Origin of the sequence: Ramlibacter alkalitolerans (assembly GCF_016722765.1) — a bacterium.
Taxonomy (GTDB): domain Bacteria; phylum Pseudomonadota; class Gammaproteobacteria; order Burkholderiales; family Burkholderiaceae_C; genus Ramlibacter; species Ramlibacter alkalitolerans.
The window spans coordinates 113430-225479 of sequence record NZ_JAEQND010000001.1 but is presented as its reverse complement, the minus strand read 5'-3'; the positions used below and the strand labels follow the sequence as shown (position 1 = coordinate 225479).

The following is a 112050-nucleotide window of genomic DNA, read 5'->3' as shown; positions in this document are numbered from 1 at the left end:
CCGCCAGGTGACCTTGAGCGTGCCGACCATGGACTGCGACACCTGCCCGATCACCATCCGCGTCGCGCTGATGAAGGTGCCGGGCGTGAGCAAGGCGGTGGTGAGCTATGCGCGCCGCAATGCCAAGGTGACCTTCGACGATGCGAAGACGACAGTGGCGGCGCTGACGAAGGCGACGGAGGAAGCGGGTTATCCGTCGTTCGCGGCGGACGACAGGTAGGGCGGCAGACCTGCGGGCCGCGGCGGCGGCGGGGTTCGTAGGCTGGTGGTGAGCGCCGGCAGGCCGAACCCCAGCGCTTTGGGCCCGGCGCTTCGCGCATCGCTGGGGTTTCGCTAGCGCTCCACCGCCAGCCTACGGCGATCGCGCCACGCCTACAGCTCCGCCACCCAGCGCGCGGCCTGCGCGCTCGCCCAGTCGAATTCACCCGTCACGACGAACTTCGCCTGCCCGCGGCGGTCGATGGCGATGGTGCTCGGGAAGATGCGCACGCCGAAGGATTTCGCCGCCGCGCCCTCCCGATCCAGCAGCACCGGCAGCGCCAGCCCGGTCTGTTCCAGGAAACGCCGCACCCTGGCTTCCGGCTCCTTGTAGTTCACCGCCAGCAGCTGCAGCCCGGCCTCCCGGTGCTCGCGGGCCAGCTGCTGCAGCGCCGGCATTTCGGCCCGGCACGGCTCGCACCACGTGGCCCAGAAATTCAGCAGCACCGGCGCGCCGCGCGCGCCGGCAAGGCGCCACGGCTGGCCATCGAGGCCGACGAGTTCCACGGCCGGTGTGGCCCGCTGGCGCGGCCAGTCCTTGCGCGCTGCAGCGTCGTTGGCGGCCAGCACCGGCCGCGCCCAGGGCAGGCAGGCCGCAGCCAGCAGGCAGCGACGGCGGCCGGGGGAGAAGGGGGCGGACTGCGAAGGCATGATCGGTCGCCCTCGATCCTATCCACTCCCTGCGCCCGCTGCCGCCGCGGGGTGTTGCGCGCCGCCGTCAGCGCACTGCCACCGGCTCGCCGAAGCCCTGCCAGGTCTTGCCGTCGAACTTCACCAGCTGCATGGTCTGGAACAGCGCGTAGTCGCCCGCGCTGGTATCGGCCAGCACGCCCGGCAGCGCCATCGGGATCTGGAAGCCCTTGATGCTGGCGGCCTGCTTCATCACGTTCTCGCGCGTGAGGTTGTTGCCGCACTGCTTGAGCAACTGCACGGTCAGCTGCGAGACGGCCATCGCATAGGTGGCGCTGCCGTCCGCGGGATCCTCGTTCGGCAGGTACTTCTTCATGAAGGCGAAGTAGTCCTTCATCGCCGCGTCGCTGGCCCACCTCGGTTCGGTCGGATCCTTGATGTACTGCATCGAGATGAGGCCCACGGACTTGTCCAGGCCGGCCGGCTTGAGCACCGAGCCGACGCTGGAAGACACCTGGTTGAGGTAATGCACCGGCTTCCAGCCGATGTCCGCCACCTTGCGGATCGCCTGGGCCGCGAACTTGGGCGTGGTGATGTTGAAGAAGGTGTCGGCGCCCGAGGACTGCAAGGTGACGATCTGCGAATCCACGGTGGGATCGGTCACCTCGTAGCTCACGGACTTCACGACCAGGCCCTTGCCCTTCTCGCCCAGGCCTTCCATGAAGCCCTTGAGGTAGTCCTTGCCGTAGTCGTCGTTTTGGTACAGGACGGCGACCTTCGCGGTCGGCCGGTTGCGCAGGATGTCCTGCCCGTACAGCCGCCCCTCGCTCTCGTAGTTCGGGTTGAAGCCCATCGTCCACGGGAAGTTCTTGGGGTCGTTCCACTTCGAGGCGCCGGTGGCCAGGAACAGGTGCGGCACCTTCTTCTGGTTCATGTACTTGTGGATCGCCGAATTCGAGGGCGTGCCCAGCGTGCTCATGGTGAACAGCACCTCGTCCTGCTCCACCAGCCGGCGGATCATCTCCACCGCCTTGGGCGGGCTGTAGCCGTCGTCCAGGCTGATGTAGTTGATCTTGCGCCCGCCGATGCCGCCCTGCTCGTTGAGCATCTTGAAGTACGCCGCCTCCACGCGCCCGATGATCCCGTAGGCCGAGGCCGGGCCGCTGTAGGGGATGGTGTTCCCGATCTTGATCTCGGTGTCGCTGGCGCCGGGGCCGTACTGCTTGCCCTGGCCGATGGCGGGAAGCGCCGCGAGCGCGAGGCCCCCGGCCAGAACGTTGCGTCTTTGGATGCCCATGACAGGTCCTTTCAGGGAGAACGCGGCTCTGAGGCCGCCGTGGAGCCCCGGCCCGCGCGGCGCTTGAGGCGCTGGGAGGCCAGGCGCAATGCGCCCGCGATGCCGGTGGGCATCACGTACATGAAGGCGATCATCAGCGCGCCGTAGATCGCCCACGGCGCGGCCTTGGAGATCTGGTCCGCCACGTTCGGGATGAACTGGATGAAGAGTGCGCCCCAGATCGCGCCGGTGATCGAGGCCAGCCCGCCCACCACCATGCCGACCAGGAAGGAGATCGACAGGAAGATCGTGAAGCTGTCCGGCGCGACGAAGGCCACCGCGATGGCGCCGAGCGCGCCGGCCACGCCGGTGAACATGGCGCTGACGCCGAAGGCCAGCGACTTGTAAAGCGCGTTGTCGATGCCCATGGTGGAAGCGGCGATCGGGTGGTCGCGGATCGCGATCAGCGCGCGGCCGACGCGCCCGCGCAGCAGGTTCCACCCGAGCACGAACATGAGCACCATCACCGCCAGCGTGAACAGGTACAGCCAGCGATCGGGATTGAGCTTCAGGCCGAACAGGGAGGCGATCGGCGGATCGGGCTTGATCAGCGTGATGCCCTGCACGCCGCCGGTCCATGCCTCCAGGTACTTGTATTTCAGCAGCTGCGGCAGCGCCACGCCCAGCGCGAAGGTGGCCAGCGCCAGGTACACGCCTTCCAGTCGCAGCGCGGGCAGGCCGAACAGGAAGCCCGCGAGCAGGCACACCGCCCCGGCGAGCGGGATGCACAGCCAGTAGGGGACGCTGTAGTGGTCCATCAGGACCGCCGTGACATAGGCGCCGATGGCATAGAAGGCGCCGTGCCCGAGCGAGATCTGGCCGTTGTAGCCGGTGAGGATGTTCAGGCCGAGCAGCGCGATCGCGTAGATCAGCACCATGGTGAGCTGGAACACGCGGTAGTTGCTCACCAGGAAGGGCAGGGCCGCGGCGGCGACGATCAGCACCACGGCCATGATCGTCCAGCGCGCGGACCAGCCGCGCACGCCGCCGGAGGCCTGGGCCGGAGCGAGCGGCGCGAGTTCGGGAGCCGTGACTGCGTCCATGGCTCAGACCCGCTGCACGATCACGCGGCCGAACAGGCCCGCGGGCTTGACCACCAGCACGCCCACGATCAGCACCAGCGCCACCGTGAGCTTCAGTTCGGTTCCGATCAGGTAGGCACCCACCAGGTTCTCCAGCACGCCGACGATGAAGCCGCCGACGACGGCCCCGCCCGGGCTGTCGATGCCCCCCATCAGCGCCGCCGCGAAGGCATAGAGGATCACGCCGGTCATCATGTTCGGGTCGAGGAACACGATGGGCGCGACCATCATGCCGGCCGTCGCGCCGATGGCGGCGGCCAGCCCCCAGCCGAGCGCCAGCATCCAGCCGACCCGGATGCCCACCAGCCGGCTCGAGTCCGGGTTCTGCGCCGCGGCGCGCATCGCCAGGCCCAGCGGCGTGAAGCGGAAGAACAGGTACACCAGCAGCAGCACGACCAGCGTGACGCCGATCGCGCCCAGTTCGTGCGAGGACACCATGGTCAGACCGAAGGGCGCCTTGCTCGGGAACGGACTGGGGAAGGACTTGATCGTGTAGGTGAAGATCCAGCCGGCCAGGCTGTTGAGGATCAGCAGCAGGCCGATGAACACCACCACCACCGTCAGCACCGGCGCGCGTTCCACCGGCCGGATCAGGATGCGCTCGATCGCCACCCCGAGCACGAACGCGAGCCCCACGGTGGCGAAGAACGCGAGCCAGTAGGGCCAGCCCGCCTGCAGCATCGTCCAGCACAGGTAGGTGGTGAACATCGCCATCTCGCCCTGCGCGAAGTTCACCAGGCGGGTCGCGTTGTGGATCATCACGAGGGCGAGCGCCAGGCTGGCATAGATGCCGCCGGTGGCGAGCCCCGTGAAGACCTGGTGGAGGAAGGCTTCCATCCCGTCCTTTCAGTAGCCGAGGTAGGCGCGGCGCACCGCGTCGTCGTCCATCAGTTCGGCGCTGCTGCCGGAGCGCACCAGGCGCCCGGTCTCCAGCAGGTGCGCGCGGTCGGCCAGGCGCAGGGCCATCGCGGCGTTCTGCTCCACCAGCAGGATGGTCACCTTCTGCGTCGCATTGATCTCCTTCATCACGCCGAAGATTTCCTTGACCACCAGCGGCGCCAGCCCGAACGAAGGCTCGTCCAGCAGCAGCAGGCGCGGGCGCAGCATAAGCGCGCGGGCCACCGCCAGCATCTGCTGCTGCCCGCCGGACAGCGTGCCGGCCTGCTGGTGGCGGCGCTCCGCGAGGATGGGGAACAGGCGGTACATGCGCTCGAAGTCCTGTGCCATGCCGCTGCGGTCGCGCCGCGCGTAGGCGCCCAGCCGCAGGTTCTCCTCGGTCGTGAGGTCGCTGAAGGTGCCGCGGCCGTCGGGCACGTGGGCGACGCCCAGGCGCACGATGTCCTCGGTCGGGCGGCCGTCGATGCGTTGGCCCGCGAAGCGCACCTCGCCGCCGGTGCGCACCATGCCGCACAGCGCCCGCAGGGTGGTCGTCTTGCCGGCGCCGTTGGCCCCCAGCAGCGCGGTGATGCTGCCTTCCTCGATGTCGAACTCCAGGCCGTGCAGCACCTGGGTGGGGCCGTAGCCCGCGTGCAGGTCGCGCACCTGCAGCAGCGGCGCCGCCATCAGGCCTCCGTCCCCAGGTAGGCCTGGATCAGTTCGGGATTGCGCTGCACCTGCGCCGGCGTGCCTTCGGCGATCTTGCGACCGAAGCTGAGGGCCACCACGTGGTCGGACACGCTCATCACCAGGCCCATGTGGTGCTCCACCAGCAGCACCGTGAGCTGGAACTGGTCGCGGATCGCGCGGATCAGGCTGCCGAGCGCGCCCACTTCCTCGTGGTTCAGTCCCGCCGCGGGCTCGTCGAGCAGCAGCAGCGCCGGCTGGCTCGCCAGCGCGCGCCCGAGTTCCACCCGCTTGCGGGTGCCGAAAGGCAGTTCGGCGACGCGCTGCTGCGCGACCGCCTCCAGCCCCAGGAACCGGACCAGCTCGGCCGCCCTTCGGCTGCAGGCCTGTTCCTCCGTGGCCACGCCGGGCAGGCGCAGCGCATGGGCCAGGAAGCCCTTGTGCGTGCGGGCGTGCAGACCCACCTTGATGTTGTCCAGCACCGTCATGCTGGCGAACAGGGCCAGGTTCTGGAAGGTGCGGCCGATGCCCAGCGCCGCGACACGGTGGCGCGACATCTTCTCCAGCGCCTGGCCGTCGAAGGTGATGGAACCTTCGCGGTATTCGTACAGGCGCGACAGGCAGTTGAAGAGCGTGGTCTTGCCGGCGCCGTTGGGCCCGATCAGGCCGGTGATCTGGCCGCGCGCGACGTCGAACGAGACCTGGTCGAGCGCGGTGATGCCGCGAAAGCGCACGCACAGGTCGCGCACCGCGAGCAGCGGGCCGGCCGCGGTGGCCGCGGCGGGAACCGGGTGCGTATCGTGGCGAAGCTGCACGGGCTGGACCTCGGCCGGGGCGGAAGAGGTCTGCATGCTTTCATGCCTTGCCGCTGCCATCGAATGGTGTTTTCCCGCAGGGTGTCGCGGGCGGGTCGCTTGTGTGCACTGCAAGAACAACCGAACGCAAAGGGCGCAAAGGTTCCGCAAAGGACGCAAAGAACAGCCGATGAAGAACTCTTGTCCTTTTCTTCTTTTGCGCCTTTTGCGGAGCCTTTGCGTCCTTTGCGTTCGGTTGTCCGCGTTTCAGTGATCCCGGATCACGCCGCGCGCGCGCAGCTGCTGCAGGACGCGGCCGATCAGGTCGCTGCAGCGCTGGCCTGCGAAGTCGTGCAGGTAGGCGGCTTCGGTTTCGGGGTCGAAGCCGAGCCGTGAACGCAGTTGCGCGCGCGCCCGCAGGAAGCGCGTCTTGACCACGTCGGGGCTCACGTCGAGTCCCTGTGCCGTGTCTTCGACGCTCAGCCCGTGCACGGCGCGCAGGATGAACACGCTGCGGTACATCGGGGGCAGGGTGGCGATCGCCTGCTCCAGTTGCTGGCGCACCTGCAGCCGCGCGACATGGTCTTCGGGCGACTCCGGGGCGTCGCCGCCGAGAGGGTCCTTGTGCATGTCGCTCTCCCAACCCTCGACGTCCTCGTTCCACAGCACCAGGCGACCGAGCCGCCGCTGCTGCACCAGCGCCTGGTTGATCACGATGCGCGTGAGCCAGGTGCCCAGCGATGCTTCGCCGCGGAAACCGTCCAGGGCCGTGAAGGCCTTGAGCCAGGCCTCCTGCACCGCATCCTGCGCCTCGGCATCGTCGTGGACGATGCCGCGCGCGGCGCGGTACAGCAGGCGGTTGTAGCGACGCATCAACTGCTCGAAGGCGCGCGCCTGGCCCTGCCTCAGGCCGGCCAGGAGCGCGCTGTCTTCATGGTGCGGTTCGCAGAGGCTGGTCGCCGGCTGCATGGTTCCTCAGATCGACTTGAGGTAATTCACCAGGTCCGCCATCTCCGCGGCGCTCAGGCCGAGCGACCGCCGGTCGTTGTAGCGGGCGACCACGACGTCGAGCGTCGGGGCGGAGCCGTCGTGGAAGTACGGCGGGTGCTGCCAGATGCCGCGCAGCGGCGTGGTGCGGTACTGCTTGGTGGCGGAGCGGTCGGCGTGGGTGGGCGTTGAGGTATCCAGGGACATCGAGTCGGATTGCGGGTGCAGCCGCTCGTTGGCGTCGGTGAACCTCGGGCCGCTGTGGCAGGTGGAGCACTGCGCCTTGCCGTTGAACAGCGCCTGCCCGCGCGCGGCGGCCGCGACGTCGAAGGAGCCGGCTGGTGGCGCCGGCGGTTCCAGCGAGAGCTGGTAGGCCTGCAGCGCCGGCAGCTTGGAGCTCACCAGGTCGTCGGTGCCGTTCTTCACGTTGAGGTTCAGGCGCGGTTCGGTGAAGGTGCCGTGGCCGCCGAACTGCGTGACGGCGACATAGCGGTTCCAGTAGGCGATGTCGTTGCCGTCACCGGTGAAGGTGGTCTTGTTCACGCCCAGCAGGCCGTACGCGGGCGGGATCACAGCCGGCTTGTTGACGCCGTCGCCATGGAAGGGCGTGCCGCCGTCCACGATGTTGAAGCGGTCGTCGTACAAGCCCGGGCCCCACGAGTTGTAGACCGCCTTCACGGCAGCGGGCAGCGCCGGTGACAGGGCGACGATGGCGCCGACGTTCAGGTCGCGATTGGGCCAGCCGTCCAGGCGCTTGCCGATGTTGCCCGCGGGAATGGCCGGTGTGCTGAAACTGTTGTCCACCGTGGAGTGGCAGATGGCGCAGGTCACGCCCAGCCGCGCCAGGTGCTTCACGCCGTTCGCGTCGGTGGTCACCTGGCCCTTCAGCCCGAGCACGGCATCGAGCTCGATGAGGGCGAGCGTCGTCTGGGGATCCGTCAGCGAGATGCTGCCGTTCTGGACGCCTTGCACCACGGCCGGCGGCAGGGCCTCGGCATCGACCTTGAGGCCGACGCCGAGCGCCACGGTGGGCGTGACCGCGGTCTCCACCACCGTGTTCAACTGCAGCACGTCGGTGAAGAAGGTCTCGTCGCCGAAGGTCTCGAAGCGGAAGATCGGTTGTCCCTGCCCGACCAGCGTCGGGTTCGGCGGCGTGGGCGGGAAGACGGTCGAGAGATCGACCTCGTCATCGCCGCCGCCGCAGCTGGCGAGCGACAGGCCCGCCACCGCGACGAGCGCGAGCAGCGGGACACGGGGAAGTCTGGAGATCAGGCGTGCGTGCATCAGGAAGCTCCCTCAACCGCCACAGCGGCGGTGACAGAGCCTTAGATGCCGCCGGGCCAGCGGGCGTGACAACGGTCGCGCACGAATGTGATTAGTGCTTACCCGCAGGGGTGCTGCCGGCCTGCGCGAGCAGGGCGCGTGCCAGCGCGGCCTTCGGACCTTCGCTCCACACCATTCCCATGCGGCGCACCGGTGCGGGTGGCGGGAGCGGGATGCGCAGCACGTCCAGGCCTTCCGGCCACGGCGGCGTCCAGTCGGGCACCAGCGCCACGCCGAGGCCCTGATGGACGAAGGTCGCGATCGCATTGAGATGGTCGATCTCGATGCGCTCCTGCGGCTGGATGTGGTGCTCGCGCAGGTAGGCGTCGGCCATGCGGCCGCCCCACATGCTGCGGTCGTAGCGGATGAAGGGCTCGCTCGCCAGCAGGTCCAGCGGGTCGCGCCCGGCCAGGGATGCCGGTGCCAGCACGCACAGGGGCTCTTCCACCAGCACCTGCCAGCCGCAGGACTTGGGCAGCGTGAACTGCGGCTCGACGATCACGGCCGCGTCCAGCACCCCCGCGGTGACGCGCTGGTACAGCGTGCCGGAGTTGCCCGGCTCCATGTACACGGCGAGCTTGGGGTGCTTGTCGTAGAGGCCGCGCAGCAGCGGCGGCAGCAGGCCCGTGAGCGCGGAGGAGGACACGCCCAGGCGCCACTCGCCGAAGGGCGCATCGTCGTTGGCCAGCGCGTGCAGGTTGCGCACGTCGCGCAGCACGCCGCGCGCGTGGTTCAGGATCCGCAGCCCCGACTCGGTGGGCTTGACGGTGCGGCCGGCGCGCCGCACGAGGGGGGTCCCCATGACGTCCTCGAGCGACTTGACCCGTGCCGCGACGGCCGCGGGCGTCAGGTCGAGGCGGCGCGCGGCTTCGGCCATCGAGCCGCTGTCGACCACCATGACGAAGCTTTGCAGGAACTGCGTGTCCATCCGGAACAAAACTTCATTATCGATTGAATGTGGAAACGGCCGATTCCTCGCCTTGCGCCGACGGGCGATGATCCGTGCTGGCCGGCCCCCATGTCGCGGGATCTGCGCCCACAACCAGGCAGCACCATGATCGAACTCTCCGCCAAGAAGGTCGCCGGCCCCATCATCCGGCTGCACCCGAACGACAACGTCGTCGTGGCGCGCGTGGACGTGGGCATCGGCACGCCGGTGCCCAGCGAAGGCTTCACCAGCCGCAGCCAGGTGCCGGCGGGCCACAAGCTCGCTGCCCGTGCGATCCAGGCGGGAGAGGCGATCCTGAAGTACAACGTGTGCATCGGCTTCGCGGCGCAGGACATCGCCGCCGGCAGCTACGTGCACTCGCACAACGTCACGTTCCGGGAGTTCGACCGCGACTACGCCTACGGCAAGGAGTACGTGGCGACGCCGGTGCTGCCCGAGCCGGAACAGGCCAGCTTCATGGGCTACGTGCGCGCGAACGGCGAAGTCGGCACGCGCAACTACATCGGCATCCTGTCGACGGTCAACTGCTCGGCCACCGTCGTGCACAAGGTGGCCGAGTGGTTCACGCAAGAGCGCCTGGCGGAATTCCCGAACATCGATGGGGTGGTCGGCCTCTCGCACGGCCTGGGCTGCGGCATGGAGATGAGCGGCGAGCCGATGGACCTGCTGCGGCGGACCATCGGCGGCTACGCGAAGCATCCCAACTTCGCGGCCGTGCTGATCATCGGCCTGGGCTGCGAGCGCAACCAACTCTCCGGCCTGATGGCGCAGGAGCGGCTGGAGGCGAATCCGCGCCTGCAGACCTTCGTGATGCAGGAGTCGGGCGGCACCCGCAAGACGGTGGAGGCGGCCGTGGAGGCCGTGCAGAAGATGCTGCCGCGCGCCAACGACGTGGTGCGCGTGCCGGTCTCGGCGAAGCACCTGAAGATCGGCCTGCAGTGCGGCGGCTCGGACGGCTTCTCGTCGATCACCGCCAATCCCGCGCTTGGTGCCGCGATGGACATCCTGGTGCGCCATGGCGGCACCGCCATCATGTCGGAGACGCCGGAGATCTACGGCGTGGAGCACACGCTGACGCGGCGCGCGGTGAGCGAAGCGGTCGGCCGCAAGCTGATCGAGCGCATCCGCTGGTGGAAGGAGGAGTACTCCCCCGGCCGCGACGTGCAGATCAACGGCGCGGTGAGCCCCGGCAACAACGTCGGCGGGCTGGCCAACATCTTCGAGAAGTCGCTGGGCTCCTCGATGAAGGGCGGCACCACCGGGCTGATGGAGGTGTACCGCTACGCCGAGCCGGTGCAGCAGCCGGGCTTCGTGTTCATGGACACGCCCGGCTTCGACCCGTGTTCGGCGACCGGGCAGATCGCCGGCGGCGCGAACATGATCCTGTTCACCACCGGCCGCGGCTCGATGTTCGGTGCCAAGCCGGTGCCCTCGATCAAGCTGGCGACCAACACGCCGATGTATTCGCGCCTGACCGAGGACATGGACTACAACTGCGGCGAGATCCTCGACGGGACGAAGACCATGCCGGAGACGGCCGAAGAGATCTTCCGGTTGATGCTGCGGATCGCGTCCGGGGAGCGCAGCAAGAGCGAGTTGCTCGACCTGGGGAACCACGAGTTCGTGCCGTGGAACATCGGGGTGGTGAGCTGAGGGTGCGGAGCGCTGGGGTTTCGCTTCGCTCCACCTCCAGCCTACGAGGTCGCATCACGGCCGGCGGTGTTCTGTAGGCTGGCGGTGAGCCGCGCCAGCGCGAACCCCAGCGTTGCCACGGGACCGCATCACGCGCCCCCACCTGGCGGTTTTCTGTAGGCTGGCGGTGAGCCGCGCCAGCGCGCGAACCCCAGCGCTGCGACGCCTCAGATCGGCGTCTCCCGCAACAGCCGCATCGCCTCCTGGTGCAGCCGATCGGCCACCAGCCGGTACTCCAGCAGCCGCTGCACCTCCGCGAATTCCTCCTCGCGGCTGAGCTTCATGCACTCGATCGCATCGGCCGCTTCGCAGGCCGTGCGCCACTCGTCGTGCAGGCGCTCGAACTCCCGCAGCAGCGCGCGCTGCACGGGAGGCATGGTCAAGGGCCGCGTGTTCATGGAAGGGAGTAGAAGGGAAGACCCCCTCGCGCGGCTTGATGCAAGTCATTCCCATCGGGCCGCGACCCCCGCGCAAGGGACCGGCAATTGATCCAGAGCAATCTGGCATCAGGCCCGCGCGCGGGAACGCTCCTGCCTACGCCAGCGCGCCCGCGTTGGGCAGGGTGAAGCCGACCTTGTCCAGCGCCGCCTGCAGGGTCTGCTGCTGCCCGGCGTCGAGGTCCACCAGCGGCGGGCGCACGTGCAGCCAGTCCTGGCGGCCGGTCTTCCAGGCGATCGCCGCCTTCATCGCGGGAATCATCGGGAACTGCGCGAAGGCCGCGCGCGTGCCGTCCAGCGCCTTCTGCTGGTCGTCGGCGTCGGCGTTGCGCCAGGTCTTGTACAGCTGCACGATCTTCGTCGGGTTGACGTTGGCCGTTGCCGTGATGCAGCCGGGGCCGCCCGCGCGCAGGTCGGCCAGCAGGAAGGTCTCGCTGCCGGCGAACACGTCGAAGCCCTGCGGGCCGAATTCCTCGATGAAGGACTTCGTGTTGTTCCAGTCGCCCGAGCTGTCCTTCATGCCGGCGATGGCCTTCGGATAGGCCTTCAGCAGGCGCTCCACCAGGGCGCGCGTGATCGCCACGTTCGACACCGGCGGGATGTGGTACAGGTACACGCGCAGGCGCTCGTCGGCCACCGCGTCGATCACGCTGGCGAAGGCGCGGTACAGGCCCTCGTCGCTGACGCCCTTGTAGTAGAAGGGCGGCAGCATCAGCACGCCGCCCACGCCCGCGGCCACCGCCATCTTCGTCAGCTCGATGGAATCGGGCACGGCGCAGCAGCCGGTGCCGGGCATCAGCCGCGCCGGCGGGATGCCCGCTTCCAGCAGGGCCTCGAGCAGGCGGCGCTTCTCGGCCACCGACATCGAGTTCGCCTCCGAGTTGGTGCCGAAGACCGCAAGGCCCACTTCCTGGTCCAGCAGCCAGCGGCAGTGGCGGATGAAGCGGTCCGCATCCGGCGTGGCGTCGGCGTTGAAGGGGGTGAGGACGGGCGAGAAGACGCCCTGCAGGCGGTGGGGAGCGGCGGTCATGGTGGGCGATTGTCGTGAGCCGGAGCGCAAGATTATTTGTGTTCTGAAGATAAGCCAGCTGGGTTTCGCCGGGCCCGCGTGCTGCCACACTGCCAGCTCGGCTGAATCCGGACCAATCCACAGGAGACAAAGAAAGATGGCTTCCCTGCTGCGCCGCGCCTTGTGCGCCGGCCTCGTCACTGCCGCCGTGCTGCCCGCCGCCGCCCTCGCGGCCTGGCCCGACCACCCCGTGAAGCTGGTGGTCCCGTACCCGCCCGGCGGCGCCACCGACGTCATCGGCCGCATCGTCGCGCAACGCCTCTCGACCGCGCTGGGCCAGCAGGTGGTGGTGGACAACCGCGGCGGCGCCGGCGGCAACATCGGCGCCGACGTGGCCGCGAAGTCGAAGCCGGACGGCTACACGCTGCTGATGGCGGCCATGACTTCGCACTCCACCATGGCCAAGCTGGAGAAGGGCCGGATCTCCTACGACCTGCAGAAGGACCTCGTGCCCGTGCAGGTGGTGGGCTATGTGCCGCTGGTCTTCATCGTGCATCCCTCGGTGCCGGCGCAGAACTTCCAGCAGCTGGTGAGCTTCGCCAAGGCCAACCCGAAGAAACTGACCTATGCGTCCTCGGGCGCCGGCGCGCCCCAGCGCATGGCGGTGGAGATGTTCCGCGTGCAGAGCGGCGCCGATGCGATCCACGTGCCCTACAAGGGCAGCGGCCCGGCCATGACCGACCTGATCGGCGGCCAGGTACTGATGGCGGCCGAGACCGTGCCGGCCGCGCTGCAGCAGATCAAGTCCGGCAAGGTGCGCGCGCTGGCGGTGACCACGCCGCAGCGCATCTCCATGCTGCCCGACGTGCCGACCGTGGCCGAGTCGGGCGGCGCCGCGTGGAAGGATTTCGAGGTGGTGTCGACCTTCGGCGTGATGGCGCCGGCGGGGACGCCGGCCGACGTGCTGGCTAAACTGAACACCGAGATCGGCAAGATCATGCAGGACCCGGCCGCGAAGGAGCAGTTCCTGCAGCAGGGCGTGTACGTGCTGCCGCCGCAGACGCCGGCGCAGGCCGCCGAGCGGCTGAATGCCGAAGTGGGCAAGTGGGCCAGGGTGATCGACGAGACCGGCGTGAAGGCCGACTGATCGTCGGCCCGGCGAGCCGACCGACATGACGCAATGACGAGATGACGCAATGACGAAGAAAGAGGACGAGCCCACCGGCATGCGCAAGGGCCTGGTGAACTACGGTGACGCGGGCTTCTCGCTGTTCCTGCGCAAGGCCTTCATCAAGGGCTCGGGCCTGACCGACAACGCGCTGGAGCGCCCCGTGATCGGCATCACCGACACGGGCAGCGGCTACAACCCGTGCCACGGCAACATGCCGCAGCTGGTGGAGGCGGTGCAGCGCGGGATCATGCTGGCCGGCGGCCTGCCGGTGAAGTTCCCGACCATCTCGATCGGGGAGAGCTTCGCGGCGCCTACCAGCATGTACCTGCGCAACCTCATGTCCATGGACACCGAGGAAATGCTCAGGGCGCAGCCGATGGACGCCGTGGTGCTGATCGGCGGTTGCGACAAGACCGTGCCGGCGCAGCTGATGGGCGCGGCTTCGGCCGGCCTGCCCGCGATCCAGCTGATCACCGGCTCCATGCTGACCGGCTCGCATCGCGGCGAGACGGTCGGCGCCTGCACCGACTGCCGCCGCTACTGGGCCAGGTTCCGCGCCGAGGAGATCGATGCGCAGGAGATCTCCGACGTCAACAACCAGCTGGTGCCCAGCGTGGGCACCTGCTCGGTGATGGGCACGGCCAGCACCATGGCCTGCATCGCCGAGGCCCTGGGCATGACGGTGCCGGGCGGCGCCTCGCCGCCGGCCGTGACCTCGGCACGCATGCGCGTGGCGGAGCAGACCGGCGCCGTGGCGGTGCAGATCGCGAAGAGCCGCCTCACGATCGACAAGGTGCTGACCGAAAAGGCGTTCGAGAACGCGATGCGCGTGCTGCTCGCCATCGGCGGCTCGACCAACGCGATCGTGCACCTGACGGCCATCGCGGGCCGCCTCGGCTTCGAGGTCGACCTGCAGGCGCTGGACCGCATGGGCCGCGAGACGCCGGTGCTGGTGGACCTGAAGCCCTCGGGTGCGCACTACATGGAGCACTTCGATGCGGCCGGCGGCATGCCCGCGCTGCTGCGCGAATTGAAGCCGCTGCTGCACCTCGATGCGCTGACCGTCACCGGCCGCACGCTGGGCGAGGAGCTGGAACGCGCCGCGCCGCCGTTCCCGCAGGACGTGATCCGTCCGCGCGACCAGCCGATCTATCCGCAGGGCGGCATCGCCGTGCTGCGCGGCAACCTGGCGCCGGGTGGCGCGATCATCAAGCAGTCGGCGGCCGACCCGAAGCTGATGGAGCACGAAGGTCGCGCCGTCGTGTTCGAGGGCCTGGAGGATCTCGCCAGCCGCATCGACAGCGAGGACCTCGACGTCGCGGCCGACGACATCCTGGTGCTGAAGAACATCGGGCCCAAGGGCGCGCCGGGCATGCCCGAGGCCGGCTACATCCCGCTGCCGCGCAAGCTGGCGCGGCAGGGCGTGAAGGACATGGTGCGCATCTCGGACGGACGCATGAGCGGCACCGCCTTCGGGACCATCGTGCTGCACGTGACGCCGGAGTCCGCCATCGGCGGGCCCCTGGGGCAGGTGCGCAATGGCGACCGCATCCGCCTGTCGGTGGAGAAGCGCGAGATCAGCCTGCTGGTCTCCGACGAGGAACTGGCGCGGCGCGCGAAGGCCGACCCGGTGACGGAGCCGAGCGCCGACCGAGGCTACCGCAAGCTGTTCCTGACCACCGTCACGCAGGCCGACAAGGGCGTGGACTTCGACTTCCTCGCCGCCCCCGAAACGCGCGGCCGCGTCCCCAAGTCCTGACTGGTCTTCCTCCCTCCCCCTCCGGGGGAGGGCCGGGGTGGGGGCGCTCCGCTGCCGGCGCTACCGCCGCCCCAACCACATCCGCCCGAACACCTGGTCCCGGTCCACGAGCAGGTGCTTCAACCCGCCCACGACGTGCAGCGCCACGCACGCCACCAGCACCCACACCAGCGTCTCGTGCAGCTCGAAGAACTGCTTGGCGGTCGGACGGTCCGCCGTCACCCAGCGCGGCACGTGGGTGCCGAAGAAGGTGAGTCCCGTGCGGCTGTAGATCGCGCCGAGCAGGCCGGCCAGCGGCACGGCGATCATCAGCAGGTACAGCACGGCCTGCGTGACGCGCGACAGCACCACCTGCCAGCGCGGCACGCCGGTGGGCAGCGGCTCGGGCCGGTGCCCCAGCCGCCACAGCACGCGCAATGCGACCAGCGCCAGCAGGATCAGCCCGATCGACTTGTGCAGGTCGAACAGGCCCGGGCCCTCGGGCTCGTGCTCCACGGTCATCATCCACCAGCCGAGCGAGGCCATGAACACGATCAGCGCGGCCACCAGCCAGTGCAGCACGATCGCGGGAGTGGCGTAGCGCCAGGCTAGGGGGGCAGAGGCACGTTGCAAGGTCGAAGCTCCTTCAGCGGCGGCCCTGCGCCGCATGCTTGCGCAGGTCCATGCAGGGTGCGCGCCAGGCGGCAAACGCCGCGCACGCGGCGAACAGCGCGAGCACCCCGAAAACGATGTGGAAGGCGTGCGTGACGCGCGCGGGGTCGAGGTTGCCGACCTGCAGCGCGGGCCCTTCGCCCGGGACCGAGGACCCGAGCAGCACGAAGGCCATGCCGCCGAAGGCCGCGGTGCCCAGTGTCGCCCCGCTGGAGCGCGTGAGCGACAGCAGCGCGGCGGCGGCGCCGAGGCGCTCGCGCCCGGCAAGGATCTGGGTGGCGAGCTGCGCGCTGGGCATCACGGTGCCGAAGCCGATGCCGCAGACCGCTGCGGCGCCCGTGATCAGCCCCGGAAAGGGCGGCAGGAAGGCGAGCGCGAGGATGGCCAGCGCCGCCGCCCCCAGGCCCCACGGCGGCAGCTTGCCGCTGGTGCCGGTGTGCGCGCTGAAGCGGCTGTTCAGCGTCGAGCCGACCACGATGCCGGCCGTGAGCGGCAGCAACTGCAGGCCGGCGTCGAGGGCGTTGGCATGCCGCGCCACCTGCAGGTAGATCGGCAGCAGGAACAGCAGGCCGAACATGGTGCCGGCGAAACCGACCACCGACACGCAGACCCAGGGCACGCCGGGCAGCTTGAGGATGTCCAGCGGCAGGAAGGCGTTGGGGTGCCTGCGCTGCTGGCGCGCGAGCAGCAGCCCCGCCACGACGGCCGTCAGCGCGAACAGCCCGCTGGACGGCGACAGCAGCCGGAAGCTGTGCCCCACCTGCCCGAACCACACCAGTGCGCTGGCGGCGCACAGCGCGAACAGCATGAAGCCCAGGGGATCGTAGGGCGCGTGCCGGTTCGGCGAGGCGCGCGGCTTCGGCAGCAGCGACATGCGCCAGACCGCCAGCGCATCGAGCGGCAGGTTGGCCAGGAACAGCCAGCGCCAGTCGCCGTTGTGCACGACGAAGCCGCCGATCAGCGGCCCGCCGACGCTGGAGGTGGTGAAGACGATCGCGAAGTAGCCCTGGTAGCGCGGCCGGTCCCAGGGCGGCACCAGCTCGCCGATCAGGGCCTGCGACAGCACCATGAGCCCGCCGCCGCCCATGCCCTGCAGCACGCGCGAGGCGATCAGCAGGCGCATGGTCGGGGCCAGCGCACAGGCCAGCGAGCCGAGGGCGAAGATCGCCAGCGCCACCAGCATCACGTTGCGGCGGCCGAAGCGGTCGCCCATGCGGCCGTACAGCGGCGCCATCACGGTCGCCGCGAGCAGGTAGCCGGCGGCGATCCACGAGGTTTCGGCCAGGCCGCCCAGCTCGGTGGCGATGCGCGGCGTGGCGGTCACCAGCAGCGTCTGGTCCACGGCGCCCATGAACATCGGCAGCATCACGGCGCTGAACAGGGCCGCGAAGGAGGCGCGCGTCGTGTCCTCCGCAGCGGGCGCACGCGCATCGGAATGCGCGTCCTCGGTGCCGGTGGTGGAAGAAGGCAGGCTGCCTTCGGAAACAAGGTGCGCCTCGCCCGTGGCCGCGCTGCTCGCGTTCCGGGCCGGCGACACGTCCTCTTCGTCGCTCACCGCGCGATCCTAAGCGAGTCGCCGCAAGCTTGCAGCGACGGGTGGGATCGGACCTACAGCCCCCTGGCCCGTCGTCCTGCGCTATCGTCGCCGCATGCAATCGCGCCCTGTTCCCTCGACCGGCGAGGCCCTGCCGGTGATCGGCTGCGGTACCTACATGGGTTTCGACCGCGCGCCCGGCAGCGCGGACTTCGCGCCCTTGCCGCGTGTGCTGTCGGCACTGTTCGACGGCGGCGGCACGGTGGTGGACAGCTCGCCGATGTACGGCAAGGCCGAGGCCGCGGTCGGCCAGGCCCTCGCCGAGGCGGGCGTGCAGGGCCGGGCCTTCCTGGCGACCAAGGTCTGGACCACGGGGCGCGCCGCCGGCATCCGCCAGATGGAGAACTCGCTGCGCCTGCTCGGTACCGAGCGCATCGACCTGATGCAGGTGCACAACCTGGTCGACTGCGCGAACCACCTGGCCACGCTGCGGCAGTGGAAGGAGGCGGGGCGCGTGCGCTACGTGGGCATCACGCACTACACGTCTTCCGCGTACGCCGAGGTGGAGCAGGTCCTGCGCAGCGAGCGGCTGGACTTCCTGCAGATCAACTACTCGGCGCAGGAACGCGAAGCCGCTCGGCGCCTGCTGCCGCTGGCCGCCGAGCGCGGCGTGGCGGTGCTGGTGAACCGGCCGCTCGGAGGCGGCGGCCTGCTGCGGCGGCTGCGCGGGCAGGCCCTGCCGCCCTGGGCCGGCGAGATCGGCTGCAGCACCTGGTCGCAGCTCCTGCTGAAGTTCGCGCTGAGCCCTCCGGCCGTGACCTGCGCGATCCCGGGCAGCGGCTCGCCGGAGCACATGGCCCAGAACGCGGCCGCCGGCGACGGCCCCATCCCCGGCCCGGAGTATTGGCAGGACAAGGCTGACGCCCTGCTGGCATAGCGCCCTGCGTACGGGCTGAACCTGAGGTTCCCCCTGATTGCCGGGGCGGCGCCGCGCCCGCAGCATCGCCCTCCATGCTGAACATCGCCGTCGTCGGCCTGGGCTGGTGGGGCCGCATCGTGGTGGACCTGCTCGCCGGCAGCGAGAAGCTGCGGGTCGTCCGGGTCGCCGACGTGGCGCCGCAGGGTGAAGCCTCCGCCGCCCAGCGCGCACTTCCGTTTTCCTCCAGCTTCGAGGCCGTGCTGCGCGATCCGCAGGTGCAAGGGGTGGTGCTGTGCACGCCCCACAGCCAGCACACGGAACAGATCGTCGCCGCGGCGGGCGCGGGCAAGCACGTGTTCTGCGAAAAGCCGCTGTCGATGACGCGCGCCGACGTGCTGCGCGCGATCGCCGCGGTCGAACAGGCGGGCGTGGCGCTCGCCGTCGGCCACGAGAAGCGCTTCGAGCCGCCGGTCCAGGAAGTCATGCGCCTGCTGCAGTCCGGTGCGCTCGGCACCCCGCTGCAGGTGGAAGCGAACTTCAGCCAGGACAAGTTCCTCTCGCTTTCCGCCGACAACTGGCGCCTGTCCGCCCGCGAGGCGCCCGCCGGCCCGATGACGGCCACCGGCATCCACCTGCTGGACCTGGCCGTCGGCGTGTTCGGTGAGGCCGAGACGGTGCACGCCAGCGTGCGCCAGCTCGGCAGCCAGCTCACCAACGGCGACACGCTGGCGGCGCTGGTCACCTTCCGCCGGGGCGGCCATGCGCTGCTCACCGCGATCCTCGCCACGCCCTTCGCTGGCCGTTTCGCCGTCTACGGTTCGCAAGGCTGGGCCGAGGTGCGCGACAGGACGCATCCCGAGGCGCCCGAAGGCTGGACGCTCACCACCTGCCTGCGCGGCGAGCGGGCGGTCGCCGTCGACATCGCACCGGCGCCGGCAGTGCTGCGCAACCTGGAGGCCTTCGCCGATGCGGCACTGGGCGTCGCGCCTTATCCGGTGCCGCGCGAGCAGATGGTGGCCAACGTCAGCGCCCTGGAGGCGATCTTCCGCTCCGCCGCCAGCGGCGCCATCGAACGGGTCGAAAACTGAAGAACCACAGGAGACCGCGACATGAAACTCGGCACCTTCATGATGCCCCTGCACCCGCCCGGGCGCAGCGCCACCGAGACGCTGGCGGAAGACCGTGAAGCGATCCTGCTGGCCGACCGCCTGGGCTACTGCGAAGCCTTCGTCGGCGAGCACGTGACGGACCTGGCCGAGAACGTCACCTCCTGCCTGATGTTCCTGGCCTCGCTGGCGCACGACACGAAGGACATCGTGCTGGGCAGCGGCACGATCAACATGCCCAACACGCATCCGGCGGCCGTCGCGGCGCAGGTGGCGATGCTGGACCACATCCTCAAGGGCCGCTTCATCATGGGCATCAGCCCCGGCGGCCTGATGTCGGACGCCGAGGTCTTCGGCAACTACCAGAAGAACCGCAACGCGATGTTCGTCGAGAGCATCGACATGGTGCTGAAGATCTGGGAGAGCGAGCCGCCCTACGACCTGCAGGGCGAGTTCTTCAAGGTCTCGACGAAGCAGACCTCGATCCTGGAGATCGGCCAGGGCGCGATCCTGCGGCCGTACCAGAAGCCGCACCCGCCCATCGTGGGCACGGCGGTGGCGCCGTTCTCCGCCGGCGTGACGGAGATGGCCAAGCGCGGCTGGACGCCGATCTCCGCCAACTTCCTGCTGCCCGAATGGGTGAAGACGCACTGGCCCAAGTACGTGGAGGGCCGCGAGGCCGTGGGTGCCAAGGCGTCGGCCGCCGACTGGCGCGTGGCCAAGTCGATCTTCGTCGCCGATGACGACCGGGTGGCGCAGCGCTATGGCAAGGGGCCGGAAGGTCCCTATCACTTCTACTTCAAGCAGCTGGTTCGCAAGCTGGTGGGCTTCGCCGGCCGCTCCAACCTGTTCAAGCTCGACCCGAACCAGCCGGACAGCGAGATCACGCCGGAGTCCGTGACCCACCGGCTCGTGATCGCCGGCAGCGTCGACAGCGTCGTCGACCAGATCCTGTCCTTGCGCGAACAGGTCGGCGACTTCGGCACCTTGCTCTATGCCTCGCACGACTGGGTGGACCCGGCGCTCGGCAAGCGCTCCATGGAGCTGATGGCGCAGGAAGTGATGCCGCGCGTGAACGCCGCCATCGCCAGATCGCGATGAACACCGGACGCGTGGGCGACATCGACGTCGCATATGAACTGGAAGGGCCGGCCGGCGCGCCGGTGGTGATGCTGGCGCACGGCATCCTGAGCACGCACGCCATGTGGCGCGGCGTCGCCGAGGCCCTGTTGCCGCGCTGGCGCGTGCTGGGCTACGACCTGCGCGGCCACGGCGCCACGCGCGCGAGCGAGCCGCCCTACACGATGCAGCGCCTGGCCGACGATGCGATCGCGCTGCTCGATGCGCTGGACCTGCCGCGCGTGCACTTCATCGGCGCCTCGCTGGGCGGCATGATCGGGCAAAGGCTCGCGGCGCAGCGCGGCGATCGCTTGCTGTCCGTCACGCTCGCCAACACCACGGCGGTGCAGGGCGCGGCCCAGGCCTGGCAGGACCGCATCGCCACGGCGCAGAAAAAGGGCGTCGACCCCCTGGTGGAACCTACGCTGCAACGCTGGTTCACCGCCAGCTATCTCGCCGCCGATCGCGAGCCGGTGCAGCGGTTGCGTGCACTCGCCACCGACACCGGCGTACGCGGCTTCTGCGGCTGTGCCGCGGCGGTGCGCGACCTCGCGCAGGCGGACCTGCTGCCCGAGATCCGCGTGCCGACGCTGGTGATCGTCGGCGAGCAGGACCAGGCCACGCCGCCGGCCGCCGGCGAATTCATCCAGCAGCACGTGCGCGGCGCCCAGCTCGTGCGGCTGCCGGCCGCACACCAGTCCGCCGTCGAATGCCCGGAGGCGTTCGCCGCGGCCTGGGAGCGCTTCGTCCACGCCTTGGCCTGAAAGAGGAGAGAGATCCATGCTGCATGCGCCCTTCGCGGACGCGCAGGCGCTCGCGCCTCCCGAGGTGCTGCGCGAATCGCGCGCCGATGGCAGCTTCGTGCTGCGCCACCCGCGGCCCCTGCAGCCGTACGCGCGCTGCGTGGGCGACTGGCTGGAGCACTGGGCCGCCACCACCCCGGATGCGCTGTTCCTCGCCGAGCGCGATGCAGCGGGCGACTGGCGCAGGCTCACCTACCACGAGGTGCGCGAGCAGGTCGGCCGCATCGCGCAGGGGCTGCTCGACGCGCGGCTGCCGCCGCACCGGCCGGTCGTGATCCTGTCGGACAACAGCATGGACGCCGCGCTGCTCGGGCTGGCTGCCATGCACGTCGGCCGGCCCTTCTGCATGGTCTCCAGCGCGTACTGCCGGCTGACGAAGGACTACGCCAAGATCGCGAGCATCCTCGACCTGCTGCAGCCCGCCCTGGTGTACGCGGCGGATGCGCGCGTCTACGGGCCCGCCGTGCAGCACTGGGGCGGCCCGTGCGCGATCGTGTTCGGCGCGCACGCGCAGGAGGTGCCGGGCGCGCGGCCGTTCGCCGGGCTGGCGGAGGCGGACGAATCGGAGGCGGTGGGTGCGGCCTTCGCGGCGCTGCGGCCCGAGCACCACGCCAAGTACCTGCTCACCAGCGGCTCCACCGGCCAGCCCAAGGTGGTGATCAACAACCATCGCATGCTGTGCGCCAACCAGCAGATGATGGCGCAGGCGTGGCCCTTCCTCACGCGGCACCGCCTCGTGCTGCTGGACTGGCTGCCCTGGAGCCACACCTTCGGCGGCAACCACAACTTCCACATGGTGCTGGCGCACGGCGGTGCGCTGTACATCGACGAGGGCCGGCCGGCGCCGGGCCTGATCGAGAAGACCTTGCGCAACCTGCGCGAGGTGAAGCCGAACTTCCACTTCAACGTGCCGCGCGGCTTCGACATGCTGCTGCCCTTCCTGGAGGCCGACGAGGCCTGCGCGCGCGAGGTGCTGGCCGGCATGGAAGGCATCTTCTATGCGGGCGCGGCGCTGCCGCAGAGCCTGTGGTCGCGGCTCGAGGCCGTCGCCGCGAAGGTGCGCGAGCGGCCGCTGTGGTTCACGTCGTCCTGGGGTTCCACCGAGACGGCGCCGGCGATCACGACGGTGCACTGGCGCATGGACCGGGCCGGCTGCCTCGGCCTGCCGCTGCCCGGCGCCGAACTCAAGTTCGTGCCCAACGGCGAGAAGCTGGAGATGCGGGCCCGCGGCCCCAACATCTTCCCCGGCTATCTGGATCGGCAGGACCTCACCGATGCCGCCTTCGACGACGAGGGCTACTACTGCATCGGCGACGCCGGCCGGCTGGTCGATGCGGCCGACATCGCGCAAGGCGTCGCCTTCGACGGCCGCGTGGCGGAGGACTTCAAGCTGACCACCGGCACTTGGGTGAGCGTGGGCACGCTGCGGCCGCGCATCGTGAGCGCGCTGGCACCGCACGTGGCCGACGTCGTCATCACCGGGCACGAGCAGGCCGAGATCGGCCTGCTCGTGTTCGCTACACCGCAGGCCAGGGCCTTGCCGGAGGGCGCGCTGGCGGCGCACCTGCGCGGCGTGCTGCAGCAGTTGCAGGCCGAAGGCGGCGGCTCGTCGCAGTGCCCCACGCGCGCGATCGTGCAGGCCGAGCCGCCCAGCGCGGACGCGGGCGAGATCACGGACAAGGGCTACATCAACCAGCGTGCGGTGCTGGCGCGGCGGGCGGCCGACGTGGCGGCGCTGTATGCGGGGAACGACCCGCGCGTGATCCGGCCGGCGGCGTGATCAGACCCGGAGCAGGCCGCGAAAGCCCCTCGCCGCGTAGTACGACTGCGCGCCGTTGTGGTACACGAACACCCGGCCGTAGCGGCGGTCGCAGAACAGGGAGCCCCCGAGCGCGCGCACGTCGGCCGGTGTGCTGATCCAGCTCGAGGTCTTGAGGTCGAACTCGCCGAGCGCCTGCAGGGCCCGGTACTCCTCCTCCGTGAGCAGCGCGATGCCCATGTCGGCGGCCATCTCCGCAGCGCTGCCGGCCGGCTTGTTCTCCTTGCGCGCGTCCAGCGCTTCGCGGTCGTAGCAGAGGCTGCGGCGGCCCGCGGGGCTCTCCGCCGCGCAGTCGCAGAAGGTGAACTGCCCCGCCTTGGCGTCCGACGCGATCACGTCCGGCTCGCCGCCGGTCTCTTCCATCCGCAGCAGCGACTTGAGGGCAGCAGCGTTGCCTTCGAGCTTCGCCTGCACGGCGGCCCACGCGACGCCGCGGTGCCTGTGCATGTTCTTCTCGAAGCGAAGCTTCAACGCCTGGAGCAGTGTCTCGTGGGGCTTGGCCTTCATGGGTGCGGGGAGTTGCCTGCGGTGGCGGAATCTTAAGCCGCCGCCGTGACGGGGATCCCGCGGATCTGCCCCGCCTGGCGCGACGGCGCCGGGCGCGCGTAGGTGGAAGGATCGAACCGGTGCAGCAGTTCCGCCTCGCGGGCCCGCGCCAGCGCCACGTTGGCCAGCTTCACGTGGCCGAAGCCGCGCATCGCCAGCGGCAGCGCCGCGATCTCCGTCGCCGTCTTCAGCCGCTCGGGCGTCAGCGCCGGCAGCAGGGCCTCGATGCGCGCGCGGTACGCGTCCACCAGCTCGCGCTCCAGCCGTCGCTCCGCGGTGCGCCCGAACAGGTCGAACGGCGTGCCGCGCAGCCGCCGGCCCTGCGCCAGCAGCTTCATGAACGGCATCATCCAGCCGCCCAGGCGCACCTTGCGCGGCGGCTGGCCTTCCTTCGCGCGCGCCAGCGTCGGCGGCGCCATGAAGAACTCCAGCGCGATGTCGCCCTCGAACTGCTGCTGCAGGGCCCGCCGGAACTCGCCGTCGGTATAGAGCCGCGCGACCTCGTATTCGTCCTTGTACGCCATCAGCTTGAGCAGCGATGCGGCGACCGCGCGCGTGAAGGGCAGCGAGGCATCGGCGCCCAGCGCCTGCTCGCGCACCCGCACCCTGGCCACGAAGTCGGCATAGCGCCGGGCGTAGCGCGCATCCTGGTAGCCGGCGAGGTGCTCCATGCCGCGGGCGACGATGGCCTCCAGCGTCTCGGCCTGCGCCGGTGCCTGCATGGCCTCGCCGCGCAGCAGTGGCTCGATGGCCTGTGGCGCGCCGGCGGCGAGGCGACCGAGCGAGAACGCCAGCTTGTTGTGGTCCACGGCGACGCCATTGAGCTCGATCGCACGCTGCAGCGCGTCCAGGCTCACCGGCACCAGCCCGCGCTGCCAGGCCGAGCCGAGGGCGATGATGTTGGAGAAGATCGCATCGCCGAGGAAGGCTTCCGCCAGCGCCTGGGCATCGAGCGTCTCGACGCGGTCGGCGCCGGCCGCGAAGCGCAGCTTGTCCAGCAACTGGGGCACCTTCAGGCTGGCGTCGGGATTGCGCAGGCTTTCGGCCACCGGCACTTCGTGCGTGTTGGCCAGCACGCGCGTGCGGCCTTGGCGCACGGTGGCCAGGGCCTCCGGCGAGGCGCCGACCACCAGGTCGCAGGCCAGCAGCGCGTCGGCCTGCTGGGTGTCGATGCGGACCTGGTTCAGGCGCGAAGGCAGGTCGGCGAAACGCACGAAGCTCAGCACCGAGCCGCCCTTCTGCGCGAAGCCCATGAAGTCCAGCACGCTGGCGCTCTTGCCTTCCAGGTGTGCGGCCATCGCGACCAGCGCGCCGATGGTGACCACGCCGGTGCCACCCACGCCGGTCACCAGCAGGTCGTAGGGCGCGCTCCAGGTGTGCGGCGCCGGCAACGGGAGCGCCTCGACCTGCTCCATGAAGTGCGTGGCACCGTCGCCCAGCACGCCGGCCCGCTTGCGCGGCTGGCCGCCCAGCACGCCGACGAAGCTGGGGCAGAAGCCCTTGGCGCAGGAATAGTCCTTGTTGCAGCTGCTCTGGTCGATCCTGCGCTTGCGGCCCAATGGCGTTTCCAGCGGCTGCACGGCCACGCAGTTGCTCTGCACCGAGCAGTCGCCGCAGCCTTCGCAGACGCGGTCGTTGATGAACAGCCGGCGGGCCGGATCGACCAGCTCGCCCTTCTTGCGCCGGCGGCGCTTTTCCGCCGCGCAGGTCTGCTCGTAGATCAGGACCGTCACGCCGGGAATCTCGCGCAGTTCGCGCTGCACCGCGTCGAGCGCATCCCGGTCGTGGAATTCGGTGCCGGGCGGAAAGCGCAGCTCCAGGCCCTCGTACTTGGCGATGTCGTCGGACACCACCACCACCTTCTTCACGCCCTCGGCCTCGACCTGGCGCGCGATGCCGTCGACGCTGATGATGCCGTCCACCGGCTGTCCGCCCGTCATGGCGACGGCGTCGTTGAACAGGATCTTGTAGGTGAGCGTCGCGCGCGCCGCCACCGCCTGCCGGATCGCGAGGTAGCCGGAGTGGTAGTAGGTGCCGTCGCCCAGGTTCTGGAACACGTGCGGCACCTTGGTGAACATGGCGTGCGAGACCCAGTCCACGCCCTCGCCGCCCATCTGGATCAGGCCTTCGGTGTCGCGGTCCATCCAGCTGGCCATGAAGTGGCAGCCGATGCCGGCCTGCGCATGCGAGCCCTCGGGCACGCGGGTGGAGGTGTTGTGCGGGCAGCCGGCGCAGAAGTAGGGCAGGCGCTTGACGCTGTCGCTCTCGTTGGACAGCAGCTCGGGCAGGGTGAAGTCCCGCACGAGGTGGCGCCGGTCCAGGTCCGGGAAATGGCGCACCAGCCACTGCGCCACGGTTTCGATCAGGCGCGAGGGCCGCAGCTCGCCCAGCGCGGAGACGAGCGGCCGGCCCTCGGCGTCCTGCTTGCCGACGATCGCCGGCCGTTCGCGCTCGTTGTAGAACATCGAGCGCAGCTGCTCCTCGACCACCGGGCCCTTTTCCTCGATCACCAGCACCTCGCCCAGGCCGCGCACGAATTCGCGCATGCGGGTCGGCTCGATGGGATAGGTGAGCCCCAGCTTGTAGATGCGCACGCCGTGGGCGGCCAGCGCCTCGGGTGGGATGTCGAGCCGGCGCAGCACTTCCATCAGGTCGTAGTGCGCCTTGCCGGCGGTCACGATGCCCACCGTGGCGCGCGCGCTGGCGACGATGTGCCGGTCGATGCTGTTGATGCGCGCGAAGGCGCGCACCGCATCGAGCTTGGCGTGCAGCCTTTGTTCGATGGTGAGCGAAGGCAGGTCGGGCCAGCGGTAGTGCAGTCCCCCGGGCGGCGGCGCGTAGCCGGTGAGCTGCCGCACTGTGTCGCCGTCCTGCCAGGTGGCGACGCGCGCGTTCACCAGGTCCAGGTCCACCGTCGCTGCGCTCTCCACCACCTCCGACAAGGCGGTGAAGCCGACCCAGTTGCCCGAGAAGCGCGACAGCGCCCAGCCGTAGAGGCCGAACTCCAGGTACTCGGCAACGTTCGCCGGCGACACGATGGGCGCATGCCAGGACTGGAAGGCCTGGTCGCTCTGGTGCGGCATGGACGAGGAGACGCAGCCGTGGTCGTCGCCCGCCACCATCAGCACGCCGCCGTGCGGCGACGACCCGTAGGCGTTGCCGTGCTTGAGCGCGTCGCCGGCGCGGTCCACGCCCGGCCCCTTGCCGTACCAGAGCGCGAACACGCCTTCGCAGGTGCGCTCGGGATCGGCCTCCACGCGCTGCGTGCCCAGCACCGCGGTGGCGCCCAGTTCCTCGTTGATCGCGGGCAGGAAGCGCACGCCCGCCTCCTCGAACTTCTGGCCGGCCTTCCAGACCGCGAGGTCCACCATGCCCAGCGGCGAGCCGCGGTAGCCGCTCATGAAGCCGCGCGTGTCGAGGCCGGCGGCCGTGTCGCGCTGGCGCTGCATCAGCATCAGGCGCACCAGCGCCTGGGTGCCGGTGAGGAAGATGGAACCGCCCGGGGCCCACAGGCTGTCGCTCAGGCGGTATTCGGGGCGCGCGATCGGCGAGGTGTCGGCAAGGGTGCTCTCTGGCATTTCGCTGTGTCTCCTTCAGCAGGCACAGCTTAGTTGCGGGCACGGAGAATTTGATTCTTCTTTCCCCGCCAGAAGCGGCGGATGGAGAATGATGTTCTCGAATCCGCCGGTGATCAGGAATGTCTCAACTCGACCGTCACGACGTGCTCCTGCTCAGCGAACTCCAGCGCGACTCCCGCCAGACCGTGCAGCAGCTCGCCGCGGCCGCCGGCCTGTCGGCCACGCCGGCGTGGAAGCGCGTCAAGGAGATGGAGAGCGCCGGCATCATCCGCGGCTACACCGCGCTGGTGGACCGCGAGAAGGTGGGCCTGACGCTGGCCGTGCTCGCGGAAGTGAACCTGACCCGCCACAACGAGGACGACGTGCGCCGCTTCGAGCAGGCGGTGGCCGCCAGTCCGCAGATCGTGAGCTGCTACGCCACCACCGGCCAGGCCGACTACGTGCTGAAGGTGCTGGTGCCGGACATCAAGAGCTACGAGGCCTTCCTGCACGAGACGGCGTTCAAGCTGCCGGGCGTGACGCACGTGCGTTCGAGCGTGGTGCTCAAGGAGGTGAAGGCGGAGACGCGGCTGCCGCTGGAGGGTGGGCCGGCCACGCCGCGGCCACGGCGACCGCGCAGCGCTTGAGGCATCCACGCGCACCGGGCTTGACCCACCGCAAGGACGCCGTATCCCTTATCATCTACCGAGCGGTCGGCAATAAACGCCGGCCGGCAAGGAGACGCGATGTACACGCAGGCCATGGACACCCAGGGCAAGGAGGGCGATGCCCGCAAGCCGGTGCGCAGCGCCGGGGAGATGCAGCTCGAGGAGCGCTTCGAGGGTCGCATCGCCGCCGGCGAATTCATCGAGCCCAAGGACTGGATGCCGGACCACTACCGCAAGACGCTGGTGCGGCAGATCTCGCAGCACGCGCATTCCGAGATCGTCGGCATGCTCCCCGAGGGCAACTGGATCTCGCGCGCGCCCACGCTCAAGCGCAAGGCGATCCTGCTGGCCAAGGTGCAGGACGAGGGCGGGCACGGCCTGTACCTCTATTCCGCAGCCGAGACGCTGGGCACCTCGCGCGACCAGATGATCGAGGCGCTGCACAGCGGCAAGGCCAAGTACAGCTCGATCTTCAACTACCCCACGCTGACCTGGGCCGACGTCGGCGTGATCGGCTGGCTGGTCGACGGCGCGGCGATCATGAACCAGGTGCCGATCTGCCGCTGCTCCTACGGGCCGTATGCGCGCGCCATGATCCGCATCTGCAAGGAGGAGAGCTTCCACCAGCGCCAGGGCTACGAGAGCCTGTTGACGATGATGGAGCAGGGCACGGACGCGCAGCGCGCCATGGTGCAGGACGCGGTGAACCGCTGGTGGTGGCCCTCGGTGATGATGTTCGGTCCGCCGGACGACCAGTCGCCCAACACCGCGCAGTCGATGCGCTGGGGGATCAAGCGCGTCTCGAACGACGAACTGCGGCAGCGCTTCGTCGACGCCACGGTGGAACAGGCCAAGGTGCTGGGAGTGACCCTGCCGGATCCCGATCTGAAGTGGAACGAGGAGCGCCAGCACCACGACTTCGGCGCGATAGCCTGGGACGAATTCTGGCGCGTGATCGCCGGCAACGGCCCCTGCAACCGCGAGCGCCTGGCCGCGCGCGTGAACGCGTGGGAAGAGGGCGCATGGGTGCGCGAGGCCGCGCTGGAGTTCGCGCGCAAGGAGGCGGCGCGCGAGGTGAAGGCTGCGTGAAAAGCCGGACAGCCGAACGCAGAAGCCGCAGAGGTTACGCAAAAACCGCAGAAGAATTCATTCTCAAGGATGTCCTTTTGCGGCTTCTGCGTAACCTTTGCGGCTTCTGCGTTCGGCTGTTCCGGTTCGCTTTTTTGAACAGGATCTGAAATGAACGACGCGAAGCAGGAGTGGCCCCTTTGGGAAGTGTTCATCCGCAGCAAGTCGGGGCTGGACCACAAGCACTGCGGCAGCCTGCATGCGGCCGACGGGAAGATGGCGATCCAGATGGCGCGGGACGTCTATACGCGGCGGCAGGAAGGCACCAGCGTGTGGGTGGTGCGCAGCGACCAGATCATCGCCAGCGATCCGGGCGAGAAGTCGACGTACTTCGACCCGATGGAAGACAAGGTGTACCGCCACCCGACCTTCTACAAGCTGCCCGAATCCGTGGACCACATGTGAGGCCGTGACGATGCAGCCTTCCATCCGCATCGCCGACGCGCCCGCCGTGCAGTACCTGCTGCGCATCGGCGACACCGCGCTGATCCTCGCGCAGCGCCTGGGCGAATGGACCGGGCACGCGCCCGTGCTGGAAGAGGACATCGCCCTGGCCAACATGGCGCTGGACCTGATCGGCCAGTGCCGCGCGGTCCTCACGCACGCCGGCGCGCTCGAAGGGGCCGGCCACGACGAGGACCAACTCGCCTTCCTGCGCGAGGAGCGCGACTACCGCAACGTCACGCTGGTCGAACTGCCGCGCGGCGACTTCGCCTTCACCGTGGTGCGCAACACGATGATGGCCACCTTCTTCAAGCTGCTGTGGGAACGCCTCGGGGAGTCGAGCGACAAGGAACTGGCCGCCATCGCCGGCAAGGCGGTGAAGGAGGCGCGCTACCACCAGCAGCACGCGGCCGACTGGCTGGTGCGGCTGGCCGGCGGCACGCAGGAATCGCGTCGCCGCAGCGAGCAGGCACTGGCCGAACTGTGGCCCTACCACGCCGAACTGTTCGCCTCCGACGCGGTCGACGAACACGCGGCGAGCACGCGCCTGGGGCCGCGCTGGAGCGAACTGCAGGAGCCCTGGAGCGCGGAGATGGCGCAGATCCTGCAGGAGGCCGGGCTGGCCATGCCGGCGACCGTGCCCTTCCTGAGCACCGGCAAGCGGGGCGTGCACAGCGAGCACATGGGATTCATCCTCGCCGAGATGCAGCACCTGCAGCGCGCCTATCCGGGAGGCGTGTGGTGACACGCACCGAGCGCGCGTGGCAGGCCCTGGACGGCGTGCTCGATCCGGAGGTGCCGGCGCTGTCGGTCCGCGACCTGGGCATCGTGCGCGACGTGATCGATCACGGCGCCGAACTGGAAGTCGTGCTCACGCCGACCTATTCGGGCTGCCCCGCCACCGAAGCGATCGAGCAGGGTGTGCTCGCCGCCATCGAGGCCGAAGGCCTGGGCCCCGCGCGTGCCACCTTGCGCCGCGCGCCGGCGTGGACCACGGACTGGATCAGCGACGACGGCAAGCGCAAGCTGCGCGAGTACGGCATCGCGCCCCCGCACACCGTCACCCCCGCGCAGGCGGGGGCCCAGAGCGTCCTGGTCTTCCGGCGCAAGCCGGAAGCCCTCGCGTGCCCCCACTGCGGCAGCACCCACACCGAACGCCTCTCCCCCTTCGGCTCCACCGCCTGCAAGGCCCTCTGGCGCTGCCTCGATTGCCGCGAGCCCTTCGAACACTTCAAGCCGATCTAGATGTCCGCCCTGTTCCACTCCCTGCGCGTGCGCGCGATCCAGCCGGACACCGAGGAGGCCGTGATCGTCTCCTTCGAGGTGCCGGAGAAGCTGCGCCCGGTCTTCGGCTTCACCCAGGGCCAGTACCTCACCCTGCGCAAGGAGATCGACGGCCAGGACCTGCGCCGCTCGTATTCGATCTGCGCCGGCGTCGACGACGGCGACCTGCGCGTGGGCGTGCGCAAGGTGGCCGGCGGCCTGTTCTCCAACTGGATCAACGAGCACCTCCAGCCGGGCGACACCCTGCAGGTGATGACGCCGCAGGGCCGCTTCTTCGTGCCGATCGAGCCGCAGGCGCAGCGCCACCATCTCGGCATCGCCGGCGGCAGCGGCATCACGCCCATCCTCTCGATCATGAAGACCGTGCTGGCGCGCGAGCCGGCCAGCCGCTTCACGCTGGTCTACGGCAACCGCAAGCTGCGCTCGACGATGTTCAAGGAGGAACTCGACGACCTGAAGGACCGCTACCTCACGCGGCTGGTGGTCCACCACGTCTTCTCCGACGAGAACAGCGAGTCGCCGCTGAACATGGGCGTCATGAACCGCGACAAGATCGCCGAGTTCCTGCAGGTGCTGGTGCCGGCACAGTCCATCGCGCATGCCTACATCTGCGGCCCGTTCCAGATGAACGACGAGGCGGAGGCCGCGCTGCTGGCCGCCGGCGTACCCGAGGAGCGCATCCACATCGAGCGCTTCGGCATCACGCACAAGGGTGGCGGCCACGTCGGCGCGGTGCTGCACCAGGCGCACGCCAGCGACGCCGCCAAGGCGCACATCACGATCGTGCGCGACGGCCTGCAGCGCGACTTCCTGTTCTCGCGCGAGCAGCCCAGCATCCTCGACGCGGCTTCGGCGGCGGGACTGGAAGTGCCTTACTCCTGCACCTCCGGCGTCTGCGGCACCTGCCGGGCCAAGCTGGTGGAAGGCCAGGTGCGCATGGAGCGCAACTTCGCCCTCGACAAGAAGGAGGTCGCCGCCGGCTACGTCCTCACCTGCCAGGCGCATCCCATGACGGAGCGCGTCGTGCTGTCCTTCGACGAGCGCTGAGGATTTCCAGCCATGGGCCGCGGACGCCACGCCGGCTACGACGGGCAGCGCGAGATGATCGTCGCGCGCGCGGCCGCCCTGTTCGCGCGCGGCGGCTATCCGGGCACGTCGATGAACCAGGTTGCCGAGGCCTGCGGCCTGTCGAAGGCCACGCTGTACCACTACTACCGCGACAAGTACGCGCTGCTGGTGAGCATCGCCGAGGAGCACGTCACCCGCCTGCAGGGGATCGTGGCCGAAGCCCTGGCCGACGAGGCGACGCCCGCGGGGCAGATGCGCATGCTGATCCGCCGGCTGGTGGAGGAATATGCGAACGCGCAGAACGAGCACCGCGTGCTGACCGAGGACGTGAAGTTCCTGGCCGCCGCGGACCGCGAGCGCATCCTCGGCAAGGAGCGCGAAGTGGTCGCCGCGTTCGCGCGCGTCGTCGCGGCGCTGCGCCCCGATTTGCGCGATGCGGCGATGAGCAAGCCGCTCACCATGCTGTTGTTCGGGATGGTGAACTGGATGTTCACCTGGATGAAGCCGGACGGCCCGCTCGCCTACGACGACCTGGCGCCGGTGGTCACCGACCTGTTCCTCGGCGGCCTGCAGGCGGTGCAGGTGCCCTTGCGCACGGCGACGGTCGATTAGCACTGGCCGCGATCCTGCTGCTGTAGCGGGGATCAGCGCAGCAGCGCTGCCCACTCCGGCCCGGGCGCCGCCCTGATGCGCGCCCGTCCCGGCAGTTCCATCGCTTCGCAATGCAGCCACAGACGCGTGGCGCCCAGCCACTGCGCGACGGCGCGGTTGTGCGCGCCCTTGCCGTGCGTGGTGTCGCCGATGAGGGGATGCGCGATGTGCTTGAAGTGGCGGCGGATCTGGTGCCGCCGCCCCGTCACCGGTTCCACGGCAACCAATGCATAGCGGCTGCACGCATGGCGCGCATCGACCTGGAAGGGCCACTCGAAACAGGCCAGGCGCTCGAAGCGCGTGGCGGCGGCCAGCCGCTCCTGTCCCTGCGAAGGCAGTTCGGGATCGCGTGCCAGCGGCTGGTCGATCGCGCCGCGCTCGGGCGGCCAGCCGCGCACCAGCGCGAGGTAGCGCTTGCCCACGCGTCCCTCCTCGAACGCAGGGCCCCATGCGCGCGCGGCCTGCTGGCTGCGCGCGAACAGCAGCACGCCGCTGGTGCCCTTGTCCAGGCGGTGCAGCGGCCACAGCCACTCGCCGCGGGCGTCGCGCAGCAGCTTCAACGCGCTGCGCTGCTCCCGCGCATCGAGCGCGCTGGGGTGCACGAGCAGGCCGGCCGGCTTGTCGACCGCAAGCAGATCGGCGTCCTCGTGAAGCACGGAAAGGGGTGGCGTGTCCATCGGGGCAGTTGCAACGAATCGTAGGTGGATTCCCACAGGAACGGTGGATGAAGCTGTGGAAAACAGGGTGGGCAAGGCTCGGGGGCCGCGCCGGTGCTCGCCTGCGACACGGTGACCATTCCGCAGGCAGGCTGATGCGTGTGTGACTTCGGTCGGGCTGCGGCCGACAATCGGTGCCGATCTTGACAGGAGCCTGACCATGCCGCTTGGCAGCCCCATCCCTGTGCTACGCATGTTCGATGAAGACCGCGCGCGCGAGTTCTACGTCGGCTTCCTGGGCTTCCGCGTCGACTGGGAGCACCGCTTCGAGCCGGACACGCCGCTGTACATGCAGCTGTCGCGCGATGCCTGCGTGCTGCACCTGTCGGGGCACCACGGCGATGCCACGCCGGGGTCGGCCCTGCGCATCCGCGTCGAGGAACTCGACGCGCTGCAGCAGGACCTGCTGGCGAAGAAATATCGGCATGCGCGCCCCGGCATCCAGGAGCAGCCCTGGGGGCGCGACATGACCATCGCGGACCCGTTCGGCAATCGCCTCACGTTCACGACGGCGGGCGGCGCCAAGGACGCCGCGCAGCCGGACTAGGCCGTCGCCGCGTACTCCAGCGCGAGCTCGCCGTCGGTTTCCGCATCGAGCAGGTCGTCCAGCAGCGGCAGCACCGCCATCGTCTCCTTCTGGATGTGCGAGACCTGGCGCTCGATCAGTTCCAGGGTGCCCAGGCGCAGGCGGTCCCAGGCTTCCTCGTCGACCACGCCCTGGGCGACCTCGCGCGCGAGCGGCAGCAGTTCCTCGGCCACCTCGCGGATCGCGGCATGCTCCTCGCCCATCAGCGCGGCGATCGAACCGTCACCTGCTTCGGCGAGGCGCGGAAACAGCTGCTGCTCCTCGAACTCGAAGTGGCGGGAGATGTCGACTTCCATGCTGCGCGCGAATTCGCCCAGCAGCTTGCGCAGTTCCGGCGTGGCCTCCGGCGCGCCGGCGATGGCGCGTTCCATGCGTTCGAGCAGGGCGAGGTTCCTGCGGTGCTCCTCGTCGAGCATGCGCCCGGTTTGCGTGGTCATCTGCGGTCTCCTTGGCTGCGGTGGCGACAAACTTAATGCGGGTGGCGGGCCGCGCCTTGCGCCAGCTCAAACACCGGCCGCGCGCAGCTTGCGCAGCAGGTGGAGGTGGAAGGCGCCGAAGGCCAGCGCCCCGGCGAATCCGATGGCGGCGGCCGGGCGCGCCAGCCATTCGGCGTCGAGCGCGATCGCGAGCGCCAGGCCGGCGAACGCCGTGACGTGGCAGCAGAAATGCGCCTTCAGCGCCTTGTCGTGCGTGAGCGCCGAAGCGGTGGGACCGCGGCGCTTGCCTGCGGCGGCATGCAGCGCGGCCAGGAAGGGCAGGATGCGCTGCAGCATGCCGAACACGAAGGTGAGCAACCATGCGAGCAGTGCCAGGCCGAAGGCAGCTTCGGCGCGCGGCAGGTCCATCCCCGCCCACAGCAGGCCACCCAGCACCAGTGTCACCAGCAGCGCGCCCCAGGCGAGCTTGACCAGCAGGAAGGAGCGACCGAGTTCCTTGCGCATGCCGGTGGCCAGCGCGCGCCGCATCAGGTGCAGGTGCAGCAGCACGCCGGTACTTCCCAGCGTCCACGCCAGTGCCCGCGCCACGGCGGGCATCACGCCGAAGACGGCGAGCGCCGCCAGCAGCAGCGCCGCGACGATGCAGGCGCAGGAGGCGAGCTGCGTGCCTTCGTGCGGCGGTTGCGACAGCGCGAACATCGGCACCAGCAGGTAGGACAGGCCGAGCGCCAGCAGGCCCATGAAGCCGAAGGGCGCGAACAGCAGGTGCAGCGGCAAGGTGAGCTGCCGGCCGGGCACCGCCCACCCGAGCCAGCCGGCGGCCAGCAGCAAGGCGCTCGCGAGCAGCACGCACAGCGACAGCAGCGCGGACCAGGCGTGCGTGCACACGCCGGGCATGCCGCGCGCGCGGCGCAGGTTCGTGGCCACCAGCGTCGCCCAGGTCGCGAGCGCCACCGCCACCGCGGTGCCGCCGATGGCCAGCAGCGGCGGCATGGCGAGGCCCATGCCGAGCGCCAGCACGGCGACGCCGGGCGTGTACAGGCCCCAGATCCAGGCCAGCGCCCGGGCGCCGACCGGTGCCTGCCGCGTCGCCACGGGCAGCAATTGCGCCGCCGCCCCGAGCGCGGTCATGCCCAGCACGCCCAGCGTGAAGAGATGCAGTGCCGCCAGCGGCCAGCCCAGTCCGCCCCGGAAGGCGAGCCCGTTGCCCGGCGCGATCGCCAGCACCAGCCAGCCCAGGGCGTGGTACACCACCGCGGCACCGAAGAAGCGCAAGGGAACGGAGGCGGGCAGCAGTCGCCCGCTGGCGCCGCCGAGGAAGGCGCCGGCCACCGTCACGGGATCGCCCTCAGGCGCAGGCGCACCTCGCCCGCCGGTGCCGGCATGCGCTCGGCCTCCCAGCCGATCTCCGCCAGTTCGGGGTAGAGCCCCATCGGGTCGCGGTCATGGTGCACGATCAACTCCGCCTGCGCGCCCAGGCCCTGCACGCGGCGCAGGATCGCCACGAGCGGCTTCGGCGGCGGCAGGCCACGCACGTCGATGTGCGCGGCGCCATCCTGCGTCCACTCGCGGGCTTCGCTCATGCTGCGAGGCGCGGCGCATCCGCGTGCAGGATGACGGTGGTGCCGCGCCGCAGCGCGCGCAGCGTGCCCAGCATCGTGCGGGCGGGCGTGAGGGCCAGCACGCCGTCGCGGGCGCTGAGCGCGAGCGCGAAGCGATGCGGCAGCACCAGCGCGTCGCCGCCGCTCCAGGTGCGCGGCTCGGTCCAGCATGCGGGCGCCCAGGGCTCGCAGGGCGTTTCGGGCGCCGGCGGCAGGCTCGCGAGCTCCGCCGGCCAGGCGAGCCAGCGCGTGCCGCCGTGGCCGTTCACCTGGCCGATGTGCGAGCGCGAGGCGTCCAGGGCGAACTCGACGCCGTGGACGCTGCCCGCGTCCTCCGGCAGCGCGGGGGGCAGCGGCACGGGCACCACGCCGGCCCACATCGCGCCGAGGAAGGCGACCACATGGTCCACGCCATGGTCGCCGCGCAGCATCACGAGCTCGCCGGCTTCGGCGCCACGCTGGCGCCAGGCCGTGGCCGCGCGCGCGACCGTGCGGCGCAATTCCGCGTACGACACGCTGCGCCGGCCGCACACCAGGGCCGGCCGCTGCGGAGCGCCGCGCGCGAGCAGCAGCGCCGCGGCGTTGATGCGCTCGTCATCCATCCTGCAGCGCCAGGGAACGCAACAGGCGCCCGGCCAGCACGCCGGCGGCCTCGCGCCGGTATTGCGGCGGTGTCACGGTGCTGCGCATCGGCTGGACCTGCTTTTGCACCAGCTGGCGCAGCGTCTTCGCGCTGGCCTCGTCCACCGTGCAGCCTTCGAGCGCCGCCGTGCCTTCGATCAGCAGAGGCAGCGAGTTGGTGCCCGAGAGCGCCGCGCGCAGGCTGGCGATGCGGCCCTCGTGCAGGCGCAAGGCCACCGCGGCGGAGGCGAGCGGGAAGTCGACGCCACCGCGCACGCGCGTCTTGGCAAAGGCGATGCGCTCGCCAACGACGGCCGGCGGGATGCGCACCCGCACCAGCAACTCGCCGGGCTGCAGCGCCAGGTGCGCGGCGCCGTCGTCGCGATAGAGCTGAGCCAGCGGCAGCGTCCGGGTGCCGCTGGCGCTTGCGAGCTGCACCTCGGCGCCGGCGACCAGCAGCACCGGCGCGATGTCGCTGCAGAACGCGGCGTGGCAGCGCTCGCCCTGCGGTGCGACGTGGCAGCGGGTGCCGTTGCGCTTGAGGCAGTAGCCGTTGGTGGCGCGCCACCACTCGCTCTGGTTGTAGAACACGCAGCGCGTGTCCTGGCACAGGTTGCCGCCCAGCGTGGCGCTGGTGCGATGGGTGTTGGCGGCCACGGCGCGGGCGGCTTCGGCCAGCGCGGGCAGGGTGCGGGCGACCAGCGGGTCGCTCGCGAGCGTGGCCAGCGTCACGCCGGCGCCGATCGCGAGGCTCCCATCGGCAGCCTGCTCCAGCAGGCGCAGTTCGCCCAGCTGCGAGAGGTCGACCAGCGCCTGCGGCTGCTCCAGCCCGCGCCGCAGGTTGGGGAGCAGGTCGGTGCCGCCGGCGAGCAGGCGGGTGCCGGCGGCGCCGCCCAGGGCCACGGCTTCGGCCAGGCTGTCGGGCCGGTGCAAGGTGAATTCGGGCAGGGCACGCATCACGCGACCTCCTTCTGGCGCCGCAGGGCCGCCAGCTTGCGCTCACGCTGGCGCGCGCGCAAGGCGTCGAGCACGCGATCCGGGGTCAGGGGCATGGCGGCCAGCCGCAGGCCCAGCGCATCGGCGATCGCGTTGGCGATGGCCGGCGGACAGCCATGCAGCGCGCCCTCGCTGCCTTCCTTGGCACCGAAGGGCCCGAGCGGGTCGTTGCTCTCGATCAGGGTCACCTCGATGGGCGGGATTTCGGCGATGGTGGGCAGCCGGTAGTCGACCAGGTTGGAACGCAGCGGCAGGCCCTCGTGGTACTCGGTCTCCTCCTGCAGTCCTTCGCCCATGCCCATGATCACGGCGCCCTGGATCTGGCCTTCCAGCGCCAGCGGGTTGAGCGCCTTGCCGCAGTCCTGCGCGACCCAGATCTTCTCGACCTGCACGGCCCCGGTGTCTTCGTCGACGCGCACCTGCACCACCTGCGCCGCGTAGCTGAAGCCCGCGGTGGAGCCGACCGCGGCGCCGCGAAACTTGCCGCCCTGCGTCTCCGGTGGCGTGGACCAGGCACCCTTGACGGTGATGGTGCCGCTCTCGGCCAGGGCCGCCTGCACGCAGTCGGCGAAGGCGAGGCCCTGGTCCGAGCCGGTGACGACGCAGCGCTCGCCGAGCCATTCGAGCTGCGCGGGCTCCACCTTGAGGCGCTTGGCCGCGGCTTCGACCAGCAGGCGCTTGAGCGCCTCGGCGGCGCGCAGCGTGGCGTTGCCGACCATGAAGGACACGCGCGAGGAATACGAGCCGTTGTCCTTGGGTGTGAGCATGCTGTCGGCGCTGATCACGCGGATGCGGTTCAGCGGCAGCAGCAGCACTTCGGCGGCGACCTGCGCCATCAGCGTGCTGGAGCCCTGCCCGATATCGGAGGCGCCCGTCAGCAGCGTGATGCTGCCGTCGAAGTCGAGCTTGAGGTTCACCACCGCATGCGGCTCGCCGGTCCAGTGCACCGGCTTGGCCGAGCCGCTGACGTAGTGCGAGCAGGCCAGGCCCAGGCCGACGCCCTTGGGCAGCTTGCCGCGCCGCTCGTGCCAGCCGGAAGCGCGCTCCACCGCATCCAGGCACTCGGGCAGGCCGTACGAATTGACCTGCAGGTCGTTGAGCGTGCGGTACGGCGCCTCGATCAGGTTGGCGCGGCGCAGGGCGAAGGGGTCGATCCCGAGTTGCGCCGCTGCTTCGTCGAGCAGCGCCTCGATGGCGAAGCGCACGCTGACGGCGCCGTGGCCACGCATCGCGCCGCAGGGCGGCAGGTTGGTGTAGACGCGGTGGCCGCGATAGCGCACGGCACCGACCTTGTACAGCGCGTGCAGCAGCGCGCCGGCGTAGAGGATGGTGACCAGGCCGTAGCCGCCGTAGGCGCCGCCGCGCTGCACCACTTCGGCCTGCAGCGCTGTGATCTCGCCGGCGGCCGTGAGGCCGATCTTGAGGTCCACCGTGGCATGGGGCCGGCCGCGGTGGGTGAGGAACACTTCCTCGCGCGTGAGCTCCAGCTTCACCGTGCCGCCGGCGGCCCGCGCGAGCGCCGCCGTCACCATCTCGAAGTTCAGCGCTTCCACGCGATGGCCGAAGCCGCCGCCGACGAAGGGCTTGACCACGCGTACCTGCGATTCGTCCAGGCCCAGCGTCTGCGCCAGCATCAGGTGCAGGTAGTAAGGCACCTGCGTCACCGAATGCACGGTCAGGCGCTGCTGCGCCCCATCCCACTGCGCGATCGTCGCATTCAGCTCGATCTGGCCATGGTAGATCTCGGCGGATTCGAAGCGCTTTTCCAGCACGAGGTCGGCCGCGGCGAAGCCGGCATCGACGTCGCCGAAGTCCTGTTCGACCACGCGTTCCAGGTTGCCGGGCTTCTTCTCGTGCAGTTGCACGGCGTCCGGTGCGCGTGCGGCTTCGGCGGTGAAATACGCGGGCAGCTCTTCGTAGGCTACGCGCACCGCCGCCAGGGCGGCAAAGGCCGTGGCCTGGTCCTGCGCCGCCACGGCGAACACCGGCTCGCCCCGGTAGCGCACCCGTTCGCGCGCGAGCGGCCATTCGTTCTGCGTGATCGGGATCACGCCGTAGGCGGCGCTGAAATCCTCGCCCGTGATGACCGCGTGCACGCCGGGCAGCGCGAGTGCGGCACTGGCGTCGATGGCGCGGATGCGTGCGTGCGCCACCGGGCTGCGGCCGATCGCGCCGACCAGCGCCTGCCCCACCGGAAGGTCGGCGGTGTAGCGGGCCGTGCCGGTGACCTTCTCCACCCCGTCGATCAGCGGCGTGCGCACGCCGATGGAGTGGGTGGGTGGCGCGGCCGTGCGCGCGGATGCGTTCGGGTCCTTCATGGCGCGACCTCCGCCGCGGCGGCCTGCACCGCCTCGATGATCTTGGTGTAGCCGGTGCAGCGGCACAGGTTGCCGGCGAGCGCGTCGCGGATCTCCTGCTCGCTCGGGTTCGGCACCCGCCGCAGCAGGCCTTCGGCCGCCATCACCATCCCCGGCGTGCAGATGCCGCACTGGGTACCCAGCTTTTCGTGGAAGGCCTGCTGCAGCCGGCTCATGCCGCCGGCGCGCGCCTGGCCCTCGATGGTCTCGATGGCCCGTCCTTCCACGGTGGCGGCGAGCGTGAGGCAGGCCAGGCGCGGCTGGCCGTCGACGAGCACCGTGCAGGCGCCGCATTCGCCGCCGTCGCAGCCCTGCTTGCTGCCGGTCAGGGCCAGCGTGTCGCGCAGTACGTCCAGCAGCAGGGCGCTGTGGGCGGCGGCGATCTCGCGCACGCGGCCGTTGACCTTCAGTCGCAACAACTTCGTCGGCATCTCAGGCTTCCTTCTTGCGCAGGTCGCGCACGCGCACGGCCTTGCCTTGCGAGCGCGCGACGCTGCCGGCGTCGAGGATGGTGACGGCGCTGCTGATGCCGCACTGCACCTTGACGGCGTGCGCCAGTTCGCGCGCCATCCCCGTGTAGGTGGCGCGGTCGACGCCGGGCTGCGCCTCGACCTCGATGCGGACCTCGTCGAGGATGCCTTCGCGCGTCACCACCAGCTGGTAGTGCGGGGCCAGCTGCGGCCGGCCGACGATCACCGCCTCGACCTGCGAGGGGTACACGTTGACGCCGCGGATGATCAGCATGTCGTCGTTGCGGCCGGTGATGCGCAGGATGCGCAGGTGCGTGCGGCCGCAGTCGCACGGGGCCGTGGTGATGCGGGTGATGTCGCGCGTGCGGTAGCGGATCATCGGCAGCGCCTGCTTGGTCAGCGTGGTGATCACCAGTTCGCCGGCATGGCCCTCGGGCACCGGCGCCCCCGTTTCCGGATCGATCACCTCGAACAGGAAGTGGTCCTCCCAGCCGTGCAGGCCGGCGCGGCATTCGCACTCGCAGGCCACGCCCGGTCCCATGATTTCCGACAGGCCGTACACGTCCATGGCCTTGAGGCCGAGGCGGGCCTCGATCTCGACCCGCATGGCGGCGCTCCACGGCTCGGCGCCGAACAGGCCGACGCGCAGCTTGCCCATGCGCAGGTCGATGCCCTGCTGCTCGGCGGCCTCGGCGATGGCGAGCGCGTAGGAAGGGGTGGAACACAGCACGGTCGCGCCGAAATCCTGCATCAGCGTGACCTGGCGTTCCGTCGCGCCGCCGGAGACGGGCACGACCACGGCGCCCAGGCGCTCGGCGCCGTAGTGCGCCCCCAGGCCGCCGGTGAAGAGGCCGTAGCCGTAGGCGTTGTGCACGATGTCGCCGCGGCGCGCTCCCGCCGCGAAGTAGGAGCGGGCCATCAGGTCGGCCCACTGGTCCAGGTCCTGCGCCGTGTAGCCGACGACCGTGGACTTGCCCGTGGTGCCGGAGGATGCGTGCAGGCGCGCCAGTTCGCCGACGGGGCGGGCGAACAGGCCGAAGGGGTAGTTGTCGCGCAGGTCGGACTTGAGGGTGAAGGGCAGCCGCGCGACGTCTTCGACGAAATGCAGGTCGTTGCCCCGTACGCGCGCCGATTGCAGCCGCCGCCGCAGCGTGGGCACGTTCTCGTAGGCGTTCTCGATGGTGTCGCGCAGGCGGCGCAACTGCAGCGCGCGCAGCTGCTCGCGCGGCATGGTCTCCAGTTCCGGATGCAGGTGGCGCGCCGGGGCGCTGGTCTCGATGGGTCGGATGACGGCTGCCATGGTCACTCCTTGACGGGGGCGTTGCGTGCCACGCCGCGCACGGGCATGCGCGGCAGCGAAAACCCGTGCTGGTAGCCCGTGCGGGTGACCAGCGTGAACTTGAGCGACCAGCCGGCGGCCGTGGCCAGCAGGCCGGCGAGCGCAAGCAGGGTCGCCTGGAAGGCGGGGGCCGATGCGGTCAGCGTGGCGAGCGCGAGCCCGGCCAGCGGCAGAGCGATGCCCGCCCATCGCACGACGGGCGCGTTGGCGTCGATCGCGCGCAGCGCCTGCGGTGCCGCATCCGAGCCGAGCCGCACGCGCCACAGCCGCCACAGCAGCGCGCGGGCAAGCAGCAGGGCGGCCAGGGGCAGCGCCTGCACCAGCGGCGGATGCGCCCACGCGGCCAGCAGCCAGTACAGTCCCAGGCCCTCGGTGAGGCCCGTCACGAGCAGGAGCGGCACCGTGAGCGGATGGCGCCAGGTCGGGATGCCACGCGCGGCACCGAGCAGCCGGGCCTGGCAATAGAGGAAGGCCGCGGCGGTGAGCGCGATCGCCCAGGCAGGCGAGCGCAGTCCGGCGACGAGGCCGGCGCCCAGCAGGAAGAGGGCGATGGCGGCCAGCGCCTCGCGCGACATCCACGAGGTGCGCAGGTGCACGATCACGTTGGCGGCCCGCAGCGGCCGGCCGATCTCGAGCCAGACGAAGAACAGGCCGAGGCCGACCAGCGCCATGCCCGTGAGCACCAGCGGCAGGAACAGCGCCGCGGGGGCGCACAGCGTCGCCACCAGCGCCAGCGCCGCACCGGCGCCGCCGCAGATGAAGTTGCCGGCCGCGCGCCAGTCCCAATGCGCCTGCGGCCGCTGGAAATGCCGGGAGTTCATGGCTTGGCGTCCCACAGGTAATGGAAGCCCGGGCCGGTGCCCAGGTCCTCGTTGATGCGGAAGTGCTTGTGCGTGGCCAGCAGGCGCGAGACGTTGCTGTCCGGGTCGTCGCTGTCGCCGAAGTGCAGCGCCTCGGCGATGCAGGCGTTGACGCAGGCCGGCGTGGCTTCGGGATCGACGCCGGGTTTCAGTCCCTTGGCGGTGCCCGCATCCAGCCGTTCGACGCAGAAGGTGCACTTGGTCGCCACCTCGCGCTTGGCGTCGTCCTCGCGCAGTTCCTCGTTGTCGGTCGGCTGCGCGCCGTAGGCGAACGCGCCGCGCGGCGCCTTGAAGCGGGCCTGGTAGGGGCAGGCGACCGTGCAGTAGGCGCAGCCGATGCACAGGTCGTAGTCGATGGTGACGATGCCGTCGGCGCGCTTGCGCGTCGCCGTGGTGGGGCAGACGTCGGCGCAGGGCGGCTCGTCGCAGTGCTGGCAGCCCATGGGAACGAAGGCGCGCTGGACGTCGGGGAACTCGCCGATCTCGAGGTCCAGCACGCGGCGCCACTGCACGCCCGGCGGCGTGGCGTTGGCGTGCTTGCAGGCGGCGGTGCAGGTCTGGCACCCGACGCAGCGCCGCAGGTCGGCGACCATGGCCCAGCGAGTCATTGGAAATCCCCTCCGTCATTCCCGCGCAGGCGGGAATCCAGTGGCCTGCGCGGGGGGCGCGCTGCGCGCGCTCCCTGGATCCCCGCCTGCGCGGGGATGACGATCCTTGCGGTCATGCGATTTCCTTCAGCCGCTGCAGCTTCACGCGCACCAGGTCCGCGCCGGAGCCGGTGGCATCGGTCAGCTCCATGCGCATGGTGGTGAGCGCGTTCATGTTCGGCACGCCGAAGTCCTTCGCCAGCGGCGTGGCCCAGTGGCCGAACTGGCCGATGGCCAGCAGCGTGTCGGGGCGGATGCCCTGGCGCAGCACGGCGCGGCCGGTGATGCGCGCCCGCGGCGTCGAGATCTCGATGGCGTCTCCGTCGGCGATCCCCAGTTCCGCGGCGACACTGCCGTTCATGATCACGCCGCGGTGGCCGGCGATGTTGTCGGCCACCTCCTTGATCATCTGCATGCCCACGTTGCCGCCCCAGGCGTACTGCATGCTGCGCGCGGTGATGAGCCAGAAGGGGTGCGACTCCCCGCAGCCGCCGTCCTTCTCGAGCGCGGCCACCCAGGGCGCGGCGAAATCCTTGCAGGCGGGGAGCGCCTGGTATTCCTTCAACTGCTCGTCCCACCAGTGCATGCCGTTCTCGTGCAGGCGCCGCCCCAGTTCGATGCCCACGCGCGCGAGCCGCTCCTGGTAGGGCAGCTCGAAGCGCAGCCCGCGCTCCACCATCGTCGGATAGAGGTACCAGTCGCTGCGCGGGAAGGGGCGGGTGGCCAGGCCGTGCTCCTTCCACCAGTCCAGGCCGTGCTGCTCGGCGCCGTCGCTCAGTTCCGAGCTGGCGGCGCGGCAGATCGCGTCCCACACGGCGTCGCGCTCGGGCGCGCGGTCGGTCGGCAGCGAGAAGTCGGCGTGCGCACCCTTGAGCGGCACGCCGCCGGCGCCCTTGTTGATCGCGCGCACGTAGCCTTCGGTGAGGCCGGTGCGCGCGGCGAGTTCCGTCGCCACCTCGGTGAAGTCGCGCGCTTCGCCGCGCGGCGCGACCACCGGCTGGCGCAGCGCGAAGCCTTGGTGGTCCCAGAACTGCTCGACGTACTTGGTGCCGCCGATGCGGATCAACTGCAGGCTCTCCAGGTCCACGGCGTCGGGCAGCAGCACGTCCGCGAAGTGGTTGGTCTCGTCCTGCGTGTAGGCGAAGGCGACCACGAAGGGGAAGCGGGCCATCTTGTCGGCCAGCGCGCCCGTCTCCCAGAAGGAGATCGCGGGATTGGTGCGGTAGACGAACCACAGGTCCGGGAAGGTGACGCGCGGCAGGCCGGTGGGCGTGGCGTCGAGGAACATCCAGGAGAAGTGGGTCGGCCCCAGCGCCTGGCTCCAGGGGCCGTCGCTGGCCAGCGGCACCAGCGTGCGGTAGGCGTTGCGGATGTTCGGGCGGGCCGACCAGTGCTCCTTGTCGGTGGGATTCAGCGCGAAATGCATGAAGCCGTCGGCGCCCGGCCTGGCGCTCTCCAGCCGCTGCGACATCGGACGGGCCAGGCGCACCGTGGTGCCTATCGTGCCGCCCGGCACCTCCAGCGCGCCGACCAGCGTGGCCAGCACGGTGCGGGCCCAGCAGCACTCGTAGCCGCCCCAGCCGTTGTTGACGGTCTTGCCCAGCGTGACGGCGACCGGCCGGAACGGCAGGGTCTTGCCGTCGATCTCGATCGTCTGGCCGACGCAGGCTTCGGCGAGATATTCGTCGGCGACCTGGCGGATCGTCGCCACCGGGACGTCGCACACGCTGGCCGCCCATTCGGGCGTGTAGCTGGCCATGTGCTGCACCATGCGCGTGAAGGCGGTCTGGCCCAGGAGCAGCCCCTCGGCGAGCACGTCGCCGTCGGCGCCGATCTCGATCGCATCGACCTCGTAGCCGCCCTCCAGCGCCTCGCGGATGCCGGGCGTGTCGTGCGGGCAGGCGCTCGCGCTGGCCTCGTCCCACACCAGCGGCTTGCGGCTGATGCGGTCGCGCAGGAAGCAGCCGTTGGGGCCCACCAGGTAGGGCGAGCCGGTGCGGCGGGCCAGGAAGTCCAGGTCCAGCGCGCTGCGCGGGGCCTCGTGCAGCATCACGTGGATCAGCGCGAACAGGAAGGCGGCGTCGGTCTTGGGCTTGAGCGGCACCCACTGCGCCGAGCAGGCGCCGGTGACGGACAGGTGCGGCTCGACCTGCACCCGCTTCATGCCGCGGGCGCGGGCCCGCGAGTGGCGCCAGATGCCCACCACGCCGCCCGAGGCCTCGATGTTGGAGCCGCAGGAGATCAGGTAGTTGCACAGGGGCGTGTCGGCCGAGACGATGAAGGCCCGGTGCCAGTACTCGCCGTACAGGTGCTCGGAGTGATAGCACTTGACGCCCTGGCCGGAGCCGAAGCCGAAGTCCACGGCGCCCCAGGCCGCGAGGAAGGCGGGAAAGGTCCCCATGTACGACTGCGGCGTGCCGCCACCGCCGAAGCTGGCCGCCACCCTCGGGTAACCCGATTCGTCGGTGAGGCCCGTGGCCCGGATCGCGTTGAGCTTGTCCGCGATCAGCGTCAGGGCCTCGTCCCAGGAGATCGGCACGAAGCCCGGGTCCTCCTTGCGGCCCTTCCGCGGATTGGTGCGCTTCATGGGCGTGAGGACGCGGTTCGGGTTGTAGGTCTTCTGGATCAGGCCGAAGGCCTTCACGCACACCTTGCCGCCGCCCGGGTGCACGGCCGCGGCGCAGAAATTGGGCTCCACCTCGGTGGCCACGCCGCCCTGCACCTTGACGGTGAGCAGGTCGGGGCCGGCCACGCACTGGTAGCAGTACGTCGGCACCCTGCGCGTGGCCGAGACTGGGGTCATGCCAGCCCCGCCTTCTTCGCCTTCTCGGCCAGGCGCTGCTCGGTCGCGGCCTTGTCGACGACGAAGCGGTTGTGCACGGCGCGGCAGATCGTGTCGATGCCGTCGCTGCCGATGATGGAGAAGGTGACGGCGCGCTTGGCGACCGCCGTGATCTCCACCTCCAGCGTGATCGGCATGCCGAGCAGGGAAGCGGCGAGGTGGTCGATCTCGACCCGCGTGCCCACCGAGTCCTCGGCGGCATCGAGGTGCTGCAGCAGCAGGTTGCGGCAGGCGACTTCGATGTCGCGCACCAGCATGGGCGTGGCGTAGACGCGGGCCTTCTCGCCCATGAAGTCGATCGTGCGGTCGCGCGTGACTTCGAGCTTCGCGGTGTGCTTCAGGCCGGCTTGCAGGGTGGCTTTCATGGTTTCCTTCTTTCAGGCGGATCCGAGATAGGCGCGCTGCACCTGGCGGTCGTGCAGCAGGTCGCGGGCGCTGCCTTCCAGCACGATCCGGCCCGTCTCCATGACGTAGCCGCGGCTGGCCACGCCGAGCGCGGCGCGGGCGTTCTGGTCGACGAGCAGGATCGTGGTGCCCACTTTCCCGAGGGCAGCGATGCGGGAGAAGATCTCGGCGACCAGGCGCGGCGCCAGGCCCATGCCGGGCTCGTCCAGCAGCAGCAGGCGCGGCCGCGCCATCAGCGCGCGGCCGATGGCCAGCATCTGCTGCTGGCCGCCGGAGAGATTGCCGGCCAGCTCGCGGAACTTGTCGCGCAGCACCGGGAAGAGGTCGAGGACAGGGTCGAGGTGGTGCGCGCTGCCGCGCGCGAACGCGCCCAGGCGCAGGTTGTCTTCCACCGTCATCTGCGCGAAGACCTGCCGCCCCTCGGGCACCTGGATGATGCCGGCCTGCACGCGCTGGCGCGCATGGAGCTTGAGCAGGTCCTGGCCTTCGAAGACGATGCTGCCGCCGCAGGGGGGCTGCACGCCGGAGAGCGTGCGCAGCAGCGTCGTCTTGCCGGCGCCGTTGGCGCCGACGATGGCGACCATTTCGCCGGCCCGGACGTGCAGGGTCACGCCGGCCAGCGCGGGGATGCGGCCGTAGCGGCTGGCGAGCGACTTCACTTCAAGCATGCGCCGCCTCCGCCTCGTCTTCGTCCGCGACTTCGGCCTTGCCCAGGTAAGCCTCGATCACGCCGGGATGGGCCGAGACCTCCTGCGGCGTGCCCTCGGCCAGCTTGCGTCCGTGGTCCAGCACGACGATGTGGTCCGAGACCTCCATCACCAGCGCCATGTTGTGTTCGACCAGCACGATGGTCGTGCCGCCCTGGGCCAGGCGCTGGATCAGCGCGTCGATCTCGCGCGCTTCGGTGGCGTTGAGGCCGGCCGCCGGTTCGTCGAGCAGCAGCAGCCGCGGCTGGGCGGCAAGGGCGCGCGCGATCTCCAGGCGCTTCAGTGCGCCGTAGGCCATCGCGTCCGCCCGCGTGTCCTCCTGGCCGCACAGGCCGACCAGCCGCAGCAGATCGCGGGCGAACTGGCGCGATTCGGCTTCGGCGCGCTGCAGTGCGCGCGTGCGCAGCAGGGCGGCGGCCAGCGAATGCCGCTCGCGCAGGTGGCGCCCGGCCATGACGTTCTCCAGCGCCGTCATGTTGAAGAACACCTGCAGGTTCTGGAAGGTGCGGCCGATGCCGGCGGCGGCGAAGCGGTGCGCGGGCTGGCCGGCGAGATCCACGCCGTCCAGCGCGATGCTGCCGGCGTCGGGCCGGTAGATGCCGCTGAGCATGTTGATCAGGCTGGTCTTGCCGGCGCCGTTGGGACCGATGATTGAGTGCACGGCCCCGCGCGCGATGCGCAGGTCGAGGTCGGTGATCGCCTTCACGCCACCGAAGGACTTGGTGAGGCCGCGGACTGCAAGAAGGGTCATTGCATCCTCCACCGCCACCAGCGCGCGAGCGTGGGCACCAGCCCCTGCGGGAACAGCACCATGGTGGCGACCAGCACCGCGCCGAAGACCATCATCTCGTAGTCCTTCAGCACGGTGAGCAGTTGCGGCAGCAGCGTCATGACCGCCGCCCCCACCACGGCGCCGAACACCGAGGCCATGCCGCCGAAGACGACCATGATCACCAGTTCGACCGAATGCAGGAACGAGGCCTTGGCCGGCGTGATGAAGCCGGCGTAGTGCGCGGTCAGCGCCCCCGCCAGCGCCGCCAGCACCGCGGAAAGCGTGAACACCTGCAGCTTGACGCGGGTGCAGTCGATGCCGAGCGTGCGCGCCGCGACTTCCGATCCGTGCAGGGCGCGCAGCGCGCGGCCGTTGGGCGAGTCGATCAGGTTCAGCGCCAGCCACACCGTGGCGACCAGCAGCGCCCCCGTGATCCAGTACCAGGCGCGCTCGCCCTGCAGCGCCAGCCCGAACAGCACCAGGGGCGGCACCTGCATGCCGTCCGGCCCGCCGGTCCATTGGTCCTCGGTGGTGATCGCGATCGAGATGATCACGCCCAGGCCCAGCGTGGCCATGGCGAGCGGATGGCCCTTCAGGCGCAGCGTGGGCCGGCCCAGCAGGTAGGCCAGGGCGCCGACGGCGGCGCAGGCGCCCGGCAGCGACAGCCACACCGGCACGCCATAGCGCGTCGCGAGGATCGCACTCGCATAGCCGCCCAGGGCGAAGAAGCCGGCGTGCCCGAGGCTGATCTGGCCGGCATAGCCGATCAGGAGGTTCAGCCCGATGCACACCACCGCGTTGAGCGCGATCTGGATCGCGATCTCGTAGGCATAGTTGTTCGGCAGCGCCAGCGGTGCCAGCGCCACGAAGGCAGCCAGCAGCAGCGTGCCGCCGCTGCGCGGGCGGGCCAGCCAGCCGCGCGACGGGAGGGACGGCTCAGACGCGGTCGCTGCTGCGGGCACCAAGGAAGCCTCCCGGGAAGAAGAAGAGGACGGCGAGGATCGCCACGAAGGCGATCGCGTCCTTGTACGCGGACGACAGGAACCCGGCGCCGAGGCCTTCGAGCAGTCCGAGCACGAGACCGCCCAGGACGGCGCCGGGAAAACTGCCCAGGCCACCCAGCATGGCGGCGGCGAAACCCTTGAGGCCCAGCATGATGCCGGCGTCGTAGGAAGTGAAGGCGATCGGCGCGATCAGCACGCCGCCCACGGCGCCGAGCAGGGCCGCCAGGCCGAAGCTGGCGAACAGCACGGCGCGCGTGTTGATGCCCACCAGCTGCGCCGCGAGGCGGTTGTAGGACGTGGCCAGCATCGCCTTGCCCGCCAGCGTGCGGCCGTAGAAGAAGCGCAGGGCGAGCACCGCCAGCGTGGCGCCGGCGAGCACCCAGAGGCTCTGCGGCAGCAGCGTGGCGCCGCCGAAGGCGATCGGCTCCTCGCCCGAGAAGGCCGGCAGCCGGAACACGCCCTTGCCCCACACCAGCTGCGCCAGCCCGCGCAGGAACAGCGACACGCCGATGGTGATGATGATCAGCGTGACGGTCCCGGCGTGGCGCGCCGGTGCGATGGCGACGCGCTCGATGACCAGGGCCACCACGATGGCGGCGGCAACCGCCAGCAGGATCGCGAGCGGCAGAGAGACGCCCGCGGCGACCAGGCTGGCGGCGCTCATGCCGCCCACCATCACGAACTCGCCCTGCGCGAAGTTGATGGCGCCGCTGGCGTTGAACACGATGGTGAAGCCCAGCGCGACGAGGGCGTAGATGGCGCCTGCGGTCAGGCCGCTGGCGATGAACTGGAGCCAGGCCCCGCTCATGGCTGTTGCTACCGGTCCGAGCTTCGGCTTACCGGGCCAGCGACCACTTGCCGTCCTTCACCTCCAGCATGCGGAAGGCGGTGAGGTCCAGGCCCATGTGGTCGTTCGCGCTCATGTTGACGACACCGCCGGTGCCGACATAGCCGCGCGTGGCTTCCAGCGCGTCGCGCACCTTGCCCTTGTCGGTGGAGTGGGCCGTCTTCATCGCGCCGATGGCGAGCATCAGGCCGTCGTAGGCATGGCCGCCGAAGGCGGAGACCTCGCTCTTGAACCTGTCCTCGTAGTTCTTGCGGTAGCTGCTCACCACCGGCTTCTGCGGATCGTTGCCCGGCAGGATGTCCGACACCAGCAGCGCCGCGGCGGGCAGGCGCACGCCTTCGGCGGCGGCCCCGGCCAGCTTGATGAACTCGCGCGAGGCGACGCCGTGCGACTGGTACAGCGGCAGCGTGAGGCCGACCTGCCGGTAGTTGCGCGTGACGATCGCCGGGCCCTGGCCGAAGCCGGCGTTGAGCACCGCCTGCGCGCCGCTGCCCTTGATCTTGGTGAGCTGCGCGGTCATGTCGGTGTCGTTGGCGCCGTAGGTCTCGTCGGCCACCAGCTCCACGCCGTACTTGGAGGCGACCTTCACGCACTCGCCGCGCATCGACTTGTCGAAGCCGCCGCTGCCGGAGATCAGCGCCACCTTCGTGAGCTTGCGCGACTGCGTGTCGGCGAAGATCTTCTCGCAGGCCATGCGGTCGGTGTGCGGCGTCTTGAACACCCACTTCTTGGGCGGCTCGACGATCGGCACGGCGCCGGCCAGCGAGATGAAGGGCGTGCCGGACTGCTCCGCCAGCGGCACGGCGGCCATGGTGGTGCCGGTCGTGGAGCCGCCGACGATCACGTCGACCTTGTCCTGCTCGATCAGGCGCTTGGCGAAGGTACGCGCCTTCTCGGCGTCGCCGGCGTCGTCGTAGGAGACGAGCTGCACCTTGCGGCCGAGGATGCCGCCTTCGGCGTTGATGCGCTCCACGTACATCTCGAGCGTCTTGAGTTCCGGGTCGCCCAGGAAGGCGGCGGGGCCGGTCACGGAGAGGAAGGCGCCGATGCGGATCGCCTCCTGTGCCTGCGCGCCGCCGGCGAGCGTGGCGAGTGCCAGCGCCGTGGCAGGAAGCCGCACGGCCGCGGCCCGCATGAACGAGGAATAGCCCATGGTTTGTCTCCTGTGTACGCCCGGCTCGTCAGGTGGCAGGGGTTCGGGCCATTGTGGTAGCCTGATGCCGGAATTCATTGATCTGACACAAGCTTGACAACCGCACCTACCCCGCGCTTACCCTCGGTCCGCCGACCGCGGCCCGCCATTCCGCCGACCTCCGGCGCCGTCACCGTGCGTCCCGTGCGCCGCGGCGACCTCGACCAGGTGATCGCCCTCGACGCGCAGGAAACGGGCCTGGAGAAGCGCGACTACTGGGAGCGCGTGTACAAGCGCTACGGCCGGGCGGTGCGCGGCGAGCAGAGCTGGTTCCTCGTCGCCGTGACGGGCAGCGAGATCGTCGGCTTCGTGATCGGCGAGGTACGCGACTGGGAGTTCGGCTCGCCGCCCTGCGGCTGGCTGTTCGCGATCAACATCGCGCAGCCCGCGCGGGTGGCCGGCATCGGCTCGCGGCTGATGACGTCCTTCTGCGATGCGCTGCGGGCAGCGGGCGTGCGCAAGCTGCGCACCATGCTGTCGCGCGAGAACACGCTGGTGCTCTCGTTCTTCCGCAGCCAGGGGATGATGGCGGCGCCCATCATTCCGCTGGAACTCGACTTGCCGGCGGCGGCTCCGAAGGGGCGTGCATGAAGCTGCAGGTCAACACGCTGCTGGCGCTGTACAGCGTCATGGAATTCGCGGCCGATCCCGAGCGGCACATCCCTGCGTCGGAAATCGCGGAGAAGTACGGCGTGTCCGCGCACCACCTGGCGAAGGTGCTCGCGGAGCTGGCGCGCGCCGGCGTCGTCGCCTCGGTGCGCGGCGTGGGCGGCGGCTATCGCTTCACTGCCAACGTGCGGCGGCTGACCTTGATGGACATCATCCAGCTGTTCGAGGATTTCTCGCCGGTGTCGCACCAGCACGCCGAGACCGGCACGCCGGTGGACCGCGCGATCGGCCAGGTGCTGACCGAAGTCGACCAGATCGCGCGGGCCACGTTCAGTTCGATCACGGTGGCGACGATGTTGCGGCTGGTGGAGCGGCAGGAGCCGCGCTGAGTCTTCGTCATCCTCGCGGAGGCGGGGATCCAGGGGGCGCAATGAGCGCGCTCTCTGGTTTTCCGGGTGCGTCGCGCCGGCCGCTCTCCGGGCGAACAGATGTTGCGAGCATGTCCACGTACGCGAGGCTCACATCGCTGTCGCTGTGTAGCCTCGCTGTGCCGGCAGGCCCGATTTTCCGGGCATCACCAACGCGGTCCCGCACCGTGCGCCGGCCGTCGCGACGTTCGGCCGTGTCGTCGTTGGCGTGACAAGAGCCGGCGGGAGTTCGACGCACAGCGCTTCGCGCTCTCTGGGTTCCCGCCTGCGCGGGAATGACGGCGCGGAGGATCTTCACGGCTGAACGTCGCGGCAGGCGGTGCGCGGGGCGGGACCGCGTTGGTGGAGCCCGAAAGACCGGGTCCGCCGCCGCAGCGAGGCTACGGAGCGATAGCGAACCGAGCCTCGCGTATGTTTCTAGCTCCCGGCGCCTTGTTCGAGCGTAGCGATTGCACGCGCGCGTGCAATCGCGCAGCGAGTTGTGCGGGGCGGCGGCGGGACCGGTCTTTCGGGGTCGTCCGCGCGCGAAGCCGCGGACCGAACACCGTCGCGGGCACGCACCGCGCACCGCCTGCCGCGACGCCCCCGGAACACGAATCAGGGCAGAGCCGGCACATCCTCCGGCTGAATCAATCGCATCAACCACGCCCACCCCTGATCCACCTCCGACTGCAAAGAGTCAACATCCGAAGCAGACAAACCCCGATACCGCTTCTGCAACGCAAGATACTCCGCAACGCGGCGCGGCCTCAGCGAATAGTTCAACGTATACCGCGTCCCATCCTCCACCTCGTACAACGGGAACGCGCCGCACTCCACCGCATACCGTGCCGCCTCCATGCCGCCGCTGTCCTCCAGTCCCCAGCCTTCGATGCACGGGACCAGCAGCGTGAGGATGCGGAAGCCGCGGATCGCCTTCGCCCTTTCGATCTTGCGCAGCATGTCGGGCAGGAAGCCGACGCTGGCGGTTGCCGCGTACGGCACGCCGTGCGCCGCCATGATGCCGGTCAGGTTCTTCTTGCGCGTGGGCTTGCCCTCCGGGGTCGAACTGGTGCGGGCGAAATGCGGCGTCGAGGACGACTTCTGGGCGCCCGTGTTCATGTAGCCCTCGTTGTCCAGGCACACATACAGCATGTCCTCGTTGCGCTCGGCCGCCGACGACAGGCATTGCAGGCCGATGTCGTAGGTGCCGCCGTCGCCGGCCAGCACCAGCACCTGCGTCTGGCCGCGGCCCTGGGCATCGAGCGCGCGGCGCAGTCCCGAGGCGGCGGCGGCGCTGGCCTCCAGCGTGGGCTGGTACACCGGGATGCGCAGCGAGCTGTAAGGCTGCGGGCCCGCGATGATCGCCATGCAGGAGGGCGGGATCACCGCCATCGTGTCCGGGCCCATGCGGGCCAGCACGTGGCGGGCGGAGAGCGCTTCCATGCAGCCGGGGCAGGCGGCATGGCCGGAACACAGCATGGGGTCGCGGCGGTCGAGTGTTTCCATGATTCAGCCCCAGGTGGATTCCGGCTGCGGCGCGTTCTGCAGCGCCGAAGCTACCAGCTCGCGGATGTGCCGCGCCTGCACGTCGACGCCGCCCACGCCGGTGAGCACGCCGTGCACGCGCGGCGCATTCGGCAGGCCGTACAAGGCGCCCCGCAGCTCGTGGTGCAGGATGCCGCCCAGCCCGGGCGAGTGGTTGCGATCGAGCACCAGCACGTCGGGCACGCCCGCCAGCGCGATGCGCAAGGCCTGCTGCGGCAGGGGCCGGAACAGGCGCAGCTTCAGCAGCCCCGCGGCGACGCCTTCGCAGCGCAAGGCATCGATCGCCTCGCGCGCCGTGCCGCACATGCTGCCCAATGCGACCACCACGATGCGCGCGTCGTCGCAGCGGTAGCGCTCCAGCAGGCCGTAGCTGCGCCCGGTCAGCTCGCTCCACGCGCGATCGGCCTCCTGCGCCACCTCGAGCGTGCGGCCCATCGCCTCCTGGATAGCCTGCCGGTGCCGCTGGTACATCTCCGGCGTGACGACGTTGCCCCAGGCCGCAGGCGCGTCGGTGTCCAGGTGCCGCACGCGCTCGCAGCCGGCCAGGTAGCGGTCGGCCGTCTCCTGCGCGGGCACATGCACCGGCTCCAGCGCATGCGAGACGTAGAACGCATCGTGGCTCACCATCACGGGCAGCTGCACCGTCTCCGCGACGCGGAAGGCCTGCAGCACGGTGTCGAGCGACTCCTGCGGACTTTCGCTGTAGAACTGGATCCAGCCCGTGTCGCGCTGCGCCAGGCTGTCGGTCTCGTCGGGCCAGAAGGCCCAGGGCGATGCGACCGTGCGGTTGACGTTGCACATCACGATCGGTGCGCGGGCCCCGCTCGCGTAATGCAGCACCTCGTGCATCAGCAGCAGGCCCTGCGAGGCTGTGGCGGTGAACACCCGCGCGCCGGCCAGCGCCGCGGGGATGCACGCCGCCAGCACCGAATGCTCGGACTCGGGCGTGAGGATCTGGGCCTGCATCGCGCCGCTGGCGTGGAACTCGGTGATCTGCTCCAGGATCGGCGTCTGGGGCGTGATCGGATACACCGGGACCACCTCCGGCCGCGCGAGCCGCGCAGCCCAGGCGACGGCATGGTTGCCGTTCAGGAGCAGCGTCTGGCCGTCGCTCATCGCAGTTCCTCCTTCAGGATCATGGAGCCCGTCGGGCACTCGCGCACGCACAGGCCGCAGCCCTTGCAGTAGTCCGCCAGGACCGAATAGCCCTCCGGGCCGTGCGCCACGGCGAGGTCGGGGCAGAACTGGAAGCAGTTGTCGCAGCTCGTGCAGCTGCCGCAGGAAAAGCAACGCGAGGCTTCGGCCTGCACTTCGTCGGGGGACAGCGCGACCTGGACTTCCTCGCCGCTGGCGAGGCGCTCCGCGACCGCGACTCGCCGCTGCTCCGGGCGCTTGTGCTTCGGGTAGTACCAGGTGGCGATCTCGTCCAGCCCTGGCGGCGTGACGACCGGTGCCGCACTGCGTTCGACGCCGCGCAAGGCCCGGTCGATGTCGATCGCCGCCCGCTTGCCCATGCCGACGGCCTCGCTGAAGAAGCGCGCCATGCTGGCCAGGTCGCCGCCCGCCCAGACGCCGGGCAGCGAGCTCGCCTGCCGCGCATCGACCTGCAGCAGGCCGCCGCTGGTGGCTGCGGTCGGAAACAGGGACAGCTCCGCATCCTGGCCGATGGCCGTCAGCACGGCATCGGCTGCAAGCGTGAAGCCGGCCTCGACGACGTCGATGCGCGGCGCCGCGCCGGCTGCGCCGGGCTGGAAGCGCACATGCACGCAGTCCAGCGTGAGCGGCCCATCGCCGCTGACGCCCTGCAGCATCGCGCCGTCGCACAGCACCACGCCTTCTTCCAGCGCCTCCTGCACTTCCTCGCGCTGCGCCGGCAAGGCGGCGCGTGCTTCCAGCGCCAGCACCGTGACATCGCAGCCGTTGCGACGCGCGCTGCGCGCCACGTCCATGGCGCTGCTGCCGCCGCCGATCACGACCACGCGCCGGCCGATCTGCGGCACGTCGCCGGCGGCGCAGCGGGCCAGGTACTCGGCGCCCTGCATCGACCAGGGCGCCTCCGGGGGCAACTGCGGCAGGACCTTGGGCCGGGCGGCGCCGAGCGCGAGGTAGACGACGTCATGTTCTGCGCGCAGCCGTTCCAGGTCCGCGGCGGTCTGCAGCGCCGCGCCGAGGTGCAGCGCCACCCCGAGCTCGAGGATGCGGGCGATCTCCGCGTTGAGCACATGGCGCGGCAGCCGATACGACGGGATCCCGTAGCGCAGCAAGCCGCCGAGGCGGGGCTTGGCCTCGTACAGGCTCACGCGCCAGCCGCGCCGGCGCAACTGGTAGGCGGCCGAGAGCCCCGAGGGACCGCCGCCGACGACGGCGACGTGCGCCTCCTGTTCCGCGGCTGGCGGCGCGTACGCCCATCCGGCCGCGATGGCCGCGTCGCCCACCGCCCGCTCCAGGCGGCAGACCGAGACGGCTTCGTCGTAGCCGGCGCGGTTGCACGAGGTCTCGCAAGGGTGATGGCAGATGCGGCCGGCCACCGCAGGGAAAGGATTGTTGAGGGTCAGCACCTCCCAGGCGCGCCGCAGGTCGCCCGTGCGGGCGTGGCCTATCCATTCGGCGATATGGCCGTTCACGGGGCAGGCCTGGTGGCACGGCGAGGGCCGCGCCACGTGCTGCGGCAGTGCGGCGCGCCAGGTGCCGGTCTTGAAGACCTCGGTGGTGCCGGTGGTCCAGGCGGTCGGGGGCAGGGGGATGTTCATGTGGGCACCTCCTCGGCGCCGGCCGCTGCGTAGCCGAGCAGGCAGGCCGCGGCGTTGTCCTCGCCCTGCCGGCCCTCGCGCAGCAGGCCGCGCAGGACCTCCAGGCCCGGTGATCCGATGGCCCGCGCCAGCGCGCCGAGCAGGGCGGAGTTCACGATCCGCCCCAGGCCCTGCGAGCGCGCGATCGCGATCGCATCCACCGGCAGCACGCGGTAGGCGGGCAGGTTCTCGCGCCATTCCGCCACGGTGTGCACGGAGTTCACCACGATCAGCGTGTCGGGCCGCGCGCGCGACAGCAGCGGCGGCTGCAGCAGGCTGGCGTCGAAGCACAGGATTGCATCGGCCTTCTCGATGTCGCAGCGCAGCCGGATCGGGTGGTCGTCGACGCGGATGTAGGAGCTCACGGGCGTGCCGCGCCGGGCGCCGCCGTAGCTGGCGAAGGCCTGCACCTGCTGGCCGTCGGCGAAGAAGGCGCGCGCCAGCAGGTTGCCGGCGGTCTGGGCGCCCTGGCCCCCGCGGCCCTGGATCACGATCTGCAGCATGGAAGCCTCACGGATTGGCGGGTTCACTCGGAAGGACCGCCGTCGCTTCCAGCTCGATGACGGCGGGGTGGTCCAGCAGGTCGGCCACGAAGATCATGCTCATGGCGGGGTAGTGCCGCCCCATGCGCTCGCGCCAGATCGCACCCAGCTCCTTGCGCGCGACGAGGTAGCGGGTGCGGTCGCAGCAGAACGCCGTGATGCGGCAGATGTGCTCGGGCCGGCCCCCCGCCTCGCGCAGGATGGCGAGGATGTTGTCCAGCGCCTGCGCGAACTGCGGCGCGATGTCGGCGGAATGGAAGCGCTGCTGGGCGTCCCATCCCACCTGGCCGGCCAAGAAAACGATGCGGCCGGCGCGCACTTCGATGCCGTTGGCGTAGCCCTGCGGCGGCGCCCAGCCCTCGGGCAGCAGTGTCTTCATCGCGCTTCAGTGCGGATAGCGCGGCGGGTCGGGATCCTCGTCCCAGCCGGCCGGCGGCTCGGGCACGCGCTCCAGCCACTCCTCCAGCAGCGTGATGTGTTCGCGCTCGTCGGCCTGCAGCTGCCGCGCGGCATGGCGCAGCTCGTCGGCCTCGCAGCGCTGCGCCAGCTCCTGGTAGAAGTCGTGCGCGCGCTGCTCCGCCTGCAGCGCGATGCGCAAGGCGTGCCACGGGTGCATCAGGTAGTGCGTGTCCTCGTATGAAGGCGCGTTCGGCGCATCGGGCGGCAGCTGCGGTTGCGGCGCCCGCGTCCAGCCCATGGTGCGCAGGATCTCGGTGGCGTGCAGCGCCTCCTGGCTGGCGAGGCGCCGGAACAGCGCGGCCACCTCCTGGTTGTTGTGCGTGGCCAGCACGTCGGCCAGTTCGCCGTAGCGATCGACGGCCTCGCGCTCCAGCGCATAGGCCTGCGCCATCAGCTCCGACAGGTCGCGTGGAGCGGGCGCGGAATGGATCTTCATGTGGGACTCCCTCAAAGTGCAAACGCGGATTCCATCTCCTGCAGCGAGCGCGTCGGCGCGCCCGGGCCACCGCTGTAGGGCGCCCGGTGGCCCGCGTAGAGCACGCCGATGTTGAAGCCGTCGTCGGTCATGATCCGCTTGGCGGCGCGCGCGGCGTCGTCGGTCGGGCCGACGGGCGCGGCGTGGGTCAGGTTCTTCCACTCCTTCTGCTCGGGGCGGAAGGTCACGCAGGGGCTGAGGATCTCGATGAAGGAGAAGCCCGGGTGGCGGATGCCGGCCGCGATGATCTCCGCCGTCGTGTTCTGGTCGCCGGCGAAGGCGCGGGCCACGAAGTTGGCGCCGGCGGCCAGCGCGATCACCAGCGGATGGAAGGCGCGCACCCGCGTGCCGCCGGGGGACAGCTTGTTGTCCCAGTCCGGTTCGGTGGTCGGCGAGGCCTGGCCCTTGGTCATGCCGTACACGTGGTTGTCCATCACGATGTAGGTCAGGTCCACGTTGCGGCGGCAGGCGTGCAGGAAGTGGTTGCCGCCGATGGAGTAGCCGTCGCCGTCGCCGCTGGCCACCAGCACGGTCAGGTCCGGGCGCGCGACCTTCAGGCCCGTGGCCGCGGCCAGCGAGCGCCCGTGCACGCCGTGGAAGCCGTAGCAGGAGGTGTAGGCGGGAATGCGCGAGGAGCAGCCGATGCCGGACACCACGGCCACCTCGTGCGGCGGCCGCTGCACCAGGGCAAGCGCCTTGGTCACCGCGTTGAGCACGGTGTAGTCGCCGCAGCCCGGGCACCAGATCGGCTTGGTCGCGGACTTGTAGTTCAAGGGCGTGTAGGGCTCGGCCGCGGCGAGTCCCGGGGGATGGCTCATGTCGTTCATCGGGTCTCCTCCTTGGCTTGGGCCCATGCGAGCAGGGCGCTGCAGATGTCGGCCGGCCGCAGCGGCAGCGGCCCCGGCCGGTGGAAGCCGGCGGGCCGGCCCGGCAGGTCCGCCACGCCGCGCAGGTAGCGCAGCAACTGGCCTTCGTGGTTCTGTTCGACCACCATGACCTGTTGCACGCCTTCGAGCGCCTGCGCCATCGCTGCCGCCTGCAGCGGCGCGATCAGGCGCAGCACGACCAGGCGCACGGGCACGCCCTGCGCCGCGGCGCGCTTCACGGCTTCGCGCGCCGGGCCGGCGGCGGAACCGAAGGTGATCACGGCGCAGGGCCCGTCGCCTTCGATGTCGGCCCAGCGGCTGCCGTAGTCGTGCTGCAGCAGCTTGCGCGAGCGCTTGTCCAGCTGGCGGGCGTGGTCTGCCGCCTGGCTGCTCGGAACGCCCGTCTCCGTGTGTTCCAGGCCGTCGGCGGTGTAGGTGTTGCCCGGTGTGCCGGGGATCGCCATCGGCGAGACGCCGCTGGGCGTGTCCTGGTACCGCTGGTAGCTGGGCGTGTCGGCCGGCGCGAGCAGGCGCTTGCCGCCCGGTTCGGGCAGCCGCGGTGGATCGACGATGGCGCGCGACTGGCCCATGAACTGGTCGGACAGCAGCAGCGCCGGCGACTGCAGCACCTCCGCGAGTTCCACCGCCCACTGCGTGGTCGCGATGCAGTCCGAGATCGAGCTCGGCGCCAGCACGAGCCGCGGCGCATCGCCGTGCAGGCCGCCGACGGCGAACGAGAGGTCGCTCTGCTCGCTCTTGGCCGGGATGCCGGTGGAGGGGCCGCCGCGCATCACGTCGACCACCACGATCGGTACCTCGGCCGCCACGGCCAGGCCGATGCCTTCGGTCATGAGAGACAGGCCGGGACCGGCGGTCGCCGTCAGCGAAGGCACGCCGCCGAAGGAGGAGCCGATGATCATGTTGATCGAGGCGAGTTCGTCCTCGGCCTGCAGCAGCGAGCCGCCGGCCTGCACCAGCGCGGGCGCCATCCACTCCAGCATCTCGGTGGCCGGCGTGATCGGGTAGGCGGCCACGAAGCGCACGCCACCGCGGATCGCGCCATAGCCGGCGCCTTCGTTGCCGCTCACCAGCCAGCGCCGGCCTGGCTCCGGTGCCATGCTGCGCGCCGCCGGTGCATGCTCGCCGGCGGCGGCCATGCCTTCGCGCAGCGCCCGGAAGTTCACCTGCAGGGCTTCCTCGCCGCGCGTCCAGCCCTGGCGCACGGCCGCTTCCAGCGCCTCGACCGGCAAGCCTGCGAGCGCGCCGGTGATGCCCAGGGCCAGCATGTTGATCCAGCTGCCGCTGGCCTTGGCCATCTTCTTGAGCGGCAGCGAAAGAACGCGGGCGCCGCTGGCGGCGAACGCCGCCGGGATCTCGCCGCCGTCGGCGTCGCACACCAGCAGTCCGCCTTGCCGCAGCGGAATCTCGTCGGCGAAGCGGTGCACGTTCTGCCAGTCGATGGCCAGCATCACGTCGAAGGCATCGTCCAGCGACTCGAGCTGCGTGGTCGCGAGCCGCACCAGCGCGGCTGCCTCGCCGCCGCGGATCTGCGGGCCCATGGTCTTGACCATCAGGCCGTAGATGCCGCTGCGCGCCGCCGCTTCGAGCAGCCAGTTGCCGGCGCTCATCACGCCGCTGCCGCCGCTGCCGGCGATCGCGAACGAGATGCTCTCGAGTGCGGTGGAAGGAAATGGGGGTGCCGCGGAGCGCGGCCGTGATTCGCTCGCCAGGGATGCATCCACGCTGTTGTCTCCTCGTGTCGCTATGGAAGCGAGTAAACGTTCAGGGCCGCGGCGGGACCTTGAACCAGATCAAGGTTTTGCTCGGTCGCGGCACCCAGAATGCGTTAAATCAGCATTCGGGTACCTGTTTACCGTTTGCTGCGCGGCGCCCGCCGCGAAACCCGCGGGTAAACCCGAATGCGAGGAGACAGAAAGATGAGCATCGATGCGTACCGCTGGCTGATGACGGCACCGCAGGAACCGATGGTGAAACGCGAGTTCCTCGCGTCCGCCGGGCCGGGTGAAGTGGTGGTGGAGGTGGCCGGCTGCGGCGTGTGCCACACCGACCTGGGCTACTACTACGACGGCGTGCGGACCAACCAGCCGCTGCCGCTGGCGCTCGGGCACGAGATCAGCGGCTACGTGGTGGAGACCGGCCCCGGCGCCTCATCGTGGAAGGGCAAGGCGGTGATCGTCCCGGCCGTGCTGCCCTGCGGCGAATGCGACCTGTGCCAGCGCGGGCTCACCACGATCTGCCGGGCGCAGAAGATGCCCGGCAACGACATCGAGGGCGGCTTCGCTTCGCACATCGTGGTGCCGGCGCGCGGGCTGTGCCTGGTCGACGAGCAGCGGCTCGCCAAGGCGGGACTGCAGTTGTGGCAGGTCTCCGTGGTGGCCGATGCGCTGACCACGCCCTACCAGGCCGTGCGCCGTGCCGGCGTCACGCCCGGCAGCGTCGCGGTGGTGATCGGCGCCGGCGGTGTCGGCGGCTACTGCGTGCAGGTGGCGAATGCCTTCGGTGCCAAGGTGCTGGCGATCGACGTCGACGACCGCAAGCTCGAGGCGATCGCGCAATACGGCGCCGCGAAGACCCTCAACAGCCGCGGCCTCGATGCCAAGCAGATCAAGCAGGCGGCGCAGGCCTTCGCCAAGGAGCAGGGCCTGCGTTCCACCGAGTGGTTCATCTTCGAGTGCTCCGGCACGCCGGCCGGCCAGCAGACCGCGTGGAACCTGCTGGTGCACGGAGCGACGCTCAGCGTGGTCGGCTTCACGATGGACAAGGTCGACGTGCGCCTGTCCAACCTCATGGCCTACGACGCGCGCGCCATCGGCAACTGGGGCTGCCCGCCGGAGCAGTACCCCGCCGCGCTCGAACTGGTCCTGGACGGCAAGGTGCAGGTCGCGCCTTTCGTCGAGCCGCATCCGCTCGCCGACATCAATTCCATTTTCGCGGCGGTGCATCGCCACGAGATCCGCGCCCGCGTGGTGCTGCAGCCCCGCTGAAACGAACCGAGAGGAGACAGACGAATGAACGCACCCGCCACGCCCATGCTGGAGTTCAAGAACCACGACCTGGCGCCGCAGCCGAAGACGCCCGGCGTGCGCTACGAGAAGCGGCCGGCGCGCAAGCCGGACGGCTCCGTGGCGCCCGGCCTGTTCAACGCCTGGATCACGCTGGACAACCCGGCGCAGTACAACTCGTACACGACCGACATGGTCAAGGCCGTGATCCTCGCGTTCAAGGCGGCCTCGAACGCGCGCGACGTCAACTGCATCGTCTTCACGGGTGCCGGCGACAAGGCCTTCTGCACCGGCGGCAACACCAAGGAATACGCCGAGTACTACGCCGGCCAGCCGCAGGAATACCGGCAGTACATGCGCCTGTTCAACGACATGGTCAGCACCATCCTGGCGGCCGACAAGCCGGTGATCTGCCGCGTGAACGGCATGCGCATCGGCGGCGGCCAGGAGATCGGCATGGCCTGCGACTTCACCGTGGCGCAGGACCTGGCGAAGTTCGGGCAGGCGGGTCCCAAGCACGGATCGGCGCCCATCGGCGGCGCGACCGACTTCCTGCCGGTGATCGTCGGCGCGGAGCGGGCGATGGCCGCCTGCGTGCTGTGCGAACCCTTCTCGGCGCACAAGGCCTACCAGATGGGGATGATCACCGACGTCGTGCCGGCGCTGAAGGTGGACGGCAAGTTCGTCGCCAATCCGCTGGTGGAAACGCAGCGCATGGTCGACGACTACGGCCGCAACGCGTTCGGCGAGTTCAAGGGCGGCGATGCGGCGAAGGAAGGCAAGGCGCTGCTGGCGCGCGGCGAGGTGGACCTGTCGCTGCTCGATGCGAAGGTGGAGGAGCTGTGCGCCAAGATCCTCATGACCTTCCCCGAGTGCACGCTCAAGACGATCGAGGAACTGCGCAAGCCCAAGCTCGCGGCCTGGAACGCCAACAAGGAAGACGCGCGCGACTGGCTGGCGCTGAACATGATGACCGAGGCGCGCTCGGGCTTCACCGCGTTCAACGAAGGGCCCAAGGACGACCGCGAGGTCGACTTCGTGCTGCTGCGGCAGAAGCTGGCGGCGGGGCAGAGCTGGGTCGGGGCGCTGCACGACGAGATCCAGCCGAAGGGGAAGAAGTGAGGACCGGATGCGTGGGCGCGGACCGGCTCGTCACCTCCGCGCTTCTCGTCACACCCGCCCTTCTCGGCACCCCCGCGCTTCTCGTCACCCCCGCGCAGGCGGGGGCCCAGGGCACGCGCGCAGCGCGTGAAATGCGGAAGCCCTGGGTTCCCGCCTTCGCGGGAATGACGAAGGGGGGCGCGGGAATGACGGAATGGCGCGCCGGAATGACGCAGTCGCCCGCCGGATTGGCGCAATAGGAGCCCGCATGGAAACCCCCCTCAAAGCCTGGCTCGAAAAGGACGGCGCCCTGCTGCGCCTGCGCCTCTCCCGCCCGAAGGCCAACCTCGTCGACGCCGCCATGATCGCGGCGCTGCATGCGGCGCTCGGACAGTACCGGCGCCACGTGATGCTGCGCGGCGTCCTCGTCGATGCCGAAGGCCCGCACTTCTCCTTCGGCGCCAGCGTCGAGGAGCACCTGCCCGCGCAGTGCGCCACGATGCTGGCCTCCCTGCACGCGCTGCTGCTGGAGATGCTCGAATTCCCGGTGCCGGTGATGGTGGCGGTGCAAGGCCAGTGCCTGGGCGGCGGGCTCGAACTGGCGCTCGCCTGCGGCCGCATCTTCGCCGCGCCGAACGCGCAGTTCGGCCAGCCCGAGATCAAGCTGGGGGTCTTCGCCCCCGCCGCTTCGGCGCTGCTGCCCTACCGCGTCAACCAGCCGGACGCCGAGGACCTGCTGCTCACCGGCCGCTCCATCGCCGCCGACGAAGCGCTGCGCATGGGCCTGGTGCAGCAGCTCGCGGAGGACCCCGCTGCCGCCGCGGTCGGCTGGTTCGACCAGCACCTCGTGGGCAGGAGCGCAGCCGCGCTCGCCTGCGCCACCGTCGCCGCGCGCGGCGTGATGCAAAGGCAGGTGCGCGAGCGCCTCGCCGAACTCGAACGGCTCTACCTCGAATGGCTCATGCGCACGCACGACGCCAACGAAGGCCTGGCGGCCTTCCTCGAAAAGCGCCAGCCCGCCTGGACCCACCAATGAAGGAGTGCCCGCGATGAACGCAGTTTCCCCTGTGCAGGCCATCGTCGAGCGCTGCCAGGCGCTGTTCGATGACCTCGACTTCAACGCCGTCAAGGACTGGAAGGCCGCCGAGCCGGGCCGCAAGGCGATCGGCTACATGCCCTGGTACGTGCCGCGCGAACTGGTGCACGCCGCCGGCATGCTGCCGGTCGGCGTCCTGGGCGGCGGCGACAGCCTGGAGGTGATCCAGGGCGACGCCTACTACCAGAGCTACATCTGCCGCATCCCGCGCTCCACCATCGAGCTGGGGCTCACCGGCCGGCTCGACTGCCTGGACGGCATGCTGTTCCCCTCCATCTGCGACGTGATCCGCAACCTCTCGGGCATGTGGCAGATCCTGTTCCCGGACAAGTACGTCAAGTACTTCGACGTGCCGCAGAACTACCAGGACAACGTGGGCGGCAAGTTCTACATCCACGAGATGCAGGCCTTGCGCGAGGACCTCGGCAAGCTGCGCGGAAGCCCGATCACCGACGACGAGATCAACGCCTCGATCCGCGTCTACAACGACAACCGCGCCGCGGTGCGCGAGCTCTATGCCTACCGCGCCATGCAGCCGCAGCAGGCCCCGACTTCCGAGGTCTACCTGCTGCTGCGCGCCGGCATGGTGTTGCCGCCCGAGGAGCACACCGAACTGCTGCGCGAATACATCCGCGAGACCGAGAAGATCCCGCGCCCGAAACGCGACAACGCGCGGGTCGTGGTGACCGGCTCCTTCTGCGAGCAGCCGCCGCTCGCGCTGATCAAGTCGCTGGAGATGGCCGGCTGCTACGTCGTCGACGATGACTACATGCTGGTCACGCGCTGGCTGCTGGACGAAGTGCCGGCCGACGCCGACCCGTTGGAGGAACTGTCCAAGGCCTTCCTGCACCGCTCCGCGTCGATGGCCGCCAAATACGACGCCACCCGCGCGGAGAAGGGCGTGTTCCTCCTCAAGCAGGTGAAGACCCGCGGCGCCGAAGGCGTGATCTTCGCCGCCCCTTCCTTCTGCGACCCGGCGCTGCTCGAGCGGCCCATGCTGCAGGACGTGCTGGCCAAGGCGAAGGTCCCGTACACCGCCTTCAAGTACGCCGAGAACACCGGGCAGATGGCCCCCATCCGCGAGCAGGCCGGCACCTTCGCCGATTCGATCAAGCTCTGGAGCGACGCAGCGTGAACGACACCGTGATCCCCATCCCGGCTTCGAAGAAGCCCAAGCCCGTCGCCATCAAGGACGACGCGATGAATCTCCAGAAGGAGATGATCAACCGCAACTACATGGAGCTGGCGACGGCCCGCGCCAACAACAAGAAGGTGGCCGCCACCTTCGTGCCGGGGAACCTGAACGAGCTCCTCATGTGCTTCGACATGGCGCGGAGTCTCCCGGAGACCAACGCGCTGCAGAACGGCATGCGCAAGAAGTCCGGCAAGTTCATCATGGACGCCGAGCGCGACGGCCACTCCGAGGACGTCTGCACCTACGTGAAGGCGGACCTGGGGATGATGCTCGGCGGCGAGGTCGGCCCCACCGGCGATCCGCTGCCCACGCCCGACGTGCTGCTGCTCTCGTACACCGGCTGCTTCACCTTCATGAAGTGGTTCGAGCTGATCCGCCACAAGTACAACGTGCCCACGCTGATGCTGCACGTGCCGTACCAGGGCTCCGGCCGCATCGACCCCAACATGCGTGACTACGTGGTGCGCCAGCTGAAGGAAACCGTGATCCCGGGGCTGGAACAGATCTCGGGCGTGAAGTTCGACATCGACCGCCTGCGCGAGTACATGAAGGAGTCGGTCAAGGCGGAGAACGACCTGGTCGCGGTGCTGCAATCGGCGAAGAACCGCCCCTCGCCCATCGACGGCTACTTCGGGGCGGTGTACTACATCGGCCCGATCTTCACCGCCTTCCGCGGCACCCCCGAAGCCACGGAGTACTACCGCGTGCTGCGCGCCGAGATCGAGGAGCGCATCCGCCTGGGCAAGGGCCCGGTCACGCCCGAGGGCGACATGGGCGAGGAGAAGTACCGGCTGATCGTCGAAGGCCCGCCCAACTGGACGAGCTTCCGCGATTTCTGGAAGATGTTCTACGACGAGGGCGCGGTGGTCTGCTCCTCCACCTATGCCAAGGTCGGCGGGCTGTACGACTTCGGCTTCCGCCACGACCCGGACCATCCGCTGGAATCGCTGGCCGACTACGCGCTGGGCTGCTACACCAACCTGAACCTGCCGTCGCGGATCGACATGATCTGCAAGTACATCGAGGAGTACCAGGCCGATGGCCTGCTGATCAACTCGATCAAGAGCTGCAATAGCTTCTCCGCCGGGCAACTGCTGATCCTGCGTGAAGTCGAGAAGCGCACCGGCAAGCCCGCCGCCTTCATCGAGACCGACCTGGTCGATCCGCGCTACTTCTCCGCGGCCAACGTCAAGAACCGGCTGGAGAGCTACTTCCAGATGGTCAAGCAGAAGCGCACCACCGGGATCGGGGAGGGCGTGCGCCCGGTCATCCCGCTGCACGCGGTGCAATAAAGGAGACGGACCCCATGCGCTGCTTCATCGGCATCGACCTCGGTTCGACCACCACCAAGGCGGTGGTGGTCGACGAGAACCAGAACATCATCGGGCGCGGCATCACCAACTCGCGTTCGAACTACGACACGGCGGCCGCGGTCGCCAAGCAGGAGGCCATGCTCAATGGCCGCTTCTACCTGTTCCGGCAGGCGCTGGGCAGCACCGGCGCGCTCAATGGCGGTCTCGACACCTTCATCGAGCAGCTGGAACGCGACTTCCGCGCCGAGCAGTACCTCGAGCAGCTGCTCGACCTGGAAGAGACCTGCGTCAAGAACGTGGGAACGGGGCACTTCGGCGCCGCGCAGGGCGCGGTCTTCGAGGCGGTGCAGGAGGTTTTCCGGCGCCTGAAGGACGAGGCGCACCTGCTGTTCGCCCCCGGCGCCAAGCGCAAGAGCGACTTCTTCCGCGACATCGCCGGCGGCCAGTACATGGCCATCGGCGAGCAGGTGGCCAAGGAAGCCGGAACGCGCTACGAGTACCTGCTGAACGTGTTCGACCGCTCGATCATCGAGGTCGAGAACCACGTCTATGGCGACCAGATGCGGCATCACCTGCTGGCCGCCCTGGAGAACACCTTCCAGGCGCTGCCCGACACCGCCGGCCGGCGCAGCCGGGTCGAGGCGCCGATCAAGGGCGTGCTGGACACCCTCATGGAAGAAACCTACGTGGTGGGCACGGGCTACGGCCGCGCGCGCCTTCCCTTCTCCAAGGAGCACGTGCGCTCGGAAATCCTCTGCCACGGCCTGGGCGCGCACGTGATGTACCCGCACACGGCGACCGTGCTGGACATCGGCGGCCAGGACACCAAGGCGATCCAGGTGGACCCGGCCGGCATCGTGGAAAGCTTCCAGATGAACGACCGCTGCGCGGCGGGCTGCGGACGCTACCTCGGCTACATCGCCGACGAGATGAACATGGGCCTGCACGAGCTCGGCCCCATGGCGATGAAGTCGACCAAGGCCGTGCGCATCAACTCCACCTGCACCGTGTTCGCGGGCGCGGAACTGCGCGACCGGCTGAGCCTGGGCGACAAGCGCGAGGACATCATGGCCGGCCTGCACCGTTCCATCATCCTGCGCGCCATGTCGATCCTTGCGCGCTCCGGCGGCGTGCGCGACCAGTTCACCTTCACCGGGGGCGTTGCCAAGAACGAGGCGGCCGTCAAGGCGCTGCGGGAACTCGTGACCGAGAACTACGGCGACCTGCAACTGAACATCGATCCGGATTCGATCTACACCGGGGCACTGGGGGGCGCGACCTTCGCCTGGCGCGCGGTCGTGCAAGAGGGCAAGGCAGCGGAACATCGGGAGGCGGCATGACCATTCACACCATAGGCATCGACATCGGCTCGGGCGCCGTCAAGAGCACGCTGTTCCGGGTCGAGGCGGACGGCAGCACGCACTGGGTGGCCAAGCGCGTCGAGCGCATGCGCCGGCGCGATCCCATGACGCTGGCCACCGAGGGGCTCGAGTCCGTCCTGCACGACGCCGGGCTGGCGGCCAACGACATCGCCTACATCGCGACCACCGGCGAGGGCGAGAACGTGAAGTTCGCCACCGGCCACTTCTACTCGATGACGACGCATGCCCGCGGCGGCGTGTTCCTGTCGCCGGGCATCAGCGCCGTGGTGGACGTGGGCGCGCTCAATGGCCGCGCGATCTACGTGGACGATCGCGGCAAGGTGCTGTCGTACAAGATGACCTCGCAGTGCGCCTCGGGCTCGGGGCAGTTCCTGGAGAACATCGCGCGCTACCTCGGGGTGGCGGTGGAGGAGATCGGGGCGCTGTCCAAGAGCTCGGCGGACCCGGAGAAGGTCAGCTCGATCTGCGCCGTGCTGGCGGAGACGGACGTGATCAACATGGTCAGCCGAGGCATCGCCACGCCGGACATCCTCAAGGGCATCCACCTGTCGATGGCCTCGCGCATCGTGAAGCTGCTGAAGGTGACGGGCATCAAGACCGGGCGGGCGCTGATCACCGGCGGACTCGGCATGGACGAGGGCCTCACCGCAGCGATCCGCGAGGAGATGGCCACCGAGAAGGTGCCGGTGGAGGTCGTGACGCATCCCGACGCGATCTATGCCGGCGCGATCGGCGCCGCCCTGTGGGGTGCTTACCGGCACGCGAAGCTGCAGGAACTGCAGCGCGCAGCGGCCTGATTCAAGCAGAGAGGAGAATTGCCATGGCCCTGATCATCGTCGACGGCTGCACCGCGTGCGACGCCTGCCGCCCCGTGTGCCCCAATGAAGCGATCACCGCGGGAGACTTCCTGTTCGTGATCGATCCGCTGCGCTGCACCGAATGCGTGGGCGCGGAAGACGAACCCCAATGCAAGCTGGCCTGCCCGGCCGACTGCATCATCCAGCACCCGGATTTCGTCGAGTCGAAGGAGGAACTGCTGGAGAAGTACGAGCAGTTGCACGGGTAGCGGGGCAGGAAAGCGGACTGCCGGACGCAGAGGACGCGAAGGGTACGCAGAGGACGCAAAAGAATCCAGGAAGCATTTTGAAGGTTTTCCTTTGCGTCCTTTGCGTACCCTTTGCGCCTTCTGCGTCCGGCAGTTTGTCTTCCGCTTCAAACCTCCGCCGTCTCCCGCACCAGCTCCTGCGGCATCGACGCCGCCGGGGCATTCCCGAGCAGCGCGGACATCCGGACATCCTTCTTCGCCCACAGCGCATCCAGCCAGCGGGCGAAGCGCTTGCGGCCTTGCGAGTTGCCGGCGTAGTCCAGGCCGATGAATTCGGCGGGAATGGGTAGCTGCTCCACGTGCACCGCCACGCGCCTCACGCGGCCGCAGGCGAAGTCCCAGAAGCTCGGGATCTGCGGCGAGTAGGCGATCGTCACGTCGATCAGCGCATCGAACTGCTCGCCCATCGCGCCCAGCGTCAGCGCCATCGCGCCGGCCTTCGGCTTGAGCAGGTGGCGGTAGGGGGATGCGGTCTGGACGTGCTTTTCCGCCGTGAAGCGCGTGCCCTCGGCGAAGTTCATGACGCTGGTGGGCACCAGCGCGAACTTGCGGCAGGCGCGCAGGGTGGCTTCATGGTCGTCCGCGCGCCGGGCCGGATTGCGGCGCAGCGCCTCCTTGCCGTGGCGCTTCATGAACGGGAAGTCGAGCGCCCACCAGGCCAGCCCGATCACCGGCACGTAGATCAGCTCCTGCTTCAGGAAGAACTTCAGCATCGGCAGCCGCCCGTGCAGCAGGTGCTGCAGCACGAAGATGTCGGCCCAGGACTGGTGGTTGCAGTTCACCAGGTACCAGCCGCGGCGCGCCGGGGGCAGGCCCTGGACCTCCCACTGCGTGGGGTGCAGCAGGCGCATCCAGAGGCTGTTGCCGGCCACCCAGGCGCGCGCGATGGCGTGCAGCACCGGGTCGACCCGCCGGCGCACGAGGGCGAAGGGGAAGGCCAGCTTCAGCAGCGCGAACGCGAACAGGGGCAGGGTGCAGAGGAGCGTGTTGGCGGCGAGCGCCAGGACGGCGAGGGCACCGCGCACCGGCGCGGGCAGGAAGGTCAGGGGGGAACGCATGGAATGGGGCATGCTAGCCGGCGCTTCGCGTCGCTGCCGCACCTGCGTGGCCGCGAGCTGTCCCAGATCAAACGCGGCGCGACAAGCGGGGAGGCCACAATGGCCGCATGCCGGCCACCGACCTGATGCCCGCCGCCTTCATCGGCCACGGCAGCCCCATGAACACGCTGGAGCGCAACCGCTTCACGCAGCAATGGGCTGCCTTCGGAGCAGCGCTGCCGCGCCCGCGGGCCGTGCTGTGCATCTCCGCGCACTGGTTCATTCCCGGCACCGCCGTCACGGCCATGGCCCAGCCGCGCGTGATCCACGACTTCTACGGCTTCCCGCGCGAGCTGTTCGCCTTCGACTATCCCGCCCCCGGCGCGCCCGAGGTGGCGCGCGAGATCGCGGACGCCGTGAAGCCGGCGCACGTCGGCCTCGACGAGGACAGCTGGGGCCTGGACCACGGAACCTGGTCGGTGCTGGCGCACGTGTTCCCGCGCGCCGACATCCCGGTGCTGCAACTGTCGATCCACAGCGGCAAGGACCTGGCGTACCACATCGACCTGGGGGCCCGCCTGGCACCACTGCGCGAACGCGGCATCTTCATCCTGGGCAGCGGCAACGTGGTCCACAACCTGCGCCGGCTCGACTGGCAGCAGCCCGAGGCCGCCTTCGACTGGGCCGAGCGCTTCGACCAAGCCGTCCAGGACGTGATGACCTCGGTTCCGGCGAACCTGCCGGGCGTCCTGCAGCACGCCGACTTTCCGCTCGCGGTGCCGACGCCGGAGCATTTCCTGCCCCTGGCCTATCTCGCCGGCCTGTGCCAGGCGGCGGGCGAGGGCGCCAAGGTCTTTGCCGGCGGCGGCTCGATGGGCTCGTTGACCATGACCAGCTTTGCCCTGGGCGCCGACCCGGCGGCCAGCGCGGGCGCGGGCGCCGGCGCTTCCGCGGCCGGGGCGGCGCTGCCCGACCCGCACCAGATCCCGCCCGAGCAGACCAATACCTGACGCGGCGCCGCCCGTCGCAGGGTCACGCCCGGCGGCGGCTCTCTGGGGAAAATGCCCCGCTTCGTATCCGCCGCGTTACGCGTGTTGCATGGATGCCCTTGATTCTCATCCGTAGCGGAGCGAACCTCCGGGCTACTCACGCTGGAGGAACGGGACTGCATGAAGTCGTCCGGACGCAAAGATGAAGAGAACGGTGACGCGGCCGCCGCAAGCGAGCGCGCGCGCGCCCTGTTCCAGCGCCTGCTGCAAAAGCTCACCCGGCCGGCCCTGCCCGCGCCGGAAGACGAGCAGCCGGCAGATTCCCTGCTGCCCGCCGGCAAGCGCAGTGGCCGTGGCACCGACAGCCTCACGCCCTACCTGAGCAACCACCGCAACACGCGTCCCGGCCCGCTCGAATGAGCAGCCGTCGCGCCGGCCCCGCCGGTGCGCGCGACGCGGAACGCCGCCCCCCTGCTTGACGTGCATCAACGGGGCCTGCGCCCCAGGGCGCATGCTGCGGGATCATGGCCGTTCCTGTCCTGCAAGGGTCCCGCCTCCTGGTCGTCGCCGACCAGTTCTTCGACGGCGACCACCTGTATCGCACGCGCCAGACCCTGCGGGTGATCGACGGCCAGCTGGAGAGCGTGACCCCCGGCGACCACGCGGCGGGCCTGGCGGCGCAGGGCTGGACGATAGAGCGCGGCGGCTTCCTCATGCCGGGGCTGGTCGATGCCCACGTCCACCTGTTCCTCGATGGCGTCTGCACCGACTCCGCGCGGCGCGCCGAGCACCTCAAGCGGCCCGTCGAACAGCTCACCGAGCAGGCCCGCACCAACGCGCGCGAGGCGCATGACTGGGGCGTGACGCTGGTGCGGGACGCCGGCGACCGCCACGGCATCAACCACCAGGTCCGGCACGAGGCAGCCGCGGCCGGCAGCGGCATGGCGCGCGTGCGCTCCGCCGGCCGCGGCCTCAAGCGCGCGCGGCGCTACGGCGCCTTCATGGCCGCCGACGCCGGCGAGGGCGCCGCCCTGCCGATGCTGGTGGAGGAACTCGCCCGCAGCAACGACGAGATCAAGCTGGTGCTGACCGGCATCGTCGATTTCGAAGCGGGCGATGCGGCGGACTCTCCGCAGTTCACCCACACCGAGGCGGCGCTGGTGGCGCAGGCGGCGCACCGCTGCCAGCGCAAGGTGATGGCCCACTGCAGCGGCCCGCGCGGCCTGGACGTCGCGCTGGGCGCGGGCGTCGATTCGGTGGAGCACGGCTACTTCGTCGACCGGGCGATGCTCTCGCGCATGCGCGAGCACGACGTCGCCTGGACGCCCACCTTCTGTCCCGTGCATTTCCAGTGGGCCCATCCGAGGGTGGCGCAATGGCCGACCGCCACCGTCGACAGCATGCGGCGCGCCCTCGACGCCCATGCCGAACACCTGCGCGTCGCCTACGAGCTGGGCGTGCGCCTTTTGGTGGGCACCGACGCCGGCTGCATGGGCGTGCAGCATGGCCGCGCCGTGTTCGAGGAGATGTGGCACTTCCTCGATGCCGGCCTGCCGCTGGAGGCGGTGCTGCGCGCCGCCACCGGCACGCCGCGCCGCCACTTCGGCGCCGCGCATTCGCGGCTGGTGCCGGGCGCGCCCTTCGAGGCGGCGCTGTTCCAGTCGCCGCCCTTCGCCGACGGCCGCGGGCTGAACCGGCCGACGCGGGTCTGGACGGCGGACTGAGCGCGGGCTATGGAATCCGGCAGCGGAACAGCTTGAGCGAGCGCGGCGGCAGGAAGGTGTGCGTGCCGCAGCCGCAGGTCTCGCTCGCCTCGTCGTTGCTGGTGTCCACCAGCAGTTCCCACGCCTGGCAGTCGGCGACCTGCGGCAGCTGGAAGTCCAGCGGCTGCGGCGAGGCCGACAGGACCAGCAGCAGGTGGTCGTCCTGCAGCGGCCGGCCCTGGCGGTCCGTTTCCTTCAGGCCGTTGCCGGCCAGGAACATGGCGAGCGACTGCGTCTGCGGGTTGGCCCAGTCCTCGTCGGTCATCACCTCGCCATCGTGGCGGAACCACATGATGTCGCTGATCTCCGTGCCGCGGATCGGTCGGCCCGAGAAGAACTTCTGCCGGTGCAGCGCAGGGTGCTCGCGCCGCAGCGCGATCAGGCGCCGGGTGAAGGCGAGCAGGCGTTCGTCCTTGCCCGCCCAGTCGTACCAGCTGATCTCGTTGTCCTGGCAGTAGGCGTTGTTGTTGCCGGCCTGGGTGCGGCCCACCTCGTCGCCGCCGCACAGCATGGGCGTGCCCTGGCTCAGGAGCAGCGTGGCCAGCAGGTTGCGCTGCTGGCGCGCGCGCAGCGCATTCACTTCGGCGTCGTCGGTCGGGCCTTCGGCGCCGCAGTTCCAGGACTTGTTGTCGTTGTGGCCGTCCTGGTTGTTCTCGCCGTTCGCCTCGTTGTGCTTGTCGTTGTAGCTCACCGTGTCGCGCAGCGTGAAGCCGTCGTGCGCGGTGATGAAGTTGATGCTGGCCGAGGGCTTGCGGCCGTCGTCCTTGTACAGGTCGCTGGAGCCGGTGAGCCGGTAGCCCAGGTCGCCGGCCAGCCCGCCGTCGCCCTTCCAGAAGGCGCGGATGGCGTCGCGGTAGATGCCGTTCCACTCGGCCCACTTCACCGGGAAGTTGCCGACCTGGTAGCCGCCTTCGCCCACGTCCCAGGGTTCCGCGATCATCTTCACCTGGTTCAGGACGGGGTCTTGGTGGATGATCGTGAAGAAGCCGGAGAGCTGGTCCACCTCGTGCAGGCCGCGCGCCAGCGTGCTGGCCAAGTCGAAGCGGAAGCCGTCGACGTGCATCTCCTGCACCCAGTAGCGCAGCGAATCCATGATCAGCTGCAGCGTCTGCGGGTGCCGCACGTTGAGCGTGTTGCCGGTCCCCGTGTAGTCGAAGTAGTGGCGCGCGTCGTCCGGCACCAGCCGGTAGTAGGTGGGGTTGTCGATGCCCTTGAAGCTCAGCGTCGGGCCCATGTGGTTGCCCTCGGCGGTGTGGTTGTAGACCACGTCGAGGATCACTTCCAGGCCGGCGCCGTGCAGCGCCTTGACCATCTCCTTGAACTCGCGGATGGCGCCGGGCGCGTCGCCCTTGCGGAAGGCGGCGCTGTAGCGCAGTTCCGGCGCGAAGAAGTTGAGCGTGGAATAGCCCCAGTAGTTGGTCAGGCCCTTGGCGACGAGGAAGGAGTCGTCCAGGTGGGCGTGCACCGGCATCAGCTCGATGGCGGTGACGCCCAGTTCCTGCAGGTAGGCGAGCATGGCGGGATGCGCCAGGCCGGCGTACGTCCCGCGCAGTTCCCCGGGGACGTCCGGGTGCAGCATGGTGAGGCCCTTGACGTGCACCTCGTACAGCACCGTCTGGTGCAGCGGCACGTTGGGCGGGCGGTCGCCGCTCCAGTCGAAGCGCGGATCGTTCACCACGGCCAGGGGAACACCGAGCACGTCTTCCTCCAGCTTCGCGTGGTCCTCCTGCGGGTCGCCCGTCCGGTAGGCGAACAGGCCGCGGGCCGGATCTTCCAGCCCGTCCAGCGCCTTGGCGTACGGATCCAGCAGGACCACGTTGGGATTGAAGCGCAGGCCCTGGTCCGGTTCGTACGGGCCGTGCACGCGGAAGCCGTAACGCTGCCCGGGGCGCAGGCCCGGGATGTAGCCATGCCAGACGAAGGCCTCGCATTCGCGCAGGCGGATGCGCGTCTCCCGGCGCTGTTCGTCGAACAGGCACAGCTCCACCTTCTGCGCGTTCTCCGAGAAGAGGGCGAAGTTGACGCCTTCGCCGTCCCAGGTGGCGCCCAGGGGGTAGGGTTCACCGGGGCAGAGTTGCAGGTTCGTCGCTTCGGGGGTGGTTTCGGCCATGCCGCATCATGTGGCGAGGCGACCCCCGGTCGCCTGTAGGAACTTTTCCACTGCTGGGCCGGCGGGTCAGCCATTCGTCGCGTCGGGGTCCCGACCGGGCGTTGTCATACTCGCCGGATGTCCCTCAAGCGCTTCCTGGTCGACGAATGGCGCCAGTTGGCCAGCGTCCAGCGCAGCGACCGGCCGTGGGAGATGCCCATCGCGGCGGCCCTGGCGAGTGGCCTGCCGGTCTTCGTCGGCATGGCGTTCGGCGAGCTCGGGCTGGGGCTGGTCGGATCGCTCGGCGGCCTGGTGTTCCTGCACCTGCCGGCCACGCGCCTGTCGCACCGCATGGCCTGGCTGATGGCCTGCGCCTTCGGCATGACGGGCAGCTACGCGCTCGGCCTGCTGGGCCACCTGTTTCCGCCGCTGCTGGTGCCGCTGCTGGTGATCATCGCCGTCGTCGTCACCATGATCTGCCGCTTCTATGCGGCGCCGCCGCCCGGCAGCCTGTTCTTCGTGATGGCCGCGGCGATCGGCGCCTACACGCCCGCGCACGGGCGGATGGCGCTGGTGCAACTGGGCGCGCTGGCGCTCGGCACCGTGCTGGCGGTGGCGATCGCCTTCCTCTACAGCCTGCACATCGTGAGCCGCCGGGGCGTGCCCGCGCCCAGCCCGCGGCCGGATCCGGAGTTCGACTTCGTGGTGGTCGATTCGGTCGTGATCGGCGGCTTCGTGGGCCTGTCGCTGCTGGCCGCGGAGCTGCTGCAGCTGTCGCGGCCCTACTGGGTGCCCGTGAGCTGCCTCGCCATCATCCAGGGCGCCTCGCTGCGGGCCGCGTGGACGCGCCAGCTGCATCGCATCCTGGGCACCGCCGTCGGCCTGCTGGCGTTCGTCGCCCTCGCGCAGCTGCCGCTGGACGGATGGGGCGTCGCCACGGTGCTGACGCTGCTCACGCTGGTGATCGAGACGCTGGTGGTGCGGCACTACGCACTGGCCGCCGTCTTCATCACGCCGCTGACCATCCTGCTGGCCGAGGCGGGGCAGGGGTCCGCCATGGCACCGCAGCAGATCATGCAGGCGCGCCTCGTGGACACGGTGGTCGGCGCGGTGATCGGCCTGGCCGGCGCCGCGTGCCTGCACAGCCCGCGCTTCCGGGCGGTGGTGGGGGCGGGTTTGCGCAGGCTCCTGCCGGGAGGGGCGTAGGCGGGCGTCCCTGATGCCTACCCAAGCAGCAACCAGCCGGCCAGCGCCGAGGCGAAGACCACCAGCATCGGCGAGACGCGCGCGTGGACCAGGAGGCCGAAGGCAAGCAGTGCGATGCCGAATTCGGTCCGTCCGTGGATGGCGCTCGTCCAGACGGGGTCGTAGAGGGCGGCCAGCAGGATGCCCACGACGCCCGCGTTGATCCCCGCCATGGCGGATTGGATCCCGTCACGCTGCCGCAATGCGTCCCAGAACGGCAGGGCGCCGACGACCAGCAGGAAGGCCGGCACGAAGAGCACGACGAGAAAGAGCACCCCGCCGGCCCAGCCGCTGACCGGGCCCTGCATGACGGCGCCCAGGTAGGCGGCGAACGTGAAGAGGGGACCGGGCACCGCCTGGGCTGCACCGTACCCCGCCAGGAACGCGGAATTGGACACGGCCCCCACCGGGACGACCGTCGCTTGCAGGAGCGGCAGGACGACGTGGCCGCCGCCGAACACCAGCGCGCCCGCGCGGTAGAAGCCGTCGATCAAGGTCCAGATCGGCGAAGCCGCTTCCGCGGCCAATGCAGGCAATCCCACGAGAAGCAGCGCGAACAAGCCCAGTGCGATGCCGCCAGCGCGCCTGGAGACGCCGTAGGACCGGTGCTCCGCGGGGAGTTGATGCGGCAGCTTCAGGAGCGTCCGGCCCGCAAGCCCGCAGGCGGCGATGGCGCCGACCTGGCCCCAGGCGCCGGGGAGGGCGAGTGCCAGCAGCGTCGCGAAGATCGCCAGTCCTGCCCGCACGCGATCCGGGCAGAGGGACTTCGCCATGCCCCAGACCGCCTGGGCCACCACGGCGACCGCCGCAACCTTCAGGCCCTGGACCGCACCCGATTGCGCGAGCCCGGACCAACGCGCCACGCCATGCGCGAAGAGAATCAGTGCAATGGCGGACGGCGCGGTGAACCCGAGCCATGCGAAGAACGACCCGAGCCAGCCGGCCCTTGCCATCCCGAGTGCCATGCCGACCTGGCTGCTGGCCGGCCCCGGGAGGAACTGGCAGAGCGCCACCAGGTCCGAGAAGCTGCGGTCGTCGAGCCATTTGCGGCGCTCCACGAACTCGGTGCGGAAGTAGCCCAGGTGCGCCACGGGCCCGCCGAACGAGGTCAGGCCGAGCCGCAGGAAGGCGAAGAAGACTTCGAAGGGGCTGCGCGGAAGGGGGTCGTCCGCCAGGGTGGCGGGCGGTGCAGGTCGCGGATCTTGTGGGGTAGCGGTCATCGGGATTTCGCGATTGTTCCCGATCTCACCGCACCAGGAACAAGGCCCCGCCTTGTGGGAGGGGCCAGGTCGTGGCAAGCGCTGGTGCCGGAGAGAGGAATCGAACCCCCGACCTTCTCATTACGAATGAGCTGCTCTACCGACTGAGCTACTCCGGCGTAGCCCGCGATTATAGGGCATTCCTCGACCGGGCCTGCCGCGCGCCGATGTGGGTCGCGGCACGGCGGCCTCGCGTGTCGCACCCGCTCGCGACGGCCCGCAGCATCCCGTTGCAATGACGCCCTGTTCGTTGCCTGTGGCTGCTGATCCCGCGCAATTGCGGATGATTTCCGCCGGAGGTTAATGGGCGCAGGACCATCCCATGAAGGAGTAAACCATGAACGTCCTGCTGCGTGGCACCACTGCCGCCGCCCTTGCCGCACTCGCGCTGGCCGCTGGCCAGGGCCGGGCGCAACAAGATGCGCCCAACACGCTCGTTGCCGCCAAGGTGGCGACCGCGCCCGACCCGAACCGGTTCGAGTCGGACCCCGCCTGGGCGCGGGCGAGGCCCTTGAAGGTCGAACTCTCCGGGGGAGCGAACCTGGTCCAGGGCGAGACCACCGGCACGTTGAAGGCCGTCTACACCGCCGACACGCTCTACATGCTGGTCCAGTACAAGGACCCGACGAACTCCGCGCGCCGCATCCCGTTCCAGAAGCAGGCCGACGGCAGCTGGAAGCAGGTGGTCGATCCGGCCGACAAGGGCGGCGACAACAACCTGGCCTACGAGGACAAGTGGGCCATGATCTGGCCGATCGACGACTCGATCAAGGGCTTTGCCGACCAGGGCTGCGCCGTGGTGTGCCACGAGGGCGAAGGCAGGCCCTTCGGCAACAAGTACACCCGCCAGGAAGGCGAGATCGCCGACATGTGGCACATGAAGTCGGCGCGCACGATTCCCATGGGCTACGTGGACGACCAGTACGTGGACCACACCCGCTACGACAAGGAGAAGTCGCCCAGCGCCGGCCGCAAGTCGGATCCGGGCACGCAGGGCGGCGAGTACACCGCGCTGAAGCTCGTGGACGGCAAGCCGCCATTCATGAACCGCGACGGCAGGCCGGCCAACGCGGGCGGCACCTACTACATCAAGCGCGGCGAGGAGGTGCCGTTCGTGGACAACTTCAAGCCGGGCGACGAGGTGGCGGCGCACATCAGCAACCCGCTCGTCGGCGACCGGGCCGACATCCGTGCTGTGAACAAGTGGGAGAACGGCGTCGTCACCACCGTCCTGAGCCGCAAGCTGCGCACCGGCAGCAGGTACGACGTGCAGTTCGATCCGGCGAAGCGCTATGCGTTCGGGTGGGCGGTGTTCGACAACGCGTCGGTCCGGCACGCGACGCCGGATGACGCGCTGTTCATGGTGTTCGGGAAGTAGCCTACTTCGTGTGGTACGAGGTCACCCGGTCCACCTCGTTCCTCGACCCCAGGATCACCGACACGCGTTCGTGCAGTTTCCCCGGCTGGATGTCCAGGATCCGGCGCCTGCCGTCGGTGGCTGCGCCGCCGGCCTGTTCGACCAGCCAGCCCATGGGGTTCGCTTCGTACATCAGGCGCAGCTTGCCGGGCTTTTCCGGCTCGCGCTTGTCCCAGGGGTACATGAAGATGCCGCCGCGCATCAGGATCCGGTGCACGTCGGCGACCATGGAGGCCACCCACCGCATGTTGAAGTCCTTCCCGCGCGGGCCGTCCCTGCCGGCCAGGCACTCGTCGATGTAGCGGCGCACCGGCGCATCCCAGTGCCGCAGGTTCGACATGTTGATGGCGAATTCCTTCGTGTCCGCCGGGATGCGGATGTTCTCCTGCGTGAGCACGAAGGAGCCCTGTTCGCGGTCCAGCGTGAACATGGCCACGCCGTCGCCGACGGTCAGCACCATGGTCGTCTGCGGCCCGTAGATGCAGTAGCCGGCGGCGACCTGCCGGCTGCCGCACTGCAGGAAGTCCTGCTCCTCCACGGCCGTCTCGGCGCCGCCGTTCTCCGGCTTCCTGAGCACGCTGAAGATGGTGCCGATGCTGACGTTCACCTCGATGTTGGAGGAGCCGTCGAGCGGGTCGAACAGCAGCAGGTATTCGCCCTGCGGGTAGCGGTTCGGCACCACGTAGATGCCTTCCATTTCCTCGGAGGCCATCGCCGCCAGGTGGCCGCCCCATTCGTTGGCCTCGATCAGCACCTCGTTGGCGATCACGTCCAGCTTCTTCTGCGCCTCGCCCTGGACGTTGTCCGTTCCGGCCGCGCCCAGCACGTCGCCGAGCGCGCCCTGGTTGACCGAGATGCTGATGCGCTTGCAGGCGCGCGCCACCACCTCGATCAGGAGGCGCAGCTCCGGCGGGATCCGGCCGTGGACCCGCTGCTGCTCCACGAGGTAGCGGGTGAGGGAAATGCTTTGCGTCATTGGAAAGATCTGCTCCGTCGTTGTTCGATGACGAAATGACTCCGCCTGCGGCGCGAACGGCGGAATGACAGGGAATCGGTCATTCCGTCATCGCCGGCGCAAGCCGCGGTCATTCCGTCATTCTTCTTCAGTCGGCTAACGCGCGGCTGACCACCTCGCGCACGTCGTTGCTCAGGTCGGGCTTGGCCGCCACCCGGGCGATCGCCTCGCGCGCCGCGCTGCGCTGGGGCTCGGCCAGCTTCTTCCAGCGGTCCAGGGCGCGCGCCAGGCGGGCCGCCACCTGCGGGTTCATCGCATCGAGCTCGATCACGCGGTCGCTCCAGAACACGTAGCCGGCGGCGTCGCTGCGGTGGAACGCGCCGGGGTTCGCGCTGCAGTAGCTGAAGATCACGCTGCGCGCGCGGTTCGGGTTGCGGATGTTGAAGTCCGGGTGCTGCATCAGCTGGCGCACGATCGGCAGCACGTTGCCGCCGCGGTCCGGCGCGCCGGCCTGCAGCGCGAACCACTTGTCCAGCACCAGGGCCTCGTCCTTGAAGATCGCGTGGAAACGCTGCAGCGCCGGCGTGGCGAGTTCATGGCCGCTCGTGACCAGGGCGGCCAGCGCGTTGAAGCGGTCCGTCATGTTGGACGCGTCCTTGAAGCGCTGGTAGGCCTTGCCGGGCCAGACCGCGTCGCGGCTGGCGCGCGCCGCCAGGCACAGGTGCGTGAGGGCGAGGCCGGTGAGGGCGCGCCGGCCGCTGGAGACCGGGTCGGGCCGGTAGGCGCCGCTTTCCTTGTGCGCTTCGTACGCCCATTCCCAGTCGGGCAGCAGCGCCGTGGCGATCTGCTCGCGCATCGCTTCGCGCACCAGGTGGATGCGCTGCGGATCCACCACTTCGATCTGTTCGGCGATGTAGGTCTCGGCGGGCAGCGTGAGCACGAGGTCCTTGAAGGCCGCATCGAGCGCCGGATCGCGCAGCACGCTGCGCATCGCCTCGATGTAGGGCGCATCGAGCCGCACCGGCTCCTGGCTGCGCACGAAGGCCAGCGCGCGGCCGGTGGCCAGGCGCTGCGCCGCTTCCCAGCGGTTGAAGGGGTCGCTGTCGTTGGCGAGCAGCGTGAGCAGCTGGCGGTCGCTGTAGTCGTATTCCAGCACCACCGGCGCGCTGAAGCCGCGCAGGATCGAGGGCACCGGCTCCTCGGCATAGCCGGGGAAGGTGAGCGTCTCGCTGGCCTCGGTGAGCACGTGCATGCCGCTCGTGAGTTCACGGCCGCTGCCATCGAGCAGGCCCAGCGCGATCGGGATCACGAAGGGCAGCTTCTCCGCCTGCCCCGGCGTGGAAGGGCAGGACTGCGAGAGGGTGAGCGAATAGATGCCCGAGACCGGGTCGAAGTTCGTCTGCACCCGCACCCGCGGCGTGCCGGCCTGGCTGTACCAGCGCTTGAACTGGCCCAGGCGCTGCGCGAACTGCGAGTCGGGATTGGCGTCGGCGATGGCCTGCGCGAAGTCGTCGCAGGTCACGGCCTGGCCGTCGTGCCGCTGGAAGTAGAGCGTCAGGCCGCGCGCGAAGCCTTCGCGGCCGACCAGCGTCTGCATCATGCGCACGACTTCGGCGCCCTTCTCGTACACCGTGACGGTGTAGAAGTTGTTGATCTCGAGGTACTGGTCGGGGCGCACCGGATGCGCCATCGGGCCGGCGTCCTCGGGGAACTGCGCCGTGCGCAGCACCCGCACGTCCTCGATGCGCTTGACGGCCCGGGCCGAGGGGTCGCCGGCGAGGTCCTGGCTGAATTCCTGGTCGCGGAAGACCGTCAGGCCTTCCTTGAGCGACAGCTGGAACCAGTCGCGGCAGGTGACGCGGTTGCCGGTCCAGTTGTGGAAGTACTCGTGGCCCACCACCGATTCGATGTTGGCGTAGTCGGTGTCGGTGGCGGTGGCCTGGTTGGCCAGGACGTACTTGGTGTTGAAGATGTTCAGGCCCTTGTTCTCCATCGCGCCCATGTTGAAGTCGCTGGTGGCGACGATCATGAAGCGCTCCAGGTCCAGCGGCAGGCCGAAGCGGGATTCGTCCCAGGCGACCGAGGCCATCAGCGAGTTCATCGCGTGCTCGGTCTTGTCCAGGTCGCCGGGGCGCACGAAGACCTGCAGCAGGTGGTCCTTGCCGCTGCGCGAGGTGACGCGCTGCTCCCGCGCCACCAGCTTGCCCGCGACCAGCGCGAACAGGTAGCAGGGCTTGCGGAAGGGATCGACCCACTTGGCAAAATGGCGGCCGTCGTCCAGGTCGCCGTGTTCGACCAGGTTGCCGTTGGACAGCAGCACCGGGTACCTGCGCTTGTCGGCGCGCAGGGTGACCGTGTAGCTGGCCATCACGTCCGGCCGGTCCAGGAAATACGTGATGCGGCGGAAGCCCTCGGCCTCGCACTGCGTGAAGAAGGAGTCGTTGCTGACGTACAGGCCCATCAGCTTCGTGTTCTTCGCCGGCGCGCAGGTGGTGAAGATCTCCAGCTCGAAGGGCGCGTTGCCGTCCGGCAGGTGCTCCAGCACCAGCTGGCCTTCCTCCATCTTGAAGGAGGTGCCCTGGCCGTCCACCAGCACGCGGGCGAGGTTCAGTTCCTCGCCGTCCAGGCGCAGGGCCTGCGGCATGACTTCCGGGTTGCGGCGCACCCGCATGCGATTGAGCACGCGGGTCTTGGCCGGGTCGAGGTCGAAGCACAGTTCCACCGAGTCGATCCAGAAGGCCGGCGGCTGGTAGTCCGCGCGGTAGATCACCTTGGATGTTCCTTCACGCATGGAGGCTCTCCAGAAAGTTCTTTTTCATGAGTTCTTCGTAATCCCTGGCCTGGGCGATTACATGGGGGCCGGCCAGTTCCTGCGCGGAATGGGTGCTGCAGATCGCCACGGCGCGCATGCCGGCACGGCGCGCGGCCTCGATGCCGAACGGCGCGTCCTCGAACACGATGCATTCCGCGGCCGGCACCTGCAGCTTGGCCGCCGCGGCCAGGAAGATGTCCGGCTGCGGCTTGCCGGGCAGGCCTTCGTCGCCGCGCACCACGGCGTCGGGCGGCAGCCCGAGCTTCAGGTGCTGCAGCACGAAGGCAAGGTTCTGCCGGTCGCCGGCCGTGGCCACGGCGAGCCTGAGCGCGCGCTCGCGCGCGGCGCGCACGAAGGCGCCGAAGCCGGCGACCTCGCGGAATTCGTGGGCGAAGATGCCGCGGTAGATCGCTTCCTTCTCGCCGATCAGGGCCAGGGCCTGGTCTTCGGGGATGTCCTCGCCCATCAGCTCGCGGATGCACTCCACGCCGTTGCGCCCGGTCGTGCGGCGCAGGATCTCGTCGACCGGGATGCCGAGCGCGTGGCGGCGGCCGAATTCCTCCCAGCTGCGGGCATGGGCGGGCATGGAGTCCACCATGGTGCCGTCCATGTCGAACACGAAGGCGCGGGTGTTCATGCGCGCGGCTCTCCGGGGTCGTCCCCGCGGAGGCGGGCGCGGCGGCACGTCGGTGCCTTCGTCATACGCCCTGCTTCAGGGAGGCTTCGATGAAGGCATCGAGGTCGCCGTCCAGCACCTTCTGCGTGGCGGAGATCTCGACGCCGGTGCGCAAGTCCTTGATGCGGCTGTTGTCCAGGACGTAGCTGCGGATCTGGTGGCCCCAGCCGACGTCGGTCTTGGAGTCCTCCAGCTTCTGCTGCGCCTCCATGCGCTTGCGCATCTCGAAGTCGTACAGGCGCGAGCGCAGGCGGCGCCAGGCGACGTCGCGGTTGCTGTGCTGGCTGCGGCTGTCCTGGCACTGCACCACGATGCCGGTGGGCACGTGCGTCAGGCGCACCGCCGAATCGGTCTTGTTGATGTGCTGGCCGCCGGCGCCGGAGGCGCGGAAGGTGTCCACCCGCACGTCCGCCGGGTTGATGTCGATCTCGATCGAGTCGTCGATCTCGGGATAGACGAACACGCTGGCGAAGCTGGTGTGGCGCCCGCCGGAGGAGTCGAACGGCGACTTGCGCACCAGGCGGTGCACGCCCGTCTCGGTGCGCAGCAGGCCGAAGGCGTAGTCGCCCTCGATCTTGAGGGTGGCGCTCTTGATGCCGGCGACGTCGCCCGGCGTCTCGTCCTCGATCGTGTACTTGAAGCCCTTGCGCTCGGCGTACTTGACGTACTGCCGCATCAGCATGGAGGCCCAGTCGCACGCCTCGGTGCCGCCGGCGCCGGCCTGGAGGTCGAGGAAGCAGTTGCTCGGGTCGGCCGGCTGGTTGAACATGCGGCGGAACTCGAGGTCCTTGACGATGGACTCCAGCGTGCCGGTCTCGGCCTCGATGGTGGCGAGGCCGGCGTCGTCGCCTTCCTCCTTGCTCATCTCGAACAGCTCGAGGTTGTCCGCCAGCTCACGCTGCAGGTTCTGCAGCGTCAGGACGATGCCATCGAGCTGCTTCTTTTCCTTGCCCAGTTCCTGGGCCTTCTTGGGGTCGTTCCAGACCGCGGGGTCTTCCAGCGCGGCGTTGACGGTCCTCAGGCGCTCCGACTTGGCATCGAAGTCAAAGATACCCCCGGAGATCCTCGGTGCGGGCCTGCAGGTCCTGCAGGGTGGTGCCGATGAGGTTGGTGCGTTCTGCGTCCATTTTGAAAATTCCTTTTTGAGTTGCCGGGGTTCCTGCGCTTCGCGCGTCACCACCAGCCTGCGGTTGCGGCGCTTCGCGCGTCACCACCAGCCTGCGAATGCGGGCCCGCCGTCGGGGCGGGAAACCGCCGATTTTCTCATGCCGGCTGCTGGGCTGGGAGCGGCAGGGACAGCACGAACTCCGCGCCCTCGCCGGGCGTGCTGCGCACCTCCAGCCGGCCCTGGTGGGCCTGGGCGATCTGGCGGGCGATGTAGAGGCCCAGGCCCAGGCCCGGTACCTGGCTGGTGCCCTCGGCCCGCTCGAACTGTTCGAAGATGCGCTCCTGGTCCTCCGGGGCCACGCCCATGCCCTGGTCGCGCACCGAGACGAAGGCCTCCGGTTCCTGTTCGCGCAGGCCCACCGCCACGGCCACGGGCTTGCCGCGCCCGTAGCGCAGCGCATTGGTCAGCAGGTTGGTGATCACCTGCTCGATCCGGAATTCGTCGCCCACCAGGGGCAGGCTCTCCGGCGCGGCGAGCGTGATCGCGATGCCGGCGTTGGTGGCCTGCTCGCGGATCGCCTCGACCACCTCGCGGGTCGACTGCGCCAGGTCGAAGGGCGCCGGCACCATGGCCAGCCGGCCGGTGCGCGCGCGCGAGACATCGAGCATGTCGTCGAGCAGGCGCACCATGCTGCGGATCTGGCGCTCGTCGCGCTCCACCATGCTCAGCATGCGCTGCGAGTCCGGGGCGTTCGGCGACGACAGCATGCGGCGGCGCAGCTGCGCCTGGAGGTACACCGAGTTGAGCGGGTTGCGCAGTTCGTGCGCGATCATGGACATGAAGTCGTCGCGCATGCTCACGGCGCGCTGCAGGTCGGACTTGGCGGCCTGCAGCTCCTGCCGCTGGCGGAACAGCTCGACGAACACGCTCACCTTGCTGCGCACCGCGATCGGGTCCAGCGGCTTGTAGAGGAAGTCGACCGCACCGCTCTCGTAGCCGCGAAAGGCGTAGTTCAGCTCGCGGCCGGCGGCGCTGACGAACACGATCGGGATGGCGCGCGTGCGTTCGGTGCCGCGCATCAGTTCGGCCAGTTCGAAGCCGTTCATGGACGGCATCTGCACGTCGAGGATGGCCAGCGCGAAGGCGTGCTCCAGCATCAGCGACAGGGCTTCCTCGCCGGAGCGGGCAGTGAAGATGCGGCGGCCGGGCTGGCGGATCAGCGCCTCCAGCGCGACGAGGTTTTCCTGCAGGTCGTCGACCAGCAGGACGTTGGCATCGGAAGAGGGATCGGTCATTAGCGGATCACAGTGTGCAGCAGGCTCCGCAGGCCTGCCAACGGCAGCACGAAATCAGGTTCGTCCAGGCGCAGCGCGGCCGCCGGCATGGTCGGGTGGGCGGCCTCGTCGGGATCCTGCACGGCGGTGAGCCCGCCCGCCGCGTGGATCCGCGCCAGGCCCTCGGCGCCATCCTCGTTGGCGCCGGTCAGCAGCAGGGCGGCGAGGTTTTCGCCGATCGCCTCGGCGCAGGATTCGAACAGCACGTCGATCGCGGGGCGGGAGAACAGCACGGGCGGGTCGCAGCTGAGCGAGAAGCTGCGATCGGCCTCCACCAGCAGGTGGTAGCCGGGCGGAGCGAAGTAGATGTGGCCGGCCTGGACCGGCGCGTGCGGACTGGCTTCCTGCACCGGCAGGCGCAGGCGCAAGGCGAACACGTCGACCAGCCGGCTGTCCTGGCCTTCGGGCAGGTGCAGCACGATCACGACGGCGGCCCGCAGCGGCGGCGCCAGGCCGGTGAACAGCGACAGCAGCGCCTCCACGCCGCCGGCGGAGGCGCCGATCGCCACGATCTCGGCGGCGAAGGCGAAATCGGCGGGCAGTTCGCGCTTCATCCCGGGTCCGGCAGGCGACGGTACAGGCGCTCGGGGCGGCTCACCGGCTCGAAGCGCCCGGCATAGGCCGAGAAGTCCAGGGTCTCCTTGGAACCCAGGCCGAGGAAGCCGCGGTGCGCCAGCGAGTCGTGGAACAGGCCCAGCGCGCGGTCCTGCAGCGGCCGGTTGAAGTAGATCAGGACGTTGCGGCAGGAGACGAAGTGGGTCTCCGCGAACACGGCGTCGGTGGCCAGGCTGTGGTCCGCGAAGGTGATCGCGTCGCGCAGCGACTTGTCCATCAGGGCGCCGCCGTAGGCCGCCGTGTAGTACTCGCCGAAGCTGCGGTGGCCGCCGGCGCGCTGGTAGTTGCGGGTGAAGTCCTGCATCGCCTGGAGGTCGAAGATGCCCTTGCGGGCCTTCTCCAGCGAGGCGTGGTTGATGTCGGTGGCATAGAGGATCGTGCGTTCCAGCAGGCCCTCTTCCTGCAGCAGGATCGCCATGGAATACGCCTCCTCGCCGGTGCTGCAGCCGGCCACCCAGACCTTCAGCGAGGGATAGGTGCCCAGCACCGGCAGCACGTGGCGGCGGATGGCCAGGAAATAGGGCGGGTCGCGGAACATCTCGCTGACCGGGACCGTGAGGTACTGCAGCAGCTCGTTGAACTGCTGCGGGTCGTGCAGGATGCGCTCCTGCAGCGCCGAGATCGTGGCGGCGCGCATGCGCTGCTGCGCCTGGCCGATGCGGCGCCTGAGCGAGGCCTGCGCGTAGTCGCGGAAGTCGTGGCCATAGCGCAGGTAGACCGCCTCGATCAGCAGGCGCAGCTCGATGTCGGCGACGTGCGGCATCAGGCCTCCCGGGGGCAGGCAGCCATCACACCCGCTCCAGCTTGGGCATCCAGACGCGCAACAGGGAGAACAGGCGCTCCAGTTCCACCGGCTTGGCGAGGTAGTCGTTGGCGCCGGCGGCCAGGCACTTCTCCTGGTCCTCCTTCATCGCCTTGGCGGTGACGGCGATGATCGGCAGCTTCTGCCAGCGCGGGTTCTTGCGGATCTCGCGGGTGGCGGTCAGGCCGTCCATCTCCGGCATCATGATGTCCATCAGCACGAGGTCGATGCCGTCGGGATCCTGCTCCAGCTTCTGCAGCGCCTCGACGCCGTTGCGGGCGACCTCGACCTCGGCGCCCTTGTGCTCCAGCGCGCTGGTGAGCGCGAAGATGTTGCGCATGTCGTCGTCCACCACCAGGATGCGGCGCGACTCGAAGGCCTTGTCGCGGCTGCGCGCGGTGCGCAGCATCTTCTGCCGCTCCGACGAGAGCTGGGTCTCCACCTTGTGCAGGAACAGGGTCACCTCGTCGAGCAGGCGCTCGGGCGAACGCGCGCCCTTGATGATGATGGAGCGCGAATAGCGCATCAGCTCCGCTTCCTCGTCGCGCGTGAGGTTGCGGCCGGTGTAGACGATCACCGGCGGGAACGAGCGGCTCTCGCCGGCGGCCATGCGCCGCAGCAGTTCCTGGCCGGTCATGTCCGGCAGCTTGAGGTCGATGATCATGCAGTCGAAGACCGAATCCGACAGCGCGCGCAGGGCCTCGGTTCCTTCGGCCACCGCGACGATCTCGATGTCGCTGTCGCCGATCAGCGCCTTGACGCTGTCCTGCTGGCGCGGGTCGTCCTCCACCAGCAGCACGCGCTTGAGCTTCTGGCTCAGCTTGGCTTCGAGGCGCGAGAACACGTCCTTGAGCTGCTCGCGCGAAGCCGGCTTGCGCGCATAGCCGATCGCCCCGAGCTGCAGCGCCGGCTCCGCCTGGTCCTGCGCGGACAGCACGTGCACCGGCACGTGGCGGGTGCGCGGGTTCTCCTTCAGGTTCTGCAGCACCGACAGGCCCGAGTCGTCCGGCAGCCGCATGTCCAGCAGCACGGCGTCCGGAACGTGTTCGGATGCCAGGCGGCAGCCTTCCTCCGCGTGGTGCGCCACCAGGCAGCGGTAGCCGAGCTCGTGCGCCAGGTCGAACAGGATGCTGGCGAAGCGCTCGTCGTCCTCCACCACCAGCACGGTGCGCCGGCCGCTGGCCGGATGCTCGCGGTCATCGGGGAACGAGGGCCCCACCGGTGCCGCGGCGGGCGCCGCGCTGGGGGCCGCCGGCGCGGGCGCCGGTGCCGCCCCCGCGCCGGCCGGTCCGGCGGGCGGCGAGATGCTGAGCGGCCGCTGCGCCAGCGCGGGCTGGTACTCGATGGGCAGGACCACGGTGAAGGTGCTGCCCTCGCCGGGCGCGCTGGCCACGGTGATGTCGCCTCCCAGCAGCCGCGCGAGGTCGCGCGAGATCGACAGGCCCAGGCCGGTGCCGCCGTACTTGCGGCTGGTGGTGCCGTCGGCCTGCCGGAACGCCTCGAAGATGGCGTCATGCTGCGCCGGGGCGATGCCGATGCCGCTGTCGCGCACCTCGAAGGCCACGGCGCCCGGGCCTTCGGCGCGCGCCCGCAGGGCGACGCTGCCACGCTCGGTGAACTTGACGGCGTTGGCCAGCAGGTTGCGCAGGATCTGCTCGACGCGCTGGCGGTCGGTATGCAGGGTCGGCGGAACGTCACCCGCCACTTCGGCCTGCAACTGCAGGCCCTTGCGCGCCGCCAGCGGCTCGAACATGGTCCGCAGGCTCTCGCACACCGAGGCCACCGGCGTGACCTCCGGCCGCACCTCCAGCTTGCCGGCCTCGACCTTCGCGATGTCGAGGATGTCGTTGATCAGGTTCAGCAGGTCGTTGCCGGACGTGTGGATGGACTCGGCGAACTTCACCTGCTCGTCGCTGAGGTTGCCCTGCGCGTTGTCGGCCAGCAGGCGCGCGAGGATCAGCGAGCTGTTCAGGGGCGTGCGCAGCTCGTGCGACATGTTGGCCAGGAACTCGGACTTGTAGCTGCTCGCCCGCTGCAGTTCCTCGGCCCGTTGCTGCAGCGCGTTCTGCGCCTCGCGCAGCTGGTCGCGCTGGGTTTCCAGGCGCAGGGCCTGTTCGGCGAGCTGGGCGTTGGTCTGCTCCAGCTCCGCCTGCTGGCTTTCCAGGTGCGCCTGCGATTCCTGCAGCGCCTTGGATTGCTCCGCCAGTTCCTCGTTGGCCGTGCGCAGTTCCTCCTGCTGCACCTGCAGTTCCTCGTTGAGCTGCTGGGTGCGCGTCAGCGCCTCCTGCAGGCGCTGGCGGTAGCGCGCCGATTCGATGGAGGCGCCCAGGATGCTGCCGACGCCGCGCACCAGCTCGCCGTCGCGCGACTCCAGCGCCCGCATCCAGCCCAGTTCCAGCACGCCGGCCAGGCGGCCCTCGTGTTCCACCGGCGCCAGCAGCACCGAACGCACGGTGGTCTCGCCCAGCCCGGAGCTGACCCGCAGGTAGCCGGGCGGCAGGTCGGCCAGCTCGATCTGCGTGCGCTGCGCCGCGCATTCCGAGACGAGGGTGCGGCCTTCGGCCACCCAGTCGCCCACGTCGCCGCCCTGCGCGGGCCAGCCCCAGGTGGCGGCGATGCGCAGGCCGCCCGGCTCGGGGGTGTAGAGCGCGCCCACCACGCTGCCCAGGTAGTCGGACAGCGATTGCAGGGCGGCATGGCCGACGGCACGCAGCTCCTGCTCGCCGGCCAGGCGCTGCGTCAGGCGCGCCTGGCCTTCGCGCAGCCAGGCCTGCGCCTGCAGCGCCTCGCCCTGGCGGTGCTGCTCCTGCAGCACCGTCTCGTAGGTGGAGGACAGCGTGAGCAGCTCGCGCCGCCCGCGCCAGGCCAGCAGGCCGCCGGTGGCCAGCATGAACAGCACGAAGCCGGCCGCCGTGACGGTGGCGTTGCGGTTCGCCGCGGCGATGTGATCGGCGCGCGCGCGCCGCTCGACCCGGAAGAACTCGTCGAACTCGCTGCGGATGCGATCCTTCAGTTCACGGCCGGCGCTCGCCGACAGCGGTGCGATCGGGTCCTGCCGCTTGCGGGTGATGCGGTCGCGGGCGTAGTCGCGCCAGGCGGCCTGGAAGCTTTCGATGCGGCGCAGCCGGTCGAGTTGCTCCGGCTTCATCGCCTCCGCCTCCTTCAGGCGCTCCATCTCCGGACCGAGCAGCTGCTGGGCGCGCTCGTACTGCTCCAGGAAGCGCTCGTCGCCGTTCAGCAGGAAGCCGCGGACGCCGGACTCCATGTCGAGGTCGTGGCGCTGGGCGCTGGACGCGTGCGAGAGCAGGTCGTCGCTTGCCTGCACGCCCCCGATCACGCTGGCGAGGTACGCAAGCAGGGACAGGAACACGAGCGCGCTGACGACGCCCAGCGCCAGGGGCAGGGCGACGTTGCGGGTCAGGATGCGGCGGAAGGTGCCGGGAGCGTTGGGACTGGTGAAGGCCATGGCGGGTGCGGGACCTCCGGGGTGGAGGCGGGCAGCCGGCCAGTGTGCCGGAAACGCGCTGGGCCGTGGGGCCTGCGCTGCAATGCACGACGGGGCCCGCAGGCCCCGTCGACGGTGGAAGCGGAACGCCTCAGCGCGCGGTGGCGGCGCCCAGGCGGGCTTGCGCGGTGCGGCTGCCCAGGTTGGCGGCCCGCTGCAGCCAGCGCATGGCCTGGTTCGGATCCTGCGGCACCGTCACGCCTTCGAGGTAGGCGACGCCGAGGAAGTAGCTCATTTCCATGCGGCCGAAGCGGATGCCCTCTTCGGTGGACTTGCCCGAGCGCTTGACGATCATCGGCACGTCGCCCTTGCCGTCGGCGAAGGCCTGCATCTGGTCGATCGTCCGGCCCAGGAAACGGTCGCGGGCCTGGGTGGCCAGCACCTTGTCGGGCATGGTGGCCACCAGTTCGTCGGCCAGCACCGGCAGCACCTCGAAGGGCGTCATGCCGCCGCGCATGCGGGGGGAGTACCAGGCGCGCAGCATGGCCTTGTCGAGCGGCATCAGGCCGTCGACCTTGGTCGGGAAGTAGCTCAGGACCGTCTTGCCGGCCGGGTGGCCGCGCACGCCCATGACGTGCATGGACTCGTGGTAGGCGCAGCGCCAGGCATCGCGGTTGCGCATCTGCATGGCGGCCGAGTCGATGCGCGTCTCGGTCTGGAAATTCAGGTAGGTCACGCAGGGCTGGTTGTCTTCCAGCATGTTGTCGGGCGTGATCTCGATGCTGACGTTGGCCAGCTGGGCGGCGTCGGGCCGGTCGCTGACGTCGATCACCTTCACGCCGGCCTCGTTGGCGGCGTCGCGCAGGGCCTGCAGCGTGTGCTGCTTGTGCGCGTTGAGGTTGACGCCGTAGATGCGGACCTTGATGTCCTGCTCCCAGCGGACGAGTCGGGTCGGGGTGCCGCTCTGGTGCCAGAGCACTTCCCACATCGTATTCATGCCCTGCTCGAACTCATCGGACTGAGCCAAGCCAGGACTGAGCACAGCAGCGGCCAGGAGGGCAACGACACCCGACTTCCACATGGAGAGACCCCTCTATCGAAGAATCCCGACTATGGGGTAGGACGCCTCCTACGGCAAGAGCTGTTACGTACGATTGGTTGCACGCCCAGCAGGAGCTGAAAAATGTCACGAACGGGACGGCCGTCCCTGTGGCTCACTCGGGGTTTGCCCGGGGTGTTTCGCGCAGGAATCCCTCGATGAGTTGCGCGAGTTGTTGCGGCTGGTCGTGGTGCAGCATGTGGCCCGCGTCCGAGATCCGGCCGACACGCACGTCGGACACCGCCTTCAGTCGTTCGTGGTACTCGGCGAGGGTATAGCGCCCCTTCCACCACTGCGTGAGGCTGTCGTCGCTGGCCTCGACGCTGAGTACCGGGGCGGTGATGCGGCGCAGGCTCGCCAGCACCTCGTCGACACGGTAGAGGTTGGCATTGACGATCTTGTGCGCTGGATGGCCCAGCACGTGCCAGCGGCCGTCGGCTTCCTGCCGCGCCCAATGGCCGGCCAGCCACTCGGCCTTGTCGCGGGGCAGCCGGCGGTTGTTCTTCATCAACCGGGCCGCCACGGCGTCGACGCTCTCGTAGGAAGTCAGGTCCATCTCGCCGCGGTGGTAGGCCTTGAGCTCGTCGATCCATTTCGCATGGCGCCCGGGCGCCTGTTCCGGCTGGGTGGCGGCCATGCCGAAGCCCTCCAGGTTCACCAGCCGGCGGATGCGCTGCGGCCGCACTCCCGCGTACAGCATCGCGATGTTGCCGCCCATGCTGTGGCCCACCAGGTCCACCGGGTCCTCGCCGGCGTAGCGATCGAGCAGGAAATCGAGGTCCGCCAGGTAGTCGGGGAACCAGTAGTTGTCGGCATGCGGAACTTCCGTGAGGCCGTAGCCGCGCCAGTCCGGCGCGATCACGCAGCGCTCCTGCGCGAAGGCGTCGACCACGAACTGCCATGAAGCGGCCACGTCCATCCAGCCGTGGACCATCACCAGCGGCGGCTCGCCCGGCTTGCGTTCGCCCCAGAGTCGCACGTGGTAACGCAGGTTCCGGATCGGGACAAACTCGCTGCGGGAGGCGCGCTTCGGTTGGTACATTCGGCCGATCATAAGGAGGGCACGATGGACCGCGGTCAAGGCAGGGACAACTGGGCGGCCATGCACGGCGGGTTCGGCTGGCAGGTACCGGATTCCTTCAACATCGCGCAGGCGTGCTGCGCCCGCTGGGCCCGCGAGCCGGATGCGGCGCAGCGCGTGGCGATCATCGCCCACGGGACCGAGGGCGCGACGCTCACCTTCGCCCGCTTGCAGCAGGAAGCGAACGCCATGAGCAACCTGCTGGTGGGCCTCGGCGTGCGGCGCGGCGACCGCGTGGCCATCGTGATGCCGCAGCGCTTCGAGACGGCGATCGCCTACATGGCGGTGCTGCAGCTCGGGGCGGTGGCGATGCCGCTGTCGATCCTGTTCGGCCCCGATGCGCTCGAATACCGCCTGCAGGACAGCGAGGCGGTCGCGGCCCTCTGCGACGAAAGTTCGGCCGGCGCCATCGCGCAGGTGCGGGCGCAGTGCCCGGCGCTGCGCACGGTGGTGGGCATCGCCGGCGCGGCGGCGCACGCCGACATCGGCTGGGAGGCGCAACGCGCGCAACTGCAGCCGGAGTTCGCGCCGGTGCAGACGCACGCCGACGAGGGCGCGGTGCTGATCTACACCAGCGGCACCACCGGGCCGCCGAAGGGCGCGCTGATCCCGCACCGGGCGCTGATCGGCAACCTGCCCGGTTTCATGTGCAGCCAGAACTGGTTCGGCTTCGATCCGCTGCGTCCGGGTTCGCGCAGCGATGCCGTCTTCTGGTCGCCGGCCGACTGGGCCTGGACCGGCGGGCTGATGGACGCCCTGCTGCCCTCCCTGTATTTCGGCCGGCCCATCGTGGCCTGCAACGCGCGCTTCAGCCCCGAGACGGCCTTCACGCTGATGCAGCAGCACGGCGTGACGCACACCTTCCTGTTCCCGACGGCGCTCAAGGCGATGATGAAGGCGTATCCGCAGCCGCGCACGCAGTTCGCGCTCGCGCTGCAGGCGATCATGAGCGCCGGCGAGGCGGTCGGCGACGCCGTCTTCGGCTACTGCCGCGACCAGCTCGGGGTGGTCGTCAACGAGATGTTCGGCCAGACCGAGATCAACTACGTGGTCGGCAACTGCGCGATGAACGGGCGCACCGAGGATGGGATCGGCTGGCCGGCCCGCGCCGACAGCATGGGGCGGCCCTATCCGGGCCATCGCGTCGCGGTGATCGACGACGAGGGGCAGGAATGCCCGCCGGGCGTGCCGGGCGACGTGGCGGTGCACCGCTACGACGTGCACGGCAAGCCCGACCCGATCTTCTTCCTCGGCTACTGGAAGAACGAGGATGCGACCCGGCGCAAGTTCACCGGCGACTGGTGCCGCACGGGCGACCTGGCGACGCGCGATGCCGACGGCTACCTGTGGTACCAGGGGCGCGCCGACGACGTGTTCAAGGCCGCCGGCTACCGCATCGGCCCGAGCGAGATCGAGAACTGCCTCGTGAAGCATCCCGCCGTGATCAACGCCGCCGTCGTGCCCAAGCCGGACGCCGATCGCGGCGCGCTGGTCAAGGCCTACGTGGTGCTGGCGCCGCAGGTGGCGCAGGCGCGCGCGGTCGCCACCCCCGGCCCGGACAGCTTCGACGCCCGACTGGTGGCCGAACTGCAGTCGCACGTGAAGGACAAGCTCGCGCCCTACGAGTACCCGAAGGAGATCGAGTTCATCGAGGCGCTGCCCATGACCACCACGGGCAAGGTGCAGCGCCGCGTGCTGCGGCTGCAGGAGGAGGAACGCGCGCGCGGCGCACGCACCTAGTGCATCATCAGCACGGGCAGCGTCATCGACTGCAGGATGGTGCGGCTGGCGCCGCCCAGGATCCATTCGCGCGCGCGGCTCTGGCCATAGCAGCCCATGACCAGCAGGTCGGCCCCGAAGTCGAAGGCGCGCGACAGCAGCAGTTCGCCGATCTGCTGGCGCTCGGCGCCGGCGCGGTCCCAGCTGAAGGCGATGCCATGCGCCGCGAGGTACTTCGCCAGGTCCAGGGGCTGGCCGGCGACGCCCGGTGAAGACTCCTCGCCCCAGCTCAGGACGTGCACGCGGGCGGCCTTGCGCAGGAAGGGCAGGGCGGCCGTCACCGCACGGGCGGCCTGGGGCGTCTCCTTCCACGCGATCGCCACCGTGCGGCCGATGGTGCGGGGCGCGCCGATGTGCGGCACCAGCAGGGCCGGGCGGCCGCAGGCGAGCAGCACCGACTCGGGGAAATCGGCCGGCACCGCGGTCGCGTCGTCGTCGGTCGGGTCGGCCTGGCCGAGGACCAGCAGGTCCGCGAACAGCGCCTGCTGCGCGAAGGCATCGGTGACGGGCACCTGGCCAGTCTGCGCCCATGCCACCTCCACGCCCGATGCGCGCCGCGTCTCCTCGAACACCTTGAACGCCTGCTGGCGCCGTCGCTCGTCGCGCTGCAGCAGCGCGCCCGACATGCCGGTGCCGCCGATCGTGGGCGCGTAGGGCAGTTCGGCGAAGGCGGGCGTCGTCGCATAGAGCGCCGTCAGCGAGGCCTGCAGCCCCCGGGCGAGTTCACAGGCGGTGCCCAGGCGGCGCGCTGCGCCCTTGGTCGGATCGAGGTGCACGAGGATCTGGCGAATGTCGGCGGCCACGGCGAAGTCCTTTCAGGTCTTGCTTCACGGTAGTCCGGGCGCCTGCGACAGTATTGACCGGCCTCAACGGAGCGTCGTAGGAGCGGTCTGTCTCCGCGATGCCCCGCCGTCCCGCCTGCGCGCCGCCGGCGGGCCGCTACCTTTGCCGGCATGGCAGTGAACTGGCAGAAGGGAACCTTGTTCGCCGTGGGCATCGCGGTCGGCGTCGCTGCCGGCGTGGGCGGCGTGATGAGCTTGCGCTCGGGCGACGGTGCCGCCGGCTCGCCCGGCACGACGAGCAGCATGGGGGCTGCGCCTGCCGCGGCTGCCGTCGCCGCCTCGGGGCCGGCTCCGGCGACCGTCGCCGCGGGAGAGTGCGAGCAGAAGCCGATCCTGGGCCGCAAGGGCAGCGAGGATGGGCAGGCCAGCCTGCAGGCCAGGCCGGTGGCCGCCAGCGCGACCGAGATCGCGTCGCTGATCCTCGGTGGCAAGGAGGCCGCGGCGGCCGGGCGCCAGCGCGATGCCGAGGTGTCCTTCCTCAACGCCTGCCGCAATGCCGAACTGTTGCAGGGCGATGCCGTGCCGCTCGCGGATGCGATGTACCAGCTGGCGCGCCACTACGCGAACGTCGCCGCCTTCGGCGAGCAGCCGTCCAAGGTTCTGTTCGAGCGGGCGGAGCGTCTCTACAGCGCCAGCCTGCAGGTCTACACGGGGCGTTATGGTGCCTCGCACGAGAAGACGCGTTTCGCGCAGGAAGGCCTCAAGACCGTGCAGCAGGTGACCGGCCGCAGCGGTCCGGTGCCGCCGCTGGCGAAGGCTGCGCCCGCACCCGCGCCAGCGCCCGCCCCCGCGGCTCCGGCCGTGGTGGCGCGAGCCCCGGCGCCCGTGGTCGCGCCGCCGCCGCCCGTGGTGCAGGCGCCGGCACCGGCACCCGAGCCGCAAGCGCACGCCAGCGCCCCCGCAGTGGCTGCCGCCCCGAAGCCAGCGTCGACCAGGACCGAAGCGAGCACGTCGCCCCCGGTCGCCGCAACGGCACGTCCTGAACCGGCCGTGCCGCCCAGGGAGCAGCGTCCGGCCGCCGCCGCGCCGGCCGAACGCGCCCCGCAGGCCCGTCGCACGCAACCGTCCTTCGACTGCGCCCGCGCCCGCTCGGCGGCCGAGAAACTGATCTGCGCCGACGAAGACCTGGCGCGCCAGGACCGGGAGCTCGGGCAGCTGCACCAGCGGGCCAGGCAGGCCGCGGCCGATCCACGCGCATTCCAGCGCGAGAGCGATGCCCAGTGGCAGCAGCGGGAGGACACCTGTCGCGACCGCGAGTGCCTGCAGCGCTGGTACGCGCAGCGGCGCGCCGAACTCGCCGCCGCCGCGGCCACACCGTCGCGGCCGTCGCGCACGGAACGCGCGGCAGCACCGGAACGCGCGGAGCGCACGCGGCCGACCGAGCGTGCCGCCGCACCGGAGCGCAGCGAGCGCGCCGCCGCATCGGAGCGCAGCGAGCGCGCCACCGCGCCGGCGCGCCGCAGCACCGCGCCGGCAGAGCCGACGGCCCGCAGCGGCGGGTCCGAACGGCGCGAGGCCACGAATGCGGCCGGCGCCGGTCCCGCCCCAGCTCTGACGGACGACGAACCGGTGACCCGGGCACCGGCGGTCCGGACGCCCCCGCTGCGCGCCCGCGTCGCCGAGCCCGAGGAGCAGTCCGCCGCGCCGCCCGCCACCGCCTCGGGCAGTGCCGGCGATGTGCCGGGCGCCGAAGGCTCTTCCAGCGCCGACCAGTGATCCGGGCGCCCAGGCGCGCCCGTTGTTGCACGCAGGCCCGCATCACGCGGGTCTGCTTCTTGCGGTGACGTTCTCGTGCAATCGTCCTCCCTGCTTCTGAGAATCGTTCTTTTTTCGTTTTAGCAATCGATGGATTTAGCCGTGCGACAACAAGCTTAAGGAGACCTTAACGCCCGGGAAAGTATCTAGATCGTTCCTTTTCTCGTTCGCATCGACGACATGGAATGTCGGCCGGCTTCAGAGGAGAAACAGCCCCCGCACGCGGGGATTGTCGGGCCCATTCCCGGGGCATATTCCCCATGCGTCGGCACCTTGGTTCCTGCGACCGAGATCCTTCGTTCCCTCTGTTAAGCACCAACGGAAAGTTGGAGTGCGACCTTCAGGCACGGTTGATGCAGTCGACCGTGACGCGCACTGTTGCGCGCAGAACGAGGAAGAGGAACGACATGATTGCAAGACGACAATTCCTGGGAATGGGTGGCGCAGCGGCCGCCACCCTCCTGGTTCCGATGGGATTGATGGCGAAGCCGGCGCGCGCCCAGGTCTCCCCCCTGCTGAATCCGGCGCTGCAGCCCAAGTTCGTGAACCCGCTGCCCAACCCGCTGGCACCGAACTACATCTTCCTGCCCACCGGCGTCGATGCGGCTTCCGGCCTGCCGCTGTACGACATCAGCGCGCAGCAGATCCGGCACGAGGCCGGCCTGATCGACCCCGTCACCGGCACCCGCCTGAGCTACACCGCCTGGGCCTACGGCACCGTGCAGCAACCCGCGATCTATCCGGGCTACAGCTTCAACCTGCGCAGCGGCAACGCGGTGAAGGTGCGCTACTCCAACGGGCTGGACGGCGTCACCTATCCCGCGGACGTGCCCGTGGACCAGACGCTCGACTGGGCCGATCCGCTCAACGCCAACAACCCGGCCAACCAGCCCTACACCGGCCCCGTTCCGCTGGTGGCGCACCAGCACGGCGGCGACACCGACTTCCTGAGCGACGGCCTGCCCGATGCCTGGGCCACGCCCGGCAACGCCGCCACCGGCCGCCTGTTCAATCCCGTCTACACCTACGACAACTCGCAGGAAGCCACGCAGCTCTGGTACCACGACCACGCCGTGGGCGTCACGCGCCTGAACGTGTACATGGGCCTGGCCGGCAACTACTTCATCCGCGACGCCAACGAGGACGCGCTGCAGCTGCCCGCGTACCCGTACGAAGTGCCGCTCCTGATCCAGGACCGCACCTTCCTGGCGAATGGCGAGCTGTTCTACGACCACGTCGATCCGGCCAACCCGCTGGCGCCCGTCCCCACTCACCTGCCGGAGAACTTCGGCGACACGATCCTGGTGAACGGCGTGGCCTGGCCGGTGCTGGACGTCGAGCCGCGCAAGTACCGCCTGCGGGTGCTGAACGGCTCCGACTCGCGCGTCTACGACATGCAGATGTCCAACGGCATGCCCTGGACCCAGATCGGCTCCGACCTCGGCTTGCTGAACGCGCCCGTGGCGCAGGGCACCCTGAGCGTTGCTCCCGGCGAGCGCTGCGACGTGATCCTCGACTTCGCCCGCATGGCGGGCCAGACGATCATCGTGCGCAACAACGCCAAGGCGCCTTATCCGAGCGGTGCCGCCACGAACCCGAAGACCACCGGGCAGGTCATGGCCTTCCGCGTGTCGCTGCCGCTGTCCGGCGTGCCGGACCGTCCTATCCCGGCCAACCTGCGGCCGATTTCCGGTCCGGTGCCGGTGGTCACGAACCCGGTGCGCACGCGCAAGATCCTGCTGTTCGAGGGCACGGACGCCCTGGGCCGCCTGCAGACCATGGGGGGCATCGTCGACAACACCCGGCCGACGCTGAACGGCACGCTGACCTTCCACGATCCGATCACGGAGAACCCGCAGGTCGGCGACACCGAGATCTGGGAGTTCTACAACACCACGGGCGACGCGCACCCGATCCACATGCACCTGGTGGACTTCCGCGTCCTGAACCGGCAGAAGTTCAGCGGCACGATCACGCCCAAGACCAACAGCGACGGCTCCACCGGCGGCACGCTGGACGAGGCCTCGGTCAAGTTGCTGGGCAAGGCGCGCGCCCCGGGTGCCGAGGAAGCGGGCAAGAAGGACACCGCCAAGATGTTCCCGGGCGAGGTCACGCGGGTCATCGCCAAGTTCAAGCGGCCCGGCGAGTACCTGTTCCACTGCCACATCCTCTCGCATGAGGACCACGAGATGATGCGTCCCTACTACGTGGGCCAGATTCCCGCCGGGCGCTGACACGCGCGTTGTTTACGTGAGAGCGGAAGGGCCCGCGCGGGCCCTTCCTTTCCCTGCAGGAGAAGCCCTTGATCACGATTCGCACCTTGCTCCAGCTCGCGTTCGCGAGCGTCGCCGTGGCCCTGGCCGGCATCGCCCTGCCGGCCTGCGCAGGCGACGAGCACCAGCACCATCATCATCACCAGCACGAGGCCGGGGCCACGCCCGGTTACGCGCGCCAGGTCGCCCAGTACCGGCTTCCTGCCATCACGCTCGTGCGGGCCGACGGCTCGAGCGCCGCCTTCCCGCAGGAGATCGACGACGGCCGGCCCGTCCTGCTCAATTTCATCTACACCAGCTGCACGGCGATCTGCCCGATCCTGAGCCAGAGCTTCGCCGAGTTCCAGCACCGCCTCGGCGGCGCACGCGAGCAGGTCCGCATGGTGTCGGTCAGCATCGATCCCGAGGAGGACACGCCCCGGCGCCTGACCGAATACGCGAAGCGCTTCGATGCCGGCCGGCAATGGGGCTTCTACACCGGCAGCCTGGCCGCCAGCGTCACCCTGCAGAAGGCGTTCCAGAGCTACTTCGGCGACAAGATGCACCATCGGCCGGTGACCTTCCTGCGCGCGGCGCCCGGCCAGCCCTGGGTGCGGCTGGACGGCTTCACCTCGCCCGACGAACTGCTCGCCGAGTACCGGCGGCTGGTCCACGCGCACTGAGGAGCGACCCATGCGAAGGAGCTTGCGCGCAGCCTCGCTTGCGCTGATGCTGTCCCTGGCGGGCGCCTGGGGCGCGCCGGCGGCGGCGGCCGGTGCCGGCAAGGCGCCGGCCGACCTGCTGGCGCAGGGCCGCGCCCTGTACCTGCAGGGCCAGCGCGCCGACGGCAGCCCGCTGGTCGCCACGCGGGCGGGCGGCCTCGAAGTCGCGGGTGCCGGCGCCGCCTGCGTGAACTGCCATCGGCGCAGCGGCATGGGCGGCGCGGAGGGCCGCAGCTACATTCCGCCGATCACGGCCGACGCGCTGTTCACCGCCATGCCGGTCGGCCGCGGCGCCTCCGCGATCGGCGACGGCCGCCCCGCGTATGGAGAGGCGAGCCTGGCGCACGCGCTGCGCGACGGGGTCGACGCTTCGGGCCGGCCCCTGGACTTCCTGATGCCCCGCTATCGCCTGCGCGACCAGGAGGTGCGCGCACTGCAGGCCTACCTGCGCACGCTGCCGCAAAAGCCGGTGGCCGAGGGCGACCCGGTGCACTTCGCCACCGTCGTCGCTCCCGGGGTGGCGCCCGAGCGCAGCGAGGCGATGCTGGGCGTGCTGCAGGCCTGCTTCGACGAGCACAACGCCGGCCCGAAGGCGGAACAGGGCCGCCACAAGCTGGCGCCGGGCATGCAGCAGCGCGAAGGCCGCAAGTGGCAGCTGCACGTCTGGAAGCTGGAGGGCCCGCAGGAGAACTGGGGCGCGCAACTGGCGCGGCGCGCGAGCGAGCAGCCGGTGTTCGCGCTGGTCGGCGGCGTGGGCGGCGCGCAGTGGTCGCCCGTGCACGGCTTCTGCGAGGCGGCGGGCGTGCCCTGCCTGTTCCCGCATCTGGAAGCCGCGCCGGACGCGCCGGCCGGCTTCTATCCCCTCTACCTGGGCCAAGGCGCGGTGCTGGAAGCCGGCCTGGTCGCCCGCCACGTCGCGCGGCAACCCCGGGCCGCGGCCCGCGTGATCCAGGTCCTGCGGGCGCAGGACGCGTCGGCCGAAGCGGCGGCCGCGGCCTTGCGCCAATCGCTGGCGGAGCAGGGCGTCGCGAGCAGCGACTTGCGCATCGCGCCGTCCGCCGCGCTCACGCCGGAGCTGCTGTCGCAGGCGCAGGCGCAGGACACGCTGGTGCTTTGGCTGCGGCCGGAGGACCTGGAGCGCCTGCCTTCCGTGGCGCCGGCCGCCGCACAGGTGTTCGTGTCGGCCACGCTGGCCGAGCGTGACGAGCTGCCGCTGCCGCCTGCGTGGAAGGCGCGCACCCTGATGGCCTACCCGTTCGAGTTGCCGCAGCAGCGCGGGCGCCGCACGGCGGCCATGCGCCAGTGGCTGGAGGAGCGCGGGCTTGCGCTGGCCGACGAGCGCGTGCAGGGCGACGCCTGGGTGGCCTGCAAGGCGCTGCGCACCGCGATGCTCGAAGCCGAGGACCATCTCGGGCGGGACTACTTCATCGAACGCGTGGAGACCAACCTGGAGCGCACGACGGCCACCGGCCTGTATCCGCGGCTGGCCCTGGGCATCGGCCAGCGCTTCGCCTCCAAGAGCGGCTACCTGGTGCGGTTCGAGGATGGCAAGGGAATGGTGGCGGTGGGAGAGCGCGTGGCGCCTTAGGACCGGCCCTCACCCCAGCCCTCTCCCGGAGGAAGAGGGAGAAGACCAGGCGGCTCACGCGTACAGCAGCTGGCAGTTCTCGCAGAAGAAGCTGCGCCTGTGGGTCTTGCCCAGGTGGGCCTTCTGCAGCGGGATCTGGCAGCGCGGGCAGGTCCGCTTCGTGTGGACCAGCCAGTGCTTCTTCAGCACGAACTGCTTCTTCCACTCGTAGAACTCGAAGCTGTAGCGGCGCGCCTCCTCCACCAGTTCGCGCAGCTTCTTCGCCGGCAGCGCGCCGACGGTGGACAGCGGATGCACGCGGATGCGGAACAGCACCTCGTTCTTGATGATGTTGCCGACGCCGGCGAAGAGGTCCTGGTCGAGCAGGGCGTCGCACACGAGCGTGGCGGGCTGGGCGCGCAGGCGCTTGAGCGCCAGCTTCGGGTCCCAGTGTGCCGACATCACGTCGGCCCACCAGTCGTACGCCAGGTCCAGCGGCTCCTCGATGAAGCGCACCGAGCAGGCGTAGAAGTTGATCTCCTGGCCTTCGTCGAAGCCGAGCGACAGGCGCGGCACCGCCCAGCTCTTGTCCTCGTTGATGCGGTAGCTGCCGAACAGCATGAAATGCACGCGCAGGGCGAAGTCCGGCAGCTCGATCAGGAAGTGCTTGCCCCAGCTGCGGAAGGACTCGATGCGCTGCTCGAGCAGCCGCTCCTTCTCGATCGTGGTGTTGCCGGTCACGCGGCGGATGGTGCGGCCGATGAAGGGTGTCACCTGCTCCTTGAGGATCACGATCGAAGGGCCTTCGGGCATGCTTCGTACTATGCTCGACGGGATCGGCTTCACGACAACGATGTAACGCGATGCAAACCCTCCAGCTCGGACAGAGCGACCTGCAGGTCACCCCGATCTGCCTCGGCACCATGACCTTCGGCGAGCAGGTCGCCGAAGACGACACCCGCGCCATCCTCGACCGCGCCGTGGAACGCGGCATCAACTTCCTCGACACGGCGGAGATGTACCCGGTGCCGCCGCGCGCCGAGACCTACAGCCGGACCGAGACGTACATCGGCAACTGGCTGGCGGCCCGCCCCGGCCTGCGCCAGCGCATCGTGCTGGCCACCAAGGTGGCGGGCCCCTCGCGCGGCATGCCGTGGGTGCGCGAGGAGGCGGGGCTCACGCCGGCGGCCATCGCCGCTTCGTGCGAGGCCTCGCTGCGGCGCCTGCGCACCGACGTGATCGATCTGTACCAGATCCACTGGCCCGAGCGCCACGTCCCGGCCTTCGGCGAGATCTACTACGACCCGCGGCGCGAGACCAGCAGGACGCCGATCTACGACCAGCTCGAGGCCTTGAACAAGCTGGTGCGCGAAGGCAAGGTCCGCTACGTCGGCCTGTCCAACGAGTCGCCCTACGGCGTGCACGAGTTCGTGCGCGTCGCCGAGCAGTACGAGCTGCCGCGCGTGGCCAGCGTCCAGAACCCGTACGCGCTCACCAGCCGCGCCGTCGACAACGGCCTCGACGAGACCCTGCACCGGCTGGGCGTTTCGCTGCTGGCGTATTCGCCGCTGGCCTTCGGCGCGCTCACCGGCAAGTACGACGAGCGCGGCACCGCGCCCAGCGACGCGCCGCCGGGGCGGCTGGCGAAGTTCGAGCGCATGCGCACGCAGCGCTGGGGCCGCCCCGAAGCGCTGGCGGCGGCGCGCCGCTACAACGCCCTGGCGCGCGAGCATGGCCTCACCCCGACGCGCATGGCGCTGGCCTGGTGCTACACGAACTGGCGGGTGGCCAGCACGATCATCGGCGTGACCTCGCTGGCGCAGCTCGATGAAAACGTCGATGCCTGGGGGACGACGCTCGCGCCGGAGCTGCTGGCGCAGATCGACCAGGTGCGCTGGCAGCTGCGCGACCCGGCCCAGTAGGCCATGGCACGCAAGGACCACGTCAGCGAGACGCCCGCGACCGCCTTGCTCAAGGCCAAGGGCGTCGCGTTCACCGAGCATCCCTACGAGTACCTCGAGCACGGCGGCGCCCAGCACAGCGCCGAGGTGCTCGGCTTCGATCCTTTCATGGTCGTGAAGACGCTGATCATGGAAGACGAGAAGGCGCGGCCGCTGGTGGTGCTGATGCACGGCAACCGCAAGGTCTCCACCAAGAACCTGGCCCGGCAGATCGGCGCCAAGTCGGTCGAGCCCTGCAAGCCCGAAGTGGCCAACCGGCACAGCGGCTACCTGGTGGGCGGCACCTCGCCCTTCGGCACGCGCAAGCAGATGCCCGTGTACGTCGAGGAGAGCATCCTCGCGCTGCCGCGCATCGTGCTCAACGGCGGGCGGCGCGGCTACCTGGTGGGCATCGATCCGCAGGTGGTGCTCGAGCTGCTCGACGCCAGGCCGGTGAACTGCGCGCTCGACGAAATCTAGGTTCGGCGGCAGCCCGCGGTCAGGCGGCCTGTGCTACATAGTGCGCTCCTCACAACGCATCACAACAAAGGAGACACAGCATGTGGCAACAGGTCTACAACCCGACGGGCAGCATGGTGCTGTCCACGCTGCTGGCGGCCATCCCCGTCGTGGTGATGCTGGTCGGCCTCGGCTTCCTGCACATGAAGGCGCACTTCGCGGCGCTGGCCGGCCTGGTGGCCGCCATCGCGATCGCGATCGTCGCCTTCGGCATGCCGGTGGAGATGGCCGGCAAGGCCGCCTGGCTGGGGGCGCTCACCGGCATGCTGCCGATCGGGTGGATCGTGCTGAACATCATCTTCCTGCACCGCCTGACGGAGCAGAACGGATCGTTCAGCGTCCTGCAGGACACGATCGCCGGCGTCACCGAAGACCGCCGGCTGCAACTGCTGCTGATCGCCTTTTCCTTCGGGGCCTTCTTCGAGGGCGCAGCCGGCTTCGGCACGCCGGTGGCGGTGACGGCCGCCATGCTGATCGGGCTGGGCTTCTCGCCGCTGGCCGCTTCGGGCCTGTCGCTGATCGCGAACACGGCGCCGGTGGCCTACGGCGCCCTCGGCACGCCGATCATCACCCTGGCCAAGGTCCACGGCTACGACGTCAACGCGGTTTCCGCGATGGTCGGCCGCCAGCTGCCCTTCTTCTCGCTGCTGGTTCCCTTCTGGCTGATCTGGGCCTTCGCCGGCCGGCGCGGCATGCTGCAGATCTGGCCGGCGATCCTGGTCACCGGCGTGTCCTTCGCGATCCCGCAGTACCTGGTGTCCAACCACTTCGGCCCCGAACTGGTGGACGTGGTCGCGGCCGCCGTTTCCATGGTGTGCCTGGTCGCCTTCCTGCGCGTGTGGAAGCCGCGCGAGATCTGGACTTCGGTCGTCCCGCGCGGTCACGAGAACAACGCCGGCGCGGCCGGCACCCCGCACGAGCGCACGGTGCACCCGCGCGGCGTCGTGCTGCGCGCCTGGATGCCGTGGGTGCTGCTGGCCGTGTTCGTGTTCATCTGGGGCCTGCCGCAGGTCAAGGCGGCCCTGAACGCGGTGTTCGCGCCCAACTTCCCCATCGGCGGCCTGCACAACCAGGTCATCCGGGTGCCGCCGGTGGTGCCGAAGAACACGCCCGAAGGCGCGGTGTACGCGTTCACCCTGCTGTCGGCCACCGGCACCGGCATCCTGTTCGCGGCCATCGTGGGCGGCCTGCTGGCGCGCTACAACCCGGTGGAACTGGTGCGGCAGTACGGCGCGACGATCTGGAAGGTGCGCTACTCGCTGATCACGATCGCCCTGATGCTGGCGCTGGGCACCGTCACGCGCTACTCCGGCCTCGACACGACGCTGGGCCTGGCGTTCGCCGCCACCGGGCCGCTGTATCCCTTCTTCGGCACGCTCATGGGTTGGCTGGGCGTGGCGCTGACCGGCTCGGACACGGCCTCGAACGTGCTGTTCGGCGGCATGCAGAAGGTGGCCGCGGAGCAGCTCGGGCTGCCCGCCAACCTGATGGGCGCGGCCAACAGCTCCGGCGGCGTCATGGGCAAGATGATCGATGCGCAGTCCATCGTGGTGGCCTCCACCGCCACCGGCTGGTTGAACAAGGAGGGCGAGATCCTGCGCTACGTGTTCTTCCACTCGCTGGCGCTGGCGGCGCTGGTCGGCATCCTGGTGACGCTGCAGGCCTACGTGCCGCCCTTCACCCACATGGTGATCAAGTAGGAGCCTGGTTCGCGCTGGCAGAATACGGCTCCTCTCGAGCTACGCAGGAGCGGCAAGTGCAAGCGATCTATCCCCTGGCCGCGGTCATCGCGGCCTACCTGCTCGGCTCGCTCGCCTTCGCGGTGCTGGTGAGCCGGGCGATGGGGCTGTCGGACCCGCGCACCTTCGGCAGCAAGAACCCGGGCGCCACCAACGTGCTGCGTTCCGGCAGCAAGGCTGCGGCGATCGTCACGCTGCTGTTCGACGCGCTCAAGGGTTTCGTGCCCGTGCTGCTGGTCAAGCTGTACGGGCGCGACTACGGGATGGGCGAGACCACCATGGCGATGGTGGGCCTGGCCGCCTTCCTGGGCCACCTCTATCCGGTGTTCTTCCGCTTCCAGGGCGGCAAGGGCGTGGCCACCTTCCTCGGCGTGGTGTTCGGCGTCCACTGGCTGCTGGGCGTGGCGACGGGCCTCACCTGGATCATCATCGCCTTCTTCTTCCGCTATTCCTCGCTGGCCTCGCTGGTCGCGGCGATCTTCGCTCCGACCTTCTACCTGCTCGTGTCCGGCGGCGCCTGGTACGCCGAAGGGCCGGTGGCGATGGCGCTGTTCGTGATGGCGCTGCTGCTGGCGTGGCGGCACCGCGCCAACATCCAGCGGCTGCTGCAAGGCAAGGAGTCGCGCCTGGGGGCGAAGAAGGACGAGCCGCCGCCGGCCGCGCACCACCCGCGGCCGCATCACCATCACCATCGCCACTGAGGCGCTGGCTACTCCTGCGCGATCACGTAGCGCGTCACGCGCGGCGGTTCCTCGCCGACCTGGAACGCCAGGCGGCGATCCCGCAGCGCCACGTCCGCGGCGCTGATGCGGTCGAAGCGGCGCAGGTGCTCCGTCCAGGAGGCGTCGGTGATCTGCTCCACGTAGCGCCCCGGCTCGTACAGGTCGTGCAGCAGCTGCCACTCCAGCGCGCCCTGGCGCAGGCGGCTGCGCCGGCTTTCCTGCATCAGGGCCAGGAATTCGTCGGCGCGCGCCGGGTCGATGCGGTACTCCACCCGCACCACCACGCGCCCCGGGCGCGGCGGCGCCTGCATCTCGGGCACCCGCAGCACGCGCGAGGGCGTGAGTTCCTCCTCGGTGCCGCGGTCGATCTTCAGGCGCTGCGCCGCGAACATCGTGGCGATGCTGGTCACGCAGGCCACGGCGAGCGCGATGCCGATCGAGCTCATGGTCGCCACCTGGCCCCACAGCGCGGCACCGATGGCGGTCGACCCCATCAGCGCCATCTGGTAGACCGACATGCCGCGCGCGCGCACCCAGTCCGGCAGCGACATCTGCGCCGCGACGGTGAGCGAGTTGGCGACCGTGATCCAGGCGGCGCCGGCCAGCACCATGGCCGGGACCGCGAGGTAGATGTTCGGAGCGAAGCCCACGGCGACCCCCGCCAGCGCCTGGACCGAGGTGCCGACCAGCACGCGCCGCTGCAGCGGCAGCCAGCGGCGGATCTGCGGCATCAGCAGCGCCGAGGTGATGGCGCCGACGCCCATGGAGGCCAGCAGCACCGTGAAGGTGCCGGCGCGGCCGCCGGGCAGGCCGCGCGCCACCAGCGGCAGCAGCGCCATCAGGGCCGTCGAATGCAGGAAGAACAGCGCGATGCGCAGCATCACCGCGCGCATGCGGCTGGAGTGCCAGACGAACTGCATGCCCACGCGCATCGCGCTGCCCAGGGGTTCGCGCCCGTGCGGGCTTTCCTGGTGCACGCGCCGCCAGCGCATGATGGTCAGCCCCGCCACGATCGACAGCACCGCATTCAGCACGAACACGTAGGCCCCGCCGACGCTCGCCAGCAGCGCGCCGGCGATCAGCGGGCCGATGATGCGCGAGGCGTTCATCGCCACGCCGTTGAGGGCCAGCGCCTGCGCCAGTTGCGGCCGGGGCACGATCTCCGGCACGATGGCGGCGAACACCGGCCAGCGCATCGCCAGCCCGATGCCGTTGGCGAAGGTCAGCGCCAGCAGCAGCGGCGCGGTGAGCTTGTCCAGCAGGATCACCGCGCACAGGAGCGTCGCGATGGCCGCGACCCAGAACTGCGTGGCCATGAAGTAGCGGCGCCGGTCCAGCGTGTCGGCCAGCGCGCCGCTCGGCAGCCCGAGCAGGAAGACGGGCAGGGTGGCTGCGCTCTGCACCAGCGCCACCCACAGCGGCGAAGGCCCGATCGACGTCATGAGCCACGCCGAGGCGACGTCGTTCATCCACATCGTGGTGTTGGCTGCCAGCCAGGTGAACCAGAGCATCCGGAACACCGGCGCTTTCAGCGGGCCCAGTGCACTCTCGGGCGGGCGCGACCGGGTGGTCGTGCCGGAGAAGGTGGAATCGGCCAAGGGCTCAGTACCTGCGCTCGAGCACGAGCTGGTCGTTCAAGCGGGTCATCTGGAAGCGCGAGAGGAAGCTGTTGCCAAGGAGGATGGGGCCGCCGCTCACCGGCAGCACCGCGGCCTCGACGTCGAACACTTCGACCTCCCCGACCCGCACCGAATTCAGCCTCACCAGGTAGGCCGTGACCGTGCCGTTGGCCGTGTTGCCGCGGGTGAGCTGGCCCTTGCGGTAGTCGATGCCCAGGCGTTCGGCCTCCTGCACCCCCATCGCGACGCTGGTGGCGCCGGTATCCACCAGGAACTGCACGGCGCGCCCGTTGATGGCGCCGGGTGCGACGAAATGGCCGCCGGAGCCGGCGCTCAGCACGATCCTGCTGGCGCGCGCCGGGGCCGCCCCGCCGCCGACGCTGGCGGGCGCATCGCCCACGCGCAGCGTGTGGCGCTGGCCGTTGATCTCCACCACCGCCTGGTCGCCCAGCGTGGACAGCACCTTCACGCCCTTGTGGGCTTCACCGGGGGCGACGCTCTTCGGCGCCCCGCCATCGACGATCAGCAGGGCCTTGTTGCCCAGCATGCCTTGCAGGGCCACGGCCTGGGCCGAAGCGGCACCCGCGGCGAGGGTGAGGCACAGGAGGGCGAGCGGCTGCTTCACGTTCAGTCGCGGAAATTGTTGAAGCTCAGGGGCAGCTCGGACATCTCCTTGCGCACCAGCGCAATGGCTTCCTGCAGGACGTCCCTGTCCTTGCCGGTGACGCGCACCGCGTCGCCCTGGATCGAGGCCTGCACCTTGAGCTTGCTGTCCTTGATGAGCTTCTGGATCTTCTTGGCCTGCTCCGACTCGATGCCGTTGCGGACCTTGAGCACCTGCTTCACCTTGTCGCCGCCGGCCTTCTGCACCTCGCCCTTGTCCAGGAAGCGCACGTCCACGTTGCGCTTGGCCAGCTTGCCCATGAGGACGTCCATGATCTGCTGCAGCTGGAAATCGGCATCGCCCGTGAGCGTGATTTCCTTCTCCTTGATCTCGATCGCGGCGGACGTGCCCTTGAAGTCGAAGCGCGTCCCGATCTCCTTGGCGGCGTTGTCCACGGCGTTCCTGACTTCCACCATGTTCGGTTCGCACACGGTATCGAATGACGGCATCTTGAGATTCCTCCTGCACCGGCCTGCGTCGGCTTTGGGCACAATTCTCCCATGATCGTCGAGTCGAACGCAGCGCTGCAGCCGTACAACACCTTCGGGATCGTCGCGAAGGCCCGCACGCTGGTGCGCGTTCGCGCCGCCGCGGACGTGCACGCCGTCCTGGCTCATCCGGAGTTCGGGGACGAACCGAAGTTCGTCCTCGGCGGCGGCAGCAACATCGTGCTCACGGGCGACGTCAAGGCGGTGGTGCTGAAGGTGGAGGTTCCCGGCCGGCGCGTGCTGGAAGACGGCCCCCGGGGGACGGTGATCGAGTTCGGCGCCGGCGAGAACTGGCACGAGGCGGTCGCGTGGAGCATCGAACAGGGCTTCGGCGGCCTGGAGAACCTGGCGCTGATCCCCGGCACTGTGGGGGCCTCTCCGGTGCAGAACATCGGCGCCTACGGCCTGGAACTGCAGGACCGCTTCGAATCGCTGGACGCCGTCGACCTGATGACGGGGCGCGAGTTCACGCTCGATGCCTCCCAGTGCGCCTTCGGCTACCGTGACTCGGTGTTCAAGCATTCGCCGGCCCGCGACAGCGACTTCGGCCTGGCGGGTCGCGCGGTGATCCTGCGGGTGCGCTTCCGCCTGCCCAAGCCCTGGAAGCCGGTGCTCGGCTACCTCGACCTGCAGCGCCGGATGACGGAATCCGGCATCCAGCACCCGGACGCCCGCCAGATCTACGACTGGGTCTGCGCGATCCGCAGCGCGAAGCTGCCCGACCCGCGGGTGATCGGCAATGCCGGCAGCTTCTTCAAGAACCCCACCGTGACGCCGGAGCAGTGCCAGGACATCATCGCCCGCGATCCCGGCATCGTGCACTACCCGATGCCCGACGGCACCGTGAAGCTCGCCGCCGGCTGGCTCATCGACGCCTGCGGCTGGAAAGGCAAGTCGGTCGGCCAGGCGGGCGTCTACGAGAAGCAGGCGCTGGTGCTGGTCAACCGCGGCGGCGCGACCGGCGGCGAGGTGGTCACGCTGGCCCGCGCGATCCAGACCAGCGTGTACGAGCGCTTCGGCATCCGGCTGGAGCCGGAGCCGGTCGTGGTCTGACCGACCGGCCTCAGCCGCCGATCCGTTCCCAGGAAGAGGCGAATTCGTCGTCGGTGACGAGCACCCAGATCGCCAGCGCGGTGACGACGCCGCCGGTGATCAGCGCGTTCTGCAGCGCGGGGGCCACGCCGTCGAAGCCGAGCAGGGCGGGCGTCATCATCAGCAGGGCGCCCAGGCCGGCATCGAGCCATTCCTCCCAGGCCTGCGGCACCTGCATGGCCTCGAGGCTGGAGGCGATCAGGAGCGCCCCGACGGCCATGGTGCTGACGGCGGCCACCACCACGTTGCCGAAGCCGAGCACCCAGGGAGAAACCACCAGCCAGGCACCGAGCACGGCGTTCGCCGCGTCCTGCCAGTGCTTCACGCGTTTCATGGCGCACTCCTTTCGCCGCGCGGGGCGGCAACAGAGGATCTCAGGTGCATGGTAATCCGCCCGGCCGCGGCAGGCTAGTCGTCCTGCAGGGATCAAGCCCAGGCGCCGGTGTCCCGCTCACACCGCCGGCGGCCGCACCTCCAGCAGCTTGCCTTCGGCGAGCGCGACGATCGCGTCGAGCTGGCCGACGAGATCGTCGCGGTCCTTGTAGCGCACCGTCGGCTTCACCACGTTGGCGCGGCGGCGGATGCTTTCGAAGGTGGCGTACTCCTGTTCCGCCGCGTCGATCAGCGGAACGATGGGGACGGACTGGAAGTTCGGGGCGATGGCGCCCAGCTCCTGCGGCACGCTCCGGGGTTCGCTCAGGTCGGCGATCACGAAGCGGGAGAGCGCGGCGAAGCCGATGATCGCTTCCTCCAGGTCGCGCGACTCGGGCTTGTCGTAGGTGAAGAGCTCCGGCAGGTAGCGGTTCGGATGCTGCTGCAGGTGCGTCCGGATCGCGTCGAGCAAGGGCATGCGCTTGTCGTTGAACCGTCCGAGGATCAGCACGCGGCGCTGCACCAGCTCCGACATGATCTGCGCGAAGTTATAGGGATCCAGCTCGCGCATCAGCTGCAGGGCGCTGCCGATCGTCTCGGCGTGCGCTTGCCGCACGGTCCGTTGCCGCTGGGCGAGTTCGGCGCTGGCCAGCCGGGGGAACAGGACGGCCTCCCCGCAGCGCATGTGCACCATGAAGAGTCCCCAGTCGAACAGGTCGTACTTCCTGCCCCACTGGAAGACGTGCAGACGGGCGTGGGAGACGGCCTCGTCGAGGGTGAGTCCCACGGCCAGGGATTCGTAGAGCTTGGCGCAGAACTCGATCGTGCTCGTCGAGGCGACGCCGCCGTTGACGCCGATCACCACCGGCACGCCGGCGTCCAGGAGCGGGTTGGCCACCGCGCCGAAACCACTGTTGCAGGCGCTCAGGACGGCCAGTCGCACCCCGGCGGCGGCGAGTCGCGGCGCGAGTTCGTCGAGGTAGAGCGCGTCGTCCTTTATCGCCAGCGCCCGGGAAGTCGGCAGTTCCTTGAGCAGGAAGGCGCGCCCTGCGGGATCGAAATCGCAGTGGCCCGCGTAGTGGAAGACGGCACATCCGTCCAGGTTGCGCCCGCCGAGCTCCTGCGGATCGCGCGCGACGATGAAGTCGCTGGCCAGGTAATCGACGACGGGGTGCAAGGCGCGATGGAGGAGGGCGAATTCCTTGCCCACCTCCCAGCCGTCGCGATCGCCTTCCCAGAACGTTCCGGCGAACACGAGCCGCTGCCGGCCCGAGATCGGCGCGAAACCGATGCCGGGCCCCGAGGCCTGCCGCACCATGGACACGGCCGGATCGAGCAGCAGGAAATCGGCCGCCTGCGCATGGCCTTCGCCCGCGTGCGGGCGCGCCACGTATTCCCAGGGCAGGTCCATCAGCGATGCGTCCATGGCCAGCCGGATCCGCAGCTTGCCGGCCACGAGCGTCAGGCTGCTTGCGAACAGGCCCAGGACGGCCGGCGGGAACAGCACCTGCGCGAGCCGCCGCCCGATCGTGGCCGCCTCCTCGGCGGACATCAGCATCCGGCCGCCCTGCACCTGCGGCTCGGCGAAGCTGGCCCGGAAGCTCGCGTGCAGCGCAGAAGCCTCCTTCTGGCTGAACGATACTTTCACCATCGCCT

Annotated in this window: 103 protein-coding genes and 1 tRNA gene (2 of these 104 running past the window's edge); 42 read left to right on the top strand and 62 right to left on the bottom strand. The window is 70.0% G+C overall.

Annotated features, from left to right (window positions below; genetic code table 11):
- Window positions 1-220 carry the 3' portion of a mercury resistance system periplasmic binding protein MerP gene (gene merP / locus JI746_RS01055; protein WP_201686925.1) on the top strand. The gene continues 68 nt to the left of window position 1, outside the view, so only the last 220 of its 288 coding nucleotides appear in the window; the start codon falls outside the window, past its left edge; its stop codon occupies window positions 218-220.
- Between the two features lie 152 nt (window positions 221-372).
- On the opposite strand, the gene JI746_RS01050 is transcribed toward merP, so the two are convergent.
- From JI746_RS01050 to JI746_RS01010, 9 genes are all read right to left on the bottom strand, one after another.
- A complete protein-coding gene (locus tag JI746_RS01050) occupies window positions 373-909 on the bottom strand; it encodes a TlpA disulfide reductase family protein (RefSeq protein ID WP_201686924.1) in 537 nt (178 codons plus the stop codon).
- A 67-nt stretch (window positions 910-976) separates the two neighbouring features.
- Complete coding sequence (locus tag JI746_RS01045; protein WP_201686923.1) at window positions 977-2185, bottom strand: ABC transporter substrate-binding protein; 1209 nt, start codon at window positions 2183-2185, stop codon at window positions 977-979.
- 11 nt (window positions 2186-2196) lie between these two features.
- Complete coding sequence (locus tag JI746_RS01040; protein ID WP_201686922.1) at window positions 2197-3267, bottom strand: branched-chain amino acid ABC transporter permease; 1071 nt, start codon at window positions 3265-3267, stop codon at window positions 2197-2199.
- Between the two features lie 3 nt (window positions 3268-3270).
- Window positions 3271-4143, bottom strand: coding sequence for a branched-chain amino acid ABC transporter permease (locus JI746_RS01035; protein ID WP_201686921.1), 873 nt, complete (start codon window positions 4141-4143; stop codon window positions 3271-3273).
- Window positions 4144-4152: 9 nt separating this feature from the next.
- Complete coding sequence (locus tag JI746_RS01030) at window positions 4153-4869, bottom strand: ABC transporter ATP-binding protein (protein WP_201686920.1); 717 nt, start codon at window positions 4867-4869, stop codon at window positions 4153-4155.
- Window positions 4869-5720: an ABC transporter ATP-binding protein gene (locus JI746_RS01025; RefSeq protein ID WP_201686919.1), complete on the bottom strand. Its 852-nt coding sequence runs from the start codon at window positions 5718-5720 to the stop codon at window positions 4869-4871. The genes JI746_RS01030 and JI746_RS01025 overlap by 1 nt, the downstream gene beginning before the upstream one ends.
- Before the next feature lie 210 nt (window positions 5721-5930).
- Window positions 5931-6632 (bottom strand): RNA polymerase sigma factor, encoded by a 702-nt coding sequence (locus JI746_RS01020; RefSeq protein WP_201686918.1) that lies wholly within the window; start codon window positions 6630-6632, stop codon window positions 5931-5933.
- A gap of 6 nt (window positions 6633-6638) precedes the next feature.
- Window positions 6639-7934, bottom strand: a complete 1296-nt coding sequence (locus tag JI746_RS01015) for a c-type cytochrome (RefSeq protein ID WP_201686917.1) — start codon at window positions 7932-7934, stop codon at window positions 6639-6641.
- A gap of 91 nt (window positions 7935-8025) precedes the next feature.
- Window positions 8026-8901 (bottom strand): LysR family transcriptional regulator, encoded by an 876-nt coding sequence (locus tag JI746_RS01010; RefSeq protein ID WP_201686916.1) that lies wholly within the window; start codon window positions 8899-8901, stop codon window positions 8026-8028.
- 126 nt (window positions 8902-9027) lie between these two features.
- Here JI746_RS01010 and JI746_RS01005 point away from each other — a divergent pair, with 126 nt between their 5' ends.
- On the top strand, window positions 9028-10575 hold the full coding sequence (locus JI746_RS01005) for a UxaA family hydrolase (RefSeq protein WP_201686915.1): 1548 nt from the start codon (window positions 9028-9030) through the stop codon (window positions 10573-10575).
- Between the two features lie 206 nt (window positions 10576-10781).
- Here the strand turns inward: JI746_RS01005 and JI746_RS01000 are convergent, their stop codons facing one another.
- Both JI746_RS01000 and JI746_RS00995 read right to left on the bottom strand, forming a co-directional pair.
- A complete protein-coding gene (locus tag JI746_RS01000; protein WP_201686914.1) occupies window positions 10782-11012 on the bottom strand; it encodes a hypothetical protein in 231 nt (76 codons plus the stop codon).
- A 136-nt stretch (window positions 11013-11148) separates the two neighbouring features.
- On the bottom strand, window positions 11149-12081 hold the full coding sequence (locus JI746_RS00995) for a dihydrodipicolinate synthase family protein (protein ID WP_201686913.1): 933 nt from the start codon (window positions 12079-12081) through the stop codon (window positions 11149-11151).
- A gap of 136 nt (window positions 12082-12217) precedes the next feature.
- Here JI746_RS00995 and JI746_RS00990 point away from each other — a divergent pair, with 136 nt between their 5' ends.
- Together JI746_RS00990 and JI746_RS00985 are read left to right on the top strand one after the other, a co-directional pair.
- Complete coding sequence (locus tag JI746_RS00990) at window positions 12218-13207, top strand: Bug family tripartite tricarboxylate transporter substrate binding protein (protein WP_201686912.1); 990 nt, start codon at window positions 12218-12220, stop codon at window positions 13205-13207.
- Window positions 13208-13256: 49 nt separating this feature from the next.
- Complete coding sequence (locus JI746_RS00985) at window positions 13257-14990, top strand: IlvD/Edd family dehydratase (protein ID WP_201686911.1); 1734 nt, start codon at window positions 13257-13259, stop codon at window positions 14988-14990.
- 60 nt (window positions 14991-15050) lie between these two features.
- On the opposite strand, the gene JI746_RS00980 is transcribed toward JI746_RS00985, so the two are convergent.
- Window positions 15051-15602: a cytochrome b gene (locus JI746_RS00980; RefSeq protein WP_236599467.1), complete on the bottom strand. Its 552-nt coding sequence runs from the start codon at window positions 15600-15602 to the stop codon at window positions 15051-15053.
- Between the two features lie 13 nt (window positions 15603-15615).
- Window positions 15616-17196 carry an MFS transporter gene (locus JI746_RS00975; RefSeq protein WP_201686909.1) on the bottom strand — a complete coding sequence of 527 codons (1581 nt, stop codon included), beginning with the start codon at window positions 17194-17196 and terminating at the stop codon, window positions 15616-15618.
- A 94-nt stretch (window positions 17197-17290) separates the two neighbouring features.
- Between JI746_RS00975 and JI746_RS00970 the strand changes: the two genes are divergently transcribed.
- From JI746_RS00970 to JI746_RS00950, 5 genes are all read left to right on the top strand, one after another.
- Window positions 17291-18112 (top strand): aldo/keto reductase, encoded by an 822-nt coding sequence (locus JI746_RS00970; protein ID WP_201686908.1) that lies wholly within the window; start codon window positions 17291-17293, stop codon window positions 18110-18112.
- A gap of 74 nt (window positions 18113-18186) precedes the next feature.
- Window positions 18187-19182 (top strand): Gfo/Idh/MocA family protein, encoded by a 996-nt coding sequence (locus JI746_RS00965; protein ID WP_201686907.1) that lies wholly within the window; start codon window positions 18187-18189, stop codon window positions 19180-19182.
- A gap of 21 nt (window positions 19183-19203) precedes the next feature.
- Entirely contained in the window at window positions 19204-20301 is a 1098-nt protein-coding gene (locus JI746_RS00960; protein WP_201686906.1) for an LLM class flavin-dependent oxidoreductase, read from the top strand.
- Window positions 20298-21083 (top strand): alpha/beta fold hydrolase, encoded by a 786-nt coding sequence (locus JI746_RS00955; RefSeq protein ID WP_201686905.1) that lies wholly within the window; start codon window positions 20298-20300, stop codon window positions 21081-21083. The genes JI746_RS00960 and JI746_RS00955 overlap by 4 nt, the downstream gene beginning before the upstream one ends.
- 16 nt (window positions 21084-21099) lie before the next feature.
- The gene (locus tag JI746_RS00950; protein WP_201686904.1) at window positions 21100-22902 is read left to right on the top strand and encodes a feruloyl-CoA synthase; all 1803 of its coding nucleotides are present in this window, start codon (window positions 21100-21102) and stop codon (window positions 22900-22902) included.
- On the opposite strand, the gene JI746_RS00945 is transcribed toward JI746_RS00950, so the two are convergent.
- Window positions 22903-23448, bottom strand: coding sequence for a DUF4256 domain-containing protein (locus JI746_RS00945; RefSeq protein ID WP_201686903.1), 546 nt, complete (start codon window positions 23446-23448; stop codon window positions 22903-22905).
- A gap of 32 nt (window positions 23449-23480) precedes the next feature.
- Window positions 23481-27065, bottom strand: coding sequence for an indolepyruvate ferredoxin oxidoreductase family protein (locus JI746_RS00940; protein WP_201686902.1), 3585 nt, complete (start codon window positions 27063-27065; stop codon window positions 23481-23483).
- 119 nt (window positions 27066-27184) lie between these two features.
- On the opposite strand from JI746_RS00940, the gene JI746_RS00935 reads away from it, so the two are divergent.
- The 7 genes from JI746_RS00935 to JI746_RS00905 all read left to right on the top strand — a co-directional run bounded on the left by JI746_RS00935 (window position 27185) and on the right by JI746_RS00905 (window position 32248).
- Window positions 27185-27691, top strand: a complete 507-nt coding sequence (locus JI746_RS00935) for an Lrp/AsnC family transcriptional regulator (protein ID WP_201686901.1) — start codon at window positions 27185-27187, stop codon at window positions 27689-27691.
- Between the two features lie 99 nt (window positions 27692-27790).
- Entirely contained in the window at window positions 27791-28801 is a 1011-nt protein-coding gene (gene paaA / locus JI746_RS00930; protein ID WP_201686900.1) for a 1,2-phenylacetyl-CoA epoxidase subunit PaaA, read from the top strand.
- 150 nt (window positions 28802-28951) lie between these two features.
- On the top strand, window positions 28952-29245 hold the full coding sequence (paaB, locus tag JI746_RS00925) for a 1,2-phenylacetyl-CoA epoxidase subunit PaaB (RefSeq protein ID WP_201686899.1): 294 nt from the start codon (window positions 28952-28954) through the stop codon (window positions 29243-29245).
- A 10-nt stretch (window positions 29246-29255) separates the two neighbouring features.
- A complete protein-coding gene (gene paaC / locus JI746_RS00920) occupies window positions 29256-30029 on the top strand; it encodes a 1,2-phenylacetyl-CoA epoxidase subunit PaaC (protein ID WP_201686898.1) in 774 nt (257 codons plus the stop codon).
- On the top strand, window positions 30026-30529 hold the full coding sequence (gene paaD, locus JI746_RS00915) for a 1,2-phenylacetyl-CoA epoxidase subunit PaaD (protein WP_408004069.1): 504 nt from the start codon (window positions 30026-30028) through the stop codon (window positions 30527-30529). Before paaC ends, paaD begins: the two co-directional genes overlap by 4 nt.
- A complete protein-coding gene (gene paaE, locus JI746_RS00910) occupies window positions 30530-31615 on the top strand; it encodes a 1,2-phenylacetyl-CoA epoxidase subunit PaaE (RefSeq protein ID WP_201686896.1) in 1086 nt (361 codons plus the stop codon).
- A gap of 12 nt (window positions 31616-31627) precedes the next feature.
- Window positions 31628-32248, top strand: a complete 621-nt coding sequence (locus tag JI746_RS00905; RefSeq protein ID WP_201686895.1) for a TetR/AcrR family transcriptional regulator — start codon at window positions 31628-31630, stop codon at window positions 32246-32248.
- A gap of 32 nt (window positions 32249-32280) precedes the next feature.
- Here the strand turns inward: JI746_RS00905 and JI746_RS00900 are convergent, their stop codons facing one another.
- Window positions 32281-32964, bottom strand: a complete 684-nt coding sequence (locus JI746_RS00900) for a pseudouridine synthase (protein WP_201686894.1) — start codon at window positions 32962-32964, stop codon at window positions 32281-32283.
- 199 nt (window positions 32965-33163) lie between these two features.
- On the opposite strand from JI746_RS00900, the gene JI746_RS00895 reads away from it, so the two are divergent.
- On the top strand, window positions 33164-33550 hold the full coding sequence (locus JI746_RS00895; RefSeq protein WP_201686893.1) for a glyoxalase superfamily protein: 387 nt from the start codon (window positions 33164-33166) through the stop codon (window positions 33548-33550).
- Here JI746_RS00895 and JI746_RS00890 read toward each other — a convergent pair.
- The 17 genes from JI746_RS00890 to JI746_RS00810 form a co-directional block, all read right to left on the bottom strand.
- A complete protein-coding gene (locus tag JI746_RS00890; protein WP_201686892.1) occupies window positions 33547-34026 on the bottom strand; it encodes a hemerythrin domain-containing protein in 480 nt (159 codons plus the stop codon). The genes JI746_RS00895 and JI746_RS00890 overlap by 4 nt on opposite strands.
- A gap of 66 nt (window positions 34027-34092) precedes the next feature.
- Entirely contained in the window at window positions 34093-35364 is a 1272-nt protein-coding gene (locus tag JI746_RS00885) for a hypothetical protein (protein WP_201686891.1), read from the bottom strand.
- A complete protein-coding gene (locus JI746_RS00880; protein ID WP_201686890.1) occupies window positions 35361-35609 on the bottom strand; it encodes a DUF2249 domain-containing protein in 249 nt (82 codons plus the stop codon). The genes JI746_RS00885 and JI746_RS00880 overlap by 4 nt, the downstream gene beginning before the upstream one ends.
- Entirely contained in the window at window positions 35606-36229 is a 624-nt protein-coding gene (locus tag JI746_RS00875; RefSeq protein ID WP_201686889.1) for an AMP-binding protein, read from the bottom strand. Before JI746_RS00875 ends, JI746_RS00880 begins: the two co-directional genes overlap by 4 nt.
- Window positions 36222-37205 carry a 4-hydroxybenzoyl-CoA reductase subunit beta gene (gene hcrB / locus JI746_RS00870; protein WP_201686888.1) on the bottom strand — a complete coding sequence of 328 codons (984 nt, stop codon included), beginning with the start codon at window positions 37203-37205 and terminating at the stop codon, window positions 36222-36224. The genes JI746_RS00875 and hcrB overlap by 8 nt, the downstream gene beginning before the upstream one ends.
- Window positions 37205-39562: a 4-hydroxybenzoyl-CoA reductase subunit alpha gene (gene hcrA, locus JI746_RS00865; protein ID WP_201686887.1), complete on the bottom strand. Its 2358-nt coding sequence runs from the start codon at window positions 39560-39562 to the stop codon at window positions 37205-37207. Before hcrA ends, hcrB begins: the two co-directional genes overlap by 1 nt.
- A complete protein-coding gene (locus JI746_RS00860) occupies window positions 39559-40032 on the bottom strand; it encodes a (2Fe-2S)-binding protein (protein ID WP_201686886.1) in 474 nt (157 codons plus the stop codon). The genes hcrA and JI746_RS00860 overlap by 4 nt, the downstream gene beginning before the upstream one ends.
- A 1-nt stretch (window position 40033) precedes the next feature.
- A complete protein-coding gene (locus JI746_RS00855) occupies window positions 40034-41371 on the bottom strand; it encodes a phenylacetate--CoA ligase family protein (protein ID WP_201686885.1) in 1338 nt (445 codons plus the stop codon).
- A 2-nt stretch (window positions 41372-41373) separates the two neighbouring features.
- Complete coding sequence (locus JI746_RS00850; RefSeq protein WP_201686884.1) at window positions 41374-42231, bottom strand: DmsC/YnfH family molybdoenzyme membrane anchor subunit; 858 nt, start codon at window positions 42229-42231, stop codon at window positions 41374-41376.
- On the bottom strand, window positions 42228-42878 hold the full coding sequence (locus JI746_RS00845; RefSeq protein WP_201686883.1) for a 4Fe-4S dicluster domain-containing protein: 651 nt from the start codon (window positions 42876-42878) through the stop codon (window positions 42228-42230). The genes JI746_RS00850 and JI746_RS00845 overlap by 4 nt, the downstream gene beginning before the upstream one ends.
- Before the next feature lie 112 nt (window positions 42879-42990).
- Window positions 42991-45720: a molybdopterin-dependent oxidoreductase gene (locus tag JI746_RS00840; protein ID WP_201686882.1), complete on the bottom strand. Its 2730-nt coding sequence runs from the start codon at window positions 45718-45720 to the stop codon at window positions 42991-42993.
- Window positions 45717-46124: a thioesterase family protein gene (locus JI746_RS00835; protein ID WP_201686881.1), complete on the bottom strand. Its 408-nt coding sequence runs from the start codon at window positions 46122-46124 to the stop codon at window positions 45717-45719. The genes JI746_RS00840 and JI746_RS00835 overlap by 4 nt, the downstream gene beginning before the upstream one ends.
- 12 nt (window positions 46125-46136) lie before the next feature.
- Window positions 46137-46832, bottom strand: a complete 696-nt coding sequence (locus tag JI746_RS00830) for an ABC transporter ATP-binding protein (RefSeq protein ID WP_201686880.1) — start codon at window positions 46830-46832, stop codon at window positions 46137-46139.
- Window positions 46825-47622, bottom strand: a complete 798-nt coding sequence (locus JI746_RS00825) for an ABC transporter ATP-binding protein (protein WP_201686879.1) — start codon at window positions 47620-47622, stop codon at window positions 46825-46827. The genes JI746_RS00830 and JI746_RS00825 overlap by 8 nt, the downstream gene beginning before the upstream one ends.
- Window positions 47619-48605, bottom strand: a complete 987-nt coding sequence (locus JI746_RS00820) for a branched-chain amino acid ABC transporter permease (protein WP_330892752.1) — start codon at window positions 48603-48605, stop codon at window positions 47619-47621. Before JI746_RS00820 ends, JI746_RS00825 begins: the two co-directional genes overlap by 4 nt.
- Complete coding sequence (locus tag JI746_RS00815; RefSeq protein ID WP_201686878.1) at window positions 48580-49455, bottom strand: branched-chain amino acid ABC transporter permease; 876 nt, start codon at window positions 49453-49455, stop codon at window positions 48580-48582. Before JI746_RS00815 ends, JI746_RS00820 begins: the two co-directional genes overlap by 26 nt.
- 28 nt (window positions 49456-49483) lie before the next feature.
- Complete coding sequence (locus JI746_RS00810) at window positions 49484-50647, bottom strand: ABC transporter substrate-binding protein (RefSeq protein WP_236599465.1); 1164 nt, start codon at window positions 50645-50647, stop codon at window positions 49484-49486.
- 183 nt (window positions 50648-50830) lie between these two features.
- On the opposite strand from JI746_RS00810, the gene JI746_RS00805 reads away from it, so the two are divergent.
- Entirely contained in the window at window positions 50831-51277 is a 447-nt protein-coding gene (locus JI746_RS00805; RefSeq protein ID WP_330892748.1) for a GNAT family N-acetyltransferase, read from the top strand.
- Window positions 51274-51684 carry an RrF2 family transcriptional regulator gene (locus JI746_RS00800; protein ID WP_201686876.1) on the top strand — a complete coding sequence of 137 codons (411 nt, stop codon included), beginning with the start codon at window positions 51274-51276 and terminating at the stop codon, window positions 51682-51684. The genes JI746_RS00805 and JI746_RS00800 overlap by 4 nt, the downstream gene beginning before the upstream one ends.
- 636 nt (window positions 51685-52320) lie before the next feature.
- On the opposite strand, the gene JI746_RS00795 is transcribed toward JI746_RS00800, so the two are convergent.
- Genes JI746_RS00795 through JI746_RS00760 form a run of 8 tightly spaced genes read right to left on the bottom strand, consistent with a single transcriptional unit; the run spans window position 52321 to window position 60123 of the window.
- Entirely contained in the window at window positions 52321-53211 is an 891-nt protein-coding gene (locus JI746_RS00795) for a thiamine pyrophosphate-dependent enzyme (protein ID WP_201686875.1), read from the bottom strand.
- 3 nt (window positions 53212-53214) lie between these two features.
- A complete protein-coding gene (locus JI746_RS00790) occupies window positions 53215-54366 on the bottom strand; it encodes a transketolase C-terminal domain-containing protein (RefSeq protein WP_201686874.1) in 1152 nt (383 codons plus the stop codon).
- Complete coding sequence (locus JI746_RS00785) at window positions 54363-56000, bottom strand: FAD-dependent oxidoreductase (protein WP_201686873.1); 1638 nt, start codon at window positions 55998-56000, stop codon at window positions 54363-54365. The genes JI746_RS00790 and JI746_RS00785 overlap by 4 nt, the downstream gene beginning before the upstream one ends.
- Window positions 55997-56542, bottom strand: coding sequence for a 2-oxoacid:acceptor oxidoreductase family protein (locus JI746_RS00780; RefSeq protein WP_201686872.1), 546 nt, complete (start codon window positions 56540-56542; stop codon window positions 55997-55999). The genes JI746_RS00785 and JI746_RS00780 overlap by 4 nt, the downstream gene beginning before the upstream one ends.
- 7 nt (window positions 56543-56549) lie before the next feature.
- Window positions 56550-56960: a RidA family protein gene (locus JI746_RS00775; RefSeq protein ID WP_201686871.1), complete on the bottom strand. Its 411-nt coding sequence runs from the start codon at window positions 56958-56960 to the stop codon at window positions 56550-56552.
- 6 nt (window positions 56961-56966) lie between these two features.
- Window positions 56967-57476 carry a ferritin family protein gene (locus JI746_RS00770; RefSeq protein ID WP_201686870.1) on the bottom strand — a complete coding sequence of 170 codons (510 nt, stop codon included), beginning with the start codon at window positions 57474-57476 and terminating at the stop codon, window positions 56967-56969.
- 11 nt (window positions 57477-57487) lie between these two features.
- Entirely contained in the window at window positions 57488-58342 is an 855-nt protein-coding gene (locus JI746_RS00765) for a 2-oxoacid:ferredoxin oxidoreductase subunit beta (protein ID WP_201686869.1), read from the bottom strand.
- The gene (locus JI746_RS00760) at window positions 58339-60123 is read right to left on the bottom strand and encodes a 2-oxoacid:acceptor oxidoreductase subunit alpha (RefSeq protein WP_201686868.1); all 1785 of its coding nucleotides are present in this window, start codon (window positions 60121-60123) and stop codon (window positions 58339-58341) included. Before JI746_RS00760 ends, JI746_RS00765 begins: the two co-directional genes overlap by 4 nt.
- A 195-nt stretch (window positions 60124-60318) precedes the next feature.
- On the opposite strand from JI746_RS00760, the gene had reads away from it, so the two are divergent.
- The 8 genes from had to JI746_RS00720 all read left to right on the top strand — a co-directional run bounded on the left by had (window position 60319) and on the right by JI746_RS00720 (window position 68557).
- Window positions 60319-61386 (top strand): 6-hydroxycyclohex-1-ene-1-carbonyl-CoA dehydrogenase, encoded by a 1068-nt coding sequence (gene had / locus JI746_RS00755; protein ID WP_201686867.1) that lies wholly within the window; start codon window positions 60319-60321, stop codon window positions 61384-61386.
- A 24-nt stretch (window positions 61387-61410) separates the two neighbouring features.
- Window positions 61411-62526: a 6-oxocyclohex-1-ene-1-carbonyl-CoA hydratase gene (oah, locus tag JI746_RS00750; RefSeq protein ID WP_201686866.1), complete on the top strand. Its 1116-nt coding sequence runs from the start codon at window positions 61411-61413 to the stop codon at window positions 62524-62526.
- A gap of 247 nt (window positions 62527-62773) precedes the next feature.
- A complete protein-coding gene (locus tag JI746_RS00745) occupies window positions 62774-63541 on the top strand; it encodes a cyclohexa-1,5-dienecarbonyl-CoA hydratase (RefSeq protein WP_201686865.1) in 768 nt (255 codons plus the stop codon).
- A 13-nt stretch (window positions 63542-63554) separates the two neighbouring features.
- The gene (gene bcrC / locus JI746_RS00740; RefSeq protein WP_201686864.1) at window positions 63555-64736 is read left to right on the top strand and encodes a benzoyl-CoA reductase subunit C; all 1182 of its coding nucleotides are present in this window, start codon (window positions 63555-63557) and stop codon (window positions 64734-64736) included.
- Window positions 64733-66088: a benzoyl-CoA reductase subunit B gene (bcrB, locus tag JI746_RS00735; RefSeq protein ID WP_201686863.1), complete on the top strand. Its 1356-nt coding sequence runs from the start codon at window positions 64733-64735 to the stop codon at window positions 66086-66088. Before bcrC ends, bcrB begins: the two co-directional genes overlap by 4 nt.
- A gap of 14 nt (window positions 66089-66102) precedes the next feature.
- Window positions 66103-67449 carry a benzoyl-CoA reductase subunit A gene (bcrA, locus tag JI746_RS00730; RefSeq protein WP_201686862.1) on the top strand — a complete coding sequence of 449 codons (1347 nt, stop codon included), beginning with the start codon at window positions 66103-66105 and terminating at the stop codon, window positions 67447-67449.
- On the top strand, window positions 67446-68288 hold the full coding sequence (gene bcrD, locus JI746_RS00725) for a benzoyl-CoA reductase subunit D (protein ID WP_201686861.1): 843 nt from the start codon (window positions 67446-67448) through the stop codon (window positions 68286-68288). Before bcrA ends, bcrD begins: the two co-directional genes overlap by 4 nt.
- 23 nt (window positions 68289-68311) lie before the next feature.
- Window positions 68312-68557: a YfhL family 4Fe-4S dicluster ferredoxin gene (locus JI746_RS00720; RefSeq protein WP_201686860.1), complete on the top strand. Its 246-nt coding sequence runs from the start codon at window positions 68312-68314 to the stop codon at window positions 68555-68557.
- 146 nt (window positions 68558-68703) lie between these two features.
- Here the strand turns inward: JI746_RS00720 and JI746_RS00715 are convergent, their stop codons facing one another.
- Window positions 68704-69654: an acyltransferase gene (locus tag JI746_RS00715; RefSeq protein WP_201686859.1), complete on the bottom strand. Its 951-nt coding sequence runs from the start codon at window positions 69652-69654 to the stop codon at window positions 68704-68706.
- Between the two features lie 107 nt (window positions 69655-69761).
- On the opposite strand from JI746_RS00715, the gene ygiD reads away from it, so the two are divergent.
- The 3 genes from ygiD to JI746_RS00700 all read left to right on the top strand — a co-directional run bounded on the left by ygiD (window position 69762) and on the right by JI746_RS00700 (window position 72346).
- Entirely contained in the window at window positions 69762-70643 is an 882-nt protein-coding gene (gene ygiD, locus JI746_RS00710; protein WP_201686858.1) for a 4,5-DOPA-extradiol-dioxygenase, read from the top strand.
- A gap of 159 nt (window positions 70644-70802) precedes the next feature.
- On the top strand, window positions 70803-71042 hold the full coding sequence (locus tag JI746_RS00705) for a hypothetical protein (RefSeq protein WP_201686857.1): 240 nt from the start codon (window positions 70803-70805) through the stop codon (window positions 71040-71042).
- Window positions 71043-71146: 104 nt separating this feature from the next.
- Window positions 71147-72346, top strand: coding sequence for an amidohydrolase family protein (locus tag JI746_RS00700; protein ID WP_201686856.1), 1200 nt, complete (start codon window positions 71147-71149; stop codon window positions 72344-72346).
- Window positions 72347-72353: 7 nt separating this feature from the next.
- On the opposite strand, the gene glgX is transcribed toward JI746_RS00700, so the two are convergent.
- Complete coding sequence (gene glgX, locus JI746_RS00695; protein ID WP_201686855.1) at window positions 72354-74495, bottom strand: glycogen debranching protein GlgX; 2142 nt, start codon at window positions 74493-74495, stop codon at window positions 72354-72356.
- Window positions 74496-74612: 117 nt separating this feature from the next.
- On the opposite strand from glgX, the gene JI746_RS00690 reads away from it, so the two are divergent.
- On the top strand, window positions 74613-75680 hold the full coding sequence (locus JI746_RS00690) for an FUSC family protein (RefSeq protein ID WP_201686854.1): 1068 nt from the start codon (window positions 74613-74615) through the stop codon (window positions 75678-75680).
- A 17-nt stretch (window positions 75681-75697) separates the two neighbouring features.
- Here the strand turns inward: JI746_RS00690 and chrA are convergent, their stop codons facing one another.
- Window positions 75698-76939, bottom strand: coding sequence for a chromate efflux transporter (chrA, locus tag JI746_RS00685; RefSeq protein WP_201686853.1), 1242 nt, complete (start codon window positions 76937-76939; stop codon window positions 75698-75700).
- Window positions 76940-77021: 82 nt separating this feature from the next.
- Window positions 77022-77097 (bottom strand) — tRNA-Thr (locus JI746_RS00680).
- Window positions 77098-77315: 218 nt separating this feature from the next.
- Here JI746_RS00680 and JI746_RS00675 point away from each other — a divergent pair.
- Window positions 77316-78356, top strand: coding sequence for an ethylbenzene dehydrogenase-related protein (locus JI746_RS00675; RefSeq protein ID WP_201686852.1), 1041 nt, complete (start codon window positions 77316-77318; stop codon window positions 78354-78356).
- Between the two features lies 1 nt (window position 78357).
- Here the strand turns inward: JI746_RS00675 and JI746_RS00670 are convergent, their stop codons facing one another.
- From JI746_RS00670 to JI746_RS00625, 10 genes are all read right to left on the bottom strand, one after another.
- Entirely contained in the window at window positions 78358-79371 is a 1014-nt protein-coding gene (locus JI746_RS00670; RefSeq protein WP_201686851.1) for a class 1 fructose-bisphosphatase, read from the bottom strand.
- A 127-nt stretch (window positions 79372-79498) separates the two neighbouring features.
- A complete protein-coding gene (gene pepN / locus JI746_RS00665; protein ID WP_201686850.1) occupies window positions 79499-82141 on the bottom strand; it encodes an aminopeptidase N in 2643 nt (880 codons plus the stop codon).
- Entirely contained in the window at window positions 82134-82799 is a 666-nt protein-coding gene (locus JI746_RS00660; RefSeq protein ID WP_201686849.1) for an HAD family hydrolase, read from the bottom strand. The genes pepN and JI746_RS00660 overlap by 8 nt, the downstream gene beginning before the upstream one ends.
- A gap of 61 nt (window positions 82800-82860) precedes the next feature.
- Window positions 82861-83965, bottom strand: a protein-coding gene (gene prfB / locus JI746_RS00655) for a peptide chain release factor 2 (protein ID WP_201686848.1) whose coding sequence is annotated in 2 segments (ribosomal slippage) — window positions 82861-83883 and window positions 83885-83965 — 1104 coding nt in all. Because the reading frame shifts where the segments join, the coding sequence is not laid out codon by codon here.
- A 136-nt stretch (window positions 83966-84101) separates the two neighbouring features.
- Window positions 84102-85241: a hybrid sensor histidine kinase/response regulator gene (locus JI746_RS00650; RefSeq protein WP_201686847.1), complete on the bottom strand. Its 1140-nt coding sequence runs from the start codon at window positions 85239-85241 to the stop codon at window positions 84102-84104.
- Window positions 85241-85834, bottom strand: coding sequence for a chemotaxis protein CheB (locus JI746_RS00645; RefSeq protein ID WP_201686846.1), 594 nt, complete (start codon window positions 85832-85834; stop codon window positions 85241-85243). The genes JI746_RS00650 and JI746_RS00645 overlap by 1 nt, the downstream gene beginning before the upstream one ends.
- On the bottom strand, window positions 85831-86658 hold the full coding sequence (locus tag JI746_RS00640) for a CheR family methyltransferase (protein WP_201686845.1): 828 nt from the start codon (window positions 86656-86658) through the stop codon (window positions 85831-85833). Before JI746_RS00640 ends, JI746_RS00645 begins: the two co-directional genes overlap by 4 nt.
- Window positions 86659-86683: 25 nt before the next feature.
- Window positions 86684-90163 (bottom strand): response regulator, encoded by a 3480-nt coding sequence (locus JI746_RS00635; RefSeq protein WP_201686844.1) that lies wholly within the window; start codon window positions 90161-90163, stop codon window positions 86684-86686.
- 130 nt (window positions 90164-90293) lie between these two features.
- A complete protein-coding gene (locus JI746_RS00630) occupies window positions 90294-91139 on the bottom strand; it encodes an SEL1-like repeat protein (protein WP_201686843.1) in 846 nt (281 codons plus the stop codon).
- A gap of 217 nt (window positions 91140-91356) precedes the next feature.
- Window positions 91357-92283, bottom strand: coding sequence for an alpha/beta fold hydrolase (locus tag JI746_RS00625; protein WP_201686842.1), 927 nt, complete (start codon window positions 92281-92283; stop codon window positions 91357-91359).
- A 24-nt stretch (window positions 92284-92307) separates the two neighbouring features.
- Between JI746_RS00625 and JI746_RS00620 the strand changes: the two genes are divergently transcribed.
- Entirely contained in the window at window positions 92308-94062 is a 1755-nt protein-coding gene (locus JI746_RS00620) for an acyl-CoA synthetase (RefSeq protein ID WP_201686841.1), read from the top strand.
- Here JI746_RS00620 and JI746_RS27935 read toward each other — a convergent pair.
- Window positions 94059-94904 carry a universal stress protein gene (locus JI746_RS27935; RefSeq protein ID WP_201686840.1) on the bottom strand — a complete coding sequence of 282 codons (846 nt, stop codon included), beginning with the start codon at window positions 94902-94904 and terminating at the stop codon, window positions 94059-94061. The genes JI746_RS00620 and JI746_RS27935 overlap by 4 nt on opposite strands.
- Before the next feature lie 150 nt (window positions 94905-95054).
- Here JI746_RS27935 and JI746_RS00610 point away from each other — a divergent pair, with 150 nt between their 5' ends.
- From JI746_RS00610 to JI746_RS00595, 4 genes are all read left to right on the top strand, one after another.
- Entirely contained in the window at window positions 95055-96659 is a 1605-nt protein-coding gene (locus JI746_RS00610) for a lysozyme inhibitor LprI family protein (protein WP_201686839.1), read from the top strand.
- 473 nt (window positions 96660-97132) lie between these two features.
- Complete coding sequence (locus JI746_RS00605) at window positions 97133-98932, top strand: multicopper oxidase family protein (protein ID WP_201686838.1); 1800 nt, start codon at window positions 97133-97135, stop codon at window positions 98930-98932.
- A gap of 68 nt (window positions 98933-99000) precedes the next feature.
- Window positions 99001-99633: an SCO family protein gene (locus tag JI746_RS00600; RefSeq protein ID WP_236599463.1), complete on the top strand. Its 633-nt coding sequence runs from the start codon at window positions 99001-99003 to the stop codon at window positions 99631-99633.
- A gap of 10 nt (window positions 99634-99643) precedes the next feature.
- The gene (locus tag JI746_RS00595; protein ID WP_201686837.1) at window positions 99644-101260 is read left to right on the top strand and encodes a c-type cytochrome; all 1617 of its coding nucleotides are present in this window, start codon (window positions 99644-99646) and stop codon (window positions 101258-101260) included.
- 54 nt (window positions 101261-101314) lie between these two features.
- Here the strand turns inward: JI746_RS00595 and JI746_RS00590 are convergent, their stop codons facing one another.
- The gene (locus tag JI746_RS00590; protein WP_201686836.1) at window positions 101315-102052 is read right to left on the bottom strand and encodes a DNA-formamidopyrimidine glycosylase family protein; all 738 of its coding nucleotides are present in this window, start codon (window positions 102050-102052) and stop codon (window positions 101315-101317) included.
- 50 nt (window positions 102053-102102) lie between these two features.
- On the opposite strand from JI746_RS00590, the gene JI746_RS00585 reads away from it, so the two are divergent.
- The 4 genes from JI746_RS00585 to plsY all read left to right on the top strand — a co-directional run bounded on the left by JI746_RS00585 (window position 102103) and on the right by plsY (window position 106138).
- Complete coding sequence (locus JI746_RS00585; protein ID WP_201686835.1) at window positions 102103-103161, top strand: aldo/keto reductase; 1059 nt, start codon at window positions 102103-102105, stop codon at window positions 103159-103161.
- Between the two features lie 3 nt (window positions 103162-103164).
- Window positions 103165-103659 (top strand): Cys-tRNA(Pro) deacylase, encoded by a 495-nt coding sequence (gene ybaK / locus JI746_RS00580; protein WP_201686834.1) that lies wholly within the window; start codon window positions 103165-103167, stop codon window positions 103657-103659.
- A gap of 80 nt (window positions 103660-103739) precedes the next feature.
- Window positions 103740-105398: an L-lactate permease gene (locus JI746_RS00575; protein WP_201686833.1), complete on the top strand. Its 1659-nt coding sequence runs from the start codon at window positions 103740-103742 to the stop codon at window positions 105396-105398.
- A 56-nt stretch (window positions 105399-105454) separates the two neighbouring features.
- A complete protein-coding gene (plsY, locus tag JI746_RS00570) occupies window positions 105455-106138 on the top strand; it encodes a glycerol-3-phosphate 1-O-acyltransferase PlsY (protein WP_201686832.1) in 684 nt (227 codons plus the stop codon).
- Between the two features lie 8 nt (window positions 106139-106146).
- On the opposite strand, the gene JI746_RS00565 is transcribed toward plsY, so the two are convergent.
- The 3 genes from JI746_RS00565 to JI746_RS00555 all read right to left on the bottom strand — a co-directional run bounded on the left by JI746_RS00565 (window position 106147) and on the right by JI746_RS00555 (window position 108891).
- Window positions 106147-107670 (bottom strand): MFS transporter, encoded by a 1524-nt coding sequence (locus JI746_RS00565; RefSeq protein ID WP_201687272.1) that lies wholly within the window; start codon window positions 107668-107670, stop codon window positions 106147-106149.
- A 91-nt stretch (window positions 107671-107761) separates the two neighbouring features.
- Window positions 107762-108403, bottom strand: coding sequence for a retropepsin-like aspartic protease family protein (locus JI746_RS00560; protein ID WP_330892722.1), 642 nt, complete (start codon window positions 108401-108403; stop codon window positions 107762-107764).
- 2 nt (window positions 108404-108405) lie between these two features.
- Window positions 108406-108891: a YajQ family cyclic di-GMP-binding protein gene (locus JI746_RS00555; protein WP_201686831.1), complete on the bottom strand. Its 486-nt coding sequence runs from the start codon at window positions 108889-108891 to the stop codon at window positions 108406-108408.
- A 51-nt stretch (window positions 108892-108942) separates the two neighbouring features.
- On the opposite strand from JI746_RS00555, the gene murB reads away from it, so the two are divergent.
- Window positions 108943-109983: a UDP-N-acetylmuramate dehydrogenase gene (murB, locus tag JI746_RS00550; RefSeq protein ID WP_201686830.1), complete on the top strand. Its 1041-nt coding sequence runs from the start codon at window positions 108943-108945 to the stop codon at window positions 109981-109983.
- 10 nt (window positions 109984-109993) lie between these two features.
- Here the strand turns inward: murB and JI746_RS00545 are convergent, their stop codons facing one another.
- Window positions 109994-110356 carry an SPW repeat domain-containing protein gene (locus JI746_RS00545; RefSeq protein WP_201686829.1) on the bottom strand — a complete coding sequence of 121 codons (363 nt, stop codon included), beginning with the start codon at window positions 110354-110356 and terminating at the stop codon, window positions 109994-109996.
- Window positions 110357-110473: 117 nt separating this feature from the next.
- Window positions 110474-112050, bottom strand: the 3' portion of a protein-coding gene (locus JI746_RS00540) for a CHAT domain-containing protein (protein WP_201686828.1). 139 nt of this gene lie beyond the right edge of the window; the window shows 1577 of its 1716 coding nt (coding positions 140-1716); its start codon lies off the right edge, out of view; it ends in the stop codon at window positions 110474-110476.

Bases quoted from the DNA above. Each gene is read 5' to 3' on its own strand.
- JI746_RS01050 (WP_201686924.1), bottom strand. From the start codon at position 909: ATGCCTTCGCAGTCCGCCCCCTTCTCCCCCGGCCGCCGTCGCTGCCTG.
- JI746_RS01045 (WP_201686923.1), bottom strand. From the start codon at position 2,185: ATGGGCATCCAAAGACGCAACGTTCTGGCCGGGGGCCTCGCGCTCGCG.
- JI746_RS01040 (WP_201686922.1), bottom strand. From the start codon at position 3,267: ATGGACGCAGTCACGGCTCCCGAACTCGCGCCGCTCGCTCCGGCCCAG.
- JI746_RS01035 (WP_201686921.1), bottom strand. From the start codon at position 4,143: ATGGAAGCCTTCCTCCACCAGGTCTTCACGGGGCTCGCCACCGGCGGC.
- JI746_RS01030 (WP_201686920.1), bottom strand. From the start codon at position 4,869: ATGGCGGCGCCGCTGCTGCAGGTGCGCGACCTGCACGCGGGCTACGGC.
- JI746_RS01025 (WP_201686919.1), bottom strand. From the start codon at position 5,720: ATGCAGACCTCTTCCGCCCCGGCCGAGGTCCAGCCCGTGCAGCTTCGC.
- JI746_RS01020 (WP_201686918.1), bottom strand. From the start codon at position 6,632: ATGCAGCCGGCGACCAGCCTCTGCGAACCGCACCATGAAGACAGCGCG.
- JI746_RS01015 (WP_201686917.1), bottom strand. From the start codon at position 7,934: ATGCACGCACGCCTGATCTCCAGACTTCCCCGTGTCCCGCTGCTCGCG.
- JI746_RS01010 (WP_201686916.1), bottom strand. From the start codon at position 8,901: ATGGACACGCAGTTCCTGCAAAGCTTCGTCATGGTGGTCGACAGCGGC.
- JI746_RS01005 (WP_201686915.1), top strand. From the start codon at position 9,028: ATGATCGAACTCTCCGCCAAGAAGGTCGCCGGCCCCATCATCCGGCTG.
- JI746_RS01000 (WP_201686914.1), bottom strand. From the start codon at position 11,012: ATGAACACGCGGCCCTTGACCATGCCTCCCGTGCAGCGCGCGCTGCTG.
- JI746_RS00995 (WP_201686913.1), bottom strand. From the start codon at position 12,081: ATGACCGCCGCTCCCCACCGCCTGCAGGGCGTCTTCTCGCCCGTCCTC.
- JI746_RS00990 (WP_201686912.1), top strand. From the start codon at position 12,218: ATGGCTTCCCTGCTGCGCCGCGCCTTGTGCGCCGGCCTCGTCACTGCC.
- JI746_RS00985 (WP_201686911.1), top strand. From the start codon at position 13,257: ATGACGAAGAAAGAGGACGAGCCCACCGGCATGCGCAAGGGCCTGGTG.
- JI746_RS00970 (WP_201686908.1), top strand. From the start codon at position 17,291: ATGCAATCGCGCCCTGTTCCCTCGACCGGCGAGGCCCTGCCGGTGATC.
- JI746_RS00965 (WP_201686907.1), top strand. From the start codon at position 18,187: ATGCTGAACATCGCCGTCGTCGGCCTGGGCTGGTGGGGCCGCATCGTG.
- JI746_RS00960 (WP_201686906.1), top strand. From the start codon at position 19,204: ATGAAACTCGGCACCTTCATGATGCCCCTGCACCCGCCCGGGCGCAGC.
- JI746_RS00955 (WP_201686905.1), top strand. From the start codon at position 20,298: ATGAACACCGGACGCGTGGGCGACATCGACGTCGCATATGAACTGGAA.
- JI746_RS00950 (WP_201686904.1), top strand. From the start codon at position 21,100: ATGCTGCATGCGCCCTTCGCGGACGCGCAGGCGCTCGCGCCTCCCGAG.
- JI746_RS00945 (WP_201686903.1), bottom strand. From the start codon at position 23,448: ATGAAGGCCAAGCCCCACGAGACACTGCTCCAGGCGTTGAAGCTTCGC.
- JI746_RS00940 (WP_201686902.1), bottom strand. From the start codon at position 27,065: ATGCCAGAGAGCACCCTTGCCGACACCTCGCCGATCGCGCGCCCCGAA.
- JI746_RS00935 (WP_201686901.1), top strand. From the start codon at position 27,185: ATGTCTCAACTCGACCGTCACGACGTGCTCCTGCTCAGCGAACTCCAG.
- paaA (WP_201686900.1), top strand. From the start codon at position 27,791: ATGTACACGCAGGCCATGGACACCCAGGGCAAGGAGGGCGATGCCCGC.
- paaB (WP_201686899.1), top strand. From the start codon at position 28,952: ATGAACGACGCGAAGCAGGAGTGGCCCCTTTGGGAAGTGTTCATCCGC.
- paaC (WP_201686898.1), top strand. From the start codon at position 29,256: ATGCAGCCTTCCATCCGCATCGCCGACGCGCCCGCCGTGCAGTACCTG.
- paaE (WP_201686896.1), top strand. From the start codon at position 30,530: ATGTCCGCCCTGTTCCACTCCCTGCGCGTGCGCGCGATCCAGCCGGAC.
- JI746_RS00905 (WP_201686895.1), top strand. From the start codon at position 31,628: ATGGGCCGCGGACGCCACGCCGGCTACGACGGGCAGCGCGAGATGATC.
- JI746_RS00900 (WP_201686894.1), bottom strand. From the start codon at position 32,964: ATGGACACGCCACCCCTTTCCGTGCTTCACGAGGACGCCGATCTGCTT.
- JI746_RS00895 (WP_201686893.1), top strand. From the start codon at position 33,164: ATGCCGCTTGGCAGCCCCATCCCTGTGCTACGCATGTTCGATGAAGAC.
- JI746_RS00890 (WP_201686892.1), bottom strand. From the start codon at position 34,026: ATGACCACGCAAACCGGGCGCATGCTCGACGAGGAGCACCGCAGGAAC.
- JI746_RS00880 (WP_201686890.1), bottom strand. From the start codon at position 35,609: ATGAGCGAAGCCCGCGAGTGGACGCAGGATGGCGCCGCGCACATCGAC.
- JI746_RS00875 (WP_201686889.1), bottom strand. From the start codon at position 36,229: ATGGATGACGAGCGCATCAACGCCGCGGCGCTGCTGCTCGCGCGCGGC.
- hcrB (WP_201686888.1), bottom strand. From the start codon at position 37,205: ATGCGTGCCCTGCCCGAATTCACCTTGCACCGGCCCGACAGCCTGGCC.
- hcrA (WP_201686887.1), bottom strand. From the start codon at position 39,562: ATGAAGGACCCGAACGCATCCGCGCGCACGGCCGCGCCACCCACCCAC.
- JI746_RS00860 (WP_201686886.1), bottom strand. From the start codon at position 40,032: ATGCCGACGAAGTTGTTGCGACTGAAGGTCAACGGCCGCGTGCGCGAG.
- JI746_RS00855 (WP_201686885.1), bottom strand. From the start codon at position 41,371: ATGGCAGCCGTCATCCGACCCATCGAGACCAGCGCCCCGGCGCGCCAC.
- JI746_RS00850 (WP_201686884.1), bottom strand. From the start codon at position 42,231: ATGAACTCCCGGCATTTCCAGCGGCCGCAGGCGCATTGGGACTGGCGC.
- JI746_RS00845 (WP_201686883.1), bottom strand. From the start codon at position 42,878: ATGACTCGCTGGGCCATGGTCGCCGACCTGCGGCGCTGCGTCGGGTGC.
- JI746_RS00840 (WP_201686882.1), bottom strand. From the start codon at position 45,720: ATGACCCCAGTCTCGGCCACGCGCAGGGTGCCGACGTACTGCTACCAG.
- JI746_RS00835 (WP_201686881.1), bottom strand. From the start codon at position 46,124: ATGAAAGCCACCCTGCAAGCCGGCCTGAAGCACACCGCGAAGCTCGAA.
- JI746_RS00830 (WP_201686880.1), bottom strand. From the start codon at position 46,832: ATGCTTGAAGTGAAGTCGCTCGCCAGCCGCTACGGCCGCATCCCCGCG.
- JI746_RS00825 (WP_201686879.1), bottom strand. From the start codon at position 47,622: ATGACCCTTCTTGCAGTCCGCGGCCTCACCAAGTCCTTCGGTGGCGTG.
- JI746_RS00815 (WP_201686878.1), bottom strand. From the start codon at position 49,455: ATGAGCGGGGCCTGGCTCCAGTTCATCGCCAGCGGCCTGACCGCAGGC.
- JI746_RS00810 (WP_236599465.1), bottom strand. From the start codon at position 50,647: ATGGGCTATTCCTCGTTCATGCGGGCCGCGGCCGTGCGGCTTCCTGCC.
- JI746_RS00800 (WP_201686876.1), top strand. From the start codon at position 51,274: ATGAAGCTGCAGGTCAACACGCTGCTGGCGCTGTACAGCGTCATGGAA.
- JI746_RS00795 (WP_201686875.1), bottom strand. From the start codon at position 53,211: ATGGAAACACTCGACCGCCGCGACCCCATGCTGTGTTCCGGCCATGCC.
- JI746_RS00790 (WP_201686874.1), bottom strand. From the start codon at position 54,366: ATGAGCGACGGCCAGACGCTGCTCCTGAACGGCAACCATGCCGTCGCC.
- JI746_RS00785 (WP_201686873.1), bottom strand. From the start codon at position 56,000: ATGAACATCCCCCTGCCCCCGACCGCCTGGACCACCGGCACCACCGAG.
- JI746_RS00780 (WP_201686872.1), bottom strand. From the start codon at position 56,542: ATGCTGCAGATCGTGATCCAGGGCCGCGGGGGCCAGGGCGCCCAGACC.
- JI746_RS00775 (WP_201686871.1), bottom strand. From the start codon at position 56,960: ATGAAGACACTGCTGCCCGAGGGCTGGGCGCCGCCGCAGGGCTACGCC.
- JI746_RS00770 (WP_201686870.1), bottom strand. From the start codon at position 57,476: ATGAAGATCCATTCCGCGCCCGCTCCACGCGACCTGTCGGAGCTGATG.
- JI746_RS00765 (WP_201686869.1), bottom strand. From the start codon at position 58,342: ATGAACGACATGAGCCATCCCCCGGGACTCGCCGCGGCCGAGCCCTAC.
- had (WP_201686867.1), top strand. From the start codon at position 60,319: ATGAGCATCGATGCGTACCGCTGGCTGATGACGGCACCGCAGGAACCG.
- oah (WP_201686866.1), top strand. From the start codon at position 61,411: ATGAACGCACCCGCCACGCCCATGCTGGAGTTCAAGAACCACGACCTG.
- JI746_RS00745 (WP_201686865.1), top strand. From the start codon at position 62,774: ATGGAAACCCCCCTCAAAGCCTGGCTCGAAAAGGACGGCGCCCTGCTG.
- bcrC (WP_201686864.1), top strand. From the start codon at position 63,555: ATGAACGCAGTTTCCCCTGTGCAGGCCATCGTCGAGCGCTGCCAGGCG.
- bcrA (WP_201686862.1), top strand. From the start codon at position 66,103: ATGCGCTGCTTCATCGGCATCGACCTCGGTTCGACCACCACCAAGGCG.
- bcrD (WP_201686861.1), top strand. From the start codon at position 67,446: ATGACCATTCACACCATAGGCATCGACATCGGCTCGGGCGCCGTCAAG.
- JI746_RS00720 (WP_201686860.1), top strand. From the start codon at position 68,312: ATGGCCCTGATCATCGTCGACGGCTGCACCGCGTGCGACGCCTGCCGC.
- JI746_RS00715 (WP_201686859.1), bottom strand. From the start codon at position 69,654: ATGCGTTCCCCCCTGACCTTCCTGCCCGCGCCGGTGCGCGGTGCCCTC.
- ygiD (WP_201686858.1), top strand. From the start codon at position 69,762: ATGCCGGCCACCGACCTGATGCCCGCCGCCTTCATCGGCCACGGCAGC.
- JI746_RS00705 (WP_201686857.1), top strand. From the start codon at position 70,803: ATGAAGTCGTCCGGACGCAAAGATGAAGAGAACGGTGACGCGGCCGCC.
- JI746_RS00700 (WP_201686856.1), top strand. From the start codon at position 71,147: ATGGCCGTTCCTGTCCTGCAAGGGTCCCGCCTCCTGGTCGTCGCCGAC.
- glgX (WP_201686855.1), bottom strand. From the start codon at position 74,495: ATGGCCGAAACCACCCCCGAAGCGACGAACCTGCAACTCTGCCCCGGT.
- JI746_RS00690 (WP_201686854.1), top strand. From the start codon at position 74,613: ATGTCCCTCAAGCGCTTCCTGGTCGACGAATGGCGCCAGTTGGCCAGC.
- chrA (WP_201686853.1), bottom strand. From the start codon at position 76,939: ATGACCGCTACCCCACAAGATCCGCGACCTGCACCGCCCGCCACCCTG.
- JI746_RS00675 (WP_201686852.1), top strand. From the start codon at position 77,316: ATGAACGTCCTGCTGCGTGGCACCACTGCCGCCGCCCTTGCCGCACTC.
- JI746_RS00670 (WP_201686851.1), bottom strand. From the start codon at position 79,371: ATGACGCAAAGCATTTCCCTCACCCGCTACCTCGTGGAGCAGCAGCGG.
- pepN (WP_201686850.1), bottom strand. From the start codon at position 82,141: ATGCGTGAAGGAACATCCAAGGTGATCTACCGCGCGGACTACCAGCCG.
- JI746_RS00660 (WP_201686849.1), bottom strand. From the start codon at position 82,799: ATGAACACCCGCGCCTTCGTGTTCGACATGGACGGCACCATGGTGGAC.
- JI746_RS00650 (WP_201686847.1), bottom strand. From the start codon at position 85,241: ATGACCGATCCCTCTTCCGATGCCAACGTCCTGCTGGTCGACGACCTG.
- JI746_RS00645 (WP_201686846.1), bottom strand. From the start codon at position 85,834: ATGAAGCGCGAACTGCCCGCCGATTTCGCCTTCGCCGCCGAGATCGTG.
- JI746_RS00640 (WP_201686845.1), bottom strand. From the start codon at position 86,658: ATGCCGCACGTCGCCGACATCGAGCTGCGCCTGCTGATCGAGGCGGTC.
- JI746_RS00635 (WP_201686844.1), bottom strand. From the start codon at position 90,163: ATGGCCTTCACCAGTCCCAACGCTCCCGGCACCTTCCGCCGCATCCTG.
- JI746_RS00630 (WP_201686843.1), bottom strand. From the start codon at position 91,139: ATGAATACGATGTGGGAAGTGCTCTGGCACCAGAGCGGCACCCCGACC.
- JI746_RS00625 (WP_201686842.1), bottom strand. From the start codon at position 92,283: ATGTACCAACCGAAGCGCGCCTCCCGCAGCGAGTTTGTCCCGATCCGG.
- JI746_RS00620 (WP_201686841.1), top strand. From the start codon at position 92,308: ATGGACCGCGGTCAAGGCAGGGACAACTGGGCGGCCATGCACGGCGGG.
- JI746_RS00610 (WP_201686839.1), top strand. From the start codon at position 95,055: ATGGCAGTGAACTGGCAGAAGGGAACCTTGTTCGCCGTGGGCATCGCG.
- JI746_RS00605 (WP_201686838.1), top strand. From the start codon at position 97,133: ATGGGTGGCGCAGCGGCCGCCACCCTCCTGGTTCCGATGGGATTGATG.
- JI746_RS00595 (WP_201686837.1), top strand. From the start codon at position 99,644: ATGCGAAGGAGCTTGCGCGCAGCCTCGCTTGCGCTGATGCTGTCCCTG.
- JI746_RS00590 (WP_201686836.1), bottom strand. From the start codon at position 102,052: ATGCCCGAAGGCCCTTCGATCGTGATCCTCAAGGAGCAGGTGACACCC.
- JI746_RS00585 (WP_201686835.1), top strand. From the start codon at position 102,103: ATGCAAACCCTCCAGCTCGGACAGAGCGACCTGCAGGTCACCCCGATC.
- ybaK (WP_201686834.1), top strand. From the start codon at position 103,165: ATGGCACGCAAGGACCACGTCAGCGAGACGCCCGCGACCGCCTTGCTC.
- JI746_RS00575 (WP_201686833.1), top strand. From the start codon at position 103,740: ATGTGGCAACAGGTCTACAACCCGACGGGCAGCATGGTGCTGTCCACG.
- JI746_RS00565 (WP_201687272.1), bottom strand. From the start codon at position 107,670: ATGCTCTGGTTCACCTGGCTGGCAGCCAACACCACGATGTGGATGAAC.
- JI746_RS00555 (WP_201686831.1), bottom strand. From the start codon at position 108,891: ATGCCGTCATTCGATACCGTGTGCGAACCGAACATGGTGGAAGTCAGG.
- murB (WP_201686830.1), top strand. From the start codon at position 108,943: ATGATCGTCGAGTCGAACGCAGCGCTGCAGCCGTACAACACCTTCGGG.
- JI746_RS00545 (WP_201686829.1), bottom strand. From the start codon at position 110,356: ATGAAACGCGTGAAGCACTGGCAGGACGCGGCGAACGCCGTGCTCGGT.